Raw genomic sequence first — 115,343 nt, 5'->3', positions numbered from 1 at the left:
CGCGGCGATCCATTCCTCGGTGCTGGCGACCGCGGCGAAGCGGCTTTGAAACACCACGCTGAAGACGAGATGGATTTCCTCCGCGGTGACGTAGCCGGCGCTGTTTTCGTACGACAGCGAACCGGTGGCGTCGTTGAGGAATTCGACGTGATAGCCCAGGTGCGCGGCTTCGAACACGGTCGATGCGTCGCAGTTGTGGGTCATGTAGCCGATCACGCTGATCGTGTCGATGCCGTTGCGCTGCAGCCAGTCGTTGAAGTCGGTGCCGGCGAAGACGCTGGGCAGGTTCTTCTCGATGTAGTGATCGCGCGGCCGCGAGGCGACGACTTCGTTGAGCTCCCAACCCGGACGGCCCTTATCGAACACCGGCGCGCCGGGGCGGGCGGTGTTCTGCACCACCACCACCGGAATGCCTGCGGCGCGCGCGGCGTCCATCGCGCGGCCGACGTTGGGCAGGGTGCGGCTGACCGGCGGGTACTCGATCGGCAAGCCGTCGGCGAAGTAATCGTTCTGCACGTCGATGACGACCAGGGCGCGTTTTTGCGTGATGTGGCTCATGGCGGACTCCGTAGGTGTGGGCTGGAAAGTGAAGCCATTGTTGGCCTCGTCCGCCTTTGACGACAGTGACCCGAACGACAATATTCGATAGAATCGGGCCATGAGCACCGACACCCCTCTGGCCCGCTTGGCGGTGGTCGCTTTCGACCGCATCAGCCCCTTCCACCTGTCCGTGCCCTGCCTGGTGTTCGAGGACCGCGGCCAGCTCGACCTGCCGCCGTTCGAGCTGCGCGTGTGCGCGACCGAACCCGGGCCGATCCGCACCCGCGCCGGTTTCAGCATCGGCGCCGCGTACGGGCTGAAGATGCTGAGCTGGGCCGACACGGTGATCGTGCCGTCGTGGCGCGATGCCGACGAGCGCGCCCCCGAACCCTTGCTCAAGGCGCTGCGCCGGGCGCACGAACGCGGCGCGCAGATCGTCGGCCTGTGTCTGGGCGCGTATGTCCTGGCGCAGGCCGGACTGCTCGACGGCCGCCGCGCCACCACGCACTGGAGCTGGAGCGAACACTTCGCCGCGCGCTATCCGCAGGTCCAGCTACAGCGCGATGTGCTGTACGTCGACGACGGCCGCATCACCACCTCGGCCGGTACCGCCGCCGCGCTGGACTGCTGCCTGCATCTGTTGCGGCGCCGTCACGGCGCGGAAATCGCCAACCGCGTCGCGCGCCGGCTGGTGGTGGCGCCGCACCGCCAGGGCGGGCAGGCGCAGTACATCGAACAACCGCTGCCGGCCTCGGCGCAGGACGACCGCCTGTCCGCGGTGCTGGCCTGGGCGCTGGCGCATCTGGACCAGCCGCACAGCCTGGACGCGCTGGCCGAGCGCGCTCTGATGAGCCGGCGCACCTTCACCCGCCGCTTTCGCGACAGCACCGGCACCACGGTCGGCGAGTGGCTGGTGGGGCAGCGCCTGGCGCGCGCGCAGCGGCTGCTGGAAACCAGCGACCACGGGTTGGACGCGATCGCGGCCGATACCGGCTTCGGCACCGCGGCCTCGCTGCGCCAGCACTTCTCGGCGCGGCTGGGCACCTCGCCTTCGGCTTATCGGCGCGGTTTTCGCGGCGCTTGAGGGCGCGCGCGCCGGGGCGACAGGCCCGCGAACCGGCCCGAACCGGCCGCGGCCAGTCCCGTGGCTGCAACGCAGCGGCGTGCGGACCGCGACATCGCGCCCACCCGGCTGCGCCCCGGCAGCCGCTACAATCGCCCGGTGCGCCTACTTCTCCAACAACGGCCCGACGGCCGCGAAGCCCCGCGCTTCGTGCAACTGATGCTGCAGCCCGACTTGCTCGGCGGCTGGGCCCTGGTGCGCGAAACCGGTCAGATCGGCGGCCGCAGCACGGTCCGGCGCGAGCAGTTCATGGACCACGACAGCGCCCTGGCGGCGCTGGAACATGCGCGGGACCAGCAGCTCAAGCGCGGGTTCCAGCTGATGTTCAGTCAGGGCGCCGAAGCGCCGCGATGAAGCGTTGGCTGGGGCGCCCGGCTTGGGCGGGAAGAGCGAATCCCCCCTGCCCCCCCCTTTTCAAAGGGGGGAATGCGTCGTGTCGGAATGTCGGCGCTGCCAACCCATCGCTCCGGCAACCCCGCGCAACAGCAAGCCGCATAGAACCCACCTACCGGGTTCCCCCCTTTGAAAAAGGGGGGCCAGGGGGGATTCGCTCTTCGCTCTTAGCTCCATCCCTGAGTCCCTCATTCCAACCCCTTCCCCATTGATGGCGCCCACCCGCCACGGTTATCCATGTCCAGCCCAATCCTGACCAACGATCGTTTCCTGCGCGCCCTGCGCCGCCAGCCCGTCGACCGCACCCCCGTGTGGCTGATGCGCCAGGCCGGCCGCTACCTGCCCGAGTACCGCGCCACCCGCGCCCAGGCCGGCAGCTTCCTCAACCTGGCGAAGAATCCCGAACTGGCCTGCGAAGTCACCCTGCAGCCGCTGCGCCGTTTCCCGCTGGACGCGGCGATCCTGTTCTCCGACATCCTCACCGTGCCCGACGCGATGGGCCTGGGCCTGTATTTCGCCGACGGCGAAGGCCCCAAGTTCGAACGCCCGATCCGCAGCGCCGCCGACATCGCCAGGCTGGCCGTGCCCGATATGGAAACCGAGCTGCGCTATGTGATGGACGCGGTGCGCACCATCCGCCGTGAGCTAAACGGCTCGGTGCCGCTGATCGGTTTCTCCGGCAGCCCGTGGACGCTGGCCTGCTACATGGTCGAAGGCGGCGGCAGCGACAACTATTCCAAGGTCAAGGCGCTCGCACTCAACGATCCGGCGGCGATGCACCGCCTGCTGAGCGTGGTCACCGATGCGGTGATCGCCTACCTCAAGGCACAGCACGCCGCCGGCGCGCAGGCGCTCCAAGTGTTCGACACCTGGGGCGGCGTGCTGTCGCCGAGCATGTATCGCGAATTCTCGCTGCGCTATCTGCAACGCATCGCCGCGGAGCTTTCGCGCGGCGAAGGCGACGCGCGCGCGCCGCTGATCCTGTTCGGCAAGGGCAACGATCCTTACCTGGAAGAACTCGCCGACAGCGGCGCGGAAGCGGTCGGCGTGGACTGGACCATCGGCCTGGGCGAGGCCGCGCGCCGCATCGGTTCGCGCGTGGCGCTGCAGGGCAATCTCGATCCGGTCACGCTGTACGCCTCGCCCGAAGCGATCCGCGCCGAAGTCGGACGCGCGCTCGACGATTACCGCGACGGCAACGGCGGCTCGCGCGAAGGCCATGTGTTCAACCTCGGTCACGGCATGTCGCCGGACATGTCGCCCGAGCATGTCGCAGTCTTGGTGGATGCAGTGCACACATTAAGCGCGCGCTGAGCGCAATCACGATTAGCCCGAAAAAAACCGGCGATCTCGCCGGTTTTTTTTCTCGTACCATGCGGCGGTCACCCGACCGGAGCCGCCCGATGTCATCGATCCGTACCCACGCCGTCCGCGCCGCCGCACTGGCCGCGATCCTCGCAGCGCCCGCGGTTCCGGCGCAGACCACGTTGCTGAATATCGACTACGAAACCGGCACGCTGGATTCGGGCATTCCCGGATTGATCGGCACCGAAGCGCCCGCCGCCGATGCGGCCAGCATGGTCAGCGACAAGCCGCGCTCGGGCCGCTTCGCCATCGCGCACAAAGTCACGCTGCGCAATCCGGACTATGTTTCTTTCGGCGCGCCGCGCAGCGAAAGCACCGCCGGACGGGTCCTCATCGACGGCACCCGGCCCGGTCAATACGCGCCCGGCCAGCATCGCCTGTATACCTTCAGCCTGATGCTCAAGGATTGGGAGCCGTGGCTGCCGACCTCGGGCTCGGCACCTCTCGACATCCTCTGGCAGTTCAAGCATTTCAGCGGCGGCCCCGACCTGATGGTCGGGATCAGGCGCAACCAGATGATATTGCGCTATGGCAGCAAGCAAGCGCTGCTGATCGAGGACGTACGGCCGTACAACAATCGCTGGATCGACTTCAGATTCGACATCGTCTGGGCCAAGGACGCCAGCGGCCGCTTCACCGCCGACGTGCGTCTGGACGATCAGGCCGACTACGTGCGCAAGGCGGAAGAAACCGCGTTTGCGACCTTCAATCCCGCCTATACCGGCACCGCCGGAACCATCCAATGGGGTTTGTACCGGCCCGATTCGGAACAATTCCCGGCCGCGGCGCTGACGCGGATGGTGTATCACGACGACATCACCGTGACCCGATTGCCCTGAGCAATGCGCGCCGACGCTGCGCCGGCACCCTTCTCCCGGCAACGGGAGAAGGGTGGTCATGCACGATCGACCCGGCTCAGGGATTCCAGCAGTTGCCTTGCTGGCTGTCGATGTGGGCCCAGAAGCGGGTAGTGCTGTCGATGTTGCCGTAGGCGTAGCCGTACCAGCTGAAGTGGCCGTGGCCGGCAATCTTGTAGCCCGGGCCGAGTTCGGCGCGACACACCGCATTGGCGTCGGCCAGGCTGGTCAGCGAATCGCCGCGTACCGCGCGGGTCAAGGCGATGTTGCCGCGTCCCCACGAATTATAAAAATCCGTGGTGACGCCGGCCGGCACCGGCGAGCCGTCTTCTTTCACACACAGCACCGGCAACCGGGTCGAACACACGGTGTCGCCGATGTAGGGATCGCATTCGTTCGCGCCGTTGCTGTAGCCGCAGCCGATATGGTCGACGCCGATGTTCAGATGCGTGACCTTGCGCCAGGTCAGGCCTTTGCCGCCGGCGGCGTCGGCCGATAACGCGGTGGATGCGGCCACTACAGCGAGCAGCGCGATAAGCGCGGATTTGGTCCGTTCCATAGTTCACCTTCCGAATGTGATGGGTGACGCGCGCTGATCGCGCACGGACATCGGACTCCAATGCTTCGATGTCGGGGCCACGCTAGTCGCGCCGATGCGATGCGCAAGTGCGCATGCATGGCGAACTCGCGGAAACGGGAGCTCTGGCACACAGGCGATTGGCCTTGCGTGATGAAAATCACGCGCGGCATCTACGCGATCGCTGCGACTGCTCAGAACGCACACGCACTCGATATGCATTTGCGCAAGCGCGGACGGTTCGCGACGTCTTGCCGCGCGGTTCGGATGCCGGCGCACGATGCGCCGGCCGTGATGTTCGACACGTTACGCCGGCCTCGATCGCGGCCCGATGCCGTCTTAATTTGTGGCCGGACGCGGATTCACCAGATCGATCGCTTCGCCGAGCATCGCCCCGGTCACCGGCTTGCGCAGGAAACGGTCGAAACCGGCGGCGGCGGCCTGCGGTTCGGCATCGGCGTCGGCGCGCGCGGTCACCGCGACCAGCGGCTGGGTGAAGCCTTGCGTGCGCAGTTGCCGGGCCAGATCCAGGCCGTTGATGCCGGGCAGGTCCAGGTCGAGCAAGGCGATGTCGAAATTCGCCGTCGCCACTTCCGCCAACGCGGCCAGGCCGTTGCCGACATGGGTGACGCGATGGCCCTGCACGCGCAGCAGGCCGGCGATCACCTCGGCGACGGTCGGATCGTCTTCGACCAAAAGCACAGCCCGCGGAATTCTCTGCAAGCCACGCCAACCAGGCTCCGGCGTTGAGCCCGCGTTCGCCCGCGTCCCATCCACCGACCCCACCGAAGCCCGCGGCGGCTCCGCCGCAGGCAACGGCAAATCGAACAGGAACCGCGCCCCCTGCCCCGGCGAGCTCACCACCGCGATATGCCCTTCCATCGCCGCGGCCAGTTCCTGACTGATCGCCAGCCCCAACCCGCTGCCGCCGTAGCGCGCTGCGGTGCGCGCGCCTTCGGCTTGTTCGAAGCGGCGGAACAATCGCTGTTTTTGTTCGTCGTTGAGCCCGGGGCCGGTGTCGGCGACTTCGAAGCGCACGCCCTGCGGAACCAGGCGCTCGACGAACACGCTGACCTTGCCTTCGTCGGTAAACTTGATCGCGTTGCCGATCAGGTTCAACAGGATCTGGCACACGCGGCTGCCGTCGCCGCGCAGGCCGCGCGGCACGTTGGCGGCGACTTCGATCTCGAAGGTCAGCCCGCGTTGCTGCGCCAGCGGCCGCATCAGGTCGGTGGCCTGATCGACCAGCGCGCGCAGGTCGAAGGGTTCGTCGGCCAGTTCCAGGCGGCCGGATTCGATCCGGGCCAGATCCAGGGCGTCGTTGACCAACCGCAAGAGGTGTTCGCCAGCGCGACGAATAGATTCCGTGTAGCTACGCTGCTTTTGATCCAGCTGCGTATCCAGCAACAACTCGCTCATCCCCAACACGCCCGTCATCGGCGTGCGCACCTCGTGCCCCAAGGTCGCCAGGAACCGCGTCTTCGCCAGCGATGCCTGCTTGGTCACTTCGCGCTCGTGTTCCGAGCGCTGCCACGCGAGCCTGCGCTGCAGACGGTTGCGATGGGCGAGCAATATCCAGGCCAGCACCAGCAACAACATCGCGATCACACCCAGCACCGCCCACCAGCTCCACCACCACGGCGAATCGACATGCAGCTCGATGAGCTGTATCGGAGACCACACGTTGTCGGCGGTCTTGGCGATGATCTGCAGGCGGTAGTCGCCGGGCGAGAGTTGCGAGAACAGGCGCTCGCCGCTGGACCCGGCCTCGACCCAGCCGGGATCGTAATTGCGCAGGCGGAAGCGATAACGGTTGCTCTGCGTGCCGTTGAACGACAGCAGCCGCGCGACGATGCGCAGATCGCGGTCGCCGTCGGCGATGTGCACCACCGGTATGCGCCCGGCGATCGCCTGCGCCGGATCGGGCATGAAGGTCGGGAAGGCGATGCGATCGGCGCCGCGCCGCACTTCGATGCTTTCCACGATCAGCGACGGCGCGGATCGGATCGGCCGCACCACCGCCGGATCGAACAACACCAGCCCCTCCGGACTGCCGATCAGGATGCGGCCGTCGCCCGGACGCGGCACCGGCGCGCGCGCGAACTCCTGGCTCGGCAAGCCGTCCTTGACGCCGTACACGCGCACCGAATGCGCGAACGGATCGATCCGCACCAGGCCGCGCTTGGTGGTCATCCACACCACGCCGGCGCTATCGACGGTGAGGCCGCGCGCTTCGGTGGAGGGCAGGCCGTCGAGCAGGCCCAGGCCGAATTCGCGCTGCAGGCGCTGGCCGTCCCAGCGATAGGTATCGAGCGAGCCGAAACCGGCGATCCACAGGCGTTGCTTGCCTTCGAACACGAAGGCCTGCACGTCTTCGGCGGTCGGCGCGCCCGGCACGGCGAGGAAGCGGCGGCTGCTTTCGTCCCAGCGCCACAGGCCGCGGCCGGCGATCCACAACTCGCCGTCGGGGCCGTTGCCGGCCAGCGGCGCGGACAGATCCTTGGGCAGGCCGCGATCGCCGAAACTCATCGCCTCGCGCACGTGGCCGTCGGCGTCGCGCGCCTGCACGTCGCCGTCGCTGCCGATCAGCCAGATCAGGCCGCGGCTTTCGACCAGCTCGACGGTGCCGCTGATCATCGCATCGGCGCTGTCGTCCATATGCCAGTTGGCGATCGCGCGGGTGGCCGGATCGATCCGCGCCAAGCCGCCGTAATAGGTCACCCATACGCGCCCGCCGCGATCCTGCAGCACCCGGTCCAGCGACAGGCCACCGCTGAAATCCTTCGCGAAATGCTCGACCGCGCCGGTTTCCGGATCGAGCCGGTCGAGCACCCCGCCGCTGCCGACCAGCCACATGTCGCCGTCGCTGGCCGCGGCGATGCCGCGCACGCTGCCGTTGGCCATCGAGGCCGGATCGTCCACGCGCCGGGTCAACACCGAGAACTGGCGCCAGCTCGGCGGCAGATACCACAGGCCGTGGCCGTTGCTGGCGAACCACAGGCCGCCTTCACGATCTTCGTACGCGCCCGACCAACTGGGACGCACCAGTCCCTGGCTGGTGGTGCTGAACAAGGGCACCACTTCGATCCCGTCCGGGCCGCCGACGCCGAGGCCTTGCGGCAGATCGAACCAGTACTGGCCGGTGCGATCGCGGCGCAATACATCGACCACCTTGAACTTGGGCGCGAAGCTCGCCCACGGCGCGGCCTCGTATCGGCCGTCGGGCCGGCGCACGCCGACGCCGTGCGGGGTGCCGAACCAGGCGGTGCCGTCGTTTTCGAAAGTAATCGTGTTGACGATGTTGGAACTCAGCGCGCCGTCGGGCACGCGTTCGAAATCGTGCCCGGTCCAGCGCGCGGCGCCGGCCAGGGTGCTGATCCACAGCGTGCCGTCGGGCGCGACGGTGAGGTTGGCCACGCCTTCGCTGGGCAGGCTGCGCGCATCGCCCGGGCGCGGCATGTAGCGGCTGATCTTGCCGTCCTCGGCCATGCGGTACAGGCCGCCGCGCTCGGTGCCGAACCACAGCGCGCCGTCGGGCGTGGAGGCGATCGACCACACGGTGTCGTCGGTGATGAGCGGCGTATTGCTGCGGTTGAAGTAACGCCAGCGCTTGCGCTCGGTATCGAGCATCGCCAGCCCGGCTTGCCCGGTGCCGATCCATACCCGGTTGCGCGCGTCCACGTGCACCGCCCACACGTAGTTGTCGAGCAGGCCCTGTTCGCGCTGCCAGACGCGGTAACCGGTGCCGTCGTAACGCGCCAGCCCTTCGCTGGTGGCGATCCACAGATAACCGTGACGATCTTCGGCGATGCGGTTGATGGTGTTGGACGGCAAGCCGTCGGCGACGGTCAGCTGGCGCGGCCGCGGCGTTTCCGGCAGGCCGGCCAACACCGGCGCGGCCCAGGCCGACATCGCGCAAGCCAGCATCAGCAGGCCACGCAGCAGCCACGATGCGCGCGTGCATTCGCTTGCTTGCATGGACGCGGCGGCCACTACGGCGTGTCCGCCTGAGCCAGCACGCTGTCGATCGTGTCGGCGAGCATCGCGCCGGTGATCGGCTTGCGCAGGAAACGATCGAACCCGGCCGCCTGCGCTTGCGGCTCGGCATCGGCATCGGCGCGCGCGGTCACCGCGATCAGCGGCTGAGTGAAGCCCTGCGCGCGCAGTTGCCGCGCCAGATCCAGGCCGTTGATGCCGGGCAGGTCCAGATCGAGCATGGCCAGATCGAAACGCGCGGTCGCGGTTTCGGCCAGCGCCGCCAGACCGTTGGCGACATGGCTCACGCGATGGCCTTGCGCGCGCAGCAGACCTGCGATGACTTCGGCCACGGTGGCGTCGTCCTCGACCAAAAGCACCGACCGCGGCCCTACCTGGAAGCCGCGGAACACAGGCTCCGGCGTCGAACTCTCCACCACCGGCGGCGGAGGCGCCCAAGCCAAAGGCAGATCGAGCACGAAGCGCGCCCCCTGCCCCGCCTGACTGAACACCGCCACATGCCCTTCCATCGCCGCGGCCAGCTCCTGGCAGATCGCCAGGCCCAATCCGCTGCCACCGTAGCGCGCCGCGGTGCGCGCGCCTTCGGCTTGTTCGAAGCGGCGGAACAGCCGCGCCTTTTGTTCTTCGTTGAGGCCCGGGCCGGTGTCGGCGACTTCGAAGCGCACGCCCTGCGGCGCCAGCGCGTCCACGCGCAAGCGCACCGAACCTTGCTCGGTGAACTTGATCGCGTTGCCGAGCAGGTTCATCAGGATCTGGCACACCCGATTGGGATCGCCGCGCAGGCCCAGCGGCGCGCTGGCGGCGATATCGACCTGGAAATCCAAGCCGCGCTGGCGCGCCAGCGGCCGCATCAGTCCGGCCGCTTCCTCGACCAGCGCGCGCAGGTCGAACGGCCGGTCTTCCAGTTCCAGTTTGCCCGATTCGATCCGCGCCAGATCCAGCGCGTCGTTGACCAACCGCAACAGGTGTTCGCCAGCGCGCCGGATGGATTCCGTATAACCGCGCTGCTTCTCATCCAGCGGCGTATCCAGCAACAACTCACTCATTCCCAGCACGCCGGTCATCGGCGTGCGCACCTCATGCCCCAAGGTCGCCAGGAACCGGGTCTTGGCCTCCGACGCCTGTTCGGCCACTTCGCGCTTGTGCACCGCCAGCTGCCACGCGCTGCGGCGGCCCAGGCGGCGGCGGTAGGCGATCGCGCCGACCGCCAACAAACCGATGGCGATGAGCGCGAACACCATTTGCGCCCAGCCCGAACGCCACCACGGCGGCTTGACGTGCAGGTTGAAGGACACCGGATCGGACCAGATGCCGTCGGCGCCAGCGGCCTTGATCAGCACGCGGTATTCGCCCGGATCCAGCCGCGAGAACACGCGCTCGCCGTTGGCGCGCTGTTCGATCCAGTCCGGATCGTAGCCGTCCAGCTTGAAGCGATAGACGTGCGAACGCGGGTCCAGGAACGACATCAACCGGGCGACGATGCGCAGATCGCGATCGTCCGATTCCAGTTGCACGCGGCCTTGCGCCGGCGTGAGCGTCCATTCGTCTTCTTCGCGCCGCACGCTCAGGGTTTCCAGCGACAGGCGCGGCGGCCGCGCGCCCGGGAACGGCGTGTCCAGGTCGAACAGCACCACGCCGTCGAGCGACAGCGCCGCGCCGACGCCATCGGCGTTGCGATGCGGCGTGGTGCGGGTCAGCTCGACATTGGGAATGCCGTCGCCCAGGCCGAACAGACGCAAGCGGCGCGCATCGGCCGAGACCATCAACAGGCCACGCGTAGTGGTGACCCAGACCGTGCCGTTGCGGCTGACCAGCAAGCCGGAGACATTCGTGTCGGGATAGTCGGCGGTGTTGTCGATGCGCCGTTCCAGTTCCAGCTTGCCGCCCTGCCAGCGATACGATTCCAGCGCGCCGCTGCGCGCCAGCCACAACCGCTGCGGGCCGGCGAAGCTGATCGCCTGGATGTCGCTGAAAGCGCCGCCGGGCACGGGGACGAAACGGCTGCCGTCCCAGCGCTGCAGACCGTTGTTGCCGGCGAACCACGGCTGCCCGTCCGGCCCCGGGCGGAAGGTCGCGGTGCTGGTCAGGAAACCGGCGCTGCCCAGCACTTTTTCGATCTCGCCGGCCGGCAGCGGCTCGCCGTCGGCGTTGTAGCGGCGCACCGAGCCGTCGGAGAACCACAGCCACAGGCTGCCGTCGGGCCACTCGTACAGGAACCACACCGTCGCGCCCAGGTCCGGATCGCGCGCCGAGAACGGCCAGCTCCGCGCCTTGCTCGTGACCGGATCGAACAGACTCAAGCCGGTGGAATGGCCGATCCACAACTGCCCGTCGGGACGCGCGAACAAGGTGTGCAGCCATTTCACGCCCAGGCTTTTGCTGTCGGCGACCGGTTCCAGTTCGCCGCTGCCGGCGCGCAGGCGGTACAGATCGGTCGCGGTCAGCATCCAGAAACCGCCGTCGCCGTCGGGCGCGATGTCGCGCGCGTCGAGGCGGTCGATGCGGCGGCCGCCGACGGAGGTGATCGAAGCGAACCGGTTCCAGTCCGGCGGCAGATACGCCAGGCCTTGCGAATAAGTGACGAACCAGATGCCGCCTTCGTCGTCGCGCAGCATCTGCATCAGGCCGCTGCGGCGATCCCACACGCCGTCGCCGGCATCGTCCTGCAGCAAGCGCACGTTGTCGTCGCTGTCCACCCGGTACAGGCCGGCGGTGGTGCCGATCCAGCGGCCGCCGGACAGATCGCTGACGACGATGGCGTTGGTGGTTTCCTCGCCCAGCGCCCACGGCGCCGGGCTCATGCGATCGTCCGCGCTCAGGCGGAACAGGCCGCGCTGGGTGCCGACCCAGATCGAGCCGTCGGCATCGGGCGACAACTCGCCGATGCGCACGCCGGCGGTTTCGTCGCGGCCGATCGGCGCGAAGCGATCGTTGTCGAAACGCGCCAGTCCGTTCATGGTGCCGACCAGCAAGCGGCCGCGCGCGTCGGCGAGCAAGGCGGTGACCGGCCCGCGCGGCAAGCGCGCGCCGGCGCCGACGCCGGGCTCATAACGCGTCACTCTGACGCCGTCGGGCGCGATGCGGCACATCTGGCCGGCGTAGGTGGCGGTCCAGATCGAGCCGTCGGGCGTGCCGGTGAGATACGAGACGTCGTCGCTGCACGAAGCGTCGGCACCACTGAAACTGATGCGGACGAATTCCTTGCGATCGGCGCCGAGATAGCTCAGGCCGTTGCGGCTGGCCACCCACACGCGATCGCCGGCGTCGACGTAGAGGTCTTCGAGCATGTTGTCCGGCAGCGAACCGCTCAGGCCGATGGTGTGGCGCCACAGCGAAAACTCGACGCCGTCGTAGCGCGCCAGTCCGTCTTCGGTGGCGATCCACAGATAGCCCTGATGGTCGAGTTCCATCGCCACGACCGATTTGGGCAGGCCTTGCTCCTGGCCGAAGCGGCGGAAACGCGGCGTTTCCGGCAAGCGCGCTTGCGCCTCGTCGGCGAACTGCGCGCCCAGCAACAGCAACAGGAGCAGACACAGACTACGTCCCAACACGGACTCCTCCTGGACCGCGAGCGATTCTCTCCCGGTAAGGCCGGTGCGCTATCGTCGCAACGGCCCCGGTCAGGCGCAAGCGCGCAATGGCGGGGGAGCGGTTCTGGCGCAAGGCCCACAGTATGTCCGAGCGCAACTGCGCGGGGTGTTGCGGATGTGGGTTTTGCGATGCGGTGCGGGACTTTGGCGAGGCGCGTGTGCCGGGCGGCTCGCTGGGTGGGGATTCGGGCTTGATTCCTGGGCCGCTGGTTTTGTGGCTGCTGAGCGGAAAGCATCGGGGCCCCTCCCACAAGAGCACGTCCTTATGCAGGCTCTTGCAGGAGGGGCTTGGTTTTTGTGGGAGGGGCTTGCGCCCCGACGCCTTCCGCTCAGCCAATACGCCCCTTCACACCACCGGCTTCAACCCGAAGCCGGTGGTTTCGCCGCCATCTCCAGAATGTCGCGCAGCGCATCGGCCAACATCGCGCCGGTCACCGGTTTGCGCAGGAAACGGTCGAAGCCGGCGGCGACGGCCTGCGGTTCGGCATCGGCGTCGGCGCGCGCGGTCACCGCGATCAGCGGCTGGGTGAAGCCTTGCGCGCGCAGTTGCCGCGCCAGATCCAGGCCGTTGATACCCGGCAGGTCGAGATCGAGCATCGCCAGATCGAACGGCGCCGTGGCCGTTTCGGCCAGCGCCGCCAGACCATTGGCGACATGGCTCACGCGATGGCCTTGCGCGCGCAACAAGCCGGCGATCACTTCGGCCACGGTCGGATCGTCCTCGACCAACAGCAACGCGATCGGCCCCACCTGCAAGCCGCGCAACCCAGGCTCCGGCGCCGAATGTGCGGACATCCGCGGCGGCTCCGCCTCGGCCAGCGGCAGATCGAACACGAAGCGCGCGCCCTGTCCCGGTTCGCTGAACACCACGATCTGCCCATCCATCGCCGCGGCCAGTTCCTGGCAGATCGCCAGCCCCAGCCCGCTGCCGCCATAACGCGCCGCGGTGCGCGCGCCTTCGGCTTGCTCGAAGCGGCGGAACAGACGCGCTTTCTGTTCTTCGTTGAGACCCGGCCCGGTGTCGGCGATTTCGAAACGCACGCCCTGCGGCGCCAATGCCTCGACCAGCAGGCTGACCCTGCCTTGCTCGGTGAACTTGATCGCGTTGCCGATCAGGTTCAACAGAATCTGGCATACGCGGCTGCCGTCGCCGCGCAGGCCGCGCGGCGCGCTGGCGGCGATCCTGACCTCGAAATTCAGGCCGCGCTGCTGCGCCAGCGGCCGCATCAGGTCGGCGGCCTGATCGACCAGCGCGCGCAGGTCGAACGGCTCATCGGCCAGTTCCAGCTTGCCCGATTCGATCCGCGCCAGGTCCAGCGCGTCGTTGACCAACCTCAACAGGTGTTCGCCAGCGCGCCGGATGGATTCCGTATAACCGCGCTGTTTCTCATCCAGCGGCGTATCCAGCAACAACTCGCTCATCCCCAGCACGCCGGTCATCGGCGTGCGCACCTCATGCCCCAAGGTCGCCAGGAACCGCGTCTTCGCCAGCGAGGCGTGCTTGGCCACTTCGCGCTCATGCTCGGCGCGCTGCCAGTTCAAGCGCCGCGCCAGCCGGCGCCGGTACGCCATCGTGCCCCACCACGCCGCCAGCGCGATCAGGCCGAGCAAGGCCGCCATCGCCGGCGGCGTGCGCCACCATGGCGGGCGCACGTTGAATTCCAGCGTGCGTTCCCCGGCGGCGTTGCCGTTGGCGTCGATCGCGCGCGCATGCAGCAGATAACTGCCCGGCGGCAAACCGGCGAAAACGCGCTCGCCGCTGTCGCCGACCGCGACCCAGTCGTTGTCGTAACCGTCCAGGCGGGTGTAGTAGCGATTGGATTGCGGATCGTCGAACGACAGCAGCCGCATCTGCACGCGCATTTCGCGATCGTCCGGGGCCAGGCTCGGCAGCGATCCATAACGCGAGGCGCGCTCGGAACGCGACGACCGCGGCGTGACGTGCAGCGGCAACGGCACCCAGCGGCCGTGCCGGCGCACATCGAGCTGATGCCATACCAGGCGCGGCTGGCGCGGCGGCGGATCGGCCAGGGCGGTGTCGATCAATACCACGCTGCCGTCCGACAGCGATGCGGCGAGCACGCCGGCGGCGGTCAGCACCGAGGCGCGGCGCAGGAATTCCTGGCTGCTCATGCCGTCCTGCACGCCGAAGCGGCGCAGCCGGCGATGCTGCGGGTCCCAGCGGAACAGGCCGCGCGAAGTCGGCAGCCAGATGCGGCCGCGGCGATCGCGGAACAGGCCGGTGCCTTCGACCGCGGGAATGCCGTCTTCGACCCCGACCCGCGATTCCAGGCGCCAGTCGCCGCCGTCGCGCTGGTAGTGCTCCAGGCCGTTGAGGCGTTGCAACCACAAGCTGACGGCGTTCTCGAACACGAAGCCGAACACGCGATCGGCCGGCAACCCGGGGACTTTGCGCATCACGTTGCGCAGGCTGTCGTGGCGCAGCAGGCCTTGCCCGGAGGCGATCCACAAGGCGCCGTCGGGAGCGAAGCCGATCGCGTCGAAGTCGCCGTTGCCGATGCCTTGCTGGTTGCCGACGCGGATCGTGTTGATCACCTCGCCGGTGTCGGTATCGCGCTGTTGCAGGCCTTGCGTGAGGAACGATGTCCACAAGGTGCCGTCGGGCGCGATCACGGTTCGATCCGGTTCGCCGGGCAAGACCGGTTCGGGAGTGTCGGTGGTCCAGTCGCGCCAGATGCCGGACGGATCGATCCGCACCAGATTGTTGCGGCTGGTGGCGATCCACAACCGGCCCTTGCGGTCCTCGACCGCGGTGTTGGGCGTGCCGCCCTTGCCCATCGCATCGTGCGGGCCGTCGGTGACCGGCTCGACCACGCCGTCCAGGCCCAGGCGCTCGATCTCGCCGCGCGCGCCGACCAGCCAGAAGCCGCCGCGCGCCGCCGGCGTCACCGCGGTGTAGAGCTCGCTGCTCAGGGTGCCGCGTTCGCGCGAATATTGGGCGATGCGGCGCCAGTCCGAGCGCAGATACCCCACCCCGACGCCGGCCAGCGGGAACCAGAACGAACCGTCGTCCTGGCCGACGATCTGCAGCACCGGCCGCGCCGGACGCGCCGGGCCCAGCGCCATCGGCAGCGGCACCGCGTTCGGCGCCGCGCGCCAGATGCTGCGCTGGGTGCCCAGCCAGAAATTGCCGCCGCGATCCGGCGCCAGGGTCAGCACCGCGTTGAGGTTGCCGAACATCACGGAGTAATCCGGGCTGCTCCAGCGGCCATTGCGCTCGCGCCGATACAGGCCGGTCTTGGCGCCGACCCAGAGCTGATCGCCGACCGGGGTGACCGACAGCACCCACGGCGCCGGGTCGGCGCCGGGCACGGGAATGCGTTCGAAATCGCTGCCGGTCCAGCGCGCCAGGCCCTTGAAGGTGCCGATCCACAAGTCGCCGCGCGCATCGAAGTTCAGCGACAGCACGGTGTCCGAGGGCAGACTGCGCGGATCGCCGTCCTTGGGCATGTAGCGGGTGATCAGGCCGTTGCGGTCGAGCCGGTGCAGGCCGCCGCCGTAGGTGCCGAACCAGACTTCGCCGTTGCGGCTGGCCACCGCGAAGGTGTCGTCGCTGCCGATCTGCGGGCGCTCGGCGTGGCGGTAATGGACGAAGCCGTTGCGCTGCGCATCCATCATGCTCAGGCCGCGGCCTTCGGCCGAGACCCAGATGCGGTCGCGATCGTCCACGGTGACCAGGGTGAGGTCGTTGCCGGGCAGCGAGGCCGGATCGTCCGGGATGTGCCGCCAGACTTTCATCCCGATGCCGTCGTAGCGGGCCAGGCCATCGGTCGTGGCCAGCCACAAATAACCGGCATGGTCGAAGGCCATGCCGTTGACCTTGCTCGACGGCAGGCCGTCGGGGACGCCGATGATGCGCGCGCGCGGTGCCTCAGGCACGGCTGCCCGGGCCGTGAAGGGTGCAATCAGACACAGACAGGCGCATAGCAGCGTTCGCAACATCCGGTTCCCTCCCCCAATGAAACACGCCGTCCTGGCGGGCCGTTCCAGGCCATTCCAAGCCGTCCTCGACACCTGTCCGCGGACCATCCGCTACTTCTCAGGCACCTTTCAGGTGCCCTTCCGGGCTCACGCCGGCCGCCTCCTGTGCATGGCGGCCACGTGACGTCCGGTCTTTCCCCGCGCATTAGGCTCGGCGATATCGGCCCTGCGAGGCAAGTCACGGAACTTACGCCCCGCCGCGGCCGTCGGTCGGAAGGTGCCGGATCGATGGCGCGGCGGCCGTCCGCAACGGATCGTTGCGCATGTTTAGACACGGCTGTGCACGGCTATGCCTAGAATCCACACCCATCTTGCCGGAGCCGCCATGTCTGCCACCCACCGCTGCGCCACCGCCCTGGCCGTGCTCTGCGCACTGCCCGCGGCTGCGCAAGCCGCGCAGCCGGAGACCTATGGCTTCGACCCGGTCCACACCCGGGTGATGTTCGCGATTTCGCATGCCGGCTTCTCGCAGGCCATCGGCACCGTGTCCGGCAGCGCCGGCACCCTCAGCTTCGATCGCGACGACTGGCGCGGCGCCAAGCTCGAGGTGCAGGTGCCGTTGACCCGGCTGGACCTGGGCGACGGCAAATGGAACAAGGCCGCGCTGGCCGCCAACCTGCTCGACGGCAAGCGCTATCCGCTGGCGCGCTTCGTCTCCGAACGGGTCGAACCGGTGACCGGCGAGGCCGATCGCGCCCAGGTCTGCGGCCAGCTGACCCTGCACGGCGTGACCGCGCCGCTGTGCATGGACGTCAAGCTCAACCAGCTCAAGCGCCACCCGCTGCCGCCGTTCCACCGCACCGCCGGGTTTTCCGCGACCGCGCGCCTGAGCCGCGCTGCGTTCGGCATCGACGCGTGGAAGTCGGTGATCGGCGATGAAGTCGAGCTGCGCATCGAAGCGGAGGCGATCCGCGACAAGTACGTGGGCGATCAGCCCAAAACCACCCCGGGCGACGCCGCCGCGGCGCCCGACGAACCTGTCGATTCCACCGACCCCACCGATCCCGCCAAGCCCCAACCGGAGCCCAGCCGATGACTTTGAAGAACACCGCCGACCGATGGGGCGCCGTGAGCCAGTTGCTGCATTGGCTGATCGTGCTGCTGATCGCGACCATCGCCGTGATCGGCCTGACCATGGTCGATATGAGCAACGGCCCGCCGAAGATCAAGACCTACGCCCTGCACAAATCCCTCGGCCTGACCCTGCTGACCCTGGTCGTGCTGCGCCTGCTGTGGCGCATCTACGCCGGCGCGCCCAAGCCGGTGGACGGCACCCCGCACTGGCAGGAGCGCATCGCCTCGCTGACCCACTGGGCCTTGTACGCGCTGATGTTCGCGCTGCCGATTTCCGGCTGGGTGTTCAATTCCTCGTCCGGCTACCCGTTGCAGTACTTCGGCCTGTTCAACCTGCCCAAGATCGCCCAGCGCAGCGAAGACCTCGCCCAGCTCAGCCGCAACGTGCACGAATACGGTTTCTGGCTGCTGCTGGCGCTGGTGCTGGCGCATGCCGCGGCCGCGTTCTATCACCACCTGTTCCAGAACGACGCCACCTTGACCCGCATGCTGCCGGGCGGACGCCGCGGCGTCCGGGCCGTGCGCGACGTCGTTCTCGATCCCGTTCCGCCTTCTTCCCCCTCTCCGGAGAAACCCGATGCAAATTAAGTCCCTCGCCCTGGCCGCGACCTTGCTCGCCGCCGCCGCGCCCGCGTTCGCCGCCGACTACGTGCAGCAGACCGGCTCCAGCCTGACCTTCGCCACCAAGTACCAGGGCGAAGTGTTCGCGGGCAATTTCCCCGGCTTTACCGCGCGGCTGAGCTTCGACCCGGCGCAGTTGGCGACGTCCAAGCTGGACGTGGTGATTCCGATGGCCGGCGCCAATACCAAGAACAGCGAGCGCGACGACACGCTCAAGGGCGTGGATTTCTTCAGCATCGCCAAGTTCCCGCAGGCGCGTTTCACCGCGACCAAGTTCCGCAGCCTGGGCGGCAACAACTACGCCGCCGACGGCAGCCTGAGCCTGCGCGGCGCGACCAAGCCGGTCACGCTGACCTTCACCTGGACCGCGGGCGACAAGCCGGTGCTTGCCGGCAAGGCGACGGTGAAGCGTCTGGATTTCGGCGTGGGTGGGGGCGATTGGGCGGATACCTCGATCATTCCGAACGAAGTGGCGGTGAGCACGAAGGTTGTGTTTGCGCCGGCGAAGTAAGCGCGTCGCTTGCCCGGCGCGAAGGCGCGGGTGAATTCGAAGAGGGCCGGAGTGCGAACTCCGGCCTTTCTTTTTGTCTGGTGTTTGGCGCAGCGCGACTATGCGTTCACTGTAGCTGTGGCAATTGCTGTTGCCGTTGCCGTTGCCGTTGCCCAGATTTTGCTTTGCCTCGGCTGTGCTCTGCTTCGGCTTCGGCTTCGGCATTGCTTTTGTCGTTGCTGGGCGCCGCTAGTAACTCGCGAGACCGAAGGACACCCGGAGGGCGGCGCACATGGACGTGCGCCGGGTCCCGCCTTGGGCAGGATGCCCAATGTGGGACCTGCCCGCGCAGGCACCGCACTCGTGGCTTTTGACTCGAAACAGTTAAAGCCCTTTCTTTGGTTACTTTTGACCGAAGGAAATCCCGTGGGACTTTGTCGCTTTGGACAAAGAAAGTGACCCGCCGCTCTATGGCGGAAGCGTTTGGCGTTTGATCTTGATCTTGCTTGAGAGCTTCTGCTTTTTTTTGCTCGTCATTCCCGCGAACGCGGGAATCCAGCGACTTCAAGCGTTCTCGACGAAAGACCCTGGATTCCCGCGTTCGCGGGAATGACGAGCAATAGAGCTTCAAGCAAGAGCGAGAGCGAGATCAAACGCCTAAAGCTTCCGCCATGGAGCGGCGGGTCACTTTCTTTGTCCAAAGCGACAAAGAAAGTAACCAAAGAAAACGCATTGACTGTTTCGAGTCAAAAGCCACGAGTGCGATGCCGACGCAGGCAGGTCCCACATTGGGCATCCTGCCCAAGGTGGGACCCGGCGCACGTCCATGTGCGCCGCCCTCCGGGTGTCCTTCGGTCTCGCGAGTTACTAGCGGCGCCGGGCCACAGCTAAGCCGAAGCAACGGCATTAGCTAGAAGCAAGCCAAAGCTAGGCAAGGCAAGGCAAGGCAAAACGAAGATGCGATATCAACGCCTACCCTCTCCCCTCCCCCAACCACTCCACCACCCGCCCCGCATCGAACGGCCAATCCAACTCCACTCCACGCCCCTCATCGCGCAACACCGGCACCCGCTCGCCATAACGAGCCTCCAACACCGCGTCCTCATCGATGAAGACGCTCTCGAACTCCGGCGCCCGTGCCCGCGCCAACACCTCCAGCGCCAGGTCGCACAGATGACAATCGTCGCGTTGAAACAAAGTCAGCACAGTCCGGCCTTCATTGTTGGGCAGCGGTCAATTCGCCGCGGTATGGCGGGAAAATCCGAAAACGACCGTGCCGGGCCGTGAAAGCCGCAGCACTCGCCGCAACGGCGCGCGCGTAGAATAAGCGCCCTACCGCCCTCGCGGCGCGGACGCCCCGTCCGCCCGCGCGGATCGCCAGCACCGTCCGACCCACTCGTTGGAGCAGCAAGCCCGTGGCAGTCAGCAGTTTCGACCTGTTCAAGATCGGCATCGGCCCGAGTTCCTCGCACACCGTCGGCCCAATGCGCGCCGCCGCCCGCTTCATCGAGCGCTGGCTCATCGAAGGCTGCAACGCCGAGGACACCGCCTCGCTGGGCAAGGACCTCGCCCGCACCGCGCGCGTGCGCGCGGAAGTGTTCGGTTCGCTGGCGCTGACCGGCCGCGGCCACGGCACCGACAAGGCGGTGCTGATGGGACTGGAAGGCCATTGGCCGAATCAGATCGATCCGGACATCATCCCCGCCGCGCTCGAACGCATCCGCAAGACCAAGCGCATCAACCTGTTCGGGCTGCATGAGATCGGCTTCGACGAAAAGCACGATCTGATCATGAACAAGCGCCAGAAACTGCCGTTCCACACCAACGGCATGCGCTTCACCGCCTTCGACGCCGACGGCAACGTCATCGCCACGCGCGACTACTACTCCGTCGGCGGCGGCTTCGTGGTCAATCAGGACGAAGCGGCCGAAGACCGCATCGTCGCCGACACCACCGATCAGCCCTACCCGTTCCACTCCGGCGACCAGTTGCTCGCCCAGGCCGCGAACAGCGGCCTGACCATCGCCGAAATGATGATGGCCAACGAGCGTGTGTGGCGCACCGATGAGCAGATCAACGCCGGCCTGGACGAAATCTGGAACGCGATGCAGGCCTGCGTCGCGCGCGGCATCCGCGAAACCGGCACCCTGCCCGGCGGTCTGCACGTCTCGCGCCGCGCGCCGGCGTTGTTCGCCGAGTTGTCGACCAAGCCGGAAGCGGCGATGCGTGATCCGCTGACCGTGCTCGACTGGGTCAACCTCTACGCGCTCGCGGTCAACGAAGAAAACGCCGCCGGCGGCCGCGTGGTCACCGCGCCGACCAACGGCGCGGCCGGCATCATTCCCTCGGTGCTGCACTACTACGATCGCTTCTGCCCCGGCGCCAATTTGCAGGGCGTGCGCAATTTTCTCCTGACCGCGGCCGCGGTCGGCATCCTGTACAAGGAAAACGCCTCGATCAGCGGCGCCGAAGTCGGCTGCCAGGGCGAGGTCGGCGTGGCCTGCTCGATGGCCGCGGCCGGATTGGTCGCCGCGCTCGGCGGCACCACCAGCCAGATCGAGAACGCGGCCGAAATCGGCATGGAACACAACCTGGGCCTGACCTGCGATCCGATCGGCGGGCTGGTGCAGATTCCCTGCATCGAGCGCAACGCGATGGGCGCGGTCAAGGCCATCAACGCCTACCGCATGGCCATGCGCGGCGACGGCAAGCACAAGGTCAGCCTGGACAAGGTCATCAAGACCATGCGCGACACCGGCCGCGACATGCAGGACAAGTACAAGGAAACCTCGCGCGGCGGCCTGGCCGTCAACGTGATCGAGTGCTGATCGCGCGATGAGCGGGCCGCTGCGCCATCGCGATGGCGGCCAATGGCTGGCATCGTTCGCCGAGCGCGTCGACGTATCCTGTCCGCGCTGCGGCCGGGCCGGCGTCGTCCGCGCCACATGGGCGCAACGGCAATGGACCGTTGTATTCCGATGCACGCATTGCCAACTCGATGCACACAGCGAACGCGACGACTGGCTGGGCCAGGTACGCCTGGTCGGCCGTCGTCCCTGCGGGTATTGCGGCCACCAGTGGCTGTGCGTGAATCAGATCCATTCCGGCGCCGGCGCGATCCCGATCCAACTCGACGAACACCGGCGCACGCCCTCGGTCGATCCGGTTCCGGCCCACTGCCCGATCTGCCATCGCAGCAGCGAGGTCGCGGTCCAGGCGCAGCGGGAACGCGATCGCGAAGGACACGATCCACATTTCGGCCTGCCGCTGCGGCTGACCGAACGCACCCGCGCCGGCTTGTTGTGGGCCTACAACGCGGAACACATCGATGAACTCAGGCGCTACATCGCCGCCGACCAGCGCGAGCGATACCGCGCGACCAGCAACAAGAGCATGATCTCGCGCCTGCCGACCTGGATGAAACTCGCGCGCCACCGCGCGATGACGCTCAAGGCGCTGGACCGCCTGGCGGCGAAGCTGGACGCGCCGCGCGTGTCGTGACCCCGATGCGCTGCATCGTCCTGCCCGGCATGGACGGCACCGGCGCGCTGCTCGACGACTTCATCGCGGCGATGGCGCCGCGCTTGGCGACCAGCGTCATCGCCTATCCGCGCGATCGCGCGCTGGGTTACGACGAACTTGCCGACTTCGCGCGTTCGCGGTTGCCGCTCGACGCGCCCTACCTGCTGCTCGGCGAATCGTTTTCCGGCCCCGTCGCGATCCGCCTCGCCGCGCGGCGGCCGCCGCGCTTGGCCGGGCTGGTGCTGTGCGCCACATTCGCGCGCCCGCCGCGGCCGCCGTGGTCGCCGCTGCATGCGGGCGCGTTGTCGCGCTGGGGCGGCAGCGTGCCGGTGAATCGCATTCCGACGGCCTTGGCCGCGGCGTTCATGCTCGGATCGTGGGCGACGCCGCAATGGCGTGCGCGCTTGGGTGCGGTGCTCGAAGGCTTGGACCCGGCGGTGATCCGGCATCGCCTGCGCGAAGTCGGCACGGTCGATGTCGGCGCGCAGTTGCGCGAGGTGACATGTCCGCTGCTGTATCTGCAGGCCAGCCGCGATCGCTTGGTATCGGCGGGAAGCCGGCGCTGGATCGAGCGCATCGCGCCGGGGATGCGCTGTGTCGAGATCGAGGCCCCGCATTTTCTGTTGCAGGCGCGGCCCGAGCTGGCCGCGCGGGCGATCGATCGGTGGTGCGAAGAGTTGATTGAGGCTGCATGAGTGGGAGGGGCTTCAGCCCCGATGCTCTTCGATCCGATGTGGCCGGACTGCGAGGCGACCTGATCGAAGAGGATCGGGGCTGAAGCCCCTCCCACAACAGCAAGCTCCCTCTCCCGCGACGCGGGAGAGGGCCGGGGTGAGGGCACGCGAAACCACCCGACACGCCACACCATCCCATCCGGCGGAAAATTTCACCGCGTATTGCCCCGCAACATGCGCCTACTATTCCGGCAGAGCCAGCCGGAGTCCCCCGTCCATGCCAGCCCGCTTAAGCCGTCGCGACTTCCTCAAATGCAGCGTCGTCGCCGGCATTTCCGTCTACATCGCCGCGCCCGGCAGCGCCGCGCTCGCCGCGCTGTTCGAAAAACAACGGCTGCGGCCGCTGTCCTGGGACCCGGCCCGCGGCCGCGTGCGTTATCGCACCGACGCCACCGCCAAGGTCAGCGGCGAAAAGATCTTCAGCTACGACATGCGTTCGCGCGATCTGCCCGGCTGGCCGCGCGAGCAGGCGCACGCGATGCTGCTGCGCGGCACCCACGCCGACCGGATCTACCAGGGTTTCGATCTGTCCTCGCTGCCGGCCGACCTGCAACCCGATCGCGTCGTCACCGCCGCTGACCTCGCCCGCGACGGCGTCGCCTTTCCGAAGTTCTACGGCGAGGACATGCTGCTGCCCGAAGGCAAGATCCCGGCCTACCTCGGCCACGCCGTGGCGTTGCTGATCTGGAACGATTTCGCCCGCTTCCGCGCCGCCAAGAGCCGGCTCAAATTCCGCGACGGACTGATCCGCTGGGGCGAACCCACCGGCCCGCTGGAACGCGCGCCATGGGCGACGTTCCGCTACGTGCGCGTCGGCGGCGCCGACGCCTTCGCCGACGACACCTATTCCAGCTACAAGGACACGGTGCTGTTTCCCATCGGGTACAAGAAGCAGAACCCGCAATGGGCGCTGGGCGACGCCGGCGGCAAGATCGACGCGCAAGGCATCGCTCACGGCGATGCGATGGCGGCCGAACTCGACGCGCCCGGCGCGGACAAGCTGGTGATCGAGCGCGAGTATTTCTCGCAATCCATCGACACCGCGGCGATGGAACTGGACAACGCCAACGGCTGGTTCGATGCCGCCACCGCCACCATGCACCTGGTCTGCGCCACCCAGTCGCCGGGCGAGATCGCCCAGGACGCGCCGCTCATGCTCGCCGCGAGCCGCTTCGGCGTGAAGCGGCTGGTGCTGCATCCTTGCTACACGGTCGGCTACGGTTCCAAGGATCACTACCCGTTCCCGTTCATTGCCTTGATGGCGGCCTTGTACGGCGACGGGCGCCCGGTGCGCCTGGCCAACGATCGCTACGAGCAATTCCAGTCCAGCCTCAAGCGCCACAGCTTCCGCATGCATTACCGGCTCAAGCTCGATCGCGGCAGCGGGCGCTTCGAAGTGTTCCAGGCGCGCATGCTCGGCGACGGCGGCGGGCGGATGAATTTCTCGCCGTCGGTGTGCCTGGTCGCCGCGACCGCGGCGCAGTCGATCTATTACTTTCCGCGCAGCGACCTGAGCAGCACCGTGATCGCCTCGCGCGCGCTCGACGCCGGTTCCGCGCGCGGCTACGGCACGCTGCAGAGCATGGGCGCGACCGAGATGCTGATCGACGAGATCGCTTCCGAACTCAAGCTCGATCCGATCGAGCTGCGCCTGCGCAACGTGTTCGCGACCGGGATGAAAAACACCCAGGGTGCGATCCCCGGCGGCGCCCAGCGCGCCGATGAAGTGCTGCGCAAGTCGCGCGAACATCCGCTGTGGACCCAGCGCCACAAACGCAAGGCCGAGTACGAAGCCGCGCACCCGGGCCAACGCTACGGCGTGGGTTTCGGCTGCGTGCAGAAGGATTTCGGCACTGGCGGCGAAGCCGCGTTCGCGGAAGTGGCGATCTCGGCGCAGGGCGAGGTGCTGCTGCGGCATATCGGCGTGGAGATGGGCACCGGCATGGCCACCAGCCAGGCCGCGGTGTGCGCGAAGTGGCTGGGGCGTCCGGCCGACGAGGTCCGCACTGGCGAAACGCAGTGGCCGGAACTGCCGATGATCGCCACCGACGATCCGTGGCTGATGTCGCAGGCCACGCAGGATTCGCATATCGGCAATCCGCGCTGGACGCCGGCCTATGCCAGCCCCAGCAGCGCCAGCAACTCGGCGTATTTCTTCAGTCACGCCACCCGCGAAGCCTCGCGATTGTTGTTTACGCAAGGCCTGTGGCCGGCGGCGTTGGCGATCTGGGGTCAGGGCTTCGGCGGCGGCGAATTGTCGCCACTGGCGGTGCGGCGCGAAGACGCGCGCTGGGTCGAAGGAAAACTCACGGCCGGCGGGCTCACTGCGTTACCGCTGCAGCGGCTGATCGCCAAAGCGTACGAGTTGGGCTTGGCCACCGGTGCGGTCGTGCACTACCTCAATCGCTGGCAATGGAGCGAAGCCGAATTCCCGCTGCCCGGCGAAGACGCGCGGCTGCCGCTGGACGGCGTGGCGCTGCGCTGGGGCGACGGCGGCGGCAAGGGCATCGGCACGCCGACCGCGAACGGCTACCGCATGATCGAACGCACTCGCGTGCATTACCCGCCGGTGCAGCGCAACAACGCCGGCGTGGTGTACTACAGCGCGATCGGCACGCTGGCCGAAGTCGCGGTGGACACCGCCACCGGCAAGGTCGAATTGCTCGATCATCACTCGGTGCTGGAATGCGGCACGCCGATCGTCGCCGAGCTGGTGTCGAGCCAGTTGCAGGGCGGCCTGGCGATGGGCATCGGCCACGCGCTGCACGAGTTCCTGCCGCTGTACGAAGGCGGCCCCGGCGACGGCGACTGGAACTTCAACCGCTACACCCTGCCGCGCGCGCGCGATGTCGCGGTGTGGCGGCAGAGCGGCGAATTGCTGCCGCCGATTTCCGAAACCGATCCGCCCAAGGGCATGGCCGAGGTGGCGATGATTCCGATCGTGCCGGCGATCGTCAACGCGATCGCGCACGCCACCGGCCACCGGTTCCGCGAGCTGCCGGTCACCCCCGACAAGATATTGGCCGCCTACGCGGCGGCCGATACCGACGCCGGGCAAAGCGTCGCCGCGAACCGGCAGGAGAGCGCCGCATGAGCAGTCCCAGCCTGCGCCTGATTCCGTTGTCGCTGAGCATCAACGGCCGCGAGCACGGCCCCATCGACGTGCCCGACGACATGATGCTGGTCGATGTGCTGCACGAATACCTGGGCCTCACCGGCACCCGCTTCGGCTGCGGCCAGGGCGTGTGCCGCGCCTGCACGGTCATCGTCGATGACGACCAGGGCCCACGCGAGGTCCGCAGTTGCATCACCGGCGCGCACTACTTCAACGGCAAGCGCATCCGCACCGTCGAAGGCCACGCCAAGCGCGACGACAGCGGCGCCATCGTCGAACTCTCGCCGGTGCAGCAGGCCTTCCTGGATCACTTCAGTTTCCAGTGCGGCTATTGCACGCCGGGCTTCGTCAATGCCGCGACCGTGTTGCTGGAACAGTTGGGCCGCAAGAAAGCCCAGCGCTACACCCGCGAGCAGGTGCGCGAGCTGATCACCGAAGCCTTGAATCCGCATCTGTGCCGCTGCACCGGCTATGTCCGCTACTACCAGGCAGTGGAAGAACTGGTGCTGGCGCAGGTGCATGTGGATGAGGAGGCGCCGCGATGAGCAAGCGACGCTGGAAACGCCGGATTCTGTGGCTGGTATTGATCGTGCTGGCGTGGCTGCTGATCGATTGGCTGATCGCGCGCTGGTATCACCGCAGCCCGGCCCTGCAGGTACAGGCCGCGCCGGAGCAGATCGAGCGCGGCCGCTATCTGGTCGCCGCCGCCGATTGCGCGGCCTGCCACACCGCCGAGGGCGGCGCGCCGTTCGCCGGCGGCGTACCGCTGGCCTCGCCGTTCGGCACCATCCACGGCACCAACATCACTCCCGACGCCGACACCGGAATCGGCCGTTACAGCGCGGATGAGTTCTTCCACACGATCACCCGCGGCGAGGCGCGCGACGGCCATCAGCTGTATCCGGCGATGCCGTACGTCTCCTACAAGACCCTCGCGCGCGAAGACAGCGACGCGATCTACGCCTACCTGATGACGCGGCCGGCGGTGAAGCAGCCCAACCGCGCCAACGGCGTCGGCTTTCCGTTCAATATCCGCACCGGCATCCATGCCTGGAACTGGCTGTTCGCAGGTGCGACGGCCAAGCCGGCATCGCAGGGGCAATCGGCGGCGTGGAAACGCGGCGAGTACTTGGTCGAAACCCTGGGCCATTGCGGCGAATGCCACAGCCCGCGCGGCTGGCTCGGACAAGTCGATCGCGCTGCGCCGCTCAGCGGCAACGACGCGCTGGGGCGCTTCGCCGCGCCCGCGCTCACGCCGCAAGCGTTGGCCGCGCGCGGTTGGGATCGCAACGGGCTGCGGGAATATCTGGCCAGCGGCGTCTCCGCGCATGCGGTCGCCTCCGACGAGATGCTCAAGGTCGTGAATCTGTCCACAAGCCGCCTCAACGGCAACGATCTGGACGCGATCACCACCTATCTCACCGGCGATCAACCGCCGGCGCCGGCCGCGACGCCGGTGCCGGCCGCGGTCGCCGCCACGCCGGCACGCGATCGCTACCTCGCGCTGTGCGCCGGCTGCCACGGCCGCGACGGCGCGGGCGTGCCGCATGTGGCGCCGGCCTTGCTCGGCAACAGCAGCCTGCGCGACGGCGATGCGCATAATCTGATCGTCGCCCTCCTCGACGGTCTGCCCGAGCACGATCTGCCCGGACTGGAACGCATGCAGGAGATGCCCGGCTTCGCCGATCAACTCGACGATGCGCAGGTCGCGGAACTGGCGCAGTGGCTGCGCACGCGTTACGGAGGGCAGACCGGCGCGGTGACGGCGAAGCAGGTGCGCGGGCTGCGCGAGGATGCGGCGGATCGGCATTGAGTGCGGCCGCGGCTCCCGCATGAGTTGCTTTTGCTCTTGTGGGAGGGGCTTCAGCCCCGATGCTTTTCTTTCAGATCCCCGCATCTGATCGGAAAGCATCGGGGCCGAAGCCCCTCTTGCAAAAGCGCGGAGTGGCTAGGATGCGAGTACCCCGTCGAGTGGATGCATCCGATGCGCAAATCCCTGTCCGCCCTGCTCCCCGCCTTGTTCGCGCTGTCGGCGCACGCCGCCGATCCGGCGCCAGCCACCTACGGCCCCGAACTGGAAGGCTTCGACTACCCCTACCCGGTCCAGCATTACGCCTTCCAATCCCAAGGCGAGAAAGTGCGGATGGCGTACCTGGACGTGCGCCCGGCCAAGGCCAACGGCCGCGCCGTGGTGCTGCTGCACGGGAAGAATTTCTGCGCCGCGACCTGGGAAACCTCGATCGCGGCCTTGGCGCAGGCCGGTTACCGGGTGATCGCGCCGGATCAGATCGGTTTCTGCAAATCCAGCAAGCCAGCGCATCACCAGTACAGCCTGCATGAGCTGGCCGCGAACACCCACGCGCTGCTGGAATCGATCGGCATCGACCGCGCGGCGATCGTCGGCCATTCCATGGGCGGCATGCTCGCCGCGCGTTATGCGCTGATGTATCCGCAGGCCAGCGAGCGCCTGCTGCTGGTCAATCCGATCGGACTGGAAGACTGGAAAGCGCTCGGCGTGCCCTGGCGCAGCGTGGACGACAACTACGCGCGCGAACTCAAGACCTCGGCGGCGACGATCAAGCAGTACCAGCAGACCGTGTACTACGGCGGCCAATGGAAACCCGAGTATCAGCGATGGGTGGACATGCTCGCCGGCCTCTACGCCGGCCCCGGCCGCGAGCGCGTCGCCTGGAATCAGGCGCTGACTTCGGAAATGGTGTTCACCCAGCCGGTGGTGCACGAGTTTCCCAACCTGCGCGTGCCGACCACCTTGTTCATCGGCCAGCGCGACCGCACCGCGATCAATCGCGATCTGGCGCCCGATGCGCTCAAGGCCAGGCTGGGCCTGTATCCGCAGCTTGGCCGCGACGCCGCGCGCGCGATTGCCGGCGCGACGCTGATCGAGTTCGAAGACCTCGGCCATTCGCCGCAGGTCGAGGCGCCGCAGCGCTTCAATGCCGCCTTGCTCGATCGCCTCAACGCAGATCGCTGAGACAGCCTCGCAGCCAAGCCGTGCCGATCGCTTCGCCCGCCACCGGCCGCGCCATGCGGCCTTCCGGCCGCACGCCTGTGCGCACATTTGTCCTTCGGACATTGAATTGTCTGTTTCGAGGCAAATGGCCGCGCGTCGGCACGTTGCGGCGCAGCAAAGCCGGGCACGCACGACACACGTTGTCAGAGCCCCTGAAACACGATTTGTGAACCACGGCGCAAAGAATGACGCAGTAAGTTGACAACGTTGTCAGCGAGCTCCAGCTTGCGTTCGCAACCCGCTGACCCGCCGAACCAGCAAGGCAGACGACTCGGCATGACGCGGCGCAGGTCGCGCCCGGTTCGCAGCAATCGCACGGCAAGGCAACAACGCACGGATCGGTTATCGCCCGATCGCGCCGTTTCCACGGCAGTGCGCGGCAGCACGGCATCACCGACGGCGGCCTGTCCGCCGATCACTCGAGGAGGCTTCAGCCTCCCATGCACGGCGGAAGGAGTTCGACGGCCTTCCTTCAACACGGGGCGGGAAACGCTGCTGGCCGGTCATGGCCGGCGAAATCTTGGCTATGCACGGGAGAGAGGAAGCACCATGAGACACGCACGGTCCGCCAATCTGCTATTGCTCGCGGGCATGCTCGCCGCGTCGTCGTTTTCGACGGCGTTCGCGCAGGCTGCCTGCAACGGTGTTCCCGCCTGGAACGCCACGACCATCTACAACGCCGGCGACAAGCTGACGTACCAGAGCCATCTGTATCAGGCCAATATCCAGATCTGGAACACGCCGCCGACGCATTGCCCCAGCTGCAACTACTACGCCGACCTGGGCGTGTGCGGCACCGGCCCGGGCAACCAGTCGCCGACCGTTTCGCTGACCGCGCCGACCAACGGCGCGACCTACAGCACCGGCGCCAACATCGCCGTCAGCGCCAACGCCGCCGATAGCGACGGCAGCATCGCCAGCGTCGAGTTCTTCCGCGGCGCGGCCTCGCTCGGCGTGGACACCACCTCGCCCTACGGCGTCACCTGGAACAACGCCACCGCCGGCAGCCACAGCTTCACCGCGGTGGCCAAGGACAACCAGAACGCGACCACCACGTCTTCCGCGGTCAGCATCACCGTCAGCGGCGGTTCCTCCGACACCACGCCGCCGAGCGTGCCCGGCGGGCTGGCTTCGCCGTCGCAGACCTCCAACAGCGTCTCGTTGAGCTGGAACGCCTCCACCGACAACAGCGGCGGCAGCGGCGTGGCCGGCTACGACGTCTACCGCGGCGGCAGCGTGGTCGGCTCGCCGACCAGCAACAGCTACACCGTCAGCGGCCTCAATCCCAGCACCAGCTACAGCTTCACCGTCCGCGCGCGCGACAACGCCGGCAACGCTTCTGCGCAGAGCGGCTCGATCAGCGCGACCACCAAGCCGGCCACACCGGGCGGCGGCAAGAAGGTGATCGGCTACTTCGCCCAGTGGGGCATCTACGGCCGCAACTACCGCGTCAAGAACATCGACACCAGCGGTTCGGCCAGCAAGCTGACCCACATCAACTACGCCTTCGGCAACGTGCGCAACAACCGTTGCGAAGTCGGCGTGACCGTTCCGTCGGATCCGAACACCGGCGCCGGCGGCGACGCGTTCGCCGATTACACCAAGGCCTTCCAGGCCGGCGAGAGCGTCAGCGGCGCCAGCGACACCTGGGACCAGCCGCTGCGCGGCAACTGGAACCAGCTCAAGCAGCTCAAGGCCAAGCACCCGAACATCAAAGTGCTGATCTCGCTGGGCGGCTGGACCTGGTCGCGTAACTTCCCGAGCGCTGCGCGCGCGGAAAACCGCCAGGCCTTCGTCGCTTCCTGCGTGGACGCCTACATCAAGGGCAACCTGCCGGTGACCGACGGTGCGGGCGGCGCGGGTGCGGCGGCCGGCGTGTTCGACGGCATCGACATCGATTGGGAATACCCGGTGGTGTGCGGCATCGACTGCCCGGCGGCGACCCGTCCGGAAGACAATGCCAACTACACCGCGTTGCTGGCCGAGTTCCGTCGTCAGCTCGACGCGGTGCGTCCGGGCCTGCTGCTGACCGTCGCCGTCGGCGCCGGCATCGACAAGATTCGCGTGACCAATCCCGGTGCGTACCACCAGTACCTGGATTTCATCAACGTGATGACCTACGACTTCCACGGCGGCTGGGATCCCTCCACCAACCATCATTCGGCGCTGTTCGCCTCGCCGAGCGATCCGTCCACCGGCGACACCAAGCTCTATAACTCCAACGACGCCATCGAGGCGTTCCTGTCGCGCGGCGTGCCGGCTTCGAAGATCAACCTCGGCATCGGCTTCTACGGTCGCGGCTGGACCGGCGTGGGCAACGTCAACAACGGCCTGTATCGGCCGGCCAGCGGCGCGGCGCCGGGCACCTACGAGGCGGGCATCGAGGACTACAAGGTCCTCAAGAACAAGGCCGGCACGATCTACACCGACAACACCGCCGTGGCCACCTGGAAGTACGACGGCAACACGTTCTGGAGCTACGACACGCCGGCGCTGATCGGCCAGAAGATGAGCTACGTCAAGACGCAGAACCTGGGCGGCGCGTTCTTCTGGGAGTTCAGCGGCGACGACGAGCAAGGCAGCCTGGCCACCGCGATCAGCAACGGCCTTAAGTAATTCCTCGCAGCAGCGCCTCTGCCCCGTTCGCGGGGGAGAGGCGACGCGACGCGAGAGCCATCGGCTCGCACGTCGCGCCCCGCCCGAACGTTCTGCGCTCGGACGGGTTGGGGTGAGGCCCGAACGCAACGCACCCTCACGCGTTGCGACCGCTCCGGCGCCGCACCCCGCTTATTTCCGAGAACCGCGCGCGGCAATCGCGGTGCGCGTTTCGAAGTCCAAGTTTTGCAAAGCCGCGACGAGCGATACGTCCCGGTGATCTGCAGCGGAGCGCCGGTCATCCCCCCGATCGGCGCTCCGATTTCGTTTGCGCGGACAGGTTCGCGCGAATCGACCGCTTCGCTGGCGCGGCGATCGCCTCATCGCCGCGATGGTCATCGGCTCGAACCTCAGCGCCAGTTCTGCGACTGGTCGGGCGCGGCCTGCGCCGACGACGGCACATACAGCGCCGGCTTGCGCTTGGGCTCGCTCGCCAATGCGTCGATCGGCACAGGACCCAGCGCGGCTTGGGTCCGCGCGTTGATGATGGCCACATCGCGGCGCAGTACGCCGGTTTGCGCCGCGTCGATGCGCGCGGCGGTGGCGGCCACGTTCCGGTCATTGATAGACATAAGGCTCCTCGTAGAACGCGACGGGCCGGCGACGAGTGTCGCCAGGAGCAGGCATCCGGCTTGCAGCATGGCGCATTTCGCCCACCGAAACGGTCCCGAGCTTCGATTCCTCGCCAATGGAGCGCCGCCCGCGCGTCAGCAATGGCTACGCGCGCTCAGCCAGGGGCCAGACGCGCCCGCGATCGATTCGCCCAGGCGGCATGCCAGAAAGGTCGGAATTGACCAGCCCGGCTCGGTTGCCGGTCTCGTCAGCGCGATTGCCGGCGCTCGGCATGAGCGCATCGGCGATCTCGCGGCAACAGCAGCGCGGGCCCGAGGCCGTGCGGTCGACCACGCGATATCGCGCTGGCATGCACCGCAACCAAGCCCAGCCCGTCCCGGCGACCGGATAGGACAGCTCCGGCCCAACACCGCCGAAGGCGAAAACCGGTCGTCCCCGCGCCGCGGCAGGCAGGCTGCCGGGCTGCCGGGCTGCCGGGCTGCCGGCCAAGCCTTGTGGGCCAACTGGCACCTTTCATGCGATGAAAGAATTCACCTATGTCACTAATTTAATTCACTATTTTTCGCAATGCGCTGCTGCAGCGCAACATATTCTTGCGCCGCCGTCCTGCGCGACCAATGGCTTTAGCGATAGTCATCACAAAGCCTGAAAATTTCGTTGACAACGTTGTCAGCCCCGCCCTAGCTGGCTATGCCGACGAAAATCTCGAAGTCGGCTTGTCCCAACTATCAAAGGAGCGCCTTTCGCCTGTCCCGATCCGGGCCGGCCATGCAGGGCCGATCGACCGCCACCGATCACGCCGTACCCCTCGCTGCACCTACGCAACCCGCTCGCCCCGAGAGGCGCCAGCCTCCAGGCATCCACAAGCCCAAGAGCGGAAATCGAACCGGCCATCGCCTGCCAGCGGCTAGCCAACGATGCACTCAAGGACCATCCGATGAGATCCGCACTACCCCGATTCTTGCTATCGACCGGCCTGTCGGCCGCGTTGGCGCTGCCTGTGGCGCAAGCGCAAACCGCCTCTTGTACCGCCGTGGCCGCCTGGAGCCCCGCGACCATCTACAACGCCGGCGACACGTTCACCTACCAAAACCATCTGTATCGAGCCGCCACCCAAATCTGGAACGCGGCGCCGACGCATTGCCCGAGTTGCGGTTACTACGTCGATCTGGGCGTGTGCAGCAGCGGCGGGACCGCCAATCAGCCACCGACGGTGTCGCTGAGCGCGCCGGGCAACGGCGCCAGCTACAACGCCGGCGCCAGCATCGCCGTCAGCGCCAACGCCGCCGACAGCGACGGCAGCATCGCCAGCGTGGAATTCTTCCGCGGCGCGACCTCGCTCGGCGTGGACACCAGCGCGCCCTACGGCGTGACCTGGAACAACGCCACCGCCGGCAGCCACAGCTTCACCGCGGTGGCCAAGGACAACCAGAACGCGAGCAAGACCTCCGCCGCGGTCGGCATCACCGTCAGCGGCGCGTCGCCCGATACCACGCCGCCGAGCGTGCCCGGCGGGCTGGCTTCGCCGTCGCAGACCTCCAACAGCGTCTCGTTGAGCTGGAACGCCTCCACCGACAACAGCGGCGGCAGCGGCGTGGCCGGCTACGACGTCTATCGCAGCGGCAGTCTGATCGGTTCGCCGACCACGACCAGCTACACCGCCAGCGGGCTCAATGCCGGCACCAGCTACAGCTTCACCGTGCGCGCGCGCGACAACGCCGGCAACGCTTCGGCGCACAGCGGCTCGATCAGCGCGACCACCCAAGCCCCGGCCAGTGCCGGCGGCGGCAAGCGCGTGATCGGCTACTTCGCCCAATGGGGCATCTACGACCGCAACCACTTCGTCAGGAATCTGGAAACCAGCGGCGCGGCGGACAAGCTGACCCACATCAACTACGCCTTCGGCAACGTGCGCAACAACCGTTGCCAAATCGGCGTGACGCTGAGGACCAATGAGAGCACCGGCGAAGGCGGCGATGCCGATGCCGACTACGTCACCGCGTTCGATGCATCGAAAAGCATCGACGGCGTCGCCGACGTCGCCGGCCAGCCCCTGCGCGGCAACTGGAATCAGCTCAAGAAGCTCAAGGCCAGGCACCCCAACATCAAGGTGCTGATCTCGCTGGGCGGCTGGACCTGGTCGCGCGGCTTCTCCAGCGCGGCGCGTCCGGAGAATCGTCAGGCCTTCGTCGCTTCCTGTGTGGACGCCTACATCAAGGGCAACCTGCCGGTCACGAACCACAGCTGGAACGCCGCGGTCGGCTCCGCTGGCGGCCCTGGCGTGGCCGCCGGCGTGTTCGACGGCATCGACATCGATTGGGAATACCCGGTGGTGTGCGGCATCGACTGCCCGGCGGCGACCCGTCCGGAAGACAATGCCAACTACACCGCCTTACTGGCCGAGTTCCGCCGCCAACTCGACGCGGTGCGTCCGGGCCTGTTGCTGACCGTCGCCGTCGGCGCCGGCATCGACAAGATCCGGGTCACCGATCCGGCGGCTTATCATCCCTATCTGGACTACATCAACGTGATGACCTACGACTTCCACGGTGCGTGGGAATCGTCGACCAATCACATGAGCGGCTTGTTCAATTCGCCCAACGATCCGTCCATCGGCGATATCAAGCTCTACAACGGCAACGACGCCGTCGAGGCCTACCTGTCCCGCGGCGTGCCCGCCGGCAAGCTCAACCTCGGCATCGGTTTCTACGGCCGCGGCTGGACCGGCGTGGCCAACGTCAACAACGGCCTGTACCAAAGCGGCACCGCCGCCCCGGGCACCTACACGGCGGGCGTGGACGACTACAAGGTACTCAAGAACAAACCCGGCACCGTGTTCACGGACTCGACCGCGCTGGCGAGCTGGAAGTACGACGGCTCGACCTTCTGGAGCTACGACACGCCCGAAATGATCGCGCAGAAGATGAGCTACGTGAAAACGCAAAACCTCGGCGGCGCGTTCGTCTGGGACCTGAGCGGCGACGATGCTCAGGGCAGTCTGATCAATGCGGTCAACACCGGCCTGAAGTAAGGCCGCCGGCGATCGCATGACCTCGCGCCCCTCTCGTTATGGCGGGAGGGGCGCCTGGTTTTTGCCGGTCGCCGCTCAAGACGCAAGGCGCATTGCATGCATGCCCGTGCGCGGACGGCATAAGTCGCCGGCAACGCGCGGTGCCTACCTGCATGGCCTGTTTCGACGGTTGAAACGGTCGTCGTGCTCGATGGACAGGGCAATGGCTGTCTGAGTCTTGTGCGCGAACGTGGCGGCGGTTGCGTTCACGCCTCGCTTCGAGGTTAGCGTCCCTCTCGTTGGAGCCGGGCCTGGTCGAAGGCCTAAACCAGACGCCGCAACGGCGTTTCCAGTGCGATGCATGCGCTTTCGCCGTCCCTTGGTCCGGCCAGCATTTCGTCCAGCGCCGACTCGACCACCTCGATCAACGCCGCGACCGCGCGCGGCACCTGACGCCGGGTCGGGTAGACCGCGAACATGCCGCCGCTGCGCCGGCTGTACTGCGGCAACACGTGCACCAGACGCTGCGCGCGCAAATCCTCGGCGATCAGCGCATGCGGCAACAAGCCGATGCCCAGGCCGGCGCGCACGGCGCGCACCTGGCTGAGCAAGGTATTGGCGGCGAAACGCCCGCCCACGCGCACCTCGACCGCGCCTTCGGGCCCGTCCAGGCGCCAGTTCGCGCGCCCCTGCGCGGCCGGCGCGATCAGGCAATCGTGCTCGGCCAACTCGGCGATCGTGGCCGGGCTGCCGTGTTTGCGCAGATACATGGGCGAGGCCAGCAGCACATGGCTTTGACTGTCGCTGAGCCGGCGCGCGACCAGGCTGGAGTCCGCCAGATCGCCGGCGCGGAAGGCCACGTCGATCGATTGCTCGATCAAGTCGATGTGCGCGTCGCTGAGCACGAACTCCAGCTTCAGCTCCGGATACCGGCTCAACAATTGCTCGATGCGTTCGAGCGGAAAGAATTCGAAGAAGTCCGCGACCACCGCCGCGCGCACGATGCCGCGCGGTTCGCCGTTGCCTTCGCTGATCGCCGCCTGCGCGCTTTCGATGTCCTCGATGCCGGCCACGCAGCGGTCGAAGAATTCGCGTCCGGCGCCGGTCAGGCTGAGCTTGCGCGTGGAGCGCTGCAGCAGGCGCGTGCCCAGCTGCTCTTCCAGCTGCTGCACGCGCCGGCTCACGGTATTGGCCGGCTGCCCCAGGCGGCGTCCGGCGGCGGCGAAGCTGCCGGTCTTGACGGTCTGGACGAACACGGCGACGGCGTTGATGTCGAGCACGATTGCTCGCCTTTGTGGACGACTGAAATGCAATTAACCCACTTTTTCGAGTAATCGACCAGGGCCTATCGTTCCGCATCGTCCCTGTTTCGAGCGTTTCGGCCATGTCCCGTCCCTCCCCCGCTTCCTCCCCGCTGATCTGGATGCTGCGCATCGTCCTGGCCGTGGCCCTGATCGCCGCCGGCGCCAGCAAGCTGGCCGGTCTGCCGTTCCAGGTCGAGCTGTTCGAACGGCTCGGCTTCGGCCAATGGTTCCGCTACTTCACCGGCGCCACCGAACTCGCCACCGCGGCGCTGCTGTTGGTGCCGCGCGGCGGTTTCTTCGGCGGCGTGTTGCTGCTCGCGACCATGCTCTGCGCTATCGCCGTGCATGTGTTTTTCATCGGCGGCAGCCCGGTGCCGGCCCTGGTGCTGGGCGCTCTCGCCGCGTTCGTCGCGTGGCGGCTGCGCCCGACCCGCGCGCCGGTCGCGGCCGCCTGATCGTTTTCACTTTCGCCCCAGGAATATCCATGCCCCGCATCGCCCTCATCATCGGCAGTACCCGCCCGAACCGTTTCGCCGACGTGCCCGCCGCCTGGGTTCAGGCCGGCGCGCAAGCGCGCGGGCTGAAACTCGACACGCTCGACTTGCGCGATCACCCCTTGCCCTTGTTCGAAGAACCGGTGCCGCCCTCGTTCACCGGCGGCGTCTACCAGAACCCGGCCGCCGACGCCTGGCGCAAGCGCATCGGCGAATACGACGGCTACATCCTCACCACCGCCGAGTACAACCACGGCCCGACCGCGGTGCTCAAGAACGCGCTGGATTCGGCGTTCGTGGAATGGGCGGACAAGCCGGTGACCTTCGTCGGCTACGGCGGCGTCGGCGGTTCGCGCGCGATCGAGCAACTGCGCCAGCATGCGATCGAATTAAAGATGGCGCCGATTCGTAATGCGGTGCATATCGGCCTGGAGCCGTTCCTGGGCATCCTCCAGCAAGGGCGGGCGTTGGACGATTACGCTTATCTGACGCAGGCGCGCGAGGCGATGTTCGATCAGTTGCTTTGGTGGGCCGAGGCGTTGAAGGCGGCTCGTGAGCGGAAGGTGGCTTGAGCGATTGCGGGCAAAAGCAAATCCCCCCTGCCCCCCTTTTCCAAAGGGGGGAACTGCAAAGGCCAAAAGCAAATCCCCCCCTGCTCCCCTTTTCCAAAGGGGGGAACTGCAAAGGCAAAGGGAGGAGGCGACGCGGAGGCTGCGAGAACTGCCAAGGCAAAAGAAGTTGCCAAAGCCCGAGCCGCGACAATTCGCCCCCTTTGAAAAAGGGGGCTGGCGCCCACGCGGCCTGTTTCAGATGAATCCGTCTGCGCCGGGGGATTTGCCTTACAGCACCCTCAATCCACCGGCCGCCAAACCAGCCCGCCGTTACGCCCCGGCACCTGATGCATCGAAGCCCGCGCTTACGGCGCCGGCTTGCGCGGCTTGCCGTTTCGCTTCGGCTTAACCGCAGGCGCGGTAACCGAAGCGCCGCCGCGATGCGTCATCGCCGCCACCCGCTGGGCGACATTGGCGCGGATGTCCATGTAGAACAACTGGTAATCGTTGACGTGCTGGTCGCCGCCGAACCACCACTTGCGCCATTCGCCATCGGGCAGCGTGACCGCCAGCAGGCCGTTGTCGCATTGCGCCGTCACCCGGCCGGCCTGCGGCTCGGGCAAGGGCCGGTTGGGTTCGGCATGCACCGCGCCGCGATGCGCGGCGAGCGGACTGGCCAGCGCATCGCCGCGCCAGGTGACCGGATTGACGCACAACAGCCGCGGTTGTTCGGTCGTGCGATAGCCGTCTGGATACCAGGCGCGCACGTGCTCGAAACGCTTGGGCACGTCCTCGCCGGCTTCGACCGAGTTGTAGAACACCGCGCAACGCGTCTGCGTCGGCGACGCGCACAGCGGGACTCCGGGAATGGTCCGCTTTAGCGCGTCCTCGGGCACGGCCGCGCCGATCAGGTAGGCGGCGACCAGGCGCTTGCGCAGAGCCGGGTCGGCGGACAGGTCCGACATCAATTCCGACACCAGCCGCAACCCGTGTCCGCTGCCCTGGCTGTGCGCGGCGATGATGAAAGGCCGGCCTTTCGACCACTGCTGCAGATACACGGCGAAGGCCGCGCGCACGTCGGCGTAGGCCAGGTCCAGCGCCCTGTCGCGGTCGGCGTCGGAGGCCGATACGTAACCGCTCAGCGACATCTGCCGGTAATGCGGCGCGTAGATCCGGCCGCTGTCGTTGAAGGCGCTGGCCTGCGCGCGCAGGGTGAAGCCGGTGCCGCGGTTGGCGTCTTCGTCGTCGAGCGGCTGGTTCCAGTGCGCGCGCGCGAAGTAGGTGGTCGGGTGGATGAAGAACACGTCCACGGGCGCGTCGTGCTGGCGATTGCGCATGCCCAGGGGCGTGGAATCGGAGGCGTCGCGTTTGTCCGGCAGCGCCGCCCAGAAGCGCGGGTCGCGATAATCCGGCGCGCCGGGCTCGGGGCTGCGATCGAAATCGTGCTTGGGATCGAACATGCGCGCACAGCCGCACAGCGAAATCAGCAGCAGCGCCAACCAAGGCCATCGGATCGTTTTCATGCGCGCCTGCGAGCGTCGGGCGAGCGGGAATCGCTCGCCAGCGCCCGAGTGTGACCGCAGCGGCGACGGCATTCCAGTGCGATCGTGTAACCGAATAATGCCGGATATCACGCTGTGTGCCGCGGGTATGGACACGAAGTGACCACGGTCGTAATCGCTTGTGCCGGGCATCGCAGGGGCGGTGCCGAGGTGACGCGATCACGATGGCGCCGGGGCGCCATCCGATCACGGCCGGAGCGCTGTGACCCAGGTCGCGATCAGGCACCGAGCGCCGGCGGTTGCCGGCTCGGGCCAAAGGTCGGCAACGGCCGCGAGACGTTCAGCCGACCAGTCGCAATACGTCGTCGAGCAACCCGGCCGCGGTGACTTCCGCGCCCGCGCCCGGCCCCTGGATCACCAGCGGCTGCGTGCGGTAACGATCCGACCAGATCGCGACCTTGTTGTCGGTGCCGGCGCCGCCGGCCAGGGGATGATCGCCGGGCAGCGACTCCAGCCCGACCTTGGCCGTGGCGCGGCCGTCCTCGCCCCGCTCCAGGCGGGCGATGAAGCGCAGTTTCTCGCCGTTCTTGTAGGCCTGCGCATAGCGCTCGCGCAGCGGCGCATCGAGCGCGGGCAAGGCCGCATCGACGCTGTCCTTGGACAGGATCGCCAGTTCCGCCGGCACCAGCGAGGCGACTTCGACCTCGCCCGCATCCAGCGCCACGCCCGAGGCGCGCGCCAGGATCAGCAGCTTGCGCCGCACGTCTTCGCCGGACAGATCGTCGCGCGGGTCCGGCTCGGTGTAGCCGGCGTCGCGCGCCTGCCGCACCAGCGCCGAGAACGCGCGCATGCCGTCGTAATTGTTGAACAGCCATGCCAGCGAACCCGACAACACGCCGGCGATGGCGTGGATGCGATCGCCGCCGTTCTGCAATTCGCGCAGGCTGCGCAGCAACGGCAGGCCGGCGCCGACCGTGGCGCTGTCGCCGTATCCGCTGCCGCCCAGCGCGCAGGCCTCGCGGATCGCGCGCCAGCGCGCCAGCGAAGTGCCCTGGCCGATCTTGCACGCGGTGACTACGTGAATGCCTTGCGCCAGCCACTGCGGATGACGTTCGGCGACCGCTTCGCTGGCGGTGGCGTCGATCACCACGCGCGCGCCCTCGCCGTCCAACGCGAAGGCGACTTCGTCCAGCGAACTGGCGCGCGCCGAGCCGGCCAGGGCCGACACCGCCGCGTCCGCGGCGATTCCGTCCTCGCCGACCACGGCGCGACGCGAATTGGCCACGTGCACTAACGACAGCCGCTGGCCCAGCGGCGCATCGCGCCACGCGGCCAGGCGCGCGATCACCGCGCCGCCGACCGTGCCGGTGCCGAGCAGGGCCACCCGCGCCGGCGCCCGCGTCGCGCGGCCGCGCTCGTGCGGCGCCAGCGCTTGCAAGGTGTCCGAATGCGCAACGCCGGCCGCGACGTTCATCGTTTGACGCGCGCCGCCGTGGCCACCACCGCGCTCGCGCGTTCCAGCGCGGCTTCCAGGTCGGCGATCAGGTCATCGACGTGCTCGATGCCGACCGACAGGCGCAGCAGACCATCGCCGATACCGGCGGCGGCGCGCGCTTCGGCAGACATCGCCGCGTGGGTCATGGTCGCCGGATGCGCGACCAGGCTTTCCACGCCGCCGAGCGACTCGGCCAGGGTGAAGCAGGTCAGGCCGTTGACGAAGGCGCGCACCGCGTCCACGCCGCCGTCGATCTCGACGCTGAGCATGGCGCCGAAGCCCTTCTGCTGGCGCGCGGCGAGCGCATGGCCCGGGTGCGACTCCAGACCCGGGTAATGCACCACGCGCACCGCCGGATGGTTGTCGAGCAACGCCGCGATGGCCTGGGTGTTTTCCTGGTGCACGCGCAGGCGCGCATCGAGCGTGCGCAGGCCGCGCAGGGTCAGGAAGGCGTCGAACGGCGAACCGGTCAGCCCCAGCGCGTTGGCCCACCAGGTCAGGTGCTGGTGATGTTCGGCGGTCTTGGCCACCACCGCGCCGCCGACGACGTCGCTGTGGCCGTTGATGTACTTGGTCGTCGAATGCACGACCAGATCGGCGCCGAACGCGATCGGACGCTGCAACGCCGGCGACAGGAAGGTGTTGTCCACCACCGTCAGCGCGCCCTTGGCCTGCGCGGCTTCGATCACAAAACGCAGGTCGGTGATGCGCAGCAGCGGGTTGGACGGGGTTTCGATCCAGACCACGGCCGGATCGGTGGCCAGCGCTTCGGTCAGCGAACGCGGATCGGTGAGGTCGGCGGTGATCAGCTCGAACGCGCCCTTGGCGGCCAGTGCGTTGAACAGGCGCCAGCTGCCGCCGTAGCCGTCGTGCGGCACCACGATGCGGTCGCCGGGCTTGAGGAAAGCATGCAGCACCAGGGTGATGGCGGACATGCCGGTGGAGGTGATCACGCCGCCGGCGCCGCCTTCGAGTTCGGCCAGCGCTTCGCCGAGCAGATCGCGGGTGGGGTTGCCGCTGCGGGTGTAGTCGTACTGACGCTTCTGGTCGAAACCGGCGAAGCTGAAGTTGGACGACAGCACGATCGGCGGGGTGACGGCGCCGTGAGCGGCGTCGCGGTCGATGCCGGCGCGCACTGCGGCGGTACAGGGATTGCGGGTGCTGGTCGGGGTCGAATCGATGCTCACGTAGGCCGCTCCGTAGGTGTGATTGCTCATGCGGCCACCGACGTACAGTCGGCCAACGCTTCGCGAAGAATGGTGTCGATCTGGGATTGTTCTTTCAGGCAGGCGTCGTGGCCGTAGATCGAGCGCAGCACGCGCAGGCGGGTTTCGCCGCGCAGCCGCTCGATCAGGTCGTAGGACTCGCCCAGCGGAATCAGGCGGTCTTCGGTCACCGCGACCACAGTCACCGGAATGCGCACGCTGGCCGGATCGACCTGCTGCAGGTCGATCGATTCCGACAAGCGCAGGAACGCGGTCGGCGGGGTGCGGGCGACGTACTTGTTGCCGCAATGGTCGAGGTAGTCCTCGGCGGCGACGCGCACGCGGCCGTCGACCACTTGCGCGGCGCCGAAGCGCTCGACGAATTCTTCCGGCGTGCGATAGCTCAGCACGGCCAGTTCGCGCGCCAGCGCCAGGCCCTGGCTTTCGTCGCACTGCAGCGCGCCCAGCGCGACCGCGCGGCGCTGCAGCGCGCGCCAGGCGGCGGCGTAGGGATGGGCGCGGTGGGTGCCGCTGATCGAGACCAGTTCGCCGACGCGGGTCGGATGACGCGAAGCGAACTGCAGGCCGACCATCGCGCCGTAGGAGTAACCGACGAAAGCCTGCAGGCGTTCGATGCGCAGCGCGTCGAGCAGCGCGGCGATGGCGTCGGCCTGGTCGGCCGGATCGAGCACGATGTCGAGCGAGCCGTCGGCGCCGATCCAGTCGAACGACACCAGGTGATAGCGGGTCGGGTCCAGCGAGCGGCCGGCGCCGACCTGGCACTCCCACCAACCCTGCTCGCCGAACTCACGGCTGGGCGCCAGATGCTTGTGCGCCGAGATTCCACCGGCGACGAACAGCGCCGGCAACGAAGCATCGCCCTGGGTTTCGTAGCGCAAGGTCAGCGCGCGGCGGCCGGAATAGCGCAGCTCCAGTTCGATGCGCACTTCGCCGCGCGTCGCCGCGGCACGCGCGCTGGCGGTGCGCTCGAAAGCGACCGGCGCGGCGGCGGCGGAATAAGAGACGAAGCTGTCGGCGCGATCGAAGGCGGCGGTGCTGGGGGCGAAGCTCATGGCGGTCATCCGAAGTGAACGGGGCCACCGAGTTCGCAAGTCGCGCACGCGCATCGCTGCGCGTGTTCGCAACCATCTTCCGACCAACGCCTCCAGGGCGGGCCGCAGGAATTGGCACCTTCACGCGGCTTGCGCCGCCTTGGGTTGCCCCGGCTTCAAAGGGCCTGTCCCTCTGCCGGTCTCGATGGATGGGCGTAGTCTGCCCACGGCCGCGGGGCGTGTCAATCGCTTCATCCGCATATAGCGATTTATTATTTAGCCCAGCCCCGGACCCGACCGAGTGCTCAAAGCGCATGCGGCCGCCACCCCGTTGCCATCGGGCCCGCATACACTTGTGCCGATGAATAGCCGCCTCGTCGCCGCCGTCCTCGCCAGCCTGCTGCTGTCCGCCTGCGCCGCCCACCCGGTCCTGGAATCGGAAACCCGCACCGCCAGTCCGGGTCCGGCCGGGCTGCGGATCGTGCCGGAGCGCTTCGTCTCCAAGGAAAATCCGCAGGACGAACTCGACTCGCTCGCCACCTGGCCCGGCGAAGACGGCTCGACCTGGCTGATCGCCAGCGCCAAGTCCACCCACAGCCTGGCCGTCTACGACGCCGACAGCGGCGAGCGCCTGCGCAGCGTCGGCGCCAAGGGCAGCGCGCTGGGCCAGTTCAAGCGTCCTAACGGCCTGGCCGTGTTCGGCGATTACCTGTTCGTGGTCGAACGCGACAACCACCGCGTGCAGGTGCTGCGCCTGCCCGGCTTCACTCCGGTCGGCAGCTTCGGCGACGCGCAGTTGCGCAGTCCTTATGGGGTATGGATCAACGAGACCGCGCCGGGCGAGTTGGAGGCCTACATCACCGACAGCTTCATGTACGGCGAGAAATTCGATCGCGTGCCGCCGCTCAACGAGCTGGACCAGCGCGTGCGCCGCTATCGTCTGCGCTTCGAGGACGACGACCGGATGTCCAGCGAATACCAGGGCTCGTTCGGCGACGTCAGCGAGGACGCGGCGCTGCGCATCGTCGAATCGATCTCGGGCGATCCGGCTAACGACCGCCTGCTGATCGCCGACGAAGACCAGCGCCACCTGTCCACCCTGCGCGAATACACCCTGGCCGGCCGTTACACCGGCCGCCGCCTGCCCGACCGCTCCTTCGACGCCCAGGCCGAGGGCGTGGCGCTGTGGAGCTGCCCCGGCGGCGGCGGTTACTGGATCGCGGTCGATCAACTCATGCCGCGCACGATCTTCCATGTATTCGACCGCGATACCCTGAAGCCGCAAGGCAGCTTCAGCGGCGAGGTCACCGCGCACACCGACGGCATCGCCCTGCACGCGGCCGGAACCAAGACCTTTCCGACCGGCGCGCTGTACGCGGTGCACGACGATCGCTCGGTGACCGGCTTCGATCTGGGCGACATCGCGCGCGCCCTGCAGTTGCAATCGGGTTGTCTGGACTGACCCGCGCCTTACCGATCCGCCCGCCCTCCTCCGCATCCGTCCTTCGCACCGAACCATGCCGCGCCCGACCTCCTCCGCCAAACGCCGCATCGCCATCGGCCTGTGCCTGACCCTGCTCGCCGCGCACGCGGTGCAGGCCGGCAAGCTGTATCGCTGGACCGACAAGAGCGGCGTCACCCACTACGGCGACCGCGCCCCGGCCTCGGCGCCGCCGTCGGAAGTCAAAGTGATTCCGTTCCGCGCCGAGCCCGGTTCGATCGCGCGGCTGCGCGTGCAGCAAGACGGCGACCGCTACCTGGCCTGGGCCGACAACACCCTGTCCGGGCCGATCGAAGTGCGCCTGGATTTCACCCACAGCAACAACATCATCGGCAGCCCGCTGCTGCCGGCCAGCGCGACGGTGGCGGCGCGCAGCAGCGCGGTGGTCAGCGTGCTCAGCGCGCAAGACCCGACCCGCGGCGGCGATTTCGAGCTGAGCATGCGCTCGGTGCCCGGCGATCCGGACGCGCGCGCGCAGAACGCCGACTACCTGCTGCCGCTGCAGCAGCAGCAATTCCGCATCGACCAGGGCTACGGCGGCCATTTCAGCCACACCGAACCCGAGCATCGCTACGCGGTGGATTTCGCCGCCGAGATCGGCACGCCGGTGCTGGCCGCGCGCGACGGCACGGTGATGCAGGTCGAGACCGACTTCGACAAGGCCGGATTGAATCTGGAGAAATTCGGCGATCGCGCCAACTTCGTGCGCATCGTCCACGACGACGGCAGCATGGCCCTGTACGCCCACCTCAAGGCCGACGACGGCGTGATCGTGCGGGTCGGCCAGCGCGTGCGCGCCGGCCAGCAGATCGGCCTGTCGGGCAACACCGGCTTCAGCACCGGGCCGCATCTGCATTTCGCCGTGCAGGTCAATCGCGGGATGCGGCTGGAGTCGATCCCGTTCCGAATGACCGGGCCGCAGGGGCCGTTGCGGCTGTCCAGCGGGACGCGCTGAGAGGCTGGGAATCGGGAATCGGGAATCGGGAATCGGGATCAGGCTGGGCGCTTCGAGGTCTTTTGCGGGAGGGCCTTCAGGCCCGACGCTTTCCGATCCGGCGCCGCGATCGGGCCGAAAGGCATCGGGCCTGAAGGCCCTCCCACAAAAGACCTCGGGACCTCAGCAGGATTTCGCGGCCCCGCAAAGACTTCCCGGCCCCATCCCCTGCCGCAGGTATAATCCCCGCCTCCCCGTTACCTGCCGACGCGCCCCGGGCGCGCCGTTCCCATGTCCGAAGTCTCCCAAGAAGCCCTCCGCCGACGCACCTTCGCGATCATTTCGCACCCCGACGCCGGCAAGACCACGCTGACCGAAAAGCTGCTGCTGTTCGGCGGCGCGATCCAGATGGCCGGCAGCGTCAAGGGCCGCAAGGCCGCGCGCCACGCGACCTCGGACTGGATGGCGCTGGAAAAAGAGCGCGGCATCTCGGTGACCTCCTCGGTCATGCAGTTCCCCTACGAAGGCCACATCGTCAACCTGCTCGACACCCCCGGCCACGCCGACTTCGGCGAGGACACCTACCGCGTGCTGACCGCGGTGGACTCGGCGCTGATGGTCATCGACGTCGCCAAGGGCGTGGAAGAACGCACCATCAAGCTGATGGAAGTCTGCCGGCTGCGCACCACGCCGATCATGACCTTCATCAACAAGCTCGACCGCGAAGGCAAGAGCCCGATCGACCTGCTCGACGAAGTCGAAAGCGTGCTCGGCATCCAGTGCGCGCCGATCACCTGGCCGATCGGCATGGGCCAGCGCCTGAAGGGCGTGGTGCATCTGCTCACCGGCGAGGTGCACCTGTACGAACAGGGCCGCAACTTCACCCGCCAGGACTCGACCATCTTCGCCTCGATCGACGATCCCGGCCTGGCCGCGCGCATCGGCGAGAACATGCTGGCCGAGCTGCGCGATGAACTGGAACTGGTCGAAGGCGCCTCGCATCCCTTCGACAAGGCCAAATACCTCAGCGGCGAGCAGACCCCGGTGTTCTTCGGCTCGGCGGTGAACAACTTCGGCGTGCAGCTGCTGCTGGACTTCTTCGTCGAACACGCGCCCTCGCCGCGGCCGCGCGAGACCACCGCGCGCGAAGTGCAGCCCACCGAGGAAAAACTCACCGGCTTCGTGTTCAAGATCCAGGCCAACATGGATCCGCAGCACCGCGACCGGGTCGCGTTCATGCGCATCTGTTCGGGCAAGTTCAACGCCGGCATGAAGGCCTTCCACGCGCGCACCAACAAGGAAGTCAAACTCGCCAACGCCCTGACCTTCATGGCCTCCGATCGCGAGATCGCCGAGACCGCTTTCCCGGGCGATGTCATCGGCATCCACAACCACGGCACGATCTCGATCGGCGACAGCTTCAGCGAAGGCGAGAACCTGTCGTTCACCGGCATTCCCAACTTCGCCCCGGAACTGTTCCGGCGCGCGCGCCTGCGCGATCCGCTCAAGCTCAAGCAGTTGCAGAAGGGTCTGGCGCAGTTGTCGGAAGAAGGCGCCACGCAGTTCTTCCGTCCGCTGATGAGCAACGACCTGATCCTCGGCGCGGTCGGCGTGCTGCAGTTCGACGTGGTCGCCTATCGCCTCAAGGACGAATACGGCGTGGATGCCAGCTTCGAGCAGGTCGGCGTCGCCACCGCGCGCTGGATCCGCTGCGCGGACGCGAAGAAACTCGAGGAGTTCCGCGACAAGAACGCGCTCAACCTGTCGGTGGACGCGGCCGGCGAACTGGTCTACCTGGCCCCGACCCGGGTCAATCTGCAACTGGCGCAGGAACGCGCGCCGGGCGTGGAATTCCTGGCCACGCGCGAACACGCGCACGCGATCGCGATGGACTGAGATGTCGCGCCTGCGCCAATGGTGGTTGTACTTGATGAGCAAGCGCAGCGAAGTCGCCGCGCTCGATTACAAGGACGCCTACATGGGCAAGGTGATCATGGACATCCACCGCCTGCGCAGCGACAAGGCGCAGGCGATGGCGCCGCTGCGCGCCCTTCATCCGATCCACCGCATCGACCGCGAATCGGCGTTGCAGGCCACCCACGCGCGCGCCGAGGCGCTGATCGCGCGGCGCGATGAATTGCTCGCTCACGGCCGCCTCGATCTGGCCGCGTTGAACGCCATCATCCCCTCGGTCTCGCAGATCAAGGTCGTGCGCGAGGGCGAGCGCTGGCTGGCGTTCGAAGGCAACGGCCGCCTGTATGCGATGCGCGAAGCCTTCGGCGAAGACTGCGCGCTGCTGGTCGAGGTGGAGGAATACCGCTTCGCCAAGCCGCACAAGATCCAGCGGCGCTTGCGGCGGATTCGCCGGCTCAACGCGCTGGAGTAACCGCTCGGGCGCCGACGCGGACGCAACGCCGCCGTTATGCGCCGCGGGCGCAATCGATTAGCATCGGCTCCGGCAGTCGTCCTGTCCGGTCCGCGCAACGAAGCGCGGCCGCATCCTGCGGAGGGAATCGCGTAAGTCTTGGTTATTTTTTCATCGTCCTGATCATCGTCGGCATCGGCGTGCAGTTGTACGGTTTCATCTGGCTGCTGGTGCTCGCCTTCAAGCAGAACCTCTGGTGGGGCCTGGGTTCGTTGTTCATCACCCCGGTGTTGTGGGTGTACGCGATCCTGTATTGGCGCGACACCAAGCCCGCTGCGCTGACGTACTTCATCGGCTTTCTCTGCACAGCGGCCACCGCGGTGTGGCTGTCCTTCCCCGACTCCGGCCATATCTCCGTGCCTGGCTAGCGCCATGCTGCGAGGCACCATCGGCTAGGATCGAAAGCGCCGGAGGAACCGGCGTCCAGGCGAAGGGGGAGTTATGTATTGGTTGGGTATCGCGCTGTGTTTGATCGGCGGTCTGTGGATCGTGGTCAACGCGTTCCGCAAGAGCATCTGGTGGGGCTTGGGTTCGCTGATCATTCCGCTGGTCGCGCTGGTGTTCGCGATCATGAATTTCGCCGAGAACAAGATTCCGCTGGCGATCTATGTAGTCGGCTTCATCCTGCTGATCGTCGGCATGCCCTCGACGGCGGGCTATAGCGCTCCGGTCTAGCTTGCGGGCGCGTCGGAACCAGGCGACGACCGACCGTTCGTCCGACGCCCTGTCTGCGGGCGCGGAGCCCGACGACGAAGGCTCCGCGTCCTGTCCAGCTGAACATGGCGGCCGATAGGCCGCCGCGGCGCGTGATCCGGGTCGCGAATCGGCGCATCTTTGGCCTTAACTTCGGCTGGCTGTTCGCCGCCGCGGCGAGCATTCGCTCCAGACCGCGTTAGGATGCTGGCATGACCGTCGCCCATGCCCCCGCTCACGACGAACATTCGATCCGTGAAGAAATCGCCAACGCCCTGACCCACGGTCTGGGCGCCACCGCCGCCCTGGCCGGCGGCTCGGTGATGATCACCCTGGCCGCGCTGTACGGCGACGCCTGGCAGCTCGGCAGCGCGATCGTGTTCGGCATCAGCCTGCTGCTGCTGTACCTGGCCTCCACCCTGTATCACGCGATCCAGCATCCGGTCGTCAAGGGCCGGCTGAAGGTCTTCGACCATTGCGCGATCTATCTGCTGATCGCCGGCACCTACACGCCCTTCACCCTGATCGGCCTGCGCGGCCCGTGGGGCTGGGGCCTGTTCGCGGCGATCTGGGGCCTGGCCTTCGCCGGCATCGTGTTCAAGCTGTTCTACACCGGCCGCTTCAAGCTGCTGTCGACCGCCATCTATATCGCGATGGGCTGGCTGGTGATCGTCGCCATCAAGCCGCTGCTCGAGGCGCTCGACGCCTGGACTCTGGGCTGGCTGCTCGCCGGCGGCATCTGCTACACGCTGGGCACGGTGTTCTATCACCGGCCGTCGTTGAAGTACTCGCACGCGATCTGGCATCTGTTCGTGGTCGGCGGCAGCGTGTGCCATTACATCGCGGTGCTGTCGCAGGTCGTTCCGGCCGCGGAACTGGCCGCGGCAATCTGAACGACTGAACGCTCCACGCCGCGTCCACGGCGTATTCACTCTCGCTTTACCGCCCGCTGGCGATGGTGAGGCCATCGTAACGATCAGGTTCCGCCGGCACGGCCGAGCGACTGCACGCGGTGATGCGCTCCCGGCATCGTCCGTACGATCGGCCTTCGCCTTTTGACGATGAGCGCATATCCCACTCCGCCCGCTTCCGAAGCCTCCGCCGCGCGTAGCCAGCGCGCATGGCCGCGCCGTCATCCGTGGCTGAGCGTATTGGGCCTGATCGCGCTGGCCGTCGCCGTGTTGATCGCGCTGTGGGATTGGAACTGGTTCAAGGGTCCGATCGAGCGCGAGGTCGAAGCGCGCACCGGACGCAAGTTCGAAATCGCCGGCGACCTGGACGTCGATCTGGGCCGCGTGCCGGTGATCCGCGCCGACGGCCTGAGCTTCGCCAACGCCGACTGGGCCAAGCAGCCGATGATGGCGACCGCGCAGCGGCTGGAACTGGCGATCGAGTTCTGGCCCTTGCTCAAGGGCGATGTGCGCATTCCCGAAATCCACCTGACCCAGCCGCGCGTCAATCTGCAGAGCGATCCGGCCCACGGCGGCAACTGGCTGTTCAAAAGCGGCGGCAGCGGCGAACTGCCGCGCTTTCGCAAAGTGTGGATACAAGATGGCCGCATGGAGTTTCTCGACGCCGCCGGCAAGACCGACATCCGCCTGACCGTCAACAGCCGCGAGCCGCGGCGCGAAGACGCCGCGCCGCCGGTCGAGGTCGAAGGCGGCGGGCGCTGGAAGAACAACGCCTTCACCCTGCAAGGCCGCGCCGAATCGCCGCTGGAGCTGAGCAACGCGCAGCGTCCGTATCGCCTGAATCTTCGCGCCGCCGCCGGCGCGACCCGCGCGCATGCGCGCGGCGAACTGGTCGATCCGTTCCATCTGCGCGATTTCGATCTGCAGTTCGCCTTGGCGGGCAAGAACCTCGCCGACCTGTATCCGCTGATCGGCGTGGCGATTCCGCCGACCCCGCCGTATGCGCTCGACGGCCGCCTGCATCGCGACGGCGCGCGCTGGAACTATCACGATTTCACCGGCAAGGTCGGCGACAGCGATCTGGCCGGCGACGCCAGCGTCGATACCGGCGGCGCGCGTCCGTATCTGCGCGCGGACCTTGTTTCAAAGCGCCTGGACTTCGACGATCTGGCCGGCTTCATCGGCGCGCCGCCGCAGACCGGTCGCGGCGAGAGCAGCAATCCCGAACTCGCCGCGCTGAACGCGCAGTTGGACGCCAAGCCCCGGGTGCTGCCCGACACGCCGTACCGGCTCGACAAGCTGCGCGCGATGGATGCCGACGTGAAGCTCAAGGCCGCGCGCATCAACGCGCCGGGCTGGCCGCTGGACGACATGCAGGCGCATCTGTTGCTGGAAAACGGTCTGTTGAAACTCGACCCGCTGAACTTCGGCGTCGCCGACGGCGATATCCGTTCCAACATCACCATGGACGCGCGAAACGCGACCATTCGCACCCGCGCCGACATCACCGCGCGCGGTTTGACCCTGGCCAAGCTGATGCCGACGGTGAAGCTCGGCCAGGATGCGGTCGGCAAGCTCGGCGGCCGCATCGCCTTGAGCGGCAACGGCAATTCCATCGCGAAAATGCTCGGCAGCAGCGATGGCAGCGTCGCACTCGGCATGGGCGAAGGTCAGATCAGCAATCTGCTGATGGAGTTCGCCGGCATCGATCTGGCGGAAATCCTCAAGTTCAAACTGACCCACGACCGCAAGATTCCGATCCGTTGCGGCTTCGGCGATTTCGCCGTTAACGATGGCGTCATGACTGCGCAATCGCTGGCCTTCGATACCAGCGACACGGTTCTGGTCGGCACTGGCACGATCAACATGCGCGAGGAAAAACTCGACCTCGTCATCCGCGCGCGGCCGAAGGATCGCAGCTTCTTCTCGCTGCGCGCACCGCTGCTGGTCACCGGCACTTTCAAGCAGCCCAATGCGCGGCCGGACTACAAGCGCCTGGGGCTGCGCGGCGCGGCAGCGCTGGCGCTCGGAGCCATCGCGCCGCCGGCGGCGTTGTTGGCTACGTTGGAATTGGGGCCGGGCAAGGATGCGGGTTGCGCCAAGCATTTGGTGAATTGATCGCGGCGCTTGCGCGGTGAGAGCATGGCGTGTCGCTTTGCGTGCGCTGCGCTTCGACCGTCCACCAGAACCATTTCTTAGGCATCGGCAATAGCTTTGGCTTTGGCTTTGGTTTTGGCTTTGACCCTGAGCTTGGCCGTGGCTTGAGCTTTTGCATCGGCTTTTGCATCGGCTTTTGCATCGGCATTCGCCTTGGCTTTTGCCCGGCGCAGCTAGTTACTCGCGAGACCGAAGGACACCCGAAGGGCGGCGCACATGGACGTGCGCCGGGTGCCACCTTGGGCAGGATGCCCAATGTGGCACCTGCCTGCGCAAGCACCGTACTCGTGGCTTTTGACTCGAAACAGTCAACGCGTTTTCTTTGGTTACTTTTGACCGAAGGAAATCCCGTGGGACTTTGTCGCTTTGGACAAAGAAAGTGACCCGCCGCTTTATGGCGGAAGCGTTTAGCGTTTGATCTCGCTTGAGGCTTCTAAAGCTTTAAGGCTTCTAAGGAACCCGAAGTCCCTGATCGAAACAACCAGACCTGCGCACTCCCTCCTATCGTCATTCCCGCGAACGCGGGAATCCAGAGACTTCAAACGTTCTCGCACGAAAGGCACTGGATTCCCGCGTTCGCGGGAATGACGAGCAAAAGGCAGAAGCCTCAAGCAAGAACAAGATCAAACGCCTAAAGCTTCCGCCATAGAGCGGCGGGTCACTTTCTTTGTCCAAAGCCACAAAGTCCCACGGGATTTCCTTCGGTCAAAAGTAACCAAAGAAAGGGCTTTGGCTGTTTCGAATCAAGAGCCACGAGTGCGATGCTTTCGCGGGCAGGTCCCACATTGGGCATCCTGCCCAAGGTGGGACCCGGCGCACGTCCATGTACGCCGCCCTCCGGGTGTCCCTGGTCTCGCGAGTTACTTGCTGCGCCCAGCAACGGCAACAGCAAAAACAAAGCCGAAGCAAAGCAGAGCAAAATCTTCAACGGCAACGGCAACGGCAACGGCAGAGGCAGAGGCAGAGACAACAGCGTGAGCAACCGCAACCGTTGCAGCCCCGCCACGAAAAACCCGCACAGCACATAGCCGCAACGAGATCACTCTCGAAGCAACGGATAACCCGCATTGGTTCCAACAGAAATGCCGCCGGCAAAACCCGACCGCCAACGCGGCCGTCGCCGTCGCGGCAACGCCATCAAGAAAAGCGCGAGACGAACCCAAGCCCAGCGAAAGATCAGCTGGCGATATACCGCTGCAACTGATCCAACTCCACCCGCTGATCCTCGATCACCGCCTTGACCAGGTCGCCGATCGACACCACGCCGACCACCTCCCCGCCCTCCACCACCGGCAGATGACGGATACGCTTGTCGGTCACGATCTGCATGCAACGCTCGGCGCTGTCGTTCAGATTCACGCTGACCACTTGCGCGGTCATGATGTCGCGTACCGGCGTATCGGCGGACGATCGTCCCTGCAGCACGATCTTGCGCGCGTAGTCGCGCTCGGACAGGATGCCGGCCAGCCGCGCGCCCTCCATCACCAGGACCGCGCCGATGCGTTTTTCGGCCATCAGCCGGATCGCGTCGATCACCGGCGCGTCGGGGCCGATCGCGAATACCTCAGCGGTTTTCGCTTCCAACAATTGCCTTACTGTGCGCACGACCATCTCCTTCCGCGAGCGGGGGGAACCGGTTCTGGGCCGAGGATACTCCTGCCGCGGGCTGCCAGGTGTCGACAAGATATAAAGGCCGCTGCTTGGATTCCTCGTACAGCCGGCCCAGGTATTCGCCGATCAGGCCCAGCGCGATCAACTGCACGCCGCCCAGGAACAGGATCACCGCCATCATCGTCGGCCAGCCCTGCACCGGGTCGCCGAACAGCAGCGCCTTGAACACCACCTTGGCGCTGAAGGCGAACGCCACCAGCGCGGTCGCCAGCCCCAGGTACGTGGCCAGCCGCAACGGCGCGGTGGAGAAACTGGTGATGCCTTCCAGCGCCAGATTCCACAGCCGCCACAGATTGAATTTGCTGTTGCCGGCCACCCGCGGCTCGCGGTGATACGGCAAGGCCACGCGGTTGTAGCCGACCCAGCCGAACAGACCCTTCATGAAACGATGGCGTTCACGCAACTGACGCAAAGCGTCCAGCGCGCGCGGCGACAGCAGGCGGAAATCGCCGGTATCGGCCGGGATCGGCGTGCGCGAGAGGCGGCCGATCACCCGGTAGAACGCATGCGCCGTGCTGCGCTTGAGCCAGTTCTCGCCCTCGCGTTCCAGGCGCGTGCCGTAGACATCGTCGAAGCCTTCGCGCCAGCGCGCGACGAACTGCGGAATCAGCTCGGGCGGGTCCTGGCCGTCGGCGTCCAGGATCAGCGCCGCGCCGGTGTCGATCCGGTCCAGGCCCGCGGTCAGCGCGGCCTCCTTGCCGAAATTGCGCGACAGCCGCAGCAGTCCCACGCGCGGGTCTTGCGCGGCGAAGGATTGCAGGATCGCCCAGGTGCCGTCGCGGCTGCCGTCGTCCACGTAGAGCACGCGGCCTTCGACATCCTCGGCGGCGAGCGCGTCCAGCGCCGCGGCGATGCGCGGCTGCAGCAGGGGCAGGCTCTGCGCTTCGTCGAAGGCGGCCAGGACGACGGTGACGCGATCGCGGGTCATGGGATCAATAGTAACGGCGCGGTGTGGTGGCTGGGTGTGGAAGGGGTTCGATGCGGCGGCCGATACGGCCGGCATCGCTGGCGGGGCTTCGGCGGAGTTCTTCGCTCGCGAACGCCACCGGCAAGACGCGGGGATACCGAAGCGGCCTGCGTACCCTCAGGGATCGTCATTCCCGCGAACACGGGAACCCAGCGACTTCAAACGTTCTCGCACGAAAGCCCTGGATCCCCGCCTTCGCGGGGATGACGGTCTGGCGGGTTCGGCGCGCGAAAGTCGCTGGATTCCCGCGTCCGCGGGAATGACGGGCTTGGAAGGTTCAGTCGTTACCCAAGAGCGTCGTTTTCTGAGACGTCGACCTCTCGCGATTCGCAACTCGCAAATTCCCGATTCCCGATTCCCCAATCACTCAATCTGCTTCAAATACCCATCCCCGCCGATATACCGCATCTGCCGCTGGATCGCCCCGGCGCGCCGCTGCACATACGCGCCCGGCTTGGCGATGCTGTAGCGCTTGGGATTGGGCAGCACCGCGGCCATGCGCGCGGCCTCGGCCGCGCCAAGGCGGCTGGCGTCCTTGCGGTAGTAGGTCCGCGCCGCGGCCTGGGCGCCGTACACGCCGTCGCCGAACTCGGCGATGTTGGCGTAGACCTCGATGATCCGGCTCTTGGGCCACATCGCCTCGATCAGCACCGTGTACCAGGCCTCGATGCCCTTGCGCACCCAACTGCGACCGCTCCACAGAAACAGGTTCTTCGCGGTCTGCTGGCTGATCGTGCTGCCGCCGCGCACCTTGCGGCCGCGTTCGTTGTTCTTGCGCGCCTTCTCGATGGCCTTGAGGTCGAAACCGAAATGCTCCGCGAAGTTCTGGTCTTCCGAAGCCACCAGCGCCACCGGCACGTTGGGCGAGATCTCGTCCAGATCGCGCCAGTCGTGGGCCAGGCGGAAACCGAAATCGCCCGAACCCCAGGCCTCCAGCTGGCGAATCATCATGAACGCCGAGAACGGCGGATCGATGAAACGCAGGGTCGCGACCTGCAGGATCGAGGCCAGCGCGAACAGGAACGGCAGGGCCAACAGCCAGCGGAACCAGCGCCGCAGCCGGCGCGGACGCGGCGCGGCCTCCGCCTGCGACGGCATGGGCGGTGCGGATACGCGATCGCTCAAGCCTTGCACCCCAGCGCCCCCGTCCCCACTCTTGCCGCAAGGCGGATTGCCCGTGTCGGCGAACCAAGCTCCGATACCCACCGCATTGCCTCAACCTCCCCCTTCACAAGAACTTGCGCATTATCCGCGAAGCCGCGACCGCCGCGTTCGCCGACCATTGATTTGCGCGCCGTAACCGCAGAGTACGACGATGACCGATACCGCTTCGCCCCAAGCCGCCGTGCCTGAAGACCAGGACCGCCTGACCCGTTTCATGATCGAAACCGCCGGCGTGCGCGGCGTGCGCGTGCACCTGCACGACACCTGGCGGCAGATCCGCGAACGCGCCGAGTATCCGGCCGCGGCCGCGGAAATGCTCGGCGAAGCCGCCGCGGCCGCGGCGTTGTTCACCGGCCACGCCAAGGTCGATGGCCGTTTGTCGGTGCAATTGCGCGGCGAAGGCGCGCTGCGCACCTTGTTCGCCGAATGCACGGCGGCCGGTACCCTGCGCGGCATCGTCCAGTTGGCCGAGGAGGGCGGCGAGGTCTCGCGCGACCTGCGCGACCTGGGTCCGCAGGCGGTATTGGCCATCACCATCGAGAACCCGGCCTTGAACGGCCGCGACCCGGTCCGCTACCAGGGCCTGGTGTCGCTGGAGTCCGACACCCTGGCCGGCGCCTTCGAGGACTATTTCCGCCAGTCCGAGCAATTGCCCACGCGCCTGCTGCTGGCCGCCGACGACCGCCACGCCGCCGGCCTGATGCTGCAGAAGCTGCCCGGCGACGAAGGCGACGACGACGGATGGGCCCGGGTCGGCGCCCTGTTCGACACCTTGAACACCCACGAATTGATGGAGCTCCCGACCGACACCCTGCTGACCCGCCTGTTCCACGAGGACGGGGTGCAGCTGCTGGGCGGCAAGCCGCTGGGCTTCGCCTGCTCGTGCTCGCGCGAACGGGTCGAGGCCATGCTGGTCTCGCTCGGCCGCCAGGAGGCCGATGCCGCCGCGGCCGACGGCGAGGCCCATATCCGCTGCGAGTTCTGCGGCCAGAGCTATCGTTTCGATCGCAACCAAATTGCCGGCCTGTTCGCGGCCGCGGCCGCGGAAATCCAGGCCCCGCAGCGAGTACAGTGAGGTTGCCGACGGTCGGCCGAAGACGGTTCTGGGACCGTTTTCAGATTGTTAAATAAACATAAACCGGCTATAGTCGGGTCGAAGAAATGGGGAACTCGGCCGGTTTCATCCGGTCTTAACTACGGTCCACGCTTAACACTTATTCAATGCTCAAGCACCTGCGCCAGTTGCCGCTTGTCCTGACGCTCGCCCTAGGCGTGGCGGCGGGTGCGCACGCGCAAGCCAAGCACGACACCACGTATTTGCCGGTGTGGAACCAGAACAACGGCAAGCTGGAATACCTGCTGCAGCTCGAGCCGACCGACAAAGCCGCCGGCGCGCGCTGGAAATCCGGCGCCAATACCTTCGATGCCACGTTGGGCCTGGATTCCGGCGATGGCCTGGGCCTGGTCTGCGATCGCAAGACCGGTCTGGCCGGCGCGATCGGCAACCTCGCCAATCACTGCCTGCTGGCCGCGCTCGACGAAGACGACGACCACGACGACAGCCGCCAGCTCAGCGCCGGCGTCAGCCTCAGCCGTCCCGGCGGCAAGGTCGGCGTGTCCATCGGTTCCGGCCGCGACAGCCTGCCCGGCTGGCTCAGTCCAAACAACCGCGCCAGCCGCGTCGATCAGAACACCCTCACCGTTTACGGCCAGAAGAACATCGGCCGCGAAGCGATGGTGTCCATCGGCGGCACCTGGGCCCGCGCCAAGCTGATCCCGGCCGGCGAAATGCCCGGCCTGGCCGATCGCTGGAGCAGCAAGAGCATCACCATCGGCGCCGGTTACGGCAATTTTGGCGCCAACATCATCGGCCGCGTGGTCGATACGCCCGGCCAGCCGGGCCAGTGGGAAGGCCTCGGCGTCGGCTTGACCTGGCGCACGCCGTGGAGCGGTCAACTCACCGTCGGCGCCGAAAACGTGGTCACCCGCGGCAAGAATCCGTTCGCACCGGGCAACGGCGAAAAGGACGAGGGCACCGTGCCTTACGTCCGTTACGAACAGGATCTTTGATCCTCGCATCGGGTCTTGCTTCGGCGGATCATAAATATCGCGCTACAACGGCGAAAGCACGGAAGCGTGCCCGGCCATGTGTCCGTCGCGGGCGCGAGCTTCGATCTCATCGCGAAGTCTTGAATCCAGCCCCGGACTCGTTCCCTGCAATTCCGGCCAATAGCCTGCCCTTACCTGGACACGGCTAACGAATCGGCTCGCCCCGATCAGGCATTTCGATGCCCTGATGGGAGGCCGCCGTACCGGCCTGCGCGCAATGTCGCGCCCGAATCCGCACCCGCATCGCCCAGTTGCGCACTACGCGGCGCAATCGGTCGGCGGCAGCAGAAATTGTGTGTTTTTGTACACAAGTGCCGGCGCGGCAAGCTGCCGCCCGTATTTGCGGATATGGCCTATCGCCGGCACCGCCGGCCAGGCTGGCGCCGCCAATAAATGAATGGGGGATTTCCTGCGGATTCCGCAGTGCCCGCCACCTTGGACAACGCAAAAGTACGCAAAAGTACGGACGGTACGGCTTGGAGCCGGCTCTATCCGTGCGTCACAAACCGACACTTAACGACACTTTAATTTTTGGGGGCTCACGGTTAGCATCGGCGAACCTTGCTGGTCTTGGCGTCTTATTTGACACCTCCGGCCGGGCTACACGGGTACATCAGACCGATTTTCGGAGAGAGAGAATGACTTTCAAGACCACCCAGCTCCGCGACGCGATCACCTTCGCGCTCGCAGTGGGCTCGACGGCCCTCGCCGGCGCCGCCGTAGCGCAGGAAGCGAACGCCCCCGCCACCAAGGAAGCGACCACGCTCGACCGCATCGAGGTGACCGGTTCGCGTATCCGTCAGGTCGATCTGGAAACCGCTCAGCCGGTACTGTCGATCACGCGCGCGGACATCGAGAAGCAGGGCTTCCAGTCCGTCGCCGACATCCTGCAGAACATCTCCGCCACCGGCGCTCCGACCATCAGCCGCGCACAGCCGCTGCTGGCTGGCGAAAACGTCGGCGGTCAGTTCATCAGCATGCGTAACCTGGGCGCCACGCGCACCCTGATCCTGGTCAACGGCAAGCGCCTGGGCATCAGCACCAGCGGCCTGCAGGACATTTCGCTGATCCCGACCTCCGCGGTCGAGCGCATCGAAGTGTTGAAGGACGGCGCCTCGTCGATCTACGGCTCCGACGCCATCGCCGGCGTGGTCAACATCATCACCCGCACCAATTTCGAAGGCGCTTCGGCCAACGCCTACTTCGGCCAGTACAGCCAGGGCGACGGCGCCACCACCCGTGCCGACTTCGTGCTCGGCTTCACCGGTGATCGCGGCTCGCTGACCGCCGCCGTGGAATACCGCAAGGAAGACGAGGTCTTCGCGCGCGACCGCGAGTTCGGCGCGTATCCGCAGGGCCCGATGCATCCCGACCGCGGCTGGACCACGGTCAGCCAGTGGGGCGTGCTGAATCTGCCGACCGCCGCTGGCGGTAACCGTGTACTGAATCAGGATGGCGATTGGCGCCGTCTGTCCAATTTCCACGCGCTCAACACCGACAACGGCAGCCGTGAAGGCTCGACCGTAGACAAGAGCAACACCAACCTGCAGACGCACCTGCGTACGCCGCTGGAAAGCCGTTCGCTGTTCGTCAACGGCGTGTTCGACATCACCGACAAGGTCCGCTTCCGCAGCGACATGCTGTACTCGTCGCGCGATGCCGAGCGTCAGGTCGCCGGTTATCCGTTCCAGAGCGGCTCGGCCGGTCCGGTTCCGGGCGGCTTCAAGATGTCGAAGGACAGCTACTACAACCCGGTCGGCACTTTATGGGCTCCCGGCAACAGCACCCCCGGCAATACCATCGCCGCGCAGGACGTGAATTTCTGGCGCCGTACCTGGGAAGTGCCGCGCGTCGATAAGTCCACCTCGACCACTTGGCGCTTCTCGGCCGGCCTCGACGGCAGCTTCGACATCGGCGAGCGCAGCTTCGACTGGGACGTGGGCTATCTGTTCAACAACAACAAGGTCACGCAGGAAAACTACGGCAACCTGAACATCGAGCGCACCAAGCAAGCGGTGGGCCCGTCGTTCCTCAACGCCAACGGCGTCGTGCAGTGCGGCAGCGCCGCCGCTCCGATTCCGCTGAGCCAGTGCGTGCCGTGGAATCCGTACATCCCGTACGGCCGCGTGGGCGACGGCGGCTTGACCGGCAACAAGGCGCTGCAGGATTTCCTGTTCCAGCGCCTGAACTCCAGCGGCGAAACCAAGACCAACGTCTACAGCGCCAATCTGTCGGGCTCGTTGTTCGCCCTGCCGGGCGGCGACTTCGGTTTCGCGGTCGGCTATGAACACCGCAAGGAAGAAGGCCGCTTCATTCCCGACGCTCAGGCGGTGACCGGCAACTCGACCACCCTCGCCGGCGGCCCGACCAATGGCAGCTATTCGGTCGATGAGTTCTTCGTCGAACTCGCGATCCCGGTGTTGGCCGATCTGCCGGGCGCCAAGGAGCTGAGCTTCTCGGTCGCCAGCCGTTATTCGGACTACAGCACCTTCGGCGACACGGTCAACAACAAGTTCGGCTTCAAGTGGAAGCCGATCGATTCGTTGCTGTTCCGCGGCACCTACGCCGACGGCTTCCGCGCTCCGACCATCAATGACCTGTACGGCGGCGGTTCGCAGACCTTCATCGGCTTCACCGATCCGTGCGATACGGTCTTCGGCGCAGCCAAGGGCAATCCGACGGTCCAGGCCGCCTGCGGCGCGCGCGGCGTGCCGAACCCGGCGACCTTCCGTCAGCTGCAGCAGGGCTTGGTGCCGTCGACGACGGAAGCCCCGCAGACCCCGGTGCCGTTCTTCTCCGGCGCCAATCCGAACCTGATTCCGGAAACATCCAAGTCCCGCACCTTGGGCGTGGTGTGGAGTCCGGAATTCGTCGAAGGCCTGAACGTCAGCCTCGACTGGTGGAAGGTCAAGATCGAAGACACCATCGTGGGCGATACGCCGACGCAGATGCTCAACGATTGCTATTTGCGTGGCGATGCCAGCCGCTGCACCGCCTTCACCCGCGATCCGGTACTCGGCTACGTCACCACGCTGAACTTCAACAGCATCAACGCCGGTTATCGTGAAGCCGAAGGCTACGACCTCGAATTGAACTACCGCCTGCCCACCAGCATCGGTAACTTCAACCTCAACTGGCAGACGACCTATACCGCCAGCGACGAGATCAAGACCGATACCAACCCGCGCAGCGCCCCGATCCAGTTGGTCGGCCATGCGGTCAACCAGAGCAACCTGGGTACGTTCCGCATCCGTTCGAACGCCAGCCTGAGCTGGGAGAAGGGCCCGCTGAGCGCAACCTGGGGCGCGCGTTACTACTCCTCGCAGAAGGAATCCTGCCTGTCGGCGGCGCTGTTCCCGAGCGAGTGCGACAACCCGACCTATCGCGCCCCGGATACCGGCGGCTCGATTCGCGCGATCAACAAGTTGGGCTCGAACACCTTCCACGACGTCGAGTTCCGCGTCGCCACCCCGTGGAATGCCACGGTGGCGATCGGCGCCAACAACGTGTTCGATCACCTCGGCCCGACCCTGTACAGCGCACCGAGCGCGAACACCGCCTACTCGGGTCAGTTCGACATCGGCCGCTTCGTGTACATGAAGTACCAGCAGCGCTTCTAAGCACTTCTGCTGCACCGCAACACAAACACGGCTCCCTCGGGGGCCGTGTTTTTTTATGCCTGCGCGACCTCAGTCGCATACCGTCATGCGACTTCAATCGGGCTTTAACAACACTTTAATTATTCCTCCAAGCCGTCTACTATCGGGCGGGCTTTGCCAATTTAGGCCTTCAGTTATGCGCCGTTTGGCTAGCCCCTTTGCATGGGACCCGTTCGTTCAGGACAGACTTGGAGAGAGAGATGACCCTGAAGACCACCAAATTGCGCGACGCGATCGTCTTCGCGTTGTGCGTGGGCGCGACCAGCCTTGCCGGCACCGGCTTGGCCTCGGCCCAGGACGCCGCGGCACCCGCCGCGCCGGCCGCTGAAGACGCCACCACCCTGGATCGCATCCAGGTCACTGGTTCGCGTATTTCCATCCCCGGTCTGACCACCAACAGCCCAGTGATGACGGTCAGCCAAGAAGAAATCGCCCGCAACCAGCCGGTAACCGCGGAAGACTTCCTCAAGATCGTACCGGGCGCCGTCCCGTCGATCGGCCCCGGCACCAACAACGGCGCCAACGGCGGCGCGACGATCAATCTGCGCGGCCTGGGCGATAACCGCACCGTCGTGCTGATGGACGGCCGCCGCGTCGTTCCGTTCAACCTGTTCGGCGTGGTCGATACCAACGTCATCCCGGTCGCGCTGATCGACAGCGTCGACCTGGTCACCGGCGGCGCATCCGCGGTGTACGGCGCCGACGCCGTCGCCGGCGTGGTCAACTTCGTGCTGAAGCGCAACTTCGAAGGCGTCGAAGTCAACTCCAGCTACGGCCAGTCCAGCAAGCAGGACGGCGACCGCCGCAACACCACCGTCACCATGGGCATGAACCTGGACGAGGGTCGCGGCAACTTCGTGCTGAGCCTGGGCAAGACCGACAACGATCCGCTGTTGCAGGGTTCGCGCGGCTTCTCCGAGTTCAACCTCGACTCGACCAGCGGCGAAGCCGGCGGTTCGGGCACCTCGATTCCGACCCGAGTCGGCGGCGGCCTGGGCCAGATCAATCCGGCCACCGGCCGTTTCGACGGCATCGTCACGCCGTTCAACTACAACCCGTACAACTTCAACCAGACCGCGCTGGATCGCTGGCAGGCCACCGCGCTGGGCCGTTACGAGATCAACAAGCACGCTGAGGCCTACACCCAGCTGCTGTACACGCGCTCCAACGTGTTCTCGCAGATCGCTCCGGGCGGCCTGTTCGGCGGCCGTTTCGATCTGGGCATCGGCAACCCGCTGATCCCCGATGCCGCCCGTCAGCAGATGTGCACCGCGTTCAACGTGGCCGCAGCCGACTGCGCAGTCGGCAGCCCGACCACCATCAACACCACGCTCAACCGTCGTACCACCGAGCTGGGCACTCGCTCCACCGACTTCCAGAACAAGGTCTTCCAGGCCACTGTGGGCGTGCGCGGCGACATCAACGACAACTGGCGCTACGACGCGTACTGGTCGCACGGTGAAGCCGATCAGCTGACCGTCTCGGCCGGGTTCCTGTCCAAGGCCCGCACCCAGCAGGCCCTGCTGTCCACCGACGGCGTCAACTGCCTGGATCCGCGCAACGGCTGCATTCCGCTGAACCTGTGGGGTCCGGAAGGCTCGATCAGCAAGGACTCGAAGAAGTTCCTCGAAGTGCTGACCTTCGCCACCCAGCGCGTCGAACAGGAAGTGTGGTCCGGTTCGGTCAACGGCGACCTGGGCGACAACTTCAAGAGCCCGTGGGCCGATTACCCGATCGGTCTGGCGTTCGGTTTGGAAGGCCGCAAGGTCGATGCGCGCAATCAGGCCGATGCCGCTTCGCGCGATCCGGAAGAAGTGCAAGGTTCCGGCGGCGCCAACCCGGACGTGGAAGGCAACTTCACCCTGCGTGAGGCTTACGTCGAAACCATCGTTCCGCTGATCAGCGGCAAGACCGGCGCGCAGTCGCTGAACTTCGAAGCCGGCTACCGCCACAGCGAGTTCAAGTCGGGCCAGACCGACGTCGACTACGGCAGCTACAAGTACGGCCTGGAATGGGCCCCGATCGAATCGCTGCGCTTCCGCGGCATGTTCCAGCGCGCGACCCGCGCCCCGAACGTCAACGAGCTGTTCCAGCCCGTGGTCACCGGCCTGGACAACACCGCGGTCGATCCTTGCGAACCCGGTCAGTTGGCGCTGAACGGCGGCGTGACCGGCCAGGTCGCGGCGTTGTGCGTCGCCACCGGCGTGCCGCAGGCGATTTTGGACCAGTTCGGCGGCGTCGACGGCCCGAGCGCCGGTCAGGCGAACGCCTTCACCGGCGGCAACCCGGTCCTGGGCCCGGAAAAGGCCGACACCCAGACCCTGGGTCTGGTCTGGCAGCCGTTGGAAGACCTGTCGATCACCCTGGACTACTGGAAGATCGACATCAAGGACGCGATCACCCGTCCGGTGCTCGGCGATGCGCTGTTCGGTTGCTACGACCGTCAGTTCAACCCGACTCTCAGCGTCAACAACCCGATGTGCCAGCTGATGATCGGCGCGCGTGAAGCCGGCGACGGCTCGCTCAACGGCGAAGCGCGCGGTCCGTTCCTGGATCGCTCGAACAAGGGCCGCATCACCACCAGCGGCTGGGATCTGGGCGTTCGCTACGGCATCCCGCTGGCCAACGAGTGGGGCCGCCTGGACTTCTCGCTGGACCTGACCAAGACCGACAAGTACGACTACCAGGGCGATCCGCTGGTGCCGAAGCACGACTGCGTCGGCGTCTACGGCGTCTCGTGCAACGTCATCGCCGGCATCGTGTACGACTACAAGTCGAACTTCCGCGCGGTGTGGTCGATCAAGGACTTCGAGCTGGGCTTCAACTGGCGCCACCTGAGCGCGGTCGACGTCGAGCCGGGCCCGATCGAGTGGTTCCCGGACTACACCTCGATCGACGCCTACGACTACTTCGATCTGACCCTGGCGTACGAACTGCCGTGGAATGCGCGCATCAACTTCACCGTGAACAACATCGCCGACAAGAAGCCGCCGGTCGTGGGCAGCAACATCGGCAGCACCGGCTTCAACAGCGGCAACACGTTCCCGCAGTACTACGACACCCTGGGTCGCTACTACACCATGGGCATCACGATGCGCTTCTGATAAGAAACACGTAATCCGAGTCATTAAAGGCGGGCTTCGGCCCGCCTTTTTTTGTCTGCGGTTTGGGGTTCGGTTTGGTTGGGCGAGGACCGCGGACTTCGAATACGAAGATGACGGGAACAGCTTCGGGCGAGAGGGTCCTCGCCGTGTGCACACTCGTTGATCGCCGAGCCTGACGGCGCTGGGTCAATCTCAGCGGGCGGCCAGGAAATCCCGGTGCGCGCTCATCATCGCGTTGACCATCTCGCGCTCGGCCAGCGACAGCAGCGGGTTCCACACGTCGAAGATCAGGACCACGCGCAATTCGTCGCTGTCGTTGCGCGCCTCGTGCTCGATCGAATCATCGAAGATCAGCACTTCGCCGACCGTCCATTCGCGCCGCTCGAAGCCGACCCGGTAGGTGCACTTCTCCGGCACGATCAGCGGCAGGTGCACGACCAGGCGCGCATTGGTCTCGCCGTGATGCGGCGGGATATGCGTATGCGGCGCCAGCGCGGAGAACATCGCGTTCGGGCACACGTCGGCGATGGCCGCCATCTCCACCGCTTCCAGCGCCGCGCGCGTGTTCGGGCAATGCGCCAGATGCTCGGGCACGGGCTGGGAATAGCTCCATAGCTTGTAGGTGCTCCAGCGCCGCGAATGATTGAGCTCGCGCCACTGGTTGACCGGATCGCCGGGCTGGTACTCGATATACGGCGTGAACTCGGCCTGCTCGTTGCGCAGCACTTCGCGCATTTCGCGCTGGATATCGTAGGTGCGGCTTTCCAGCTCCGGCACCCAGGCGAACTGGCTGCGGTCGAAGAACGGAATCGCCGGCAAGCGCGGCACGCACAGTTGATTGCAATCGGCGTGATACGGCTTGCTGCGGCCGACCATGATCGACGCCGCTTCGTCCCAGCGGCCGAGCGCGCCGGCTTCCAGCGCCGCGCGCGGCCCGCCGACCCGGTGGGCCAGGAACTCGGCGAACTCGTCGCGGTATTGATCGACCTTGGCCTGGGCGTGGATCAACTGCTGCTTGAGCATGTCCGGCCACTGCGGTTGCGGCGGCGCGACGGTCAAGGCGTTGCGATAGGCCTGCGCGGCCGCGCGCGCGTGGCCCTGGCGTTCCAGGTACGCGGCCTTGGCCAACAGACCGGGTAGGAAATAGGCGTCGATCGCGAGCGCGGCGTTGATCGCCTGCCATTCGCCGTCGCTGTTGCCGCGTTCACGCTGGACCATGCCGATCGACAACAGAATCATCGGGTCGTCGGGCGCGGCGTTGTGCGCGGCTTGCAGCAGCTCGACCGCGCCGCCGGTATCGCCGCGCTGCAGCGCGTGGATGCCCAGGCTGTACAACGCTTGCGGGTGCTGCGGCGCGATCGCGCGGACCTGCATCCACAGACGCTCGGCCTCTTGCCAGCGGCCCGCGCGCGAGGCCAGGCCGGCGGCCTGGACCAGTTGGTTGATCTGTTCGTTCAAGCCCCGTCTCCAGCCCTGCGGCGGCCTGCCGGCGCGGCCGGCGATGGCTGGAAGCATACGGTCGCGCTTGCGCGCTGACCATGTCCGCGAGCGGTTCGGGCACGTCGCGGCGGGCGTCGCGGCGCGGTTACCTCATCCGAGGCGATGCCGCCGATGCCTGCCGACCGCAGCGCCGCTCAGCCCAGCCTCGCGGCGCCGACCGGCTTATTCGAATTCCAGCGACGCATCGCCGGAGAAGGTCTCGATCTTGATCCTGCCGTTGCCGCTGCCGTAGCGGTGCTCGAAGCTCGATCCCGGGCCGTGCTTGGGCCGCTGGACTTCCACGTCCGGCGCGCTCAGATCGCCGCTGAAGCTCTGCCCGCGCACCACCGCCGACAAGCTGCGCGGCATCGACAGGTTCACATCGCCGCTGACCGTTTCCAGCGAGATTTCGCCGCTGTCGGCCAGCGCCGCGGAGATGCGAAGATCGCCTGAGACCGAATTGCCCGAGATCTTGCTCAAGCGCGACTCGTGCGCGGCCATCTCCACCTTGCCCGACACGGTTTCCAGATGCGCCTCGCCGCTGAGGCGGCCGCGCAGATCGAGGTCGCCGCTGACGGTCTGCGCGGAAATCTTGCGAGTGTTGAGGGTCAGGCTCAGGTCGCCGCTGACGCTCTCGATTTCCGCCGAGCGCGGCGCGCCGGCCACGGTCACATCGCCGCTGACGCTGTCGATCTTGAGCTCGCGCGAGGCCACTCCGGTGACATCGACGCTGGCCGACACCGCGTCGATATCCAGCGCGGCCTGCAGCGGCACGGTCACGATCAGCTCGGTCGGTTCGCTCTTGTCGCCGCCGACCAGAAAGCCCATGCCGCTGCCGCGGTTGGGATAGCGGACCTTGATCGACAACTGCTGGCGGTCGCCTTCGATGTCGAGTTTTTCCACGCCCTCGCCGAGCGAGCCTTCGATCTTGACCTCGGCGCGGTCCCACACCCGGACCTGGATCAGGCCCTTGACGTTGTCGATCTCGACGCTGCCCAGCGGGTCCAGCGGGCGGGTCTGATTGATCGGGGTGGCGGCGAATGCGGGCAACGCGGCGCCCAGGGCGACGGCGAGCAGGCCGATCGCGGGCAGGCGGCGGAGAACGCGGCTACGTGTGCTGTGGCGGACGGATGTCATGGGGCGTTCTCCTTGGATCAGGTGTAAGCCACGCGCTGAGCCAGCGCGAGGCGTCGTGCGTAGGTGCGGCGCAGTTGCTCCAACAGCAGACGCGAATCGGGATCGTGCGCCAGCGCGTCGAGGATCAGCGCGGCGTTGCGGTCGAGTTCGTCGAATGCCGGTTTCAGCGCGACCGCCTGCTGGGTCGCCGGCGCGATTTCGCGCATCGCCGCCTGGTACTGGCGGGTCATGCCGTCGGCTTCGCGCTGCATCAAGGTGGCCGGGGCGGCGCCGTTGACCGTCGCCACCGCGCCCTGGGCCGAACCGGCCGGGGTATGCGGAGCACGGAACTGGCTGCCGATGCCGATCGCCAGCGCGGCGACGCTGGCCGCCAGCGCGAGCGGCGCCATCCAGCGATTGCGCGATACCTCGCGCGGCCGCATCGCGATCACCGCCGGCGTTTCCTCGCGGGGCGCGAGTGGAGCCTGTGACTGTTCCGCCGGCGGCGCCTGTTCGCCCAGGCGCGCGGCGATGCCGGACCACAGATCGCGCGACGGCGGCAGCTCGCGGCGCATGGCCCGCAACTGCCAGCGCAACGCGTCGGGCAGTTCGCCTTCCGGGGTGCGGTCTTTGTTGAGATCGTTGTCGTTCATGCCTGTTCTCCGAGCCGGCTGCGCAGCAGGCTGCGCGCGCGGTGCAACTGTGCCTTGGAACTGCCGACCGCCATGCCGAGTTCGACCGCGATCTCTTCGTGTTTCCAGCCTTCCACGTCGTACAGCACCAACACGGCGCGGGCGCGCGGCGGCAGGCTGGCGACGGCGCGTTCCAGATCCATCGACAGCGCGGTGACGTGTCCGGCCGAATCGGCGCTGCCGAGGGTGTCGAACACTTCTTCGTCGTTGTCTTCGAACGGACGGCTGCGGCGGCCGCGCAATTCCATCAGCGCGGTGTTGACCGCCAGCCGGTGCAGCCAGGTGCCGAAGGCCGATTCGAAGCGGAAGTTCGGCAGCGCCTGCCAGGCGCGGACGAAGGCTTCCTGGGTCAGGTCCTCGGCGCGGGCGCCGTGATAGCCGACCAGCCGGGCGATGACGCCATGGACGCGGCTGGCGTGGCGGCGGTACAGCGCCTCGAAGGCGGCGACCCCGCCGGACGCGGCCGCGGCCACCAGGGCGCGGTCGTCATCGACTTCGGTCGCTAGTGCGGCGTCGGGCATGGTGTCGTTCACGGCGGTCAGCATACTGAGTCCGATGCGGGGCCGGGGCTCAGGGTTTAAGGGGTGGAGCCAGGAATGAGAGAGAGGAGTGAGGAACGAGTAGAGCGAGGCGGCGGGGCCGCGCGCGGGGCATGCCCTGGTTCCTCCCAGTCCCGCCCTTGGAGCCAGGAACGAGAGGGAGAAGGGAGGAACGAGTAGAACGATACGGCGGCGGGGCTGCCCGCGGGCGCATGCCCTGTTTACTATGCCGCCCCGGGCTGCGCAGCCGGCACGCAGCCGGCAAAACGAACGAGAGGAGCGAGATCCGCGCGGGAGCCAGATCGCCGGCCACCCACTCGTTCCTCACTCCTCTCCACTCGTTCCTCAGTAAATCAGCCCTTCAAAGCCGCCGCGATGCGCTGCTGCTCGTCGTGCAGCGCCTGCGGCATGCGCGGGCCGTATTCGCGCAGGTATTCGCCGATGCTGTCGAACTCGGCGCTCCAGCCGGCATGGTCGAAGCCGAACAGCTTGGCCTGGGCCTCATCGTTCAAGTTCACGCCGTCGAGGTTCAGGTCGCCGGCCTTGGGCAGACGGCCGATCGGGGTTTCGGTCGCGCCGGCCTCGCCCTTGACCCGGCCGATCATCCACTCGATCACCCGCAGGTTGTCGCCGAAGCCCGGCCACAGGAACTTGCCGTCGTCGCCCTTGCGGAACCAGTTGACGTGGAAGACCTTCGGCAGCTTCGCCTCGGCGCCGTCGAAGGACAGCCAATGCGCGAAGTAATCCGCGAAGTTGTAGCCGCAGAACGGCTTCATCGCCATCGGATCGCGGCGCATCACGCCAACCGCGCCGGTCGCGGCGGCGGTGGTTTCCGAGCCCATCGCCGCGCCGACCAGCACGCCGTGGGTCCAGTCGCGCGCTTCGAACACCAGCGGCACCAGCGAGGCGCGGCGGCCGCCGAAGACGATCGCCGAGATCGGCACGCCGGCCGGGTTTTCGGCTTGCGCCGAATAGCTCGGGCACTGCTTGGCCGACACGGTGAAGCGCGAGTTCGGATGCGCAGCCGGGCCCTTGGCGGCGTCGAAGGCGTTGCCGCGCCAATCGGTGACCGGAGTCTGGCCGTCGTCCAGGCCTTCCCACCACGGCTGGTTGTCGGCGGTGACGCCGACATTGGTGAAGATGGTGTTGGTCTGGATCGAGGCCAGCGCGTTCGGGTTCGACTTGGTCGAAGTACCCGGCGCGACGCCGAAGTAACCGGCTTCGGGATTGATCGCGTACAGGCGGCCATCGGCGCCCGGACGCATCCAGCAGATGTCGTCGCCGACCGTCCACACTTTCCAGCCGGCCTGACGATAGCCTTCCGGCGGAATCAGCATGGCCAGATTGGTCTTGCCGCAGGCCGACGGGAACGCCGCGGCGAGGTAATGGGTTTCGCCCTGCGGGTTCTCGATGCCGACGATCAGCATGTGCTCGGCCAGCCAGCCTTCGCTGCGCGCCTGATGCGAGGCGATGCGCAGGGCGTGGCACTTCTTGCCGAGCAAGGCGTTGCCGCCGTAGCCCGAACCGAACGACTTGATGGTCAGCTCATCGGGGAAATGCATGATGAAACGGCGCTCGGGATCGAGCTCGCCGATCGAATGCAGGCCACGCACGAACGTGCCTTCGCGCTCGATGCGCTCGAGCGCCGGCGTGCCCATGCGCGTCATCAAGCGCATGTTGGCGACCACGTAGGCCGAGTCGGTGATTTCCACGCCGCAACGCGCCAGCTTTGATTCGATCGGGCCCATGCAGTACGGAATCACGTACATGGTGCGCCCGCGCATGCAGCCTTCGAACAACGCGTCCATCTTGGCGTGCGCCTCGCGCGGCGCCATCCAGTGATTGTTCGGGCCGGCGTCTTCGCGTTCGTTGGTGCACACGAAGGTCAGGTGCTCCACGCGCGCGACATCGTCGGGATGCGAGCGGTGCAGATAGCTGCCCGGATGGGTCTGCTCGTTGAGGCGTTCCAGGGTGCCGTCGGCCAGCATCTGCGCGATCAGCGCCTGGTTTTCGGCATCGCTGCCGTCGCACCACTGGATCTTGTCCGGCTGCGTCAGCGCAGCCACTTGGGCCACCCACTCGTTCAATGCGGCAAGGGAACTGCCGGCGCTCCCCAGCGCCGCAGTCGTTGGGGTAGCGTCTTTCGAAATGGCATTCACGGCAATGGTCTCCAGCCGGGGGACAGCGGTAAGGGAACGGGTGTTACGACGAGGGAATCAGCGTGGCCATCATGTGTTCGACATAGGCCTCGAACTCGTCGTGTTGCATGCGGGTCTGGTGCAGCTGCAGGTTCAGCTGCAGGAAGCCGACGTAGGCGGCGTAAAGCAGGCGGGCGCGATGCTGCGCATCGGTGCGGCTCAAGCCGGCCTGGCGGAAGGAAGCGGTGAGGTAATCCAGGCGGCGCTCGGACACGCGCCCGATCACCGGCTGCACGGCGGGATGGTCCAGCGCCTTGAGCAGCTCGGAATAGATGACGTGCGATTTGACCTCGTGGGCGACGAGGTGGAACAGCGAACGCAGGCGCTGGCGCGGATCGGGGATCGGTTCGAGCTGGCCGAACACGGTTTCCTGCTCGACCTTCTCCCAGCGCTCCAACGCGGCGACCAGCAACGCATCGCGCGACGGGAAATGCCAGTAGAAGCTGCCCTTGGTCACGCCGAGCCGGCGCGCAAGCGGTTCCACCGCGACCGCGGCGACGCCTTGTTCGGCGATCAGATCGAGCGCGGCCTGCGCCCAATCGTCAGCGCTGAGTCGGCCGCTGCGTTCGGGCTTGTGATCCGTCTTGGCGTCGCCGGTGGACGGCGCAGCGGAAGACGGGGCGTCGAGCTTCGGCTCGGGCTTGTTCGAGGCGGGCTGGTTCATGGATGACAAGTTTAACCATACGGCAGGGTCGGGAACAGTACGCAGTGCAGCAAAAAGCCCGGATTCGGAATCGGGGAATCGGGATTCGTGAAAAACAGCGGGAAAATCGCGGGCTAATGCTGCAATGCAGCAGAAAAAGCAGGGGAGAAAGGCCGCAACGCCTTGATGCGAGCGGGGGTCCGCAGGGGGCTATCGAGGCGAAGGCCGGCTCGGTTGACAGCACCGGATTGCAATTCCATACTCGGCCGTATGTTACCCGTTTGATGCCAGCGTTTGAATGTCGATCGAACCGGCTGCGCAAGCCGATCCGGCCGAATTGAGCGCCGACATCACACGAGCCCCACTAGCCTGAGTCCAGCCGCATCCTCTGGAGCGCTCTGATGAGTATCGCGATCCCCTTCCTTACCTTTCTTCTCATCGGCGCGATCGCCGCGTACCACCGCCTGCGTCTGCCGGTCTGGGCCGCGTTGACCGCCACCGCGCTGGTCGCCTGTTATCTGCTCGGCGCCAGCCCCACAGCGACCATCATCGCCGCCGTGCTGGTGGCCCTGATCGCGGTCCCGCTGCTGGTGCCGGCGATCCGCCTGCCGCTGATCACCAAGCCGCTGCTGGGCTTCTACACCAAGATTCTGCCGCCGCTGTCGGAAACCGAACGCACCGCGCTGGAAGCGGGCACGGTGGGTTTCGAAGGCCAGCTGTTCTCGGGCAAGCCCGACTGGCAGCAGTTGCTGTCGCAGCCCAAGCCGGAACTGAGCGCGGAAGAACAAGCCTTCCTCGACGGCCCGACCGAAGAGCTGTGCAAGATGACCAACGACTGGCAGATCACGCACATCGATGCCGATCTGCCGCCGGAGATGTGGGAGTACGTCAAGAAGAACAAATTCTTCGGCCTCAACATCCCGAAGGAGTACGGCGGCCTGGGCTTCTCCGCGCTGGCCAATCACAAGGTGATCCAGAAACTGGCGTCGGTGTCGAGCGTGGTCAGCTCCACGGTCGGCGTGCCCAACTCGCTGGGCCCGGCCGAGCTGCTGATGCACTACGGCACCCAGGAACAGAAGGACCACTACCTGCCGCGCCTGGCCGACGGCCGCGAAGTGCCGTGCTTCGGCCTGACCGGCCCGTGGGCCGGCTCGGATGCGACCTCGATTCCCGACTACGGCATCGTCACCACCGGCGAGTGGAACGGCGCGCGCGTGGTCGGCGTCAAGCTGACCTTCGATAAGCGCTACATCACCCTGGCGCCGGTCGCCACGCTGATCGGCCTGGCCTTCCGCATGTACGACCCGGACGGCCTGATCGGCGACAAGCGCGACATCGGCATCACCATCGCGCTGTTGCCGCGCGACACCGCCGGCGTGGAAGTCGGCCGCCGCCACTTCCCGCTCAACTGCACCTTCCAGAACGGCCCGATCCACGGCAAGGAAGTATTCATCCCGCTGAGCCAGCTGATCGGCGGCGAAGCCTACGCCGGCAAGGGCTGGCAGATGCTGGTGGAATGCCTGTCGATCGGCCGCTCGATCACCCTGCCCTCCTCGGGCAGCGGCGGCGCCAAGATGGGCGCGATCGTCACCGGCGCGTATGCGCGCATCCGCAAGCAGTTCGGCCTGTCGGTCGGCCGCTTCGAAGGCGTGGAAGAAGCCCTCGCCCGCATCGCCGGCCACGCCTACGCGATCAGCGCGCTGTCGCAGGCCACCGCCGCGGCGGTGGCGCGCGGCGAAAACCCGGCCGTGCCCTCGACCATCGCCAAGTACCACTGCACCGAGATGGCCCGCGAAGTGGCCAAGGACGTGATGGACATCCACGGCGGCAAGGGCATCATCCTCGGCCCGAAGAACTACGCCGGCCGCAACTGGCAGGCGCTGCCGATCATGATCACGGTGGAAGGCGCGAACATCATGACGCGCTCGCTGATGATCTTCGGCCAGGGCGCGATCCTGTGCCACCCGTGGGTGCTCAAGGAAATGAAGGCGGCGATGCTGCCCGACAAGGCCGAGGCCCTGCGCGAGTTCGACAAGAACCTGTTCGGCCACATCGGCTTCGCCATCTCCAACGCCGTGCGCAGTTGGTGGTTCGGCCTGACCGCCGCGCGCGTGGGCGCCGCCCCGGGCGATGCCTACACCCGCCGCTACTACCGCAAGCTCAACCGTTATTCGGCGACGCTGGCGGTGATGGCCGACACCTCGATGCTGCTGCTGGGCGGCAAGCTCAAGTTCAAGGAATCCCTGTCGGGCCGCCTGGGCGACGTGCTGAGCCAGCTGTACATCGCCAGCGCCATGCTCAAGCGTTACGAAGACCAGGGCCGTCCGGTCGGCGATCAGCCGCTGCTGGCCTGGGCCTTCCACGACTGCGTGCACAAGATCGAACTGGCGCTGTCGGGCGCGCTGCGCAACTTCCCGATCCGTCCGGTCGGTTACCTGCTGTGGATGCTGATCTTCCCCTGGGGCCGCCGCGCGCAGGCGCCGAGCGATCGCCTGGGCCACCGTGCCGCGTCCTTGCTGATGTCGCCCAACGACGCCCGCGACCGTCTGGCCGAAGGCGTGTTCACCACGCCGTGCGCCAACAACCCGGCCGGCCGCATCAACAGCTACCTGCAGAAGGTGATCCTGGCCGAGCCGGTGGAGCGCAAGTTCCTCAAGGCGCTGAAGAACAGCGACATCGAAGCGCTGGATTTCCCCGGCCAGCTCGACGAGGGCGTGCGCGAGGGCTGGATCACGGCCGAGGAACGCAAGCAGTTGGAAGAGCTGCGCGAGATGACCATCGATGCGATCAGCGTCGACGACTTCGACGCCGCCGAGCTGCGTTCGGCCGGTTACAAGGCGCTGCACGAGCGCGATCACGGCAATACCGACGCACGCGCCGCGGCGTGATGCGGATCGCGCGGATGCGACGCGATGCTTGAATCGGAACGGCGGGCCTTCGGGTCCGCCGTTTTGGTTTTGGGGTTGGAGTTCGCGACTGCTGGTTCGCGGTTACCGACGTTGCGACAAGTGCCCGCACGCCTCCCCTACCGTCATTCCCGCGAACGCGGGCTCCGTTTTACTTCGGCGGAGCCGAACATCCAGTGTCTTTGTCGCAACTGCACGAAAGTCGCTGGATTCCCGCGTTCGCGGGAATGACGGATAGGAACAGACGCATGCATCTGCGGGAACGACGGTAGAAACCATCCATCCCCACCGCTCCCGACTCACTACCAACACAACCACGGACCCGCCCATGAGCGCCAACGTCCTGTCCCTGTACAAGAAAATTACCCGCTATCCCGCCGGCCATTGGCTGTTCACCCGCGCGGTGTGCTTCAAGGCGCCCTACTTCGCCAGCATCTCGCCGCGCTTCGAGTCGTTGGAACCCGGCCGCTGCAGCGCGACCATGCGCCACCGTCGCGCCATCACCAATCACCTGGGCACCGTGCACGCCATCGCCATGTGCAATCTGGCCGAACTCACCGGCGGGGTGATGACCGACGCCAGCATCCCCAAATCGATGCGCTGGATCCCGATCGGCATGAGCGTGGAGTACCTGAAGAAAGCCGTCGGGACCATGCGCGCGGTGGCGACGCCGGCCGCGCCCATCGTCGAATCCGACCGAGGCTATGATCTGCCGGTCGACGTCGAAGTCACCAACCCCGCCGGCGAGCCCGTGTTCCGGGCGCGCATCGCCATGCGGGTTTCGCCCAAGCCCAAGCGCGACTGAATCCGCGCGGAGCCATGCCATGAACGCGACTACCTGGATCTGGATCGGCGGCGCCCATAGCCTGGCCTTCGCGCTGTTCCACATGGCGTTCTGGAAGCTGTTCGGCTGGCGCCAATCGCTCAAGGCCGCGAGCGTGGCCGACCGGGCGATCCTGCAGATTCTCAATCTGCGGCTGATCTACGTATTTTTGTGCATCGCCGCGCTGTGCTTCGTCTTCGCCGACGACTTGCACGGCACCGCCATGGGGCGCGCGGTGTTGGCGGGAATGTCGTTGTTCTGGGTCGGCAGGACGATCGAGCAATTCGTGTTTCTGCGGATCAACCGGCCGCTGGTGCATGTGCTGACGGCGCTGTTCGTGCTGGGCGCGATTATTTTCGCGGTGCCGCTGTTTCTTTGATCCGCCGCACCCGCATTCCCCACAACTCCCACAATCCCCAAGTCTGATTCCCCCCTTTGAAAAAGGGTGAAGGGCCGCGCTTGCGAACCGCAGGTTCGCGCGGCACTGAACGCCCACAGGCTATGCCTGTGGGCCGGAGGACCGGGGGGATTTGCTTTTGCTCTTGCTTCAATGCCACCACGGCAAAAGCAAATCCCCCGCGCCGAAGTTAGCCATCGACAACGCGGCTTTCGCCGGCGCCCGCCCCCTTTTTCAAAGGGGGCAGCGGTTTTCGCGCTTCGGTTACGACACACAATCCATCGCGGGCTCTGCCTCCGATTCACCGGTAGCCACTACCGCCGCTTCCGCCGGCTTACCGGCCGACATCAACACGAAGCCAAGCAACACCGACACCGCGACGATCCCCGCGGCCGCATACCCCAACCCGCCGACACCGACCGCATCGATCACCTGCCCGCCGACGATCGCACCGACGCCGATGCCCAGATTCGCCCCGGAAATATTCAACGACGCCGCGAACGCCGGCGCCTGCGGCGCCGACTTCATCACCCGCACGTGGCTGACCGGGAACAACGCCGCCTGGGTGATGCCCCACAGCGCCAGCGTCACCGCGAACAAGGGCAGCGACTGCACCGCCGGCACCACCAGCACCAGGCCGATCGCCATCGGCACGCTGAAGATCAGCGACGCCACCAGCGGATTGCGATCGACGATGCGCCCGCCCAGCGTATTGCCGATCAGGCCGACCGCGCCGAATGCCATCAACGCCCAGCCGACCACCGAGCCGTTGAAACCGGCCAGGCGTTCGAACATGTCGGCCAGATAGGTGTAGGCCGTGAACATGCCGGTGAACAGGATTACCGACAGCAGCACATGCCCGCCCACGCGCGGATCGCGCAGCACCAGGAACTGGTGGCGCAACTTCATCTGCGGCTGAGCCGAGCGGCTGTCGGGCAGGAATACGAACAGCAGCGTGGCCTTGAGCACCGAGGCGATCGCCAGGGCGACGAACGCCGCGCGCCAGCCGAAGGCGTCGGCGATCAAGGTGCCGGTGGGAACACCGATCACCGTCGCGCAGATCACGCCGAAGGAAATCACCGAGATCGCGCGCCCGGCGCGCTCCTGCCCGGCCAGATCGACCGCGGTTTCGCTGGCCAGCGCCCAGAACACCGGCACGCCCAACGCCGGGATCAATCGCGCGAGCGCCATCACCCCGAGATTCGGCGCCATCGCCGCGAGCAGATTGGAAGCGGCGAACAACAGCAACACCACGATGAACAAGCGCTTGCGTTCGAAACGCGAGAAATACGCGGTCAAAAACGGCCCGCTGGCGGCGACCGCGAACGCGAACAAGGTCACCAGCAAGCCGGCCTGGGAAACGCTCACGCCCAGATCGCGCGCGAGCGACGGCAACAGGCCGACCAGGATGAATTCGGTCGTCAGCACGGTGAAACCGGCCGCCGACAGCAACATGAGGGGCAACAGCACGGGGGTGCTCCTTGAAGAAAGAACAGTCGCCGCCGCACGGCGCGAGCCGTAGCGGCGTAACCATTGAGGAGGAATGCAGAGGAAGCCGGAGGGCGCGCCGTGTGCCGACGCATTGGTTCACTTTAGGAAACACCGTGGTGTCGATAAACCACGCTGTGTCGCTTTCATTGTTCCGAATCGAGGACGCTGCGCGTAAGCCTTGAGGTTGCGGGCTTTGGCGGATTTTCGCCCGTTCGGGACTGTAAATCCCGGATTGCGAACTAGTCGCGCGCGCGCGGATGCGGCATGTTGGCCGGCGCATCATCGACGCAGCCCGATCGATCCCGGGCCGCGTGCGGCTTGCGTGCGTACGTTGCGACGAACGCGCAACCGGTCACACCGTTTGCAACATCGCCGGTCTAGGCTCGACGCCCTGTCTACTGCACGAGGCGAAGATCATGGCGAAGGTGTTGGTGCTTTATTACTCGGCCTACGGCCACTGCGAAAAAATGGCCGAAGCCGTGGCCGAAGGCGCGCGCGCGGCCGGCGCGCAGGTCGATATCAAGCGCGTTCCGGAGCTGGTGCCGGAAGAGGTCGCGCGCAAGTCGCACTACAAGCTCGATCAGGCCGCGCCGATCGCGCAGATCGCCGATCTGGAGCATTACGACGCCATCGTCGTCGGCACCGGCACCCGCTTCGGGCGGATGTCCTCGCAGATGGCCAACTTCCTCGATCAGGCCGGCGGGCTGTGGGCCAAGGGCGCGTTGCACGGCAAGGTCGGCGCGGCCTTCACCTCGACCGCGACCCAGCACGGCGGCCAGGAAACGACGTTGTTCTCGATCATCACCAACCTGCTGCACTTCGGCATGGTGATCGTCGGGCTCAACTACGGCTATGCCGGGCAGATGCGGCTGGACGAAGTCACCGGCGGCTCGCCTTATGGCACCACCACCATCACCGGCGGCGATGGTTCGCGGCAGCCGACTCAGAATGAGCTTGATGCGGCGCGTTACCAGGGGCGCGAGGTGGCTGAGACGGCTAAAAAGCTGCACGGGTGAGTTGGGGAGAGCTAAAAGCAAATCCCCCCTAGCCCTCCGGCCCACAGGCACAGCCTGTGGGCGTTCAGTGCCGCGCGAACCTGCGGTTCGCAAGCGCGGCCCTTCACCCTTTTTCAAAGGGAGGAACGATACGCTCAGGGTGGAAGGTTTCGTCGCTGGGGCCGAAACACGCAAATCGCGCCCCCTTTGGAAAAGGGGCTGACGCCCGGCGAGCACTCCGTTTCAGATAGCGAATCGGAGCGTGAGGGATTCGCTCTTGCCCTCGAAGGGACCTACAGCAACCACACCGCCGCCAACGCAGCCAGCGCCGGAACCGCCTGCACATAGAAGATCCGCCGGCTGACCGTAGCCGCGCCATAAGCGCCGGCGACCACCACGCAGGCCAGGAAGAACGTCGCCACGTCCACGCGCGCGCAGGCCAATCCCCAGACCAGACCGGCGACCAGGAAGCCGTTGTACAGCCCCTGATTGGCCGCCAGCACCCGGGTGATCTCGGCCTTTTCCGGGGTATTGCGGAACACCTTCATGCCGAGCGGCCTGGTCCACAGGAACATCTCCAGGACCAGGAAATACAGATGAAGCGACGCGACCACGGCGATCAGGACGATGGCGAGCCAATGCATCGGGCGTGCTCCATAAGGTGAGATCGAAGCGCGCAGCATACGGCTTCGCACGGCCGACGCCGAGATCCGCGCCACGGCTTGAGAGCAACCGCGAGATCGCGTCCGTCACCCCACACGGCGCCCCGCGAAATCAACCGCCCTTCGTCTTCGCCTTCGCATGCCAGGCCTTGAGCACCTCGGCCTCGCGCTCCGGCTTCAAGCCGGCCTTGAGCTTCGCGCGGCGCTCTTCCGGCAGCGTCCGCCACCACACCAGGGTGTCGCGCGCGGTCTCGCGCAAGGGCCGGTAATTCAACCCCGCCGCTTTCGCCTTGCTCACCGAGGTGCGGCCGAAGCCGGCGTATTCGCCGCGCGCCGGAATCCACGCCGGCATGTCGCTCCAGGCCTGCACCTTCTGCTCTTCCAGGAAATCCGCCGGTACCCAGGTCACGCTGGATTTCTTGCCCGAAGCGCGCTGCGATTCGCGCAACACCGCGCCCATGGTCAGCGCGCCGGGGGCGCCGTCGGCGTTGTAGATGCCGACGTGGCCGCGCTCGATCGTGGTCAGCAGGAACGCGGCCAGATCGCGCACGTCGATGAACTGGGTCGGGTCTTGTTCGCTGCCGGGCGCGAGGATCTCGCCGCCACGATCGGCGCGCGCCGGCCAATAGGTGAAGCGGTCGCTGTTGTCGCCCGGGCCGACGATCAAACCCGGCCGGACCACGGTCGTGCGGCCGGGCAGTTCCTGCTCGGCGGCCTTCTCGCACAGCGCCTTCAATCCGCCGTAGGTTTCGCCGGTGACTTCCGTGACGTTGGGATCGGCCAGCGTCGCGACCGGCGAGGTCTCATCGGCCGGCGCATCGTTCTTGGCATACACCGAAATGGTCGAAACCAGCACGTATTGCTTCACCCGCGCCGCGAGCAACTTGCCCGACCGCGTCACATCGGCCGGGATGTAAGCCGAGGTATCGAGCACCGCGTCCCATTGGCGGTCGCCTTCCAGCGCCTTCATGTCGGTCTTGCGATCGCCGTGCAACTGCTCGATGTCGTGGTACTCCTCGCCGGAAAACTTGTCCGGATTGGTCTTGCCGCGATTGAACAGCGTCAGCGTATGGCCGTGCTTGCGCGCGATCTCGACGAAGTGCGGCCCGAGAAACCCGGTGCCGCCCATCACCAGAATCTTGCGCGGCTTGGGCTGAAGAATCGTGCGCGCGAACGAAGGCATCGCTAGCAGGCCGGCGCCGGCGGCACCGGCGGCGAGAAAATCGCGGCGGTTGAAGGTCATGATTCACCTCGTGCGGGTTGTCGGTCGAAAGCGCTGTCGGAAGAGGAATCGGCGCCTGGCAGGCCGCGCTGCGCGCGCACGATGCTCCAGGCGCCGGCGGTCATGCCCGCGGCGGCGATCGCGCCGGCCGCGAACACCGCCTGGGTGCCGAACAACGCCACCGCCTTGTGGATCCAAACGAAGGCCAGATCGGTGCCGCGGAAGATCGCGGTGTCGATCACCGCCTTGCCCTTGTAGCGCGATGGACGGTCCACCCGCGTGTACAAGGTCTCGCGCGCCGGCTTGGCCAGGGCGAACTCGCTGCCGCGCTGCAGCACCTGCACGATCGCGACCATCACCGGCAGCGGCGACGCCATCAGCACGCCGAAACCCAGCAGCAGGATCAATCCGGGCATCAGCAGCGCGGGGGCGACGCCGTGGCGATCGAGCAGCCAGCGCGTGAGCAGCAGTTGGGTCAGGATCGCAAGCAGATTCACCGCACTGTCGATGCGGGCGAAGTACGCCGTCGCCGCTTCGGCGCCGGGATAGAACTCGCGCGCGATCGCCGCCTGCTGGTTGTAGAGCAAGGTCGCCGCGCCGACGCTGAAGAACAAGGTCGCCGCCATCGCCCGCAGCACCGGCCGCTGCCACACCAGCTTCAGCCCGGCCCAGACCGAGCCGCCCATCGCGCCCTCGCCGCTGTCCAGCCCTTGCGCATGCGCGCGCCGGATCGCCCACGGCCGCAAGCGCACGATGCACAGCACGCACACCGCCAGGAACCCGGCCGAGACCAGCAGCAGATTCGCCACACCCAGCGGCTGCACCAGCCATTGCGTCAACATCGGCCCGATCACCGCGCCGGCGGTGCCCCCGGCGCCGATGTAGCCGTACACCCGGCGCGCCTGGCGATCGTCGAACACATCCGCCATGTAGCTCCAGAACACGGTCACCGCGAACAGATTGAAGATCGCCGTCCACACAAAGAACACCATGCCGCGTCCGGGCACCTGGGTGTGGAACGCCCAGTGGAACGCGAACAGACAGAGAATGAAGATGCCGTAGACCACCGGCAGGAACACTCGCCGCGGGAACCGCGCGACCAGCGCGCCGTACACCGGCTGCAACGCGATCATGACCACGAAGGTGCAGGTGAACAGCACTTGCAGCACGAAGTCCTTGAGCTGCAGCCCGTGCGATTGCGCCCATTGGATCGCCGCATGCGGAAACACCGTGGCCGCGTCGCTGGATGCGCCCATCGCATCGCGCACCGGGCGCAGCACGTAGTAGCCGCAGAGCAGACAGAAGAAGTACAGCAGCGACCACCACAGCGGCGGCGTCTGCGCCAGCGCCTTGCGCAAGCCGTTCATGCGCGCGCCCTGTGATCGCCCGTATACGAGGTTTCATATTCGCCGCGCACTGCGCCCGATGGCACGCGCATGCGTTCGCATCCGCACCGCAGACACGGTTCGCGCATGGTCCTGAGCTCCCTTTTCCCACACACAAGCTAGCGCCGCGCTCAGAGCGGCGGCGTCTGCGGATGGTCATCCCGACCTTTGGCATAGGCTGCGGATGCGTTGCTCAGTTTCGCTCGAGCTCCCGCAGCACCTCAGGGCGCTGCGCGATCGGCTGGGACGGATCGAGCTGCACGTAGGTCGCGCCGGTGCGCGCCAGCGCCGCGGCCGCGGCGGCGGAGCGCCGGTCGTCGACCAGCACACACACCCGACGCCCCGCCAGGCGTCCTGCGGGGGCTTCCTGCGCGGCCTTGGCCAGGGCTGCGACCAGGGAATCCTGCTCGGAGCGCGGGTCGAACACCGTTGCGAACACCAATGCCCCGGTTTCGCGGCCGGGGTTCGACAAGGTCTCGACGATCTGCCGCAGTTCGGGCAAGTCCGCGCGGCCGGCTTGCATCTGGATCCGGCGCAACCCCGGCCCACGCTCGCCAGCGTCGGGATCGAGCCGACGGCAAGCCTCGGACAGGTAGCGGTTCCAGTCGCGGTAATCGCTCGTCGCCGGCGCCAGCAGCGGCGCGCGCCGGACCGCTTTCGCCGCCTCCCAAAACACCTGCTCTCTGGCGATGGCTGGTGCGGCTTGGATATAAGCGCGCCGCAGTGCGGTCTCATAGCCGGATGCACGCCGTCCAGTCGTTGCATCCAGCGCCAGTTCGACATAACCGGCCGGCTCGTAGCTGCGGTCGTTGTTGTTGGGAATCGCCACGCGCAGCAGCACTTGGCGCCCGTCGGCCGAAAACCTGTGCTCGCGGCCCCAGTCGATCGAGCTGACCGAGCGCGGCAAGGCGCGCACATAATCGGCCGGCAGCAATTGCTCCAGGCCCAGCGAGCGCACCATGCGGCCGACGGTGTCGTACAGCACGACCACGCGCGGGCCGTGGCCGGCGCCGTACCAGTCGTTGAAGGTCGCCGTCCGACCGTCGTCCGACACCACGGCCCAGGGCGGCGCCACCGGATTGCGCAGCGGTCCGCGCCATACCTGCACCCAGCCCGCCCCTTCCCGGCGCTCCATGCGGGCTTGCGCGGTCTTTTCCGGCGGAACGTCTTTTCGCTCGCGCGGCGCAGGGTCCGCCGACGGCGTCACCGTCAGCCGATAGCGCCCGTTGCCGGAGAGGTAAGTCTCGACGCGCGGCGGCTCGAAAAGATCGGCCCGCGCCGGTCGCCACGGCCACAGGCCGATCAGCATCAACACAACGGCGCACAGCATCGCATTGCGGTCCATCTACCTGTGCTCCATATCCGTCAGGCCGTCGCGGCCACCTTAGCGCGAAGATCAGCGCCGCACCGGTTCTCTCGCCGCCGCGCGCAAGGTCAACCGCGAAATCTCCGGCGGCACCCCGAACCGCACCGGCAGGATGCTGGTGCCGATGCCGGTGGAGACGAACAGATGCTTGTCGTGCTCGATCAGGTAGCCGCCGGCGTAACGCTGTTCGGCCGGCAGCACCGGCGTGCCGATCCACGGCAATCTGACCTGACCGCCGTGGGTGTGGCCGGCGATGGTCAGCGAGGCGCGCGGCGGAATGTCGGGAAACAGATCCGGGTTGTGGGTCAACGCGATCGTCGGGGCGTCGTCGCCGACGCCGGCGAAGGCGCCGGCGACGTCGTGACGGGTTTCCCATTTGTCGCCGATGCCGACGATCCATACCCGACACTCGCCGAACTGCGCGGCCCGGGCCTGGTCTTCCAGCACGGTCACGCCGGCCGATTCCAGCGCCGCGCGCACCTTGTGGCCGTCCTTCCACCAGTCATGGTTGCCGAGCACGGCATAGACCGGTTTGCGCGCGGTCAGCGGCTTGAGATGCGGCGCGAGTTGGTCGGCGGAGATATACGTGCCGCCGAGCACGCTGAGAATCACGTAGTCGCCCGCCATCAGCACTGCGCTGGCATCGCTGGCGGCGAGTCGGCCGACGATGTCGTCGAGCTTGTCCAGGCCGTTGTGCGGCGAGCCGGTGTGCAGGTCGGCGACCACGTCCAGGCGCAGGCCCTCGCATTCGCGCGGCCAGTGCGGCAGGGCGAAGGCGTAATCGCGTTCGACCAGTTGCCGCGGTTCCCAGAAGAACCCCCAGGCCAGACATGCCAGCGCGCACAGCACGAGGGTGACGAACAACCGCTGCAGCCACTGCTGACGCGGCCACGGCCGCCAACCGCGCCTCATGCGCGAGCGCCCTCGCCCGGTTCGGCCGCGCCGCCGCGTTGCACCCAGCGCGCGAGGTTCCAGCCGACCACACCGGCACCGGCCGCGACCACCGCGCTGATGCCGGCCAGCCCGGCGACGCCGACGCCCAGGCTGCGCAGGCCGACCATCGTCGTCGCCACCGCCACATCGCCGAAGCGCCAGGCGGCGGTATCGACCGCGTTCTTGCCCTTGTAGCGCAGGGTGCGCGCGGCGCTGGAGAACAGGCTCTCGCGCGCCGGACCGACCATGCCGTAGGCCAGCCCGCGACTGACCACCAGCGCCATCGCCACCGCCGGCAGCGGTCCGATCATCGCCGCCATGCCCGCCGGCAACGACGCGATCAAGGCGCCGTAGGCGGGGAACAGTTCGGTCAAGGGCGCGTGCGCGTCGGCGACCGAGGCCGACAGGGTCAGGAACATCACCGTCACCACCGACCACACGCCGATCACCGAGGCCGCGCCGCGCCGCGACAGCAGCCACGGCGTCAGCAGCACCTGCGCGCTCAGCGCCACGATGTTGGTCATCAGATCCAGGTCGGCGGCGAAGCGCGTGCGCGAGACCGCGTCGGTGAAGGTCGCCTTGGAATAGTCCACGACCAGGCCGTAGTTGACCGTGCCGATCCAGTCGCCCAGCAACAGCAGGATCGCCATCGAACGCATGAACGGATTGGCGAAGACCTGCTTGATCCCGTCGAACATGCCGCCGCCGATCGCCGCCTCGTGGCTGCTCTCGAAACGGCGCGTGCCGTGCACGCGCGACCACCGCCCCAGCAGGATCACGAACACCAGCGCCAGCCCCAGCAGCGAGGCCGACACCACCAGCAACGGCGCCACGCCGATCACGCCGACCAGTCGCCCGGTCAACGCCGGCCCGACCAGCGAGCCGACCGTGCCGCCGACGGCGATGATCGGAAACAGCCGGCGCGCCTGGCCTTCGTTCCAGATGTCGGTCATGAAGCTCCAGAACACCGACACCACGAACAGATTGAACACGCTGATCCAGACGAAGAACACCGTGCCCAGCACGCGCGGGCTCAGCGGCCCGTGCGCGCCGAACAGCGGCACGAAGCCGATCAGGCAGGCGATGAAGAAGCCGTACACCACCGGCACCACCACCCGGCGCGGATAGCGCGAGACCAACCCCGAGAACACCGGCGTCAAGGCCAGCGTCGCCAGCAACGTGGCCGCGTAGAACCACGGCAACTGGGTGGAGCCGACCACGGCGCTGAGCTGGTCGCGCACCGGCCGGATCATGTAGTACGCGGTGAGCACGCAGAAGAAATACGCCACCGATAAAGCCACCGCGCGCCATTCGCCGGAATGGACCCGTCCGGTGGACAGGCTGGCGCCTTGAACTGCCGACATCGCGTCGCTCCGTGAGTGAACCGCCGGAAGCCGGTCGGCTCTGCAGATCGTGGATTGCGGATCAGCGGCGCGGGAGCCGTCGCGATGCGTTCCCGTCGTCGCCTGCGCGGCCGCCACTGCCGGCCGTGCAGGTTTGCCGGCACGGTAGCCCAAGGCGTCGGCGGCCGCCACCACAGCGTGTGGCGGAACCGGGGGCGCCCGGCGTTGGGAGCATTTGCTCTAGTTTTGCCGCTTACGGTCGCCCGATCCGCGCGGCAACCGATGCCGCGCCCCTGCGGGATGCGCCAGTGCCCACCGAGTTCGACTACATCATCATCGGCGCCGGATCGGCCGGCTGCGTGCTCGCCAATCGCCTCAGCGAAGACCCCGATACCCGTGTGCTGCTCATCGAAGCCGGCCCGCGCGATCTGCACCCCTTCATCCACATGCCCGCCGGCGTGGCCAAGCTGGTCAACAAGAAGGGAGTGAACTGGGATTACGACACCGCGCCGGAGCCGAACCTGGACAACCGGGTGCTGTGGTGGCCGCGCGGCAAGGTGCTCGGCGGTTCGAGCTCGATCAACGCCATGTGCTACATCCGCGGCGCGACCGGCGACTACGACGGCTGGGCCGCCGCCGGCGCCAGCGGCTGGGACTGGAACAGCGTGCTGCCCTACTTCCGCCGCAGCGAGCGCAACAGCCGCGGCGACGACGCCCTGCACGGCAGCATGGGTCCGTTGTACGTGTCGGACCTGCGCTACACCAATCCGCTGTCGGCCGTCTTCATCGAAGCCGCGCGCCAGGCCGGTTATGCGGCCAACGGCGATTTCAACGGCCCCAGCCAGGAGGGCTTCGGCTATTACCAGGTGACGCAGAAGAACGGCGCGCGCTGCTCCAGCGCCGTCGCCTACCTGGACCCGGCGCGCGAACGCCACAACCTGCAGATCGTTACCAAAGCGCTGGTCAGCCGCATCACCATCGAGAACGGCCGCGCCACCGGCGTGGTCTACAGCAGCGGCGGCCGCGCCTATCATCAGCACGCGCAGCGCGAAGTGCTGCTCAGCGGCGGCGCGATCAATTCGCCGCAGTTGCTGATGCTGTCGGGCGTCGGCCCCGCCGATCAGTTGCGCCGGCACGGCATCGAAGTCGTCGCCGACGCACCGCAAGTCGGGCAGAACCTGCAGGACCATCTGGACATCTGTACGCTGCAGCACTCCACCCAGCGCGTCACCTACGATCGCCTCAGCGACATCGTGGTCGCCCTCAACTATTACCTGCGCGGCCACAGCGGCCCGGGCAGCAGCAACATCGCCGAGGCCGGCGGCTTCGTGCGCTCCGACCTGGCGCCGGACGATCGCGCCGACGTGCAGTTCCATTTCGTGCCGGCGATGCTCGACGATCACGGCCGCCATCGCCTCCGCGGCGACGGCTACACCGCCCACGCCTGTTTCCTGCACCCGCGCAGCCGCGGCCATCTCGAACTGGTCAGCGCCAGCGCCGGCGACAAGGTCCGCATCAACGCCAATTACCTGAGCGATGCGGAAGGCTTCGACATGAAGATGATGGTCGAGTGCGCCAAGCTCTCGCGCACCTTGTTCAAGCAGAAAGCCTTCGACGCATACCGCGGCAAGCCGATCTTCCCCGCGCGCGAGGATCTGAGCGACGCCGAACTGGTCGAGTTCGTGCGCGCCAAGGCCGAGACCGTGTATCACCCGGTCGGCACTTGCCGCATGGGCGACGACGCGGCCTCGGTGGTGGATTCGCAATTGCGCGTGCGCGGCATCGACGGCCTGCGGGTGATCGATGCCTCGGTGATGCCGACTTTGGTCAGCGGCAATACCAATGCGCCGACGATCATGATCGCCGAGCGCGCTTCGGATCTGATTCGCGGGCGGGTTTGATTTTCGGGATTCGGGATTCGGGATTCGGGATTCGGGAATCGGGAATCGGGAATCGGGAATCGGGAATCGGGAATCGGGAATCAGGAATCAGGAATCGCAGCAAGTTTCTCCCTGCCCCCACCAACCCGATTCCCCCCTTTTGAAAAAGGGTGAAGGGCCGCGCTTGCGAACCGCAGGTTCGCGCGGCACTGAACGCCCACAGGCTGCGCCTGTGGGCCGGGGGGCCAGGGGGATTTGCTTTTGATCTTCCCGCACCCCCAAAGCAAATCCCCCGGCGCAGATGGCTTCCCGCCCCCCTCAACAACGCAGGCGCCAGCCCCCTTTTTCAAAGGGAGCGAATTGTCCGGGTCGGCGACACCAAAGCCTCTCTCCACTGGCCGCTTGCCGGCACTCCGAACGTTTGCGCAATCGGCCGTCACCGCGGCCATTAATCCCTGAAAAATCAGAATCCTGAATGCGGTTGTTGTTCAATTCCCTGAGATCGGAGCTAGAATCAACTCATCCCGGTCCACGCAGGCGCTGCGAGCGATGAAACACGACTCCTCCCGACGCTCACTCAACCCCTGGCGCCTGGGCACTCTCGCTGCCCTGCTTACGCTCACCCTGGGGTCCACGGCGCAGACGTCGCTGCGCTGGCACACGCCCGATCCGTCGCAGCCCAGCGTTTCGCAAGCGGGCGTGGCGCGCTCGCAAGGCATCGACGGCACCGTCGCGCCGCAAGGCCTGCAGATCGGCTCAGCCGCCAACAACCTCAATCCGCGCGTGATGCCGCTGGCCGCCGACTTCGACGTGCGCCAGTTCGAAGCGATGGCGCAGGCGCTGGTCGCCGACCAACGCATTCCGGGCATGGCCATGGCCATCGTCCACAACGGCCAGATCCTCAGCGCGCGCGGCTACGGCGTCACCGACGTGCGCAACGCCGAGCCGATCGACGCCCACACCGTGTTCCGCCTGGCCTCGCTGTCCAAGAGCTTCGCCGGCACTCTGACCGGGCTGCTGGTCAACGACGGCACGCTGCGCTGGGACAGCAAGCTGGTCGATTACATGCCCAGCTTCCAGTTGATCGATCCCAACGCCGCGCGCACCGTCACCGTCGCCGACCTGCTCAGCCATCGCGTCGGCCTGACCCACAACACCTACGACCGCGATCTGGAAAACTACGCCGACTACCGCGTGCTCACGCAGAAGCTGGCCTACGCGCCGATGAGCTGCCAGCCCGGCACCTGCTACGGCTACCAGAACATCGCCTTCAGCCTGATCGGCGACGTGGTCTTCGCCGCCACCGGCGACTTCTACAGCCAGGAAGTGCAGCGCCGCCTGTTCAAGCCCTTGGGCATGAACGACGCCAGCCTGGGTCTGGAAGGCATCACCTCAGCCGCGCGCTGGGCCAAGCCGCACGTGCGCGCGCGCGGCGGCTGGGCTTCGCTGACGCCCAAGCCGACCTACTACCAACTGCCGCCGGCCGCCGGCGTCAATGCCAGCGCCAGCGATATGGCGCAGTGGTTGATCGCGCAGACCGGGCATCGTCCCGACGTGCTGCCGCTGCCGCTGCTGGCGACGCTGCATCAGCCGCTGGTGGAGACGCCCACCGAGATCCGCGGCTCCAGCTGGCGCCGTCAGCGCCTGGGCTCGGCCGGTTACGCGCTGGGTTGGCGCGTGTTCGACTACGCCGGCCACCGCGTGGTCTTCCACGCCGGCGCGGTGCAGGGCTATCGCGGCATGGTCGCGATGCTGCCCGAGCGCGACCTCGGCATCGCCGTGCTGTGGAACAGCGAGAGCGGTCTGCCGACCGGCCTGCTGCCGACCATGCTGGACCGCGCCATCGGCATGCCGGTGCAGCGCTGGCTCGACGTGGACGGCTTCGACGACCCGGGCCTGTACGCGTCGGAAGGCGTGAACCCGCAGGACCCGACCGGCAGCAACGCGCAGAAGTCCACCGCGGCGCCGCACTGAGGATCGGGAATCGGGAATCGGGAATCGGGAATCGGGAACAGCATGAAACGAAAAGGCCCGCCATTGGCGGGCCTTTTCGTTTATGCATCTGTGTCGGCATCCGAAGACCGCGTTACCGCAGCCACCCCGCCTGCCGCTTTAACGATTCCCGATTCCCGATTCCCGGCCCCAATCACCCCGGCTCACTCTCCAGCACCAGCTTCAGCTTAGCCAACCCCTTCTCGTAGTCCTTGCCGACCATCGAGTCGAGCAGCAGCCCGAACCAGCGCGAGACCAGGTTGTTGCCGTGCTCGCTCTCCAGCGTCCAGGTCACCCGCGTGCCGGCGCCCTGCACCTGCAAGCCGAAGATGCCGGTCGCCTGGGTGCCGTCGAAGTCGAGCGCGTTGACCACCTTCTGCTGCGGCACCGACTCGGTGATGCGCTGGCTGCCCTTGCCGACCTTCGCCCCTTCCCAGCTCATCGCCGCGCCGACGCCCGACTCCGGGCCGCTGTAGGCGTACTTCGCGGTCGGCTCGATCTCGAACCACGGCGACCACTCGTTGAAGCGCTTGTAGGAGTCGAGCATCGCGTGCACCTCGGCCGGCGGCCGATCGATGGTGATCGAGCGCTCGACGTGGCTGCTGGACGGCAACAGGAAGCCGCCGACCACGAACACGGCGGCGAGCAGGACGACGAGGTACAGCAGGCCCTTGAGCAAAGTCTTCATGGCGCGTCCCTGGCGGTGTGTTGACCGCGATGCTAACCGCTGCCGCCGTGACGGGACTGCGGCGGCGGCTTGTTGCCGACGGGAGGCGATGCGCCGGTACCCACTGCGCCGCGGTTGGCGCAAGCCCGATGTCGCGATCCGGGGGGCTTCGCAGGCCGGCGCGGGCTGCTCGCCCACGCGTTCGCGAACCCCGCCTCGGGCAAGTCGCAGCCGTGAACCGTCGCGGCCGGGCGGCCGTTCGTCCGCCTGGCGCGGCAATCGCCCGCGCAAAAAAAAACTCTCTCCCCGCCTGGGCTGCGGGGAGAGAGCTGGATTACGGCTAATCGGGGATTTTTATTAGATCAGCGGTGCCGGGGTAGCGGGCATCGCAGCAGCCTTCGGCTTGCGGGCACGCTTGGCGGCCTTCTTCGGAGCCTTCTTAGCCGCCTTCTTGGCGGTCTTCTTGGCGGTCTTCTTGGCAGCCTTCTTGGCGGTCTTCTTAGTAGCCTTCTTAGCCGTCTTCTTGGCGGCCTTCTTGGCGGTCTTCTTGGTGGCCTTCTTAGCCGTCTTCTTGGCGGCCTTCTTGGCGGTCTTCTTGGCAGCCTTCTTAGCCGTCTTCTTCACGGCTTTCTTGGCGGCCTTCTTGGCGGTCTTGCGGACGGCCTTCTTGGCGGTCTTCTTCACGGCCTTCTTGGCGGTCTTCTTGGTGGCCTTCTTGGCAACCTTCTTAGCGCCGGCCTTCTTGGCGACCTTCTTGGTCGCTTTCTTGGCGGAGGACTTCTTAGCAGCTTTCTTAACGGCCATGGGATGGCTCCTCGTCAGTGATGATCAGGGATGATCAGTGGTGGTGCGGTAAGCCCAGTTCTAAGGAACTCTGTGGTGGCAGAGCCGCGGGAGTCGGACCCGCGTGCAACCGCCGGCGCGCGTGGCGCGTCGGAACGGATCGGGGATCGCGTCCGGCCGTAGCGGCGGCGGGACCGATGGCGTACCCGCGCAAAAGGCGGGTGTGGCTGGCCGCGAAACGGGGCGGCCAAACAAAAACCCGGGCCGCCAAACGCGAACCGGGTTGCATAAAGCAGGACGCCAGCGATGTCATCAGGGATTTGGATGTCATCGGCGAAGAGAGCGTGGCCAACATTTCTGCAGAGGAAGCGAACCCTGCGTCCACCGTTTTGATTGTCCGGGCGGAGGTTCGAATTGTGCTGCATGTTGTCGCGCTGTGTTTTCTCACTCTCTTGGCAGGAAGCGTCTGCTGGGCGAAACCTAATCACGCTTTTTCTGACTGTCAACAACCCCGGCGATTTTTTTTAGGGGCCGCACGCCCCGACGTCGCCGTCGGCGCCGACGCGCGCGGCGACGGCGAACGCGCGCGCGCATCGACGCGTTCGCGATGCGTTCGCAACTACATCGCTGAAACCTAAGCGTGGCGCGGGTTTCAGAGCGTCGTCGTTTTTCGTTTTAGTTTTTTCGTCGATGCGCGCGCGCGTTCGCGAACGCTTCGAAGGCGTCCGCGGCGACCTGTACCGGAAGAAAAAATTCCTCTCCGCGAGGGTGCCGGATTTCGCGTCGCACAAGCCCGAATGCGCGAAAGTGCGCGAACTTTTTTTGCCCCGCGCGGGCGTTCGACGGCCGCCGCGAACGCTCGCGACGGGTCGGCGTCGGCGTCGTTGGCGGTGTCGGCGATGGCTTGGCGACGCGCGCGAACGCATCGGCGAGCGCGTGCGTCGGCGTCGTCGCCCGCCTTCGCGATGGCGCCGACGCGCGCTCGAAGCGACCGTTCGTCAGCCGCGACGGTCGCCGATGCGCGCGCCGACCTCGCCGCGTGCGCCGCGCGCGGTGCGCGCATCGGTCGGGAAAGCGTTTACGCCGACGGCGGTCGAACTCGCGCTCGCGGCGCGAGCGAACGCGCGCCGGCGATGTCGGAATGCTGTCGCCGACGCTCCCGGCGGCTGATTTGGAACAAGTGAAATCGCCCACGCGAAAGTGGCGCGGCGCGTCGGCGCGGCGCGAGGCGGTGGTGTCGTCGGCGTGCGCCGGCCCGGTTCTGTCTTCACGCCGATTGCACGAATCGCGCGGCGACGCGGCCGGCTTCGCGCTTGCGTTCCGGCGCCGCGTCGAGTCGATCGAGTTCGTGCCGGCGTCTTCGCGCGGCACCTTGCCGCGCTGTCGGATGCGCTGCGCTCGCGTCGGCGACGGCTATGCGCGCGCCTTGATCGCGTTTCGATATCGCGCTTTTTTCCGCTGGATTTTCGAAACGCGCGGGCGCGATGCGCGGCCGCGTCGATCCGGATTTGCGCGCGCGTCGCGACGGCGCCGACAGGCTGTGCGAGCACGAGCGCACCGCCCGGCGAGGTCAGGCGAGGACGCGGCCGAGGCGCGGATCGACGCTTGTCGGTCGAGGCGTCGGCGGGCGGTCGAGGCTGTGAGCGCGGGTGAGTCCGTGCGTGACGCGCACGGCAAGCGCGCGATCGCGGCGCACGGCGGGCGCGCGGCCGTCCTTCGCGTTGCCACCTCGGATTCGCATTCGGCGCAATGCAGTGCGCCCTCGGTTGCCGCGGCCCTCGGTTGCCGCGGCCATCGGTCGGCGAGTCGGGCTTCGGCGCCGACCCGCGGCATCGACCAGCGTCGGTGTCGGCTTCGGTCTCGGTTGTCGGCGTCGGCGTCGGGCATCGGCGAGCACCCGTCATCGCACCCGGACGCGGACCACGTCGGCAGCCAGACCACGTCGCGATCGGTTCCCCGCAAACAAAACGGGGAGCCAGTCCGGTGCCGCGTGTCGCGGTCCGGTGCTGCGCTCCCCGTCGGCCGTGGCCGTTGCCGGCCGCGGCGGGTGGATCAGTGGTCGTCTTCTTCGAGCAGTTCGGCGTAGTCGTCCGGCGCGAGCAGCTCGTTGAGCTGATCGGGCTCGTCGATTTCGACGGTGTAGATCCAGCCTTCGCCGTAGGCGTCTTCGTTGATGGTTTCCGGCTTGTCGGCGAGCGCGGTGTTGACCGCGGTCACGGTGCCGGAGACCGGTGCGTAGACGTCGGAAGCGGCCTTGACCGATTCCACCACGGCGCTGGCGTTGCCGGCCTCGACGCGGTCGCCGACGTTGGGCAGTTCGACGTAGACCAGATCGCCGAGCAGGCCCTGGGCATGGTCGGAGATGCCGACGGTGACTTTGCCGTCGCCTTCGACGCGGGCCCACTCGTGGGACTTCATGAACTTAAGATCGCCGGGAATTTCACTCATGGCAGGGGCCTCGGACGTTACGGGGAGCGGCGGGTAATGGCGCGTAGTTTAACGATGCTGGAGCGTCGTGGGAGGGGGGCGACGAAGGAGACGATCGATGGCATGAGGTGAACGGCCATCGCAGAACCGGCGCGGGTCGCGCCGCGCGGGCGGTCGGCGTCGCCGCGGACGTGCATCGGCCTAACGTCCCGCGTCGATCAGGAACGGCTCGCGGCCGCTCAGCAGCGCCTCGCGCAGCGCTTCGACGCGGTCCTGCCCCCAGAACGGTTCGCCGCGCAGCACGTAGCCGGGCAGGCCCGGCAGATCGGCGGCGATGGCGGCGGCGGTGTTGGCCTCGTAGATCGCGCCCACCGCCTCGCTCTGCGCCGCGGCGAAGGTCGCCTCGACATCGTGACCGTGATCGCGCAACAGCCGCGCCAGCACGTCGCGGTCGGCGAGGTCCTGGTCGTGGGCCCAGATCGCGCGGAAGGCGGCGTCCATATAAGAGGACGGATCGCGGCCGGCCTCGCACAGGGCGATGAGGCAGCGATCGGCCAGACTCGGATCGACCGGAAAGAACTTCGGCGCCAGATTCAGCGGCACCTCGCGCTGCGCGCGGGCGCGCTGCAGCTCGACCAGGCGATAGCGCTGCCGCGCCGGCGCGCGCTGGCCCAGCGGCAAGCCGCCGTTGGCCGAGAACAGTTCGAAGATCCGCACCGGCTTGTAGGCCAGGCGCGCGCCGGTCTCGCGCGCGAGCGCCAGCACGGGCGCGTGGCCCAGATAGGCGTAGGGCGAGATCAGGCTGAGGTAGTAGTCGATGACGGTCATGGCCGCGGCGCCGTTCAGGCGAGCACGCCGTCTTGCGCCTGTCCGTCGCGCACGAACGGGAACTTGACCACCCGCACCGGCACTTCCTTGCCGCGGATGTCCACGCGCACGTTGCCGCTCGCGCCAAGCGCGATCTCGCCGGCCGGCACGCGCGCGAATGCGATCGACTTGCCGAGCGTCGGCGAGAAGGTGCCCGAGAGGATTTCGCCGTCGCCGTGCGCGGTCAGCACTTTCTGGCCGTGGCGCAGCACGCCCTTTTCGTCCATCACCAGCGCGATCATCTGGCGCGGCGCGCCGGCGGCCTTCTGCTTCTCCAGCGGGCCGCGGCCGATGAAGTCGCGGCCTTCGTCGAGGGCGACGGTCCAGGCCAACGCGGCCTCGTACGGCGACACGGTGTCGTCCATGTCCTGGCCGTACAGATTCATGCCCGCTTCCAGCCGCAGGGTGTCGCGCGCGCCCAGGCCGGCCGGCTTGACGCCGATGGCGAGCAGCGCGTCCCACAGCGCGACCGCGCGGTCTTCGGGCACAACCACTTCGAAACCGTCTTCGCCGGTGTAGCCGGTGCGGGCGATGAACAGCGCGATGCCGTCGACGGTCTGGGCTTCGCCGGCGACGAACTTGCCGAGCTTGCCGATGCGCGCGCGATCTTCCTCGCGCAGCAGGCCGACGACTTTCTCGCGCGCGTTCGGGCCTTGCACGGCGATCATCGCCAGCTCCGGACGCTCGGTCACCGACACCTCGAAGGCGCGGGCCTGCTCGCCGATCCAGGCCAGGTCCTTCTCGCGCGTGGCGGCGTTGACCACCAGGCGGAAATACTGCTCATCGAGGAAATAGACGATCAGGTCGTCGATCACGCCGCCGTCGGGATTGAGCATGCAGGTGTACAGCGCCTTGCCCGACTTCTGCAGTTTGTCCACCGAGTTGGCGACCAGGTTGCGCAGAAAATCGCGCACGCGCGCGCCGCGCAGATCGACCACGGTCATGTGGCTGACGTCGAACATGCCGGCATCGCGGCGCACCTGATGGTGTTCTTCGATCTGCGAGCCGTAGCTGATCGGCATGTCCCAGCCGCCGAAATCCACCATCTTGGCGCCGAGTGCGCGGTGGGCGTCGTTGAGGATGGTCTTCTGGCTCATGGGGCGCTGCCTGCTCGTAGGGGGTTTGGAGCCGGCGATTATCCCTCATGCGCGTGTCGTGCGTATTTGCCGGATTTCGGTACGCGGGCGAATGGTGTGAGGGGTGGCGCAGATTGCGCGGTTTGCGGCAGGAGCGATGCGGGCGGGCGAGTGCGAATTGCGCCGATCGCGATGCCGGGCCGGGACGCGGCGCGGTCGCGGCTTGCGCCGCTTCTGTCGTTTCTGGATTGGTTGGCCAAGCGGGTGGTCGGGCTTCAGGCTTGCCCGGCGAACGGGCTTGGCCGCGGCCGACTCTATTCCCCTTCGGCGCCTTCGTTGTAACAGCGGACTTCGGTTGGCTTCACCTCGATGAATCGCCCCTTGCGCCGATCCAGCTTCACCGCCCAGCGCACCGCGTCGAACATCTCGCGCGCGGCGGCGCCTTCCACCGCGGTGTCCACGATCGCGATCACGCCGGGGTCGGTCACGCCGTCGATCATGCAGGTTGACATCGATACCCGCTCGCCATGCTGCAGCTTCGGATACGGCACCACGTCGGTGATCTTCCAGCGCGCCTCGTTGCCGATCCGGCCGACCAGTTCGGCGGCGTAGAACTTCAGCGAGCGGTCCTCGGCGTCGTCGATGGTGCCGATGCTGCGCGCGCAGACTTGCTCGGCGCTGCGGCCGCTGCCGACGCAGCCGCCGGTGTTGGATTTGTAGCCGTCCGGGTACGGCGGAACGATCTTGCCGATCCAATCTTCGCCGCCGCGCGCGCCGGCGCGCACCAGCGCGGGCGCGGTCTGGCCCGGCTGCGCGGCCGGCATCGCCGCGGCCTGCGGCGTGCCGGCATGGCCGCTGTAGGCGAAGGCCGGCGCCAGGCACGTCAGCATCGCCGATGCGCGCAGGACCCGCTTAGCGCGCAGGGCGATCATCGTTCAACCGGCCGGCTCGACCCGCAGGGTCATGCCGTCGGTGCCGACCACGCGCACCATCGCGCCGGTGTCTAGGTCCGGGCCGGACACGTCCCAGAACGCATCGGCGATCTGCACCCGTCCGCGTCCTTGCACGATGCCGCGCTCCAGCGCGACCACGCGGCCGACCAGTTGCTCGGCGCGACGGTTCAACAAGGGCTGGTCGCTCTGCCGCTCGCGACCGCGGAACCAGGTGCGGTAGACCTGGATCGAGGCGAAGCTGAGCACCACGAACGCGGCGACCTGGGCCAGCACGGACAAGCCGGGAAACATCAGCACCAGCGCGAACACCGCCGCCGCGGCCAGGCCGAGCCAGAGCATGAAAGCACCCGGCGCCAGCGCCTCGGCCGCGAACAGCAGCAGCGCGACGGCGGCCCAGGCGATGGTCTGCCAACTCCACGACATGGCTCAGCCTCCGCTGCGCGGCGTCGCGGCGGGAGCGCGCGCCGCCTGCTGGCTGGCGAGCGCGTCCTTGGCCAGCTCGCCGATGCCGGCCAGCGAGCCGATGATGCCGGCCGACTCCATCGGCATCATCACGAACTTCTGGTTGGGCGCTTCGGCCAGCGACTTGAACGCTTCGATGTACTTCTGCGCGATGAAGTAGTTGATCGCCTGCACGTTGCCCGAGGCGATCGCGTTGGACACCACTTCGGTGGCCTTGGCCTCGGCCTGGGCCAGACGCTCGCGCGCCTCGGCCTGGCGGAACGCGGCTTCCTTCTCGCCTTCGGCTTCCAGGATCACCGACTGCTTCTCGCCCTCGGCCTTGAGGATCGCGGCCTGGCGGAAGCCCTCGGCTTCGAGGATGTTCGCGCGCTTCTCGCGCTCGGCCTTCATCTGCCGGGCCATCGAATCGACCAGATCGCGCGGCGGCTGGATGTCCTTGAGCTCGATGCGATTGACCTTCAGCCCCCACGGATGAGTCGCCGCGTCCACCGCGTTGAGCACCTTGGTGTTGATTTCGTCGCGCTTGGACAGCGACTCGTCCAGGTCCATCGAACCGATCGCGGTGCGGATGTTGGTCATGACCAAATTAAGGATCGCAATTTCCAAGGTGGCCACTTCATACGCCGCCTTGGCCGCGTCCTGCACCTGGAAGAACACGATGCCATCGACCTTGACCACCGCGTTGTCCTTGGTGATCACGTCCTGGCTGGGAACCTCCAGCACCTGCTCCATCATGTTGATCTTGCGCCCGACCCCGTAGATCACCGGCATCAGGAAGTGAAGGCCCGGGTCCATCGTGTGGGTGTAGCGGCCGAACCGCTCCACGGTCCACTGGTAGCCCTGCGGCACCATGCGCACGGTCTTGAACAGCAGCACTACGCCCGCGAATACCAAAACCAGCGCCAGCAAGGTCCCGCCCATGATGTCCCCCTCCATGTGTCCGTTGGGCGCAGTATAGGCCTTGCACCCGGCTGCGACCCTTCACGCCCCTGCTGCATCCTTGTCTGGGAATGCCACCTCAAATCACCTCATCGCCGCCGCCAGCGCCCGCCTCCGAGCGTCCGCTGTCGAGCTTCGCCATCGACGTCCCCGAGACGCTGCTGGCGCGCGTGCGCGCCGGCGAAGGCGCGGCGTTCGAGCAGATCTACCGCTGGTTCGAGCGGCCGGTGTTCACCCTGGCGGTGCGGATCGCCGGCGATCGCGACGAGGCCACCGACGTGCTGCAGGAGACCATGCTTAAGGTGTTCACGCGGATCGGCGATTTCCGCGGCCACAGAGACGGCAGCGGCACGCCGTTCTGGGGCTGGCTGCGGCAGATCGCGGTCAACGAAGCGCTGATGCGGCTGCGCAGCCGGCGCCGCCTGGAGCACGCGGTGGAAGCCGACGACGAACACCTCGCCGACGACCGCATGCCGCCCCCGCCGGCCGCCGCCGACGCCGCCGCGCTGGGCCGGGCGATGGCGCAATTGCCGGCGCCGACCCGCAGCGTGCTGTGGCTGTACCACGCCGAGGGCTATACCCACGAAGAGATCGCCGCGCTGATGCAGCGATCGACCAGCTTTTCCAAATCGCAACTCGCGCGCGGCGGACGCCGCCTGCGCCAGTTGCTGGAACCGGAGCAGGCCCATGCCTGATCGCAATCCCAACCCGCCGCAGACCTGGGCCGATGCGTTCGCGCAGCTGCCGCCGGAGACGCCGCCGGCCGACGGCTGGGCGCGCATGGCCGCGACCTTGGCCGCGCGCCAGGGCGCGCCGGCGCAGGCCGCCTCGACGGCGCAAATGCCGTCTTCGCCCGTCGCGCATATCGATACCCCGCCTCGCCGTCGCAGCGCGGCGTATCCGGCGCGGCAGTGGGCGATCGCGGCGATGCTCGCCATCGCATTGCCGCTGGGGTTGTGGCTGAGCCTGCGGGCGCAGCGGCCCACGCTCGAGGTGCAGTCGCCCGGCCCGATCGCGCACGAAGCGGCTCCACGCAACGGCGGCGTCGAGGCGCCGGGCGTTCGTGCGAGCGATGGCGCGGTGCCTGCCAGCCCGGCCAATGCCGATGCTCAGCGCAGCGATACCGTCGCGGTCCAGCCCAATCCGGCCACGGCCACTCCACTCCATATAGAACCCGCGGACACCAAGACTCAGCGCGCACCGCGCAAGGCGGCAGCTGTGGCGAACGCTCAGCGTCCCGGTTCGACGAGAGCGACCGCGACCCGTGCGACCCCGTCCCACGCCGACACGCCCGCGCCCGAGCGCATCGCCGCCGAGCTCACGCCGGCGCAGAGCGACACCGATCCGGCCAAGACCGCCGCGCTCGTCGCCGACGCTTCCGCCAGCCAGCGCGAAACCGCCCTCGCCGCGCAACTGCGCGAACTGCAAACCGAATCGGCGCAGCTCGAAGCGCTGGTGACGCTGACCCGCGACGATCGCGTCGCCAGCGCCACTGCCGCGCTGATGAGTTCCGATCTCGACCAACGCCTGAGCCTGATCGACACGGCCCTGACCGACGCCGCGCTGCCGGCCGAACAGCGTCTGGCGTTGTGGCGGCAACGGGTCGGCGCGCTGCGCGCACTGGCCGGCGTGGAAAGCACTCAACGCTGGTTCGCCGCGCGCGGCGAACGTTACGACGACGCGCTGGTGCGCGTCGATTGAATCCTTCCTCAGTTCGTACACCCGCTGTACCGGAGAGCGTCATGTCCCGCATTTCCCTGCTTCCCGCGCTGTTGTTCGCCGCGATCGGCAGCGCGCTCGCGCCGACCGCCGCGCCCGCGACCGACGCGCAGCCCGCCGAGGCGCGCACGCGCACCGTGGTGATCCAGCGCCATCCCGGCGAAGCGCCGGTGCTGTTCGCGCAAGCCCGCCCGCACGTGCTGCCGATGCCGGGCACCGCGACGATTCCGAACGCGATGCCCGATCCGGTGACCAAGCCGGTGCTGATCCGCGACGATATCCGCGGCCCGCAGCTCGGCGTGATCCTGGCGCCGGACGACAAGAGCGGCGTCGGCATCATCGCGGTCACTCCCGGCAGCGCCGCGGCCAAGGTCGGATTGCGCAGCGGCGACCGGTTGATCGCCGTCAACGGCACGCCGGTCTCCGGCAAGGAGCCGGGCGCGCGCCTGGGCAGCGCGCGCGCGCTGCTCGGCAAGCTGGAAGCCGGCAAGACCACGCGCATCCGCTACCTGCGCGACGGCCGCGAGGCCACGGCCGATGTCTCGCCGCAAGTCGGCGAACGGGTCATGGTGTTCGAGAACGCCGACGGTTCGCAGATCATCAGCAGCGGCCGGGTCAAGATCCTGCGTTCGGCCGACGGCAAGATGGATGTCAGCAGCGACTCCATGCAGTACGTCCCGGCCCGCGTGGCGGTCGCGCCGGGCGTGCGCACGGAAATCTATCGCATCGGTCCGGACGAAGACTGCAACGGCAAGCCCTGCCCGATGCCGCTGATCAGCGAAGCGCTGCGCTGGAACGGCCTGAATCTGGCCTCGCTCGACACCAAGCTGGGACGCTATTTCGGCACCGATCGCGGCGTGCTGGTGCTCAGCGCCGGTCCGGAGCTGAAGGGGCTGGAAGCCGGCGACGTGATCCAGAGCATCGACGGCCGGCGCGTGGATACGCCGCGGCAGACGATGGAAGCCTTGCGCGGAAAGTCCGAGGGCAATCAGGTCGAGATCGGGTATCTGCGCGATCGCGCCGCCGCCAAGGTCAAGCTGACGCTGCCGAAGGCGGTGGTTTGGGTGCCGCCGGTTCCACCCGTACCGCCGGTGCCTCCGGTTCCGCCTGCGCCGCCCGTACCGCCGCACGCTCCGATACCGCCCGTGCCGCCCGTGCCGCCCGTGCCGCCCGTACCGCCCGTGCCGCCTGTTCCGCCCGTGCCGCCTGCGCCGCCTGCGCCGCCGATCCCGAACAAAGTGAGCGCGGCGCCGCGGCCGCCCGCCGCGCCGGTGCCGCCGCAGTGGGCGATGGCGCAAGGCCGGCATGTCCACGTGCACAGCGTGGATTGATCGGAGCCTTCACGAAGTTCCAGTTTTCCTAGCGGGCTGGCGGATATGTCATCGCCAGCCCTCTTTTTTTCAGTGGCTGCTGCGAGCATCGAGGCATGAAGTCGTGCCTTGCGGCATCTTCGCTGCTGAGCGAAGAGCACCGGGGCTGAAGCCCCTCCCACAAAAGATTGCGTGGCGACGAAGTCTGTTGTGGGAGGGGCTTCAGCCCCGATGCCTTCCTTTCCGATCGCGCCGACCTGACATCGCAACTCGCAACCGCCCGCACACGACAAAAAGGCCGGGCATCCTGCCCGGCCTGTTCCGATCATCGATCCGGCATTCCGCGCTCCATCGCCGAGTGCGTCGGACAAACTTTTTCTTCGCCCCGCCGCTTACTCCGCCGGCGCGCTGGTCACCCACTTGGCGAACACCGCATCGATGTCCTTGTCGGCGACCTGCTTGCCCTCTTCCAGCTTGCCCGCCTGTTCGAACAACGGAATGATCATCGCCATGCCATCGACCTTGGTCTTGAGCAGCACGCCCGGCGCCTGGCCGAGGTAACGGTCCCAATGCGCGCGGACCTTGGCCCAGTAACCCTGGGTCGCGTCCCAGTACTTGTAAGCCGGCTTGAAATCGACGTCCTTGGTCTTCTGGTAGTCGTTGAAACCGAACTCGCGCGCCAACTCCTCCTGCGTGCCGTCGGGTTTGCGCAGTACCTTGGTGTTGAACTGCTCGTGGGTCCAGCCGCTCGGGGTGATGGTGTGGCGGTTGATCGCCGCGACCGCGTTGTAATCGCTGCGCTTGGTGTATTCGCGCCGCGGCAGCGGGCGCCAGCTCGCATCGCTGGTCCAGGTGGCGACATTGTTCTTGTAGTCCCAGCGGCCGGTGCCGCAGTAGCGCGGCGCGTCGCTGACTTCGAACACGCACTGGGTCCAGGCGCCGCGGTTCAGATCGGCCGGAATCTTGCGCACGTGCCAAGTCTGGTCGGCGCTGAATTCGAAGCGCTGCGGCGCCTCATAGGTCCAGTCCTGACGCCAGTGCTTGGTCACGTGGCCGCTCTTGCCGTCGACCAGGATGTGTTGCAACACCAGCCTGGTCGGGGTGTTCTCGACCACGATGACGGTCTCGTTGCCGCCGCTGCGCATCGCCGGCGCGCGTTCGTAGCCGGGCTTGAGCAGCACGGTTTCGTCGAAGGCGAAATCGACGACGTATTCGCCCTGCATCGCCAGGATCGAAGCGCGGTCGCGCTCGGGCGACGGCACGGCGGCGGACTGGGCCAGCGCCAGCGGGCTGGACATCAGGCAGATCGCCAGCACGCTGGCGCGGTAGGTCATTCGGGTCATGGCTGAACTCGTTGGCTCTATGGCTTTGAAAGTAGAAGAAGGCATTCGACTGCGGCTTTAAGAAGAACTCAGGCGAATTGCGCCGGCCCGGCGCCGTCGCGCAGGCCCGAGGCCATGCAGCAGCACACATGCGCCTGCGCGCTCAGGCGCGCGCCTTCGCCGGCGGCGATGCGGCGCGCATGGGCGTGGCCGAGCGGCGACAACTCGGCGCCGTCGGCGAGCAACACGCAATGGCCGGCGGCGTCGCGCAGCACCTGCAGGCGCAGCACCTGCGCGCACCAGCGACCGCGCCAGCGGCGCAACCAGCGGCGCAACCAGCGGCGACGCAGACTCGCCCACACGCCGCCGCGCGACTCGGCGCCGCTATGCACGGGCAGATCCGCGGCGGCATCGTCCCAGGCGAGAAAATCGCTGTCGGGCAACAGATACAAACGCCAGCACGCACGCCCGGCGACATCGCGGAACAACAGCGCCTCGCGCACGTCCTCGCCGTCCTGGCGGCTGACTCTTTCGGCGCGGTCGGCCGCGAGCCAACCGTCGAGCGCGTCGCGATGGCGCCTGGGATACACGCACAACACCGTCGCCACCGCCGCCAGGCGCTCGGGCGCCGGCAAGCCGGCGCGACCGCTCACGGCGGCCGGCCGGCCCGAATCGAGCGCGGCGGGCGACGGCGCGTGCATGCCTTACCAGCTCACCGCCACGCTGGCGCCGACGTTGCGGCCCGGCGCGGTGTAGCGGTCGAGCACGGCGCTGCTGGCGGTCAAGGTGCCCGGCACATCGCCGCCGTCCCAGTACTTCTTGTCGCCCAGGTTGAACACGCCGACGTTGAATTTGGCGCCGGGCGCGAACTGCCAGTGCGCCAGCAGGTCAAGCACGCCGTAGCCGGGCGCGGCGAAGCGGTTCGGCGCCGGCAGGTCGGTCTTGTGGCGGGCGAAACGTCCGGCCAGCTCCACGCCCCAGGTGTCGCGGTCGTAGGCCACACCGACGCTCGCGGTCAGCGGCGCGATCGATTCCAGCGGACGGTCGGCGGTCTTGTCCTCGCCCTTGCTGTAGGCCGCGGCGAAGCGCGTGGACCAGCCGGCCAGCGCGTCGGACAGTTCGCCGAAATCGATGCCGCAGCGCAGCTCGACGCCGCGGATGCGCGCCTTGGCCACGTTCTGCGACTGGAACACGATCAGCGGCGTCTGCGGCGGCGCGCTGACCTGGCGGCTGGATTCGATGAAGTCCTTATAGTCGTTGTAGAACGCCGCCACCTGCGCATACACGGCCTTGTTGCTGAAGCGCAGGCCCAGTTCGTAACCGTCGCTGGTTTCCGGCTTGAGATTCGGACTGGGAATGGCGGTGTAGCCGAACTGCAGATTGGTGAAGCCCAGGTTGACGTCGCTGTAGGGCGGCGCGCGGAAACCGCGCTGATAGCCGCCGTACAACGACCAGTCTTCGGCGAAATGCCAGACCGCGCCGAGCTTGGGCGACACGCTGGTCTTGCTCAGGTCGCTGACCGTCACGCCCGGGTTGTCGCCGTTCCAGATCGCGTCCTTGCGCGGACGCAGTTCGTAACGGTCCACGCGCACCGCCGGCACCAGGCGGAACTTGCCGTCGGCGAACTGGATTTCGTCCTGCACGAACACGCCGGCGTTCTGGGTTTTGCTGACCGGGAAATCGCGCACCGGGAAGGCGTCCGGCGAGATCGCGTTGCTGACCGCGCCGGTGGTCAGGTTGACCGCGCGGCCGTCGCGCTTCTGGCGGAATTCGGTGTTCTCGTATTCGAAGCCGTAAGTCAGGGTGTGCTCGACCGAACCGGTGGCGAAGCTCTTGTGCGCGGTGGCTTCCGCGCCGTACACGCGCTGGTCGAAGTTGAACTCGCGCAGGCGCAGGGTCGGGTTGGGGGTGTTGGACAAGGTGACGCGCTGCTCGCGGGTGCGCTGCGTGGTTTCGCTGTCCTGGCGATAGATCTGCCACTGCAGCGAATCGGCCAGAACGCTGTCGATCGAATCGATTTCATGCGCGAAGGCCATGCGGGCGCGGGTCTGGCGATCGTCGCCGGACATCGAGGCCACGCGCGTGCGCGGCGAATTCGGCGGCTGTCCCGGGACCAGCGCGACCAGGCCGAGCGCACTGAATACGAGCGTGTCGGTCTGCTCCTCGCTGCCTTCCACGGTCAGGCGGAAACGCTGGTTTTCGCTGGGCGCGTAGACCAGTTTCGTCAGCACGCTGCGGCCGTCGAAATCCTGCGGGTTGGCGCGGGTGCGCGTGCCGTCGTGGGCATCGTTGTCGCCCTGGTTCTCGGTTTCCTTGCCCTGGTGATGATTGACCACCACCAGACCGGACCAGCGCTCGCCGCCGAACGCCGCGGTGGCGCTGCCGTACAGGCCTTCGTTCTGGCTTTCCGCGCCGAGCTTGAGGCCGAAGTAGGTGTTGGCGCCGTCCTTGAGGTAATCGTTCGGATCCTTGGTCACGAACGACACCACGCCGCCGAGCGCGTCGGAGCCGTGCAGCGCGCTGCTCGGGCCGCGCACGACTTCGACCTGCTTGACCGTGTCCAGATCGACGAAGTTGCGCCCGGCGTTGGAGAAGCTGCCGATCGCGAAGCTGTCCGACACCGACACGCCATCGACCAGCACGCGCACGCGGTTGCCGCCGAGGCCGCGGATGCGGATGTCGCCCAGGCCGAAGCGTTCGCGGTTGGCGCCGACTTCGATGCCGGGCTCGTAGCGAAACAGGTCGCGGATGTCGCGCACCAGTTCGTTGTCCATGCGCTCGCGATCGATCGCGCTGACAGTGGCCGGCACGTCCTGGACCTGACGCTCGGTGCGGGTGGCGCTGACCACCACGCGGTTGAGCTCGTTGACATCCGCACTGGCGGCGTCGGCCGCATCGGCGGCGCTGGCCACGGCCGGCAGGGCCAGGGTCAAGGCCAAAGCCAGCGCGCAGCGCGCCGGGACGGGATTAGGGATGGAGCGTGCAGGCGCAGCCTGGGTATGGACGCGGGACATTCTTCGACTCGGATGATGGGTATTGGGCCGAGGCGAGCTGGCATCCGTGACGGACAAGGGCTGGCAGCCTTGGAGAGAGAAGGTGCTGGCGGGCCGCGGAGGGCCGACGCACCGTGCCGCACCCCGAAGCTGGGGCGCGGCAGGGCGATGACGCGGGCGATGGAGCGAGGCCGGGAACGCTCAGCAGCGGGCCGGTGCGATCGGGTTCGGACGTGGGCGGACTGGAGAGATCCGGGCGTCGAACGGGCGATGCGGGCGGCGTGGGAGGGAAGGTGCTGAGCGGGCTCGGCGAGGACGCGCCGTACGCGGGGTTACTTCGTCAGGATCAACTTGTCGTTGCGGGTATGGCGCAGACGGTAGACCTCACCGCCATGGCGGATCAGCACCTCGCGCGCGCCGCGCAACAGCGCGGTGCTTTCGACCAGAACGCCCTGGGCGGCGGCGACGACGGCCGAGGTCATGGCCGTGGCGGGTGCCGGGGCCACGGCGGCGACGGGCGCGGCGACGGCGCTCAGGGAACGATCAGTACGGGGCTTGAGCTGCAGCACGGGGTTGCGCAGAGACATGGCGGTGACTCGTTCGGGGGTGGGCTCCCGAATGATGATAATGATTCTCATTTGCCAGTCAACACGCAAACGCGGGGATCTGTGATCAACCGCCAAAACAGCAAAGTCCAATTCAAGCGGCGAAAAGCAGGCGCTGCGCCCCGCGGCCAGTCCCCGCCCCTAAACCCCGGCCAACCCAGGCGCCAAGGTCTGCCCTTCCAGGCAAGCCAGCCGCCCAGCCGGTCACCCATCAGCCCACAGCCGCCTCCACCCGCTGCCAGCCCGCCTCATCGACCCGCCCCTCCAACTCCAGCGCCTCCAGGTTCTGCAACAGCTGCTCAGTCCGGCTGGCGCCGAGAATCACGCTCGACACATGCGGATTGCGCAGGCACCAGGCGATCGCCAGCGGCGCCGGCGCGACCTCGAGCTCACTGGCGACCGCGGCGAAGGCCGCGACCCGCTCGAACCGCCGCTGCTCCGGACTGCCAACCGCGATCCGCCGCAGCCATTCCTTGTCCGACTGGCCCAGCCGGCTGTCGCCGGCGAAACCGCCGCTGTGCTTGCCGGTCAGCAGGCCCGAGGCCAGCGGCGACCAGATCGTCGTGCCCAGCCCCAGCTCGGCGTAGAGCGGCGCGTATTCCAGCTCGACCCGCTCACGGTGCAGCAGGTTGTACTGCGGCTGCTCCATCGTCGGCGCGTGCAGATGATGGACGCGCGCGATCTTGTGCGCCTCGCGGATCAACGACGCCGGCCACTCCGAGGTGCCCCAGTACAGCACCTTGCCCTGGCGGATCAGCGCATCCATCGCCCACACGGTTTCTTCCACCGGCGTATCCGGGTCCGGACGATGGCAGAAGTACAGATCGAGATGATCGACACGCAGCCGGCGCAGTGCATCGTGGCAGGCTTCGCTGACGTGCTTGCGCGAAAGTCCCTTCTGAGTCGGACGCGGTTCTTCGTGAGCGCCGAAGAAGACCTTGCTCGACACGCAGTAACCATCGCGCGGCAGGCGCAGATCGGCGATCGCCTCGCCCATCACCCGCTCGGCCTCGCCGTTGGCGTAACCCTCGGCGTTGTCGAAGAAGTTGATGCCGTGATCCCACGCCGCGGCGATCAGTTCGCGCGCGGTGTCGCGGCCGATCTGCGCGCCGAAGGTGACCCAGGCGCCGAACGACAGCGCCGAAATCTGCAGGCCGGATGAACCCAATCGGCGGTATTGCATGCGAACGCTCCAATCGGACGGTGGATTGCGGGCATGCTACGCCGATGATCGGCGACACGAAGGGCGGTAAGCGGCAATGAGCTCGAACACCCGTGGCCTGATCGTGAGCCTGATCGCGATCGCCGTCGCATTGCTGAGCTGGCAGCTGTGGCGTTCGCGCGCGCCCGCCGCCGCTTCGGCGCCGCTCGCCGCCGAAGCGCAAACGCCGCGGCCGTCGCCCATCGCGCCGCCGGCGCAAGCCGACGCGGCGGGCAAGATCGAGCCGATCCGCGACGACTACCGCAATCCGCAGTTGGCCGAAATCAAGAACCGCGCCGACGCCGGCGACAGCCGCGCCTCGTGCCAGCTCGGCATGGAACTGCTGCGCTGCACCGACACTTCGGCGGCCGAGCAGATGCTGGCCGCGGCGGAAGAAAACGCGCGGCCCGATCTGCCGCCGGACCAGCGCGGCTACATGACCAAGCTGGAGAACCGCGCGCGCCGCATCCTCGCCGAATGCCGCAACGCCCCGGCCGATTCGTGGAAGCAGGGCAATCACTACCTGCGCCAGGCCGCGCTGGCCGGCGAGCCCGAGGCGATGTACCGCTACGCCCGCGGCGATTCGGTGTTGATCGACTATTCGCACATGAGCACGCCCGAATTCGACCGCTGGCGCGCCGAGGCCGGCAACATGATGCAGCTTTCGTTCGAGGCCGGTTATCTGCCGTCGGTGTTCGATCTGATGGTCGCCTACAGCGACGACTCATCCCCGCTGACCGGCATGATCGCCAACGATCCGACCAAGGCGCGGGCGATGCGGCTGTTGATCAGCCGCCTGGCCGGCAAGCCCGCCGATCGCCCGGAATCGCGCTACGCCAGCCTGGAACCGGCGGCGACCGCACTGGCGTCGCAGTGGCAGCGCGACTACTTCCCCACGGTGAAGCCGCCGATAGAGAAGCTGCCGCGGGTGATGCCGGCGGGCTTCGCTTCGCTGTATGCCGACGAGGGCACCGAAGCGCCGCCGTGTTCGCAATGAACCGGCCGCGCGTCGCACGCAGGGGCCGCACGACTCTCTAGAAACACCGACGCGAGACGGCCGCACGGCGCTTTGCGCGCAACGGCGAAAGCTTCTCATTTGCCGCGTCCGCCGGCCGATCCGCTACAATCGCCGCACTTTCCTCCTCCGGGGAGTAGCCCACCCGCGTACCGGCCCGATACACCGGCTCGTTTCGCGGGGACCTGCGTCAACACACTTGGCCCACCGGCCATGGCGCATGAGCGGCAGCCAGCGAGCGATCGCGATTCCAGGCCCAGCGCCGGAACATGATCGTCGCCAGCGACCACGGGCAAGACCGAAGGCAGGCGTTGCGCGAAACCCGGGTCGGGCCGCGCGGCGTCCGCCTTCGCGTCCACGCGAATGCCCGACCCCGGGTTTGTCATGGATCTGTCCTTCCTTCCGGCCTGGGCCATCACCAGCGCTGTTTCCACCGGTACCGTCGCGCTCGCCGAAATCGGCGACAAGACCCAGTTGCTGGCCTTGCTGCTGGCCGCGCGCTTCCGCAAGCCCGTGCCGATTATCGCCGGCATCCTGCTGGCGACCTTGCTCAATCACGCGCTGGCCGCCTGGTTCGGCACGCTGGTCGCGCATTGGCTCAAACCCGAAGTGCTGCGCTGGGTGGTCGCGGCGAGCTTCTTCGCGGTCGCGCTGTGGACGCTCAAGCCCGATCAACTCGACGAGAAAGACGCGCAGTTCTCCGCGCGCGGCGCCTTCATCGCCACCACCATCGCGTTCTTCTTCGCCGAGATCGGCGACAAGACCCAGGTCGCGACCGTGCTGCTGGCGACCCGCTACGAGCCGCTGTGGGCGGTGATCTTCGGCACCACCGTCGGCATGCTGCTGGCCAACGTGCCGGTGGCCCTGCTCGGCAGCCGCTTCGCCGACCGCCTGCCGCTGAAGACCGCGCGCTACGTCGCCGCGGCGGTGTTCGCGGCGCTGGCGCTGTGGGTAGCGGTGCGCGGGATCGGCTGACGCGGCTCGCGCCGGTCGCCGCCATCGGCGACCGGCGTCGTATTCCGGCGCCTTGGTGAGGATTGGAGCGCTGGACGGCCGCGCTGTCGCGCTATGCTCGCGTCGCGGCGGCATGCCGCAGGGATGGGAACCGGGATGTACCAAGGCGTGGGCGGTCGAATACGCGGCGTGATCGTGGCGCTGCTGTCGCGGCCGGATGAAATCATGCTGGAGATCGGCGCCGGCGGCGAACTGCTGGTCGCGCGCCTGCGCGCCGTGCTGGCGGCGATGCTGCTGCTGTTGCCGTTGTTCAACGCGATCGGCGGCGGCAGCGTCAAGGAAACCATGATCGGCCTGGGCGGGGCGATCTTCGTCAACGTGTTCTCGCAGCTGTGGCTGGCGCTGGCGCGGCGTCAGCGCCGTTACCGCTGGCTGCCCTTCTCCACCGCCGCCTTCGACGTGTCGGCGACCACGCTGGTGCTGGCGGCGCTGGCGGTGCAGCACCTGCCGGCCGGGCTCAACAGCCTGATCGTGTGGTGCGGCTATCTGCTCGCCATCCTGATGACCGCGCTGCGCAGCGACGGCCGGGTGACCTTGTTCGCCGGCGTGCTGGCGCTGGTCGAATACGGCCTGCTGGTGGTGTGGGTGTTCGCCGTGGCCGGCTCGCCCGAAGACCTGATGTCCAGCGACTACGGCGCGGTCACCCTGGGCACCCAGACCCAGCGCCTGGTGCTGCTGGCGATGATGACGGTGGCGACCTCGATGGTCGTCTACCGCATGCAGCGGTTGATCGAGATGTCCGGCACCGACGGCCTGACCCGGCTGCCGAACCGGACCTGGCTGACCCACCGCATCCCGCGCCTGTTCGACACCGTGCGCCGCGACGGCGGCAGCCTGACCCTGGCCCTGATCGACCTGGACCACTTCAAGCGCATCAACGACGACTACGGCCACCGCCTCGGCGACCGCAGCCTGCGCCATCTGGTCGCGGTGCTGCGCGAGCAGTCCGAGCCCAGCGAATGGCTGGTGCGGCTGAGCGGCGGCGAATTCCTGCTGGTGATGCGCAAACCGCTGGGCACCGCCTTCGAGGAGGTCGACGCGATCCGCCGCACCGTCGCCGAGCGCCCGTTCGAGCCCGGCCGCGGCGCCGAGCCGCTGTGGCTGAGCTTCAGCGCCGGGCTGGTGACTTTTCCGCAGGAAGGCGGCGACCTGTCGCGGCTGCTGCGCCGCGCCGACCTGCGCCTGCAGCGGGCCAAGCAGTCCGGGCGCAACCGGGTGGTGGCGCGGGATATCTGAACGATCCGGGCCTGCAATCGGGCCTTTCGTCTCTCTGCAGCCCGCCGATCCGCCGTCCGCGCGGGCCTCGTCTCGCCGTCCGGCTCCATACAAAAACCGCCTCCAGCGTCTTTTCAGCGCTGCGCTTGAGGCCGCCCGCTGCGCCACGGCTTGCCGCTGGGGCGGCCAGCCTCTAGTCTGCGCCGACTAATTAGACGTCAAAAAGCCGCCGGTGCCCCGGCGCCGGGGAGAGTGGAGTGGATTCGATTTCGCGCGTGGCCTTCGGCCTGTTCGGTTTGGCGGTGCTCGTAGGCATTGCGTGGTTGTTCTCGGTCCAGCGCCGCTCGGTCGATTGGAAGCTGGTCGCCACCGGCATCACCCTGCAGATCGCCTTCGCCGCCGTGGTGCTGCTGGTGCCGGGCGGCAAGGATGTGTTCGACGCGATCGGCAAGGGCTTCGTGCATGTGCTGGAATTCGTCGGCAAGGGCTCGGGCTTCATCTTCGGCAGCCTGATGGACGTGAAGCAGTTCGGCTTCATCTTCGCCTTCCAGGTGCTGCCGACGATCATCTTCTTCTCGGCCCTGATGGGCGTGCTCTACCACCTGGGCGTGATGCAGGCGGTGGTGCGCGGCATGGCCTGGGCGATCACCAAGGTCATGCGCGTGTCCGGCGCGGAGACCACCAGCGTCTGCGCCAGCGTCTTCATCGGCCAGACCGAGGCGCCGCTGACCGTGCGCCCCTACATTCCGAAAATGACCGAATCCGAGCTGATCACGATGATGATCGGCGGCATGGCCCACATCGCCGGCGGCGTGCTCGCGGCTTATGTCGGCATGCTCGGCGCCGGCGATCCCGACTCGCAGGCGTTCTACGCCAAGCACCTGCTGGCCGCTTCGATCATGGCCGCGCCGGCGACGCTGGTGATCGCGAAAATCCTCGTGCCCGAGACCGGCGAGCCGCTGACCCGCGGCACGGTCAAGATGGAAGTCGAGAAGAACACCGCCAACATCATCGACGCGGCCGCCGCCGGCGCCGGCGACGGTTTGCGCCTGGCGCTGAACATCGGCGCGATGCTGCTGGCCTTCATCGCCCTGATCGCGCTGGTCAACGCGCCGCTGACCTGGGTCGGCGAGCAGACCGGCCTGGCCGCCGCGATCGGCAAGCCCACCGACCTGTCCACCCTGCTCGGCTACCTGCTGGCGCCGATCGCCTGGGTGATCGGCACGCCGTGGCAGGACGCGACGCTGGTCGGCGGATTGATCGGCGAGAAGGTCGTGCTCAACGAATTCGTCGCCTACACGCATCTGGCCGATATCGTGAACGGCAAGGTCGCCGGCGCTTCGCTCAGCGACGAAGGCCGTTTGATCGCGACCTACGCGCTGTGCGGCTTCGCCAATTTCAGCTCGATCGCGATCCAGATCGGCGGCATCGGCGGACTGGCTCCGGAACGTCGCCAGGACCTGGCGCGGTTCGGTTTGCGCGCCGTGCTGGGCGGTTCGATCGCGACCTTCATGACCGCGACCATCGCCGGCGTGCTCACTCACTTCGCCGGATAAGTTCGCATGAGCGACCTGCATTCCGGCCGCGTCGTCGTCGTCGGTTCGTTCAACGTCGATCACGTCTGGGCGCTGCCCGCATTGCCGCGTCCGGGCGAAACCCTGGCCGGGCGTTATCACACCGGGCCCGGCGGCAAGGGCTTCAATCAGGCCACCGCGGCGGCACGCGCGGGCGCGGCGACCAGCTTCGTCTGCGCGCTCGGCGAGGACGCCGGCGGCCAGCTTGCGCGCGCGCTCGCCGCCGGCGACGGCATCGACCTGCGCGATCTGCGCAGCGACGAGCCCACCGGCACCGCCGGCATCTACGTCGATGCCGACGGTCGCAACACCATCGTGATCGGCCCGGGCGCCAATGCCGAACTCTCGCCGGCCTTCGTCGGCGAACACAGCCAGGCGCTGGCGCGGGCGCGGGTGGTGCTGACCCAACTGGAAACGCCGGTGGAATCAGCCGAAGCCGCATTCGCGCTGGCGCGCGCGGCGGGCGCATTGACCGTGCTCAATCCGGCGCCGGCCGACGCCATCGCCAGCGGGGCGCTGTGGGCGCTGGCCGATGTGATCACTCCGAACGAAACCGAGTTCTGCGCACAGTTGCAGCGGCATGCGGATATGCGGCTGGACCCGGATGCGTTGGCGGGCTTGGCCGACGCCGAACTGCATGCGCATTGCCGGCGGTTGCTGCCGCACGGCAGTGTCGTCATCACTCTGGGCAAGTCCGGCTGTTTCGTTTCGCATGCCGACGGCGCGCTGCGCGGCGATGCGCAGGCCTGCTATCGGGTCGCGGCCGCGGCGGTGCGCGCAGTCGATACCACCGGCGCGGGCGATGCCTTCAATGGTGCACTGGCCGCGTCGCTGGCGCGCGGCGGCGATGCCGCGTTCGCGGAGCATGTCGCCTATGCCAACCGGTATGCCGGCCTGTCCACCGAACGCGCGGGTGCGGCGGCGTCGATGCCGCGCGATGCCGAACTCAAGGCGCGGTTCGGCTGAGTTCGGTGTCGCTTCACCGCGTCTGAGATAAAAGCATCGGCCTGAAGGCCCTCCCACAAAAGACCTCGCCAGCTTCGAAGCCTCTTGTGGAAAAGGCTTCAGCCCCGAAGTCTTTTGTGGGAGGGGCTTCAGCCCCGATGCCTTTCGCTCCGATCGCGCCGCCCTAACCCCCCGCCGACCGGCGAAAGCACCGCTCCAGCCCTGCTCCACCCCGCCCCCGGACCACGCTCCAACCCCGCCGCCCATCCGGCCGCCCTTTAAATTGAGAATGGTTCGCATTAGCATGCCAACCCTGTCGCAGTTTTCAGGCCCGCCTCTCCATGCCCCGCCCCCAGCTTCTCGCCAGCGCCCTGCTGGCCGCCCTCGCCGCGCCCATCGCCCATGCCGATGAGGCCAAGGACATCGATCGCGTCACCGTCTCGGCCAGCACCAGCCGCGCGCCCAATTCGGAGGCGGCGCTGGCCAATACGATCACCGTGATCGACCAGGAGCAGCTCAAGCAGCAGTTGTCGGTCACGCAGGACATCTCGCAGGTGCTGGCCAACCTGATCCCGTCGTTCTCGCCCTCGCGACAGAAGCTCACCAACGGCGGCGAAACCCTGCGCGGGCGCAAGCCGCTGTACCTGGTGGACGGCGTGCCGCAATCCACGCCCCTGCGCGAAGGCGGCCGCGACGGCCATACCGTCGATCCGGCGATGATCGAACGCATCGAAGTCATCCACGGCGCCAACGCGCTGCAGGGCCTGGGCGCGTCGGGCGGCATCATCAACATCATCACCAAGCGCGCGCCGCGCAAAGACGGCGAAACCTTCCAGGACGTAACGATCGGCGCCAGCACCGCGCTGCCCAACCGCAGCGACAGCGCCGGCTATCGCGCGTCGTATCTGTTCGGCACCCGCAAGGGCGCGTTCGACTTCGTCGGCGGCGTCTCCTACGCCAGCGAAGGCCTGTACTACGACGGCCGTGGCCACGCCATCGCGGTCAACGACATCCAGGGCGACCTGATGGATGCGCGCAGCAACAATCTGTTCGCCAAGGCCGGTTGGGACATCGACGATCGCCGCCGCCTGCAGCTCACCGCCAATCGCTACGAGCTCAAGGGCAACAACGACTACATCACCGTCAACGGCGACATCCGCACCGGCCTGCTGGCGACGTCCGCGCGCGGCAGCCGCGAAGGCCAGGGTGCGCGCAACCGCTCGACCTCGCTGGTGCTGGACTACACCGACAAGGCGCTGGGCGGCGGTTTCTTCAACGCGCAGTTGTTCTGGGTGGATTTCAAAGGCCTGTACGGCGCCACCGATTGGGAAGACTTCTGGCGCGACGGCCGCGACCTGCACTGGTGGGACCAGTCGCAGAATGTCTCGGAAAAGACCGGCGGCAAGTTCAGCTGGTCGCGCGACAATCTGTTCGACCAGCGCCTGCGCGTGACCCTGGGCCTGGACTGGAACCGCGACAAGACCTATCAGGAACTGGTCGTCGCCAAGCTCAAGTGGGTGCCGCAGACGCAGTACGAATCCTGGTCGCCGTTCGTGCAAGCGCAGTGGTGGATCAGCGACAAGGTCATGCTGACCGGCGGCTTGCGGCATGAGCGCGGCACGCTGAAAGTCGGCGATTTCACCACCATTCCGGCCAACGCCGGCGGCAGCCGCTTCGTCCGCGGCGGTTCGCCCAAGACCCGCGAAACCCTGCCCAATTACGGCATCGTGTTCGAAGCCACCGATGCGCTGAAGTTCTACGCCTCGTACTCGGAAGGCTACACGGTGGCCGACATCGGCCGCGTGCTGCGCGGCATCACCACGCCGAACCAGAGCGTGGACAAGCTGGTGGATCTGTCGCCGGTGGTGTCGGACAACCGCGAAATCGGCGTGGACTTCGACAACGGCCGCTGGCTCGCGCATCTGGCCGGGTACTGGTCGGATTCCGACCTGGGCTCGCGCCTGGCTTTCGACCGCAACACGCAAAGCTATTTCGTCGTGCGCGAACGCACCGAAATCCGCGGCATCGAGGGCAACATCGCCTTTCAGTTCGCAGGTGCCGGCCGCGTCGGCCTGGGTTACGCGCAAGCCAACGGCCGCTACGACAGCGACGGCGACGACCGCGTCGACAGCGACCTGCCGGGCATCAACATCAGCCCCGACCGCATCACCGCGTTCTGGGACCAGACCTGGAGCGACACCGTCTCCACCCGCCTGCAAGGCAGCCGCGCGCTCGATCGCGATTTCGACCTCAAGGGCGTGCGCGTGGCCAGCACCGACGGCTACACCACCGTGGACCTGCAGGCGCGCTTCAAGCTGCCGCTGGGCCAGTTGAGCGTGGGGGTGGAGAACCTGTTCGACGAGCAGTACGTGACCTACTACTCGCAGAGCACGCCGCGCAACGACACCTATGTCGCCGGCCGCGGCCGGGTGTTGAGCGCGAGCTGGTCGCATCGCTTCTAACCCGCCCACACGAACCCATCGCCCAGCATGAGCGCGAGCCAGGCATCGCAACGACCCAAGCCGTGCCTGCGCTCGGCCTTGAAATGGCTGCATCTGTGGCTGGGACTCAGCGCCGGCACGGTATTCGCGATCGTCGCGCTGGCCGGCACCGTGCTGGCGTTCCAGCGCGAGCTGGCGCTGTGGGCGTACCCGCAATTGCAGCGCTCTGCTGCGACCACGCCGGAGCAACGCAGCCGCGCGCTGGCCCGCATCGTCGGCCATTGGCAAACGCAGGGCATGAGTTCGCTGGATCTGCCTTCGCCGCAGTTTCCGGTCTGGCAAGGCTATTTTCCGGATAACGAACGCCGCTATTTCGATCCGGCCAGCGGCGAGTTGCTGCTGACCCGCAATACCGACAACGATCTGGTCCTGTGGCTGCGCGATCTGCACATCCATCTGCTGTCGGGCAAGACCGGCGAGGCGGTGCTCGGCGTGGTCGGCATCATCGCTTTGTTCATGCTGCTCAGCGGCCTGTATCTGTGGTGGCCGCGCTGGTCGGCGCTGGCGGCCAGCCTGAAGTGGTATCGCGGGCCGCCGACGCGGCGCTGGTTCAGCTGGCATCGCGGCATCGGCCTGTGGCTGCTGCCGTTGACCTTGCTCGCGGTGCTGACCGGCGTGTCGATGATCTACGACGATGTCGCCCGCGGCGCGCTCAGCACCGCGTTCGGCGACAGCACGCCGGCTCCCAAGCCGCCGAAACTCGCCGCGCGCGACGCTCCGATCGACTGGGGCGGCGTGCTGCGCGCGGCCGAAGCGGCGACAGCAAAGCGCGCCGGCCTGCCCGGCGCGCAGTTGCGCCGCATCAGCCTGCCCAAACCCGGCAGCGGCCTGATAGCACTGCGTGCGCGCGCGGTCGGCGAATGGCATCCGGTCGGACGCAGCATGGTCTGGATCGACCCGTATCGCGGCGATGTGATCGGCACGCTGGACGCCACCGCGCAGGATCGCGGCGTGCGCGCCTTCGATGCGATCTATCCGCTGCACGGCGGTTTCGTCGGCGGCAGCGCCTGGCAGACGCTGATCGCGCTGACCGGGCTGCTGCCGGGGTTCCTGCTGGTCACCGGGTTCTTGTTCTGGCGGCGGCGCCGCGGGCGCTGATCGTTACCAGGGGCTGGGCCCAGACGCTCCAGGCTCGATTCCGGCTATCTCGTAAGAAGGTGTCCGCGCCGAAGCCCCGCCGCAGCCACCCCCCTTCCCGTTCATCGGCGCGACATTCCCGGCAGGCCGGTCCGGGTTCACGAATACGTTCTCTCCACGTGTAACCGGAAGTCACATCTCCGCTAAACGCGGTTCAACGAGGGAATGAATATGGCCGGCAAGTACGTCATCAGCAAGCAAGGCAACGGGCAATTCCATTTTGTGCTCAAGGCCGGCAACGGCGAGACCATTCTGAGCAGCGAGAGCTACACGACCCACGCCTCGTGCGAGAACGGCATCGAGTCGGTGCGCACCAACAGCCCGAACGACGCGCGCTACGAGCGCAAGACCTCAACGAACCAGAAGCCCTACTTCGTGCTCAAGGCCGCC

The 115,343-nt window shown here is 67.3% G+C and carries 90 protein-coding genes, 3 pseudogenes and 1 riboswitch (2 of these 94 running past the window's edge); of the genes and pseudogenes, 50 read left to right on the top strand and 43 right to left on the bottom strand.

The window, feature by feature from the left end; all coding sequences use genetic code 11:
• Positions 1 to 558 carry the 5' portion of a cysteine hydrolase family protein gene (locus LG3211_RS05310; protein ID WP_057941908.1) on the bottom strand. The gene continues 84 nt to the left of window position 1, outside the view, so 558 of the gene's 642 nt are visible here — the first part of the coding sequence; the start codon lies at positions 556 to 558; its stop codon lies off the left edge, out of view.
• Between the two features lie 100 nt (positions 559 to 658).
• On the opposite strand from LG3211_RS05310, the gene LG3211_RS05305 reads away from it, so the two are divergent.
• From LG3211_RS05305 to LG3211_RS05290, 4 genes are all read left to right on the top strand, one after another.
• Positions 659 to 1,624, top strand: coding sequence for a helix-turn-helix domain-containing protein (locus LG3211_RS05305; protein ID WP_057941907.1), 966 nt, complete (start codon positions 659 to 661; stop codon positions 1,622 to 1,624).
• Between the two features lie 138 nt (positions 1,625 to 1,762).
• Positions 1,763 to 2,017 carry a WGR domain-containing protein gene (locus tag LG3211_RS05300; RefSeq protein ID WP_057941906.1) on the top strand — a complete coding sequence of 85 codons (255 nt, stop codon included), beginning with the start codon at positions 1,763 to 1,765 and terminating at the stop codon, positions 2,015 to 2,017.
• A gap of 288 nt (positions 2,018 to 2,305) precedes the next feature.
• A complete protein-coding gene (gene hemE / locus LG3211_RS05295) occupies positions 2,306 to 3,370 on the top strand; it encodes a uroporphyrinogen decarboxylase (RefSeq protein ID WP_057945295.1) in 1,065 nt (354 codons plus the stop codon).
• An 89-nt stretch (positions 3,371 to 3,459) separates the two neighbouring features.
• A complete protein-coding gene (locus LG3211_RS05290) occupies positions 3,460 to 4,260 on the top strand; it encodes a heparin lyase I family protein (RefSeq protein ID WP_057941905.1) in 801 nt (266 codons plus the stop codon).
• A 76-nt stretch (positions 4,261 to 4,336) separates the two neighbouring features.
• On the opposite strand, the gene LG3211_RS05285 is transcribed toward LG3211_RS05290, so the two are convergent.
• The 4 genes from LG3211_RS05285 to LG3211_RS05270 form a co-directional block, all read right to left on the bottom strand.
• Complete coding sequence (locus LG3211_RS05285; RefSeq protein ID WP_057941904.1) at positions 4,337 to 4,837, bottom strand: hypothetical protein; 501 nt, start codon at positions 4,835 to 4,837, stop codon at positions 4,337 to 4,339.
• Between the two features lie 357 nt (positions 4,838 to 5,194).
• The gene (locus LG3211_RS05280) at positions 5,195 to 8,833 is read right to left on the bottom strand and encodes a hybrid sensor histidine kinase/response regulator (RefSeq protein WP_057945294.1); all 3,639 of its coding nucleotides are present in this window, start codon (positions 8,831 to 8,833) and stop codon (positions 5,195 to 5,197) included.
• Positions 8,834 to 8,847: 14 nt separating this feature from the next.
• Positions 8,848 to 12,402 carry a sensor histidine kinase gene (locus LG3211_RS05275; RefSeq protein WP_148648759.1) on the bottom strand — a complete coding sequence of 1,185 codons (3,555 nt, stop codon included), beginning with the start codon at positions 12,400 to 12,402 and terminating at the stop codon, positions 8,848 to 8,850.
• A gap of 399 nt (positions 12,403 to 12,801) precedes the next feature.
• Positions 12,802 to 16,341 carry a hybrid sensor histidine kinase/response regulator gene (locus LG3211_RS05270; RefSeq protein ID WP_057941902.1) on the bottom strand — a complete coding sequence of 1,180 codons (3,540 nt, stop codon included), beginning with the start codon at positions 16,339 to 16,341 and terminating at the stop codon, positions 12,802 to 12,804.
• A 427-nt stretch (positions 16,342 to 16,768) separates the two neighbouring features.
• Between LG3211_RS05270 and LG3211_RS05265 the strand changes: the two genes are divergently transcribed.
• From LG3211_RS05265 to LG3211_RS05255, 3 genes and pseudogenes are all read left to right on the top strand, one after another.
• A complete protein-coding gene (locus LG3211_RS05265) occupies positions 16,769 to 17,479 on the top strand; it encodes a YceI family protein (protein ID WP_083512329.1) in 711 nt (236 codons plus the stop codon).
• Positions 17,476 to 18,018 (top strand): annotated as a pseudogene (locus LG3211_RS05260) (cytochrome b); the annotation flags it as partial. The gene LG3211_RS05265 and the pseudogene LG3211_RS05260, both read left to right, overlap by 4 nt.
• A gap of 76 nt (positions 18,019 to 18,094) precedes the next feature.
• Positions 18,095 to 18,649, top strand: a complete 555-nt coding sequence (locus tag LG3211_RS05255; RefSeq protein ID WP_057941901.1) for a YceI family protein — start codon at positions 18,095 to 18,097, stop codon at positions 18,647 to 18,649.
• Between the two features lie 951 nt (positions 18,650 to 19,600).
• Here LG3211_RS05255 and LG3211_RS05250 read toward each other — a convergent pair.
• On the bottom strand, positions 19,601 to 19,834 hold the full coding sequence (locus LG3211_RS05250) for a glutaredoxin family protein (protein ID WP_057941900.1): 234 nt from the start codon (positions 19,832 to 19,834) through the stop codon (positions 19,601 to 19,603).
• A gap of 209 nt (positions 19,835 to 20,043) precedes the next feature.
• Between LG3211_RS05250 and LG3211_RS05245 the strand changes: the two genes are divergently transcribed.
• From LG3211_RS05245 to LG3211_RS05235, 3 genes are read left to right on the top strand one after another with little or no spacing between them, the layout of a single operon-like run.
• Positions 20,044 to 21,456 (top strand): L-serine ammonia-lyase, encoded by a 1,413-nt coding sequence (locus LG3211_RS05245; RefSeq protein WP_057941899.1) that lies wholly within the window; start codon positions 20,044 to 20,046, stop codon positions 21,454 to 21,456.
• 7 nt (positions 21,457 to 21,463) lie between these two features.
• Positions 21,464 to 22,129: a hypothetical protein gene (locus LG3211_RS05240; protein ID WP_057941898.1), complete on the top strand. Its 666-nt coding sequence runs from the start codon at positions 21,464 to 21,466 to the stop codon at positions 22,127 to 22,129.
• 5 nt (positions 22,130 to 22,134) lie between these two features.
• Entirely contained in the window at positions 22,135 to 22,845 is a 711-nt protein-coding gene (locus LG3211_RS05235; RefSeq protein WP_237049882.1) for an alpha/beta fold hydrolase, read from the top strand.
• A 32-nt stretch (positions 22,846 to 22,877) separates the two neighbouring features.
• Here the strand turns inward: LG3211_RS05235 and LG3211_RS27410 are convergent.
• Positions 22,878 to 23,018, bottom strand: a pseudogene (locus LG3211_RS27410) (hypothetical protein); the annotation flags it as partial.
• Between the two features lie 83 nt (positions 23,019 to 23,101).
• On the opposite strand from LG3211_RS27410, the gene LG3211_RS05230 reads away from it, so the two are divergent.
• From LG3211_RS05230 to LG3211_RS27275, 5 genes are all read left to right on the top strand, one after another.
• Entirely contained in the window at positions 23,102 to 25,978 is a 2,877-nt protein-coding gene (locus LG3211_RS05230) for a xanthine dehydrogenase family protein molybdopterin-binding subunit (RefSeq protein WP_083512327.1), read from the top strand.
• On the top strand, positions 25,975 to 26,544 hold the full coding sequence (locus tag LG3211_RS05225; protein WP_057941896.1) for a (2Fe-2S)-binding protein: 570 nt from the start codon (positions 25,975 to 25,977) through the stop codon (positions 26,542 to 26,544). Before LG3211_RS05230 ends, LG3211_RS05225 begins: the two co-directional genes overlap by 4 nt.
• Positions 26,541 to 27,812: a cytochrome c gene (locus LG3211_RS05220; protein WP_057941895.1), complete on the top strand. Its 1,272-nt coding sequence runs from the start codon at positions 26,541 to 26,543 to the stop codon at positions 27,810 to 27,812. The genes LG3211_RS05225 and LG3211_RS05220 overlap by 4 nt, the downstream gene beginning before the upstream one ends.
• Before the next feature lie 171 nt (positions 27,813 to 27,983).
• Entirely contained in the window at positions 27,984 to 28,991 is a 1,008-nt protein-coding gene (locus LG3211_RS05215) for an alpha/beta fold hydrolase (RefSeq protein ID WP_057945292.1), read from the top strand.
• A gap of 588 nt (positions 28,992 to 29,579) precedes the next feature.
• A complete protein-coding gene (locus LG3211_RS27275) occupies positions 29,580 to 31,646 on the top strand; it encodes a glycosyl hydrolase family 18 protein (RefSeq protein ID WP_083512326.1) in 2,067 nt (688 codons plus the stop codon).
• 389 nt (positions 31,647 to 32,035) lie between these two features.
• On the opposite strand, the gene LG3211_RS05205 is transcribed toward LG3211_RS27275, so the two are convergent.
• Positions 32,036 to 32,257: a hypothetical protein gene (locus LG3211_RS05205; RefSeq protein WP_057941893.1), complete on the bottom strand. Its 222-nt coding sequence runs from the start codon at positions 32,255 to 32,257 to the stop codon at positions 32,036 to 32,038.
• Positions 32,258 to 33,195: 938 nt separating this feature from the next.
• On the opposite strand from LG3211_RS05205, the gene LG3211_RS05200 reads away from it, so the two are divergent.
• Complete coding sequence (locus LG3211_RS05200; protein WP_083512325.1) at positions 33,196 to 35,289, top strand: glycosyl hydrolase family 18 protein; 2,094 nt, start codon at positions 33,196 to 33,198, stop codon at positions 35,287 to 35,289.
• Between the two features lie 443 nt (positions 35,290 to 35,732).
• Here the strand turns inward: LG3211_RS05200 and LG3211_RS05195 are convergent.
• Positions 35,733 to 36,524, bottom strand: a pseudogene (locus tag LG3211_RS05195) (LysR family transcriptional regulator); the annotation flags it as partial.
• A 128-nt stretch (positions 36,525 to 36,652) separates the two neighbouring features.
• Here LG3211_RS05195 and LG3211_RS05190 point away from each other — a divergent pair.
• Together LG3211_RS05190 and LG3211_RS05185 are read left to right on the top strand one after the other, a co-directional pair.
• Positions 36,653 to 37,027, top strand: a complete 375-nt coding sequence (locus LG3211_RS05190; RefSeq protein ID WP_057941891.1) for a DoxX family protein — start codon at positions 36,653 to 36,655, stop codon at positions 37,025 to 37,027.
• Between the two features lie 29 nt (positions 37,028 to 37,056).
• Positions 37,057 to 37,638: an NADPH-dependent FMN reductase gene (locus tag LG3211_RS05185; RefSeq protein ID WP_148648757.1), complete on the top strand. Its 582-nt coding sequence runs from the start codon at positions 37,057 to 37,059 to the stop codon at positions 37,636 to 37,638.
• Positions 37,639 to 37,982: 344 nt separating this feature from the next.
• Here the strand turns inward: LG3211_RS05185 and LG3211_RS05180 are convergent, their stop codons facing one another.
• The 4 genes from LG3211_RS05180 to metX form a co-directional block, all read right to left on the bottom strand.
• Positions 37,983 to 39,140 carry a DUF3089 domain-containing protein gene (locus tag LG3211_RS05180; protein WP_057941890.1) on the bottom strand — a complete coding sequence of 386 codons (1,158 nt, stop codon included), beginning with the start codon at positions 39,138 to 39,140 and terminating at the stop codon, positions 37,983 to 37,985.
• 319 nt (positions 39,141 to 39,459) lie between these two features.
• Positions 39,460 to 40,593 (bottom strand): homoserine dehydrogenase family protein, encoded by a 1,134-nt coding sequence (locus tag LG3211_RS05175; protein ID WP_083512323.1) that lies wholly within the window; start codon positions 40,591 to 40,593, stop codon positions 39,460 to 39,462.
• Positions 40,590 to 41,831 carry an O-succinylhomoserine (thiol)-lyase gene (locus tag LG3211_RS05170; protein ID WP_083512322.1) on the bottom strand — a complete coding sequence of 414 codons (1,242 nt, stop codon included), beginning with the start codon at positions 41,829 to 41,831 and terminating at the stop codon, positions 40,590 to 40,592. Before LG3211_RS05170 ends, LG3211_RS05175 begins: the two co-directional genes overlap by 4 nt.
• Positions 41,828 to 42,892, bottom strand: coding sequence for a homoserine O-succinyltransferase MetX (gene metX / locus LG3211_RS05165; protein WP_083512852.1), 1,065 nt, complete (start codon positions 42,890 to 42,892; stop codon positions 41,828 to 41,830). The genes LG3211_RS05170 and metX overlap by 4 nt, the downstream gene beginning before the upstream one ends.
• Before the next feature lie 69 nt (positions 42,893 to 42,961).
• Positions 42,962 to 43,083, bottom strand: a riboswitch (SAM riboswitch).
• Between the two features lie 149 nt (positions 43,084 to 43,232).
• Between metX and LG3211_RS05160 the strand changes: the two genes are divergently transcribed.
• Positions 43,233 to 44,333, top strand: a complete 1,101-nt coding sequence (locus LG3211_RS05160; protein ID WP_057941889.1) for an NHL repeat-containing protein — start codon at positions 43,233 to 43,235, stop codon at positions 44,331 to 44,333.
• A gap of 55 nt (positions 44,334 to 44,388) precedes the next feature.
• Complete coding sequence (locus tag LG3211_RS05155) at positions 44,389 to 45,327, top strand: peptidoglycan DD-metalloendopeptidase family protein (protein WP_083512321.1); 939 nt, start codon at positions 44,389 to 44,391, stop codon at positions 45,325 to 45,327.
• Positions 45,328 to 45,365: 38 nt separating this feature from the next.
• On the opposite strand, the gene LG3211_RS27660 is transcribed toward LG3211_RS05155, so the two are convergent.
• Positions 45,366 to 45,452, bottom strand: coding sequence for a hypothetical protein (locus LG3211_RS27660; protein WP_484502505.1), 87 nt, complete (start codon positions 45,450 to 45,452; stop codon positions 45,366 to 45,368).
• 145 nt (positions 45,453 to 45,597) lie between these two features.
• Here LG3211_RS27660 and LG3211_RS05150 point away from each other — a divergent pair, with 145 nt between their 5' ends.
• The 7 genes from LG3211_RS05150 (at position 45,598) to LG3211_RS26275 (ending at position 51,875) form a co-directional block, all read left to right on the top strand.
• Positions 45,598 to 47,202 (top strand): peptide chain release factor 3, encoded by a 1,605-nt coding sequence (locus LG3211_RS05150; protein WP_057941888.1) that lies wholly within the window; start codon positions 45,598 to 45,600, stop codon positions 47,200 to 47,202.
• Between the two features lies 1 nt (position 47,203).
• Complete coding sequence (locus LG3211_RS05145; RefSeq protein ID WP_057941887.1) at positions 47,204 to 47,692, top strand: hypothetical protein; 489 nt, start codon at positions 47,204 to 47,206, stop codon at positions 47,690 to 47,692.
• Positions 47,693 to 47,871: 179 nt separating this feature from the next.
• Complete coding sequence (locus tag LG3211_RS05140) at positions 47,872 to 48,099, top strand: hypothetical protein (RefSeq protein ID WP_057941886.1); 228 nt, start codon at positions 47,872 to 47,874, stop codon at positions 48,097 to 48,099.
• Positions 48,100 to 48,172: 73 nt separating this feature from the next.
• Positions 48,173 to 48,406 carry a hypothetical protein gene (locus LG3211_RS05135; protein WP_057941885.1) on the top strand — a complete coding sequence of 78 codons (234 nt, stop codon included), beginning with the start codon at positions 48,173 to 48,175 and terminating at the stop codon, positions 48,404 to 48,406.
• 230 nt (positions 48,407 to 48,636) lie between these two features.
• Positions 48,637 to 49,317 (top strand): PAQR family membrane homeostasis protein TrhA, encoded by a 681-nt coding sequence (gene trhA / locus LG3211_RS05130; RefSeq protein ID WP_057941884.1) that lies wholly within the window; start codon positions 48,637 to 48,639, stop codon positions 49,315 to 49,317.
• A gap of 168 nt (positions 49,318 to 49,485) precedes the next feature.
• Complete coding sequence (locus tag LG3211_RS05125) at positions 49,486 to 51,453, top strand: AsmA family protein (RefSeq protein WP_057941883.1); 1,968 nt, start codon at positions 49,486 to 49,488, stop codon at positions 51,451 to 51,453.
• A gap of 29 nt (positions 51,454 to 51,482) precedes the next feature.
• Positions 51,483 to 51,875 (top strand): hypothetical protein, encoded by a 393-nt coding sequence (locus tag LG3211_RS26275; protein ID WP_187313135.1) that lies wholly within the window; start codon positions 51,483 to 51,485, stop codon positions 51,873 to 51,875.
• 793 nt (positions 51,876 to 52,668) lie between these two features.
• On the opposite strand, the gene LG3211_RS05120 is transcribed toward LG3211_RS26275, so the two are convergent.
• The 3 genes from LG3211_RS05120 to mtgA form a co-directional block, all read right to left on the bottom strand.
• Positions 52,669 to 53,097, bottom strand: a complete 429-nt coding sequence (locus tag LG3211_RS05120) for a CBS domain-containing protein (RefSeq protein ID WP_057945285.1) — start codon at positions 53,095 to 53,097, stop codon at positions 52,669 to 52,671.
• Entirely contained in the window at positions 53,057 to 54,091 is a 1,035-nt protein-coding gene (locus tag LG3211_RS05115) for a glycosyltransferase family 2 protein (protein WP_057941882.1), read from the bottom strand. Before LG3211_RS05115 ends, LG3211_RS05120 begins: the two co-directional genes overlap by 41 nt.
• A 402-nt stretch (positions 54,092 to 54,493) precedes the next feature.
• Positions 54,494 to 55,228: a monofunctional biosynthetic peptidoglycan transglycosylase gene (gene mtgA / locus LG3211_RS05110; protein ID WP_057941881.1), complete on the bottom strand. Its 735-nt coding sequence runs from the start codon at positions 55,226 to 55,228 to the stop codon at positions 54,494 to 54,496.
• A 217-nt stretch (positions 55,229 to 55,445) separates the two neighbouring features.
• Between mtgA and hslO the strand changes: the two genes are divergently transcribed.
• From hslO to LG3211_RS05090, 4 genes are all read left to right on the top strand, one after another.
• Positions 55,446 to 56,369 carry an Hsp33 family molecular chaperone HslO gene (gene hslO / locus LG3211_RS05105; RefSeq protein WP_057941880.1) on the top strand — a complete coding sequence of 308 codons (924 nt, stop codon included), beginning with the start codon at positions 55,446 to 55,448 and terminating at the stop codon, positions 56,367 to 56,369.
• A 146-nt stretch (positions 56,370 to 56,515) separates the two neighbouring features.
• A complete protein-coding gene (locus LG3211_RS05100; RefSeq protein WP_057941879.1) occupies positions 56,516 to 57,364 on the top strand; it encodes an XOO1806 family protein in 849 nt (282 codons plus the stop codon).
• A 677-nt stretch (positions 57,365 to 58,041) separates the two neighbouring features.
• Positions 58,042 to 61,023 (top strand): TonB-dependent receptor plug domain-containing protein, encoded by a 2,982-nt coding sequence (locus LG3211_RS05095; RefSeq protein ID WP_057941878.1) that lies wholly within the window; start codon positions 58,042 to 58,044, stop codon positions 61,021 to 61,023.
• A 239-nt stretch (positions 61,024 to 61,262) separates the two neighbouring features.
• On the top strand, positions 61,263 to 64,166 hold the full coding sequence (locus tag LG3211_RS05090) for a TonB-dependent receptor plug domain-containing protein (RefSeq protein ID WP_057941877.1): 2,904 nt from the start codon (positions 61,263 to 61,265) through the stop codon (positions 64,164 to 64,166).
• A 192-nt stretch (positions 64,167 to 64,358) separates the two neighbouring features.
• Here the strand turns inward: LG3211_RS05090 and LG3211_RS05085 are convergent, their stop codons facing one another.
• From LG3211_RS05085 to LG3211_RS05060, 6 genes are all read right to left on the bottom strand, one after another.
• Entirely contained in the window at positions 64,359 to 65,624 is a 1,266-nt protein-coding gene (locus LG3211_RS05085) for an aspartyl/asparaginyl beta-hydroxylase domain-containing protein (protein ID WP_237049834.1), read from the bottom strand.
• Between the two features lie 204 nt (positions 65,625 to 65,828).
• Complete coding sequence (locus LG3211_RS05080) at positions 65,829 to 66,782, bottom strand: DUF4097 family beta strand repeat-containing protein (protein ID WP_057941875.1); 954 nt, start codon at positions 66,780 to 66,782, stop codon at positions 65,829 to 65,831.
• Positions 66,783 to 66,799: 17 nt separating this feature from the next.
• Entirely contained in the window at positions 66,800 to 67,414 is a 615-nt protein-coding gene (locus LG3211_RS05075) for a hypothetical protein (RefSeq protein ID WP_057941874.1), read from the bottom strand.
• Complete coding sequence (locus LG3211_RS05070) at positions 67,411 to 67,998, bottom strand: RNA polymerase sigma factor (RefSeq protein WP_057941873.1); 588 nt, start codon at positions 67,996 to 67,998, stop codon at positions 67,411 to 67,413. The genes LG3211_RS05075 and LG3211_RS05070 overlap by 4 nt, the downstream gene beginning before the upstream one ends.
• A gap of 347 nt (positions 67,999 to 68,345) precedes the next feature.
• Complete coding sequence (locus LG3211_RS05065; RefSeq protein ID WP_237049833.1) at positions 68,346 to 70,067, bottom strand: phosphoenolpyruvate carboxykinase (GTP); 1,722 nt, start codon at positions 70,065 to 70,067, stop codon at positions 68,346 to 68,348.
• 127 nt (positions 70,068 to 70,194) lie between these two features.
• A complete protein-coding gene (locus LG3211_RS05060) occupies positions 70,195 to 70,854 on the bottom strand; it encodes a TetR/AcrR family transcriptional regulator (RefSeq protein ID WP_057941872.1) in 660 nt (219 codons plus the stop codon).
• Between the two features lie 380 nt (positions 70,855 to 71,234).
• Between LG3211_RS05060 and LG3211_RS05055 the strand changes: the two genes are divergently transcribed.
• The 3 genes from LG3211_RS05055 to LG3211_RS05045 all read left to right on the top strand — a co-directional run bounded on the left by LG3211_RS05055 (position 71,235) and on the right by LG3211_RS05045 (position 74,941).
• On the top strand, positions 71,235 to 73,721 hold the full coding sequence (locus LG3211_RS05055) for an acyl-CoA dehydrogenase (protein WP_057941871.1): 2,487 nt from the start codon (positions 71,235 to 71,237) through the stop codon (positions 73,719 to 73,721).
• Between the two features lie 346 nt (positions 73,722 to 74,067).
• Positions 74,068 to 74,544 (top strand): hotdog fold domain-containing protein, encoded by a 477-nt coding sequence (locus LG3211_RS05050; protein ID WP_057941870.1) that lies wholly within the window; start codon positions 74,068 to 74,070, stop codon positions 74,542 to 74,544.
• Positions 74,545 to 74,563: 19 nt separating this feature from the next.
• Positions 74,564 to 74,941 carry a hypothetical protein gene (locus LG3211_RS05045; RefSeq protein WP_057941869.1) on the top strand — a complete coding sequence of 126 codons (378 nt, stop codon included), beginning with the start codon at positions 74,564 to 74,566 and terminating at the stop codon, positions 74,939 to 74,941.
• Positions 74,942 to 75,223: 282 nt separating this feature from the next.
• Here the strand turns inward: LG3211_RS05045 and LG3211_RS05040 are convergent, their stop codons facing one another.
• Positions 75,224 to 76,429, bottom strand: coding sequence for an MFS transporter (locus tag LG3211_RS05040; protein WP_057941868.1), 1,206 nt, complete (start codon positions 76,427 to 76,429; stop codon positions 75,224 to 75,226).
• 437 nt (positions 76,430 to 76,866) lie between these two features.
• Here LG3211_RS05040 and wrbA point away from each other — a divergent pair, with 437 nt between their 5' ends.
• Positions 76,867 to 77,466, top strand: coding sequence for an NAD(P)H:quinone oxidoreductase (gene wrbA / locus LG3211_RS05035; RefSeq protein ID WP_057941867.1), 600 nt, complete (start codon positions 76,867 to 76,869; stop codon positions 77,464 to 77,466).
• A 272-nt stretch (positions 77,467 to 77,738) separates the two neighbouring features.
• Here wrbA and LG3211_RS05030 read toward each other — a convergent pair whose 3' ends face one another.
• From LG3211_RS05030 to LG3211_RS05005, 6 genes are all read right to left on the bottom strand, one after another.
• Complete coding sequence (locus tag LG3211_RS05030; RefSeq protein ID WP_057941866.1) at positions 77,739 to 78,089, bottom strand: DUF1304 domain-containing protein; 351 nt, start codon at positions 78,087 to 78,089, stop codon at positions 77,739 to 77,741.
• A 130-nt stretch (positions 78,090 to 78,219) separates the two neighbouring features.
• Entirely contained in the window at positions 78,220 to 79,350 is a 1,131-nt protein-coding gene (locus LG3211_RS05025; protein WP_148648756.1) for an SDR family oxidoreductase, read from the bottom strand.
• On the bottom strand, positions 79,347 to 80,696 hold the full coding sequence (locus LG3211_RS05020; protein ID WP_057941865.1) for an NTP/NDP exchange transporter: 1,350 nt from the start codon (positions 80,694 to 80,696) through the stop codon (positions 79,347 to 79,349). Before LG3211_RS05020 ends, LG3211_RS05025 begins: the two co-directional genes overlap by 4 nt.
• Before the next feature lie 211 nt (positions 80,697 to 80,907).
• Positions 80,908 to 82,059, bottom strand: a complete 1,152-nt coding sequence (locus LG3211_RS05015; protein ID WP_057941864.1) for a hypothetical protein — start codon at positions 82,057 to 82,059, stop codon at positions 80,908 to 80,910.
• Positions 82,060 to 82,110: 51 nt separating this feature from the next.
• Positions 82,111 to 82,992: a metallophosphoesterase gene (locus tag LG3211_RS05010; RefSeq protein WP_057941863.1), complete on the bottom strand. Its 882-nt coding sequence runs from the start codon at positions 82,990 to 82,992 to the stop codon at positions 82,111 to 82,113.
• Positions 82,989 to 84,377: an NTP/NDP exchange transporter gene (locus LG3211_RS05005; protein WP_057941862.1), complete on the bottom strand. Its 1,389-nt coding sequence runs from the start codon at positions 84,375 to 84,377 to the stop codon at positions 82,989 to 82,991. The genes LG3211_RS05010 and LG3211_RS05005 overlap by 4 nt, the downstream gene beginning before the upstream one ends.
• A gap of 287 nt (positions 84,378 to 84,664) precedes the next feature.
• Here LG3211_RS05005 and LG3211_RS05000 point away from each other — a divergent pair, with 287 nt between their 5' ends.
• Complete coding sequence (locus LG3211_RS05000) at positions 84,665 to 86,257, top strand: GMC family oxidoreductase (protein WP_057941861.1); 1,593 nt, start codon at positions 84,665 to 84,667, stop codon at positions 86,255 to 86,257.
• A gap of 528 nt (positions 86,258 to 86,785) precedes the next feature.
• Positions 86,786 to 88,210: a serine hydrolase domain-containing protein gene (locus tag LG3211_RS04995; protein WP_057941860.1), complete on the top strand. Its 1,425-nt coding sequence runs from the start codon at positions 86,786 to 86,788 to the stop codon at positions 88,208 to 88,210.
• A gap of 172 nt (positions 88,211 to 88,382) precedes the next feature.
• Here LG3211_RS04995 and LG3211_RS04990 read toward each other — a convergent pair whose 3' ends face one another.
• Positions 88,383 to 88,916 carry an SRPBCC family protein gene (locus LG3211_RS04990; protein ID WP_057941859.1) on the bottom strand — a complete coding sequence of 178 codons (534 nt, stop codon included), beginning with the start codon at positions 88,914 to 88,916 and terminating at the stop codon, positions 88,383 to 88,385.
• Between the two features lie 394 nt (positions 88,917 to 89,310).
• On the opposite strand from LG3211_RS04990, the gene LG3211_RS27270 reads away from it, so the two are divergent.
• Together LG3211_RS27270 and LG3211_RS25445 are read left to right on the top strand one after the other, a co-directional pair.
• Positions 89,311 to 89,733 carry a hypothetical protein gene (locus tag LG3211_RS27270; RefSeq protein WP_386793802.1) on the top strand — a complete coding sequence of 141 codons (423 nt, stop codon included), beginning with the start codon at positions 89,311 to 89,313 and terminating at the stop codon, positions 89,731 to 89,733.
• A gap of 142 nt (positions 89,734 to 89,875) precedes the next feature.
• The gene (locus tag LG3211_RS25445) at positions 89,876 to 90,316 is read left to right on the top strand and encodes a hypothetical protein (protein ID WP_148648755.1); all 441 of its coding nucleotides are present in this window, start codon (positions 89,876 to 89,878) and stop codon (positions 90,314 to 90,316) included.
• Positions 90,317 to 90,353: 37 nt separating this feature from the next.
• Here LG3211_RS25445 and LG3211_RS25440 read toward each other — a convergent pair whose 3' ends face one another.
• From LG3211_RS25440 to LG3211_RS04950, 7 genes are all read right to left on the bottom strand, one after another.
• On the bottom strand, positions 90,354 to 91,049 hold the full coding sequence (locus tag LG3211_RS25440) for a hypothetical protein (RefSeq protein ID WP_148648754.1): 696 nt from the start codon (positions 91,047 to 91,049) through the stop codon (positions 90,354 to 90,356).
• 681 nt (positions 91,050 to 91,730) lie between these two features.
• Positions 91,731 to 92,126 (bottom strand): glycine cleavage system protein GcvH, encoded by a 396-nt coding sequence (gcvH, locus tag LG3211_RS04975; protein ID WP_057941856.1) that lies wholly within the window; start codon positions 92,124 to 92,126, stop codon positions 91,731 to 91,733.
• A gap of 180 nt (positions 92,127 to 92,306) precedes the next feature.
• Entirely contained in the window at positions 92,307 to 92,933 is a 627-nt protein-coding gene (locus LG3211_RS04970; protein WP_057941855.1) for a 2-hydroxychromene-2-carboxylate isomerase, read from the bottom strand.
• Positions 92,934 to 92,947: 14 nt separating this feature from the next.
• Complete coding sequence (gene gcvT, locus LG3211_RS04965) at positions 92,948 to 94,069, bottom strand: glycine cleavage system aminomethyltransferase GcvT (protein ID WP_057941854.1); 1,122 nt, start codon at positions 94,067 to 94,069, stop codon at positions 92,948 to 92,950.
• Positions 94,070 to 94,362: 293 nt separating this feature from the next.
• Positions 94,363 to 94,980, bottom strand: a complete 618-nt coding sequence (locus LG3211_RS04960; RefSeq protein WP_057941853.1) for a hypothetical protein — start codon at positions 94,978 to 94,980, stop codon at positions 94,363 to 94,365.
• A gap of 3 nt (positions 94,981 to 94,983) precedes the next feature.
• Entirely contained in the window at positions 94,984 to 95,424 is a 441-nt protein-coding gene (locus tag LG3211_RS04955; protein WP_057941852.1) for an NfeD family protein, read from the bottom strand.
• Positions 95,425 to 95,427: 3 nt separating this feature from the next.
• Positions 95,428 to 96,384, bottom strand: coding sequence for an SPFH domain-containing protein (locus LG3211_RS04950; protein ID WP_057941851.1), 957 nt, complete (start codon positions 96,382 to 96,384; stop codon positions 95,428 to 95,430).
• 89 nt (positions 96,385 to 96,473) lie between these two features.
• Here LG3211_RS04950 and LG3211_RS04945 point away from each other — a divergent pair, with 89 nt between their 5' ends.
• Genes LG3211_RS04945 through LG3211_RS04935 form a run of 3 tightly spaced genes read left to right on the top strand, consistent with a single transcriptional unit; the run spans position 96,474 to position 99,452 of the window.
• Entirely contained in the window at positions 96,474 to 97,097 is a 624-nt protein-coding gene (locus LG3211_RS04945; RefSeq protein WP_057941850.1) for an RNA polymerase sigma factor, read from the top strand.
• The gene (locus tag LG3211_RS04940) at positions 97,090 to 98,103 is read left to right on the top strand and encodes a hypothetical protein (RefSeq protein ID WP_057941849.1); all 1,014 of its coding nucleotides are present in this window, start codon (positions 97,090 to 97,092) and stop codon (positions 98,101 to 98,103) included. Before LG3211_RS04945 ends, LG3211_RS04940 begins: the two co-directional genes overlap by 8 nt.
• A gap of 41 nt (positions 98,104 to 98,144) precedes the next feature.
• Positions 98,145 to 99,452, top strand: a complete 1,308-nt coding sequence (locus LG3211_RS04935) for a PDZ domain-containing protein (protein WP_057941848.1) — start codon at positions 98,145 to 98,147, stop codon at positions 99,450 to 99,452.
• A gap of 371 nt (positions 99,453 to 99,823) precedes the next feature.
• Here the strand turns inward: LG3211_RS04935 and LG3211_RS04930 are convergent, their stop codons facing one another.
• The 5 genes from LG3211_RS04930 to LG3211_RS04910 all read right to left on the bottom strand — a co-directional run bounded on the left by LG3211_RS04930 (position 99,824) and on the right by LG3211_RS04910 (position 105,534).
• The gene (locus LG3211_RS04930; protein ID WP_328230726.1) at positions 99,824 to 100,729 is read right to left on the bottom strand and encodes a DUF6607 family protein; all 906 of its coding nucleotides are present in this window, start codon (positions 100,727 to 100,729) and stop codon (positions 99,824 to 99,826) included.
• Positions 100,730 to 100,842: 113 nt separating this feature from the next.
• Positions 100,843 to 101,406, bottom strand: coding sequence for a Hemin transport protein (locus LG3211_RS04925; RefSeq protein ID WP_148648753.1), 564 nt, complete (start codon positions 101,404 to 101,406; stop codon positions 100,843 to 100,845).
• Between the two features lie 51 nt (positions 101,407 to 101,457).
• Positions 101,458 to 103,767: a TonB-dependent hemoglobin/transferrin/lactoferrin family receptor gene (locus LG3211_RS04920; protein WP_425479937.1), complete on the bottom strand. Its 2,310-nt coding sequence runs from the start codon at positions 103,765 to 103,767 to the stop codon at positions 101,458 to 101,460.
• A 311-nt stretch (positions 103,768 to 104,078) separates the two neighbouring features.
• A complete protein-coding gene (gene hemP / locus LG3211_RS27405; protein ID WP_075575093.1) occupies positions 104,079 to 104,228 on the bottom strand; it encodes a hemin uptake protein HemP in 150 nt (49 codons plus the stop codon).
• A gap of 334 nt (positions 104,229 to 104,562) precedes the next feature.
• A complete protein-coding gene (locus LG3211_RS04910) occupies positions 104,563 to 105,534 on the bottom strand; it encodes an aldo/keto reductase (protein ID WP_057941844.1) in 972 nt (323 codons plus the stop codon).
• 76 nt (positions 105,535 to 105,610) lie between these two features.
• Here LG3211_RS04910 and LG3211_RS04905 point away from each other — a divergent pair, with 76 nt between their 5' ends.
• The 8 genes from LG3211_RS04905 to LG3211_RS04870 all read left to right on the top strand — a co-directional run.
• Entirely contained in the window at positions 105,611 to 106,549 is a 939-nt protein-coding gene (locus tag LG3211_RS04905; protein WP_057941843.1) for a hypothetical protein, read from the top strand.
• Positions 106,550 to 106,951: 402 nt separating this feature from the next.
• A complete protein-coding gene (locus tag LG3211_RS04900; RefSeq protein WP_057941842.1) occupies positions 106,952 to 107,542 on the top strand; it encodes a TMEM165/GDT1 family protein in 591 nt (196 codons plus the stop codon).
• A 135-nt stretch (positions 107,543 to 107,677) separates the two neighbouring features.
• Positions 107,678 to 108,817 carry a GGDEF domain-containing protein gene (locus tag LG3211_RS04895; protein ID WP_057941841.1) on the top strand — a complete coding sequence of 380 codons (1,140 nt, stop codon included), beginning with the start codon at positions 107,678 to 107,680 and terminating at the stop codon, positions 108,815 to 108,817.
• A 236-nt stretch (positions 108,818 to 109,053) separates the two neighbouring features.
• Positions 109,054 to 110,352: a NupC/NupG family nucleoside CNT transporter gene (locus LG3211_RS04890; RefSeq protein WP_057941840.1), complete on the top strand. Its 1,299-nt coding sequence runs from the start codon at positions 109,054 to 109,056 to the stop codon at positions 110,350 to 110,352.
• A gap of 6 nt (positions 110,353 to 110,358) precedes the next feature.
• A complete protein-coding gene (locus LG3211_RS04885; protein WP_057941839.1) occupies positions 110,359 to 111,336 on the top strand; it encodes a ribokinase in 978 nt (325 codons plus the stop codon).
• Between the two features lie 320 nt (positions 111,337 to 111,656).
• Positions 111,657 to 113,777 carry a TonB-dependent receptor gene (locus LG3211_RS04880; protein ID WP_057941838.1) on the top strand — a complete coding sequence of 707 codons (2,121 nt, stop codon included), beginning with the start codon at positions 111,657 to 111,659 and terminating at the stop codon, positions 113,775 to 113,777.
• A gap of 27 nt (positions 113,778 to 113,804) precedes the next feature.
• Positions 113,805 to 114,914 (top strand): PepSY-associated TM helix domain-containing protein, encoded by a 1,110-nt coding sequence (locus LG3211_RS04875; RefSeq protein ID WP_057941837.1) that lies wholly within the window; start codon positions 113,805 to 113,807, stop codon positions 114,912 to 114,914.
• 204 nt (positions 114,915 to 115,118) lie between these two features.
• Positions 115,119 to 115,343, top strand: partial view of a YegP family protein gene (locus LG3211_RS04870; RefSeq protein ID WP_248844382.1) — the 5' portion only. Its footprint extends 120 nt past the window's final position; 225 of the gene's 345 nt are visible here — the first part of the coding sequence; it begins with the start codon at positions 115,119 to 115,121; its stop codon lies off the right edge, out of view.

This window comes from Lysobacter gummosus, from assembly GCF_001442805.1.
Lineage (GTDB): Bacteria > Pseudomonadota > Gammaproteobacteria > Xanthomonadales > Xanthomonadaceae > Lysobacter > Lysobacter gummosus.
Note: the sequence above shows the minus strand (reverse complement) of the source record. Positions and strands in the feature narration are given on the sequence as shown.

Excerpts from the sequence above, each read along its gene's own strand:
- metX (WP_083512852.1), bottom strand. The coding sequence starts at position 42,892 with ATGAGCTTCGCCCCCAGCACCGCCGCCTTCGATCGCGCCGACAGCTTC.
- LG3211_RS05095 (WP_057941878.1), top strand. The coding sequence starts at position 58,042 with ATGACTTTCAAGACCACCCAGCTCCGCGACGCGATCACCTTCGCGCTC.
- LG3211_RS05185 (WP_148648757.1), top strand. The coding sequence starts at position 37,057 with ATGCCCCGCATCGCCCTCATCATCGGCAGTACCCGCCCGAACCGTTTC.
- LG3211_RS04900 (WP_057941842.1), top strand. The coding sequence starts at position 106,952 with ATGGATCTGTCCTTCCTTCCGGCCTGGGCCATCACCAGCGCTGTTTCC.
- LG3211_RS05170 (WP_083512322.1), bottom strand. The coding sequence starts at position 41,831 with ATGAGCAATCACACCTACGGAGCGGCCTACGTGAGCATCGATTCGACC.
- LG3211_RS05135 (WP_057941885.1), top strand. The coding sequence starts at position 48,173 with ATGTATTGGTTGGGTATCGCGCTGTGTTTGATCGGCGGTCTGTGGATC.
- gcvT (WP_057941854.1), bottom strand. The coding sequence starts at position 94,069 with ATGAGCCAGAAGACCATCCTCAACGACGCCCACCGCGCACTCGGCGCC.
- LG3211_RS05220 (WP_057941895.1), top strand. The coding sequence starts at position 26,541 with ATGAGCAAGCGACGCTGGAAACGCCGGATTCTGTGGCTGGTATTGATC.
- LG3211_RS04905 (WP_057941843.1), top strand. The coding sequence starts at position 105,611 with ATGAGCTCGAACACCCGTGGCCTGATCGTGAGCCTGATCGCGATCGCC.
- LG3211_RS05100 (WP_057941879.1), top strand. The coding sequence starts at position 56,516 with ATGCTCAAGCACCTGCGCCAGTTGCCGCTTGTCCTGACGCTCGCCCTA.
- LG3211_RS05005 (WP_057941862.1), bottom strand. The coding sequence starts at position 84,377 with ATGTCGGCAGTTCAAGGCGCCAGCCTGTCCACCGGACGGGTCCATTCC.
- LG3211_RS25445 (WP_148648755.1), top strand. The coding sequence starts at position 89,876 with ATGGCGTACCCGCGCAAAAGGCGGGTGTGGCTGGCCGCGAAACGGGGC.
- LG3211_RS05010 (WP_057941863.1), bottom strand. The coding sequence starts at position 82,992 with ATGAGGCGCGGTTGGCGGCCGTGGCCGCGTCAGCAGTGGCTGCAGCGG.
- hemP (WP_075575093.1), bottom strand. The coding sequence starts at position 104,228 with ATGACCTCGGCCGTCGTCGCCGCCGCCCAGGGCGTTCTGGTCGAAAGC.
- LG3211_RS05305 (WP_057941907.1), top strand. The coding sequence starts at position 659 with ATGAGCACCGACACCCCTCTGGCCCGCTTGGCGGTGGTCGCTTTCGAC.
- LG3211_RS05075 (WP_057941874.1), bottom strand. The coding sequence starts at position 67,414 with ATGAACGACAACGATCTCAACAAAGACCGCACCCCGGAAGGCGAACTG.
- LG3211_RS04885 (WP_057941839.1), top strand. The coding sequence starts at position 110,359 with ATGAGCGACCTGCATTCCGGCCGCGTCGTCGTCGTCGGTTCGTTCAAC.
- LG3211_RS04995 (WP_057941860.1), top strand. The coding sequence starts at position 86,786 with ATGAAACACGACTCCTCCCGACGCTCACTCAACCCCTGGCGCCTGGGC.
- LG3211_RS05265 (WP_083512329.1), top strand. The coding sequence starts at position 16,769 with ATGTCTGCCACCCACCGCTGCGCCACCGCCCTGGCCGTGCTCTGCGCA.
- LG3211_RS05145 (WP_057941887.1), top strand. The coding sequence starts at position 47,204 with ATGTCGCGCCTGCGCCAATGGTGGTTGTACTTGATGAGCAAGCGCAGC.
- LG3211_RS05175 (WP_083512323.1), bottom strand. The coding sequence starts at position 40,593 with ATGAACGTCGCGGCCGGCGTTGCGCATTCGGACACCTTGCAAGCGCTG.
- LG3211_RS05225 (WP_057941896.1), top strand. The coding sequence starts at position 25,975 with ATGAGCAGTCCCAGCCTGCGCCTGATTCCGTTGTCGCTGAGCATCAAC.
- LG3211_RS05060 (WP_057941872.1), bottom strand. The coding sequence starts at position 70,854 with ATGAACCAGCCCGCCTCGAACAAGCCCGAGCCGAAGCTCGACGCCCCG.
- LG3211_RS05285 (WP_057941904.1), bottom strand. The coding sequence starts at position 4,837 with ATGGAACGGACCAAATCCGCGCTTATCGCGCTGCTCGCTGTAGTGGCC.
- LG3211_RS04910 (WP_057941844.1), bottom strand. The coding sequence starts at position 105,534 with ATGCAATACCGCCGATTGGGTTCATCCGGCCTGCAGATTTCGGCGCTG.
- LG3211_RS04960 (WP_057941853.1), bottom strand. The coding sequence starts at position 94,980 with ATGATCGCCCTGCGCGCTAAGCGGGTCCTGCGCGCATCGGCGATGCTG.
- LG3211_RS05230 (WP_083512327.1), top strand. The coding sequence starts at position 23,102 with ATGCCAGCCCGCTTAAGCCGTCGCGACTTCCTCAAATGCAGCGTCGTC.
- LG3211_RS27660 (WP_484502505.1), bottom strand. The coding sequence starts at position 45,452 with ATGCCTTTCGGCCCGATCGCGGCGCCGGATCGGAAAGCGTCGGGCCTG.
- LG3211_RS05030 (WP_057941866.1), bottom strand. The coding sequence starts at position 78,089 with ATGCATTGGCTCGCCATCGTCCTGATCGCCGTGGTCGCGTCGCTTCAT.
- LG3211_RS05160 (WP_057941889.1), top strand. The coding sequence starts at position 43,233 with ATGAATAGCCGCCTCGTCGCCGCCGTCCTCGCCAGCCTGCTGCTGTCC.
- LG3211_RS05015 (WP_057941864.1), bottom strand. The coding sequence starts at position 82,059 with ATGGACCGCAATGCGATGCTGTGCGCCGTTGTGTTGATGCTGATCGGC.
- LG3211_RS04990 (WP_057941859.1), bottom strand. The coding sequence starts at position 88,916 with ATGAAGACTTTGCTCAAGGGCCTGCTGTACCTCGTCGTCCTGCTCGCC.
- LG3211_RS04940 (WP_057941849.1), top strand. The coding sequence starts at position 97,090 with ATGCCTGATCGCAATCCCAACCCGCCGCAGACCTGGGCCGATGCGTTC.
- LG3211_RS05150 (WP_057941888.1), top strand. The coding sequence starts at position 45,598 with ATGTCCGAAGTCTCCCAAGAAGCCCTCCGCCGACGCACCTTCGCGATC.
- LG3211_RS04920 (WP_425479937.1), bottom strand. The coding sequence starts at position 103,767 with ATGTCCCGCGTCCATACCCAGGCTGCGCCTGCACGCTCCATCCCTAAT.
- gcvH (WP_057941856.1), bottom strand. The coding sequence starts at position 92,126 with ATGAGTGAAATTCCCGGCGATCTTAAGTTCATGAAGTCCCACGAGTGG.
- LG3211_RS05240 (WP_057941898.1), top strand. The coding sequence starts at position 21,464 with ATGAGCGGGCCGCTGCGCCATCGCGATGGCGGCCAATGGCTGGCATCG.
- LG3211_RS05200 (WP_083512325.1), top strand. The coding sequence starts at position 33,196 with ATGAGATCCGCACTACCCCGATTCTTGCTATCGACCGGCCTGTCGGCC.
- LG3211_RS05205 (WP_057941893.1), bottom strand. The coding sequence starts at position 32,257 with ATGTCTATCAATGACCGGAACGTGGCCGCCACCGCCGCGCGCATCGAC.
- LG3211_RS05050 (WP_057941870.1), top strand. The coding sequence starts at position 74,068 with ATGAGCGCCAACGTCCTGTCCCTGTACAAGAAAATTACCCGCTATCCC.
- LG3211_RS04945 (WP_057941850.1), top strand. The coding sequence starts at position 96,474 with ATGCCACCTCAAATCACCTCATCGCCGCCGCCAGCGCCCGCCTCCGAG.
- LG3211_RS04935 (WP_057941848.1), top strand. The coding sequence starts at position 98,145 with ATGTCCCGCATTTCCCTGCTTCCCGCGCTGTTGTTCGCCGCGATCGGC.
- LG3211_RS04875 (WP_057941837.1), top strand. The coding sequence starts at position 113,805 with ATGAGCGCGAGCCAGGCATCGCAACGACCCAAGCCGTGCCTGCGCTCG.
- LG3211_RS05235 (WP_237049882.1), top strand. The coding sequence starts at position 22,135 with ATGCGCTGCATCGTCCTGCCCGGCATGGACGGCACCGGCGCGCTGCTC.
- LG3211_RS05025 (WP_148648756.1), bottom strand. The coding sequence starts at position 79,350 with ATGACCTTCAACCGCCGCGATTTTCTCGCCGCCGGTGCCGCCGGCGCC.
- wrbA (WP_057941867.1), top strand. The coding sequence starts at position 76,867 with ATGGCGAAGGTGTTGGTGCTTTATTACTCGGCCTACGGCCACTGCGAA.
- LG3211_RS04955 (WP_057941852.1), bottom strand. The coding sequence starts at position 95,424 with ATGTCGTGGAGTTGGCAGACCATCGCCTGGGCCGCCGTCGCGCTGCTG.
- LG3211_RS05055 (WP_057941871.1), top strand. The coding sequence starts at position 71,235 with ATGAGTATCGCGATCCCCTTCCTTACCTTTCTTCTCATCGGCGCGATC.
- LG3211_RS05190 (WP_057941891.1), top strand. The coding sequence starts at position 36,653 with ATGTCCCGTCCCTCCCCCGCTTCCTCCCCGCTGATCTGGATGCTGCGC.
- mtgA (WP_057941881.1), bottom strand. The coding sequence starts at position 55,228 with ATGCCGTCGCAGGCGGAGGCCGCGCCGCGTCCGCGCCGGCTGCGGCGC.
- LG3211_RS05290 (WP_057941905.1), top strand. The coding sequence starts at position 3,460 with ATGTCATCGATCCGTACCCACGCCGTCCGCGCCGCCGCACTGGCCGCG.
- LG3211_RS05280 (WP_057945294.1), bottom strand. The coding sequence starts at position 8,833 with ATGCAAGCAAGCGAATGCACGCGCGCATCGTGGCTGCTGCGTGGCCTG.
- LG3211_RS05090 (WP_057941877.1), top strand. The coding sequence starts at position 61,263 with ATGACCCTGAAGACCACCAAATTGCGCGACGCGATCGTCTTCGCGTTG.
- LG3211_RS05115 (WP_057941882.1), bottom strand. The coding sequence starts at position 54,091 with ATGACCCGCGATCGCGTCACCGTCGTCCTGGCCGCCTTCGACGAAGCG.
- LG3211_RS05070 (WP_057941873.1), bottom strand. The coding sequence starts at position 67,998 with ATGCTGACCGCCGTGAACGACACCATGCCCGACGCCGCACTAGCGACC.
- LG3211_RS04880 (WP_057941838.1), top strand. The coding sequence starts at position 111,657 with ATGCCCCGCCCCCAGCTTCTCGCCAGCGCCCTGCTGGCCGCCCTCGCC.
- LG3211_RS04950 (WP_057941851.1), bottom strand. The coding sequence starts at position 96,384 with ATGGGCGGGACCTTGCTGGCGCTGGTTTTGGTATTCGCGGGCGTAGTG.
- hslO (WP_057941880.1), top strand. The coding sequence starts at position 55,446 with ATGACCGATACCGCTTCGCCCCAAGCCGCCGTGCCTGAAGACCAGGAC.
- LG3211_RS05215 (WP_057945292.1), top strand. The coding sequence starts at position 27,984 with ATGCGCAAATCCCTGTCCGCCCTGCTCCCCGCCTTGTTCGCGCTGTCG.
- LG3211_RS04895 (WP_057941841.1), top strand. The coding sequence starts at position 107,678 with ATGTACCAAGGCGTGGGCGGTCGAATACGCGGCGTGATCGTGGCGCTG.
- LG3211_RS05020 (WP_057941865.1), bottom strand. The coding sequence starts at position 80,696 with ATGAACGGCTTGCGCAAGGCGCTGGCGCAGACGCCGCCGCTGTGGTGG.
- LG3211_RS04970 (WP_057941855.1), bottom strand. The coding sequence starts at position 92,933 with ATGACCGTCATCGACTACTACCTCAGCCTGATCTCGCCCTACGCCTAT.
- LG3211_RS05125 (WP_057941883.1), top strand. The coding sequence starts at position 49,486 with ATGAGCGCATATCCCACTCCGCCCGCTTCCGAAGCCTCCGCCGCGCGT.
- LG3211_RS05080 (WP_057941875.1), bottom strand. The coding sequence starts at position 66,782 with ATGACATCCGTCCGCCACAGCACACGTAGCCGCGTTCTCCGCCGCCTG.
- trhA (WP_057941884.1), top strand. The coding sequence starts at position 48,637 with ATGACCGTCGCCCATGCCCCCGCTCACGACGAACATTCGATCCGTGAA.
- LG3211_RS27275 (WP_083512326.1), top strand. The coding sequence starts at position 29,580 with ATGAGACACGCACGGTCCGCCAATCTGCTATTGCTCGCGGGCATGCTC.
- LG3211_RS05155 (WP_083512321.1), top strand. The coding sequence starts at position 44,389 with ATGCCGCGCCCGACCTCCTCCGCCAAACGCCGCATCGCCATCGGCCTG.
- LG3211_RS05180 (WP_057941890.1), bottom strand. The coding sequence starts at position 39,140 with ATGAAAACGATCCGATGGCCTTGGTTGGCGCTGCTGCTGATTTCGCTG.
- LG3211_RS05045 (WP_057941869.1), top strand. The coding sequence starts at position 74,564 with ATGAACGCGACTACCTGGATCTGGATCGGCGGCGCCCATAGCCTGGCC.
- LG3211_RS04930 (WP_328230726.1), bottom strand. The coding sequence starts at position 100,729 with ATGTCCAGCCCGCTGGCGCTGGCCCAGTCCGCCGCCGTGCCGTCGCCC.
- LG3211_RS05255 (WP_057941901.1), top strand. The coding sequence starts at position 18,095 with ATGCAAATTAAGTCCCTCGCCCTGGCCGCGACCTTGCTCGCCGCCGCC.